108 protein-coding genes (2 of these 108 cut by a window edge) are annotated in these 113,903 nt (G+C 61.7%); 27 read left to right on the top strand and 81 right to left on the bottom strand.

Annotated features, from left to right (window positions below; translation table 11 throughout):
- Nucleotides 1-620, bottom strand: partial view of a tonB-system energizer ExbB gene (gene exbB / locus ACTJKE_RS14400; protein WP_058320609.1) — the 5' portion only. It extends 454 nt beyond the left edge of the window; 620 of the gene's 1,074 nt are visible here — the first part of the coding sequence; it begins with the start codon at nt 618-620; its stop codon lies off the left edge, out of view.
- 185 nt (nt 621-805) lie between these two features.
- Nucleotides 806-3,142, bottom strand: coding sequence for a ComEC/Rec2 family competence protein (locus ACTJKE_RS14395; protein ID WP_113131801.1), 2,337 nt, complete (start codon nt 3,140-3,142; stop codon nt 806-808).
- 458 nt (nt 3,143-3,600) lie between these two features.
- Here ACTJKE_RS14395 and gltA point away from each other — a divergent pair, with 458 nt between their 5' ends.
- Nucleotides 3,601-4,890 carry a citrate synthase gene (gene gltA / locus ACTJKE_RS14390; protein WP_057255779.1) on the top strand — a complete coding sequence of 430 codons (1,290 nt, stop codon included), beginning with the start codon at nt 3,601-3,603 and terminating at the stop codon, nt 4,888-4,890.
- A gap of 211 nt (nt 4,891-5,101) precedes the next feature.
- Here the strand turns inward: gltA and lpxB are convergent, their stop codons facing one another.
- From lpxB to ACTJKE_RS14320, 14 genes are all read right to left on the bottom strand, one after another.
- Entirely contained in the window at nt 5,102-6,277 is a 1,176-nt protein-coding gene (gene lpxB, locus ACTJKE_RS14385; protein WP_112995901.1) for a lipid-A-disaccharide synthase, read from the bottom strand.
- Nucleotides 6,274-7,161 carry an LpxI family protein gene (locus tag ACTJKE_RS14380; RefSeq protein ID WP_057255775.1) on the bottom strand — a complete coding sequence of 296 codons (888 nt, stop codon included), beginning with the start codon at nt 7,159-7,161 and terminating at the stop codon, nt 6,274-6,276. The genes lpxB and ACTJKE_RS14380 overlap by 4 nt, the downstream gene beginning before the upstream one ends.
- Before the next feature lie 5 nt (nt 7,162-7,166).
- Nucleotides 7,167-7,976 (bottom strand): acyl-ACP--UDP-N-acetylglucosamine O-acyltransferase, encoded by an 810-nt coding sequence (lpxA, locus tag ACTJKE_RS14375; protein ID WP_093232411.1) that lies wholly within the window; start codon nt 7,974-7,976, stop codon nt 7,167-7,169.
- 2 nt (nt 7,977-7,978) lie between these two features.
- Nucleotides 7,979-8,443, bottom strand: a complete 465-nt coding sequence (gene fabZ, locus ACTJKE_RS14370; RefSeq protein ID WP_057255771.1) for a 3-hydroxyacyl-ACP dehydratase FabZ — start codon at nt 8,441-8,443, stop codon at nt 7,979-7,981.
- A complete protein-coding gene (lpxD, locus tag ACTJKE_RS14365) occupies nt 8,436-9,503 on the bottom strand; it encodes a UDP-3-O-(3-hydroxymyristoyl)glucosamine N-acyltransferase (protein ID WP_057255769.1) in 1,068 nt (355 codons plus the stop codon). Before lpxD ends, fabZ begins: the two co-directional genes overlap by 8 nt.
- Nucleotides 9,504-9,550: 47 nt before the next feature.
- Nucleotides 9,551-11,884 (bottom strand): outer membrane protein assembly factor BamA, encoded by a 2,334-nt coding sequence (gene bamA / locus ACTJKE_RS14360; protein ID WP_058326632.1) that lies wholly within the window; start codon nt 11,882-11,884, stop codon nt 9,551-9,553.
- A 249-nt stretch (nt 11,885-12,133) separates the two neighbouring features.
- Nucleotides 12,134-13,267: an RIP metalloprotease RseP gene (gene rseP / locus ACTJKE_RS14355; protein ID WP_110878339.1), complete on the bottom strand. Its 1,134-nt coding sequence runs from the start codon at nt 13,265-13,267 to the stop codon at nt 12,134-12,136.
- Between the two features lie 29 nt (nt 13,268-13,296).
- On the bottom strand, nt 13,297-14,130 hold the full coding sequence (locus tag ACTJKE_RS14350) for a phosphatidate cytidylyltransferase (protein ID WP_058326633.1): 834 nt from the start codon (nt 14,128-14,130) through the stop codon (nt 13,297-13,299).
- Entirely contained in the window at nt 14,130-14,873 is a 744-nt protein-coding gene (locus ACTJKE_RS14345) for an isoprenyl transferase (protein ID WP_057255761.1), read from the bottom strand. Before ACTJKE_RS14345 ends, ACTJKE_RS14350 begins: the two co-directional genes overlap by 1 nt.
- Before the next feature lie 37 nt (nt 14,874-14,910).
- On the bottom strand, nt 14,911-15,471 hold the full coding sequence (gene frr, locus ACTJKE_RS14340) for a ribosome recycling factor (RefSeq protein WP_057255760.1): 561 nt from the start codon (nt 15,469-15,471) through the stop codon (nt 14,911-14,913).
- 55 nt (nt 15,472-15,526) lie between these two features.
- A complete protein-coding gene (gene pyrH, locus ACTJKE_RS14335) occupies nt 15,527-16,249 on the bottom strand; it encodes a UMP kinase (RefSeq protein WP_057256069.1) in 723 nt (240 codons plus the stop codon).
- 192 nt (nt 16,250-16,441) lie between these two features.
- Nucleotides 16,442-17,365 carry a translation elongation factor Ts gene (gene tsf, locus ACTJKE_RS14330; protein WP_057255757.1) on the bottom strand — a complete coding sequence of 308 codons (924 nt, stop codon included), beginning with the start codon at nt 17,363-17,365 and terminating at the stop codon, nt 16,442-16,444.
- Nucleotides 17,366-17,617: 252 nt separating this feature from the next.
- Nucleotides 17,618-18,385, bottom strand: coding sequence for a 30S ribosomal protein S2 (gene rpsB / locus ACTJKE_RS14325; RefSeq protein ID WP_057255755.1), 768 nt, complete (start codon nt 18,383-18,385; stop codon nt 17,618-17,620).
- Between the two features lie 183 nt (nt 18,386-18,568).
- A complete protein-coding gene (locus ACTJKE_RS14320) occupies nt 18,569-19,396 on the bottom strand; it encodes a cell envelope integrity EipB family protein (RefSeq protein WP_057255753.1) in 828 nt (275 codons plus the stop codon).
- A gap of 145 nt (nt 19,397-19,541) precedes the next feature.
- Here ACTJKE_RS14320 and ACTJKE_RS14315 point away from each other — a divergent pair, with 145 nt between their 5' ends.
- Genes ACTJKE_RS14315 through ACTJKE_RS14300 form a run of 4 tightly spaced genes read left to right on the top strand, consistent with a single transcriptional unit; the run spans nt 19,542 to nt 22,405 of the window.
- Complete coding sequence (locus tag ACTJKE_RS14315) at nt 19,542-20,009, top strand: RidA family protein (protein ID WP_057256068.1); 468 nt, start codon at nt 19,542-19,544, stop codon at nt 20,007-20,009.
- 14 nt (nt 20,010-20,023) lie between these two features.
- Nucleotides 20,024-20,749, top strand: a complete 726-nt coding sequence (locus tag ACTJKE_RS14310) for a glycerophosphodiester phosphodiesterase (RefSeq protein ID WP_057255752.1) — start codon at nt 20,024-20,026, stop codon at nt 20,747-20,749.
- A gap of 4 nt (nt 20,750-20,753) precedes the next feature.
- On the top strand, nt 20,754-21,941 hold the full coding sequence (locus ACTJKE_RS14305) for a GNAT family N-acetyltransferase (RefSeq protein WP_057255750.1): 1,188 nt from the start codon (nt 20,754-20,756) through the stop codon (nt 21,939-21,941).
- 47 nt (nt 21,942-21,988) lie between these two features.
- Nucleotides 21,989-22,405, top strand: a complete 417-nt coding sequence (locus ACTJKE_RS14300; protein WP_057255748.1) for an HIT family protein — start codon at nt 21,989-21,991, stop codon at nt 22,403-22,405.
- Nucleotides 22,406-22,482: 77 nt separating this feature from the next.
- Here the strand turns inward: ACTJKE_RS14300 and ACTJKE_RS14295 are convergent, their stop codons facing one another.
- From ACTJKE_RS14295 to ACTJKE_RS14260, 8 genes are all read right to left on the bottom strand, one after another.
- Nucleotides 22,483-22,827: an AzlD domain-containing protein gene (locus ACTJKE_RS14295; protein WP_057255746.1), complete on the bottom strand. Its 345-nt coding sequence runs from the start codon at nt 22,825-22,827 to the stop codon at nt 22,483-22,485.
- A complete protein-coding gene (locus tag ACTJKE_RS14290; RefSeq protein WP_112995902.1) occupies nt 22,824-23,561 on the bottom strand; it encodes an AzlC family ABC transporter permease in 738 nt (245 codons plus the stop codon). The genes ACTJKE_RS14295 and ACTJKE_RS14290 overlap by 4 nt, the downstream gene beginning before the upstream one ends.
- Nucleotides 23,562-23,756: 195 nt before the next feature.
- Nucleotides 23,757-26,273: an ATP-dependent Clp protease ATP-binding subunit ClpA gene (gene clpA / locus ACTJKE_RS14285; protein WP_110878336.1), complete on the bottom strand. Its 2,517-nt coding sequence runs from the start codon at nt 26,271-26,273 to the stop codon at nt 23,757-23,759.
- A 9-nt stretch (nt 26,274-26,282) separates the two neighbouring features.
- Complete coding sequence (gene clpS / locus ACTJKE_RS14280; RefSeq protein ID WP_043622145.1) at nt 26,283-26,636, bottom strand: ATP-dependent Clp protease adapter ClpS; 354 nt, start codon at nt 26,634-26,636, stop codon at nt 26,283-26,285.
- A gap of 241 nt (nt 26,637-26,877) precedes the next feature.
- Complete coding sequence (locus ACTJKE_RS14275) at nt 26,878-27,234, bottom strand: phasin family protein (protein ID WP_057255742.1); 357 nt, start codon at nt 27,232-27,234, stop codon at nt 26,878-26,880.
- Between the two features lie 280 nt (nt 27,235-27,514).
- A complete protein-coding gene (locus ACTJKE_RS14270; RefSeq protein WP_034796738.1) occupies nt 27,515-27,718 on the bottom strand; it encodes a DUF3126 family protein in 204 nt (67 codons plus the stop codon).
- A gap of 100 nt (nt 27,719-27,818) precedes the next feature.
- Nucleotides 27,819-28,646 (bottom strand): serine O-acetyltransferase, encoded by an 828-nt coding sequence (gene cysE, locus ACTJKE_RS14265; RefSeq protein ID WP_057255740.1) that lies wholly within the window; start codon nt 28,644-28,646, stop codon nt 27,819-27,821.
- A gap of 147 nt (nt 28,647-28,793) precedes the next feature.
- The gene (locus tag ACTJKE_RS14260; RefSeq protein ID WP_057255738.1) at nt 28,794-29,579 is read right to left on the bottom strand and encodes an alpha/beta fold hydrolase; all 786 of its coding nucleotides are present in this window, start codon (nt 29,577-29,579) and stop codon (nt 28,794-28,796) included.
- A gap of 170 nt (nt 29,580-29,749) precedes the next feature.
- Between ACTJKE_RS14260 and ACTJKE_RS14255 the strand changes: the two genes are divergently transcribed.
- Together ACTJKE_RS14255 and ACTJKE_RS14250 are read left to right on the top strand one after the other, a co-directional pair.
- Nucleotides 29,750-29,995, top strand: coding sequence for a zinc-finger domain-containing protein (locus ACTJKE_RS14255; RefSeq protein WP_057255736.1), 246 nt, complete (start codon nt 29,750-29,752; stop codon nt 29,993-29,995).
- Between the two features lie 9 nt (nt 29,996-30,004).
- On the top strand, nt 30,005-31,168 hold the full coding sequence (locus tag ACTJKE_RS14250) for an FAD-dependent monooxygenase (protein WP_112995903.1): 1,164 nt from the start codon (nt 30,005-30,007) through the stop codon (nt 31,166-31,168).
- A gap of 83 nt (nt 31,169-31,251) precedes the next feature.
- Here ACTJKE_RS14250 and ACTJKE_RS14245 read toward each other — a convergent pair whose 3' ends face one another.
- Nucleotides 31,252-32,442: a cystathionine beta-lyase gene (locus ACTJKE_RS14245; RefSeq protein WP_058326639.1), complete on the bottom strand. Its 1,191-nt coding sequence runs from the start codon at nt 32,440-32,442 to the stop codon at nt 31,252-31,254.
- A 339-nt stretch (nt 32,443-32,781) separates the two neighbouring features.
- Between ACTJKE_RS14245 and ACTJKE_RS14240 the strand changes: the two genes are divergently transcribed.
- The 4 genes from ACTJKE_RS14240 to ACTJKE_RS14225 all read left to right on the top strand — a co-directional run bounded on the left by ACTJKE_RS14240 (nt 32,782) and on the right by ACTJKE_RS14225 (nt 37,047).
- On the top strand, nt 32,782-33,807 hold the full coding sequence (locus ACTJKE_RS14240; protein WP_057255724.1) for an amino acid ABC transporter substrate-binding protein: 1,026 nt from the start codon (nt 32,782-32,784) through the stop codon (nt 33,805-33,807).
- A 90-nt stretch (nt 33,808-33,897) separates the two neighbouring features.
- Nucleotides 33,898-35,091 carry an amino acid ABC transporter permease gene (locus ACTJKE_RS14235; RefSeq protein WP_057255722.1) on the top strand — a complete coding sequence of 398 codons (1,194 nt, stop codon included), beginning with the start codon at nt 33,898-33,900 and terminating at the stop codon, nt 35,089-35,091.
- Nucleotides 35,092-35,095: 4 nt separating this feature from the next.
- Nucleotides 35,096-36,253: an amino acid ABC transporter permease gene (locus ACTJKE_RS14230; protein ID WP_058326640.1), complete on the top strand. Its 1,158-nt coding sequence runs from the start codon at nt 35,096-35,098 to the stop codon at nt 36,251-36,253.
- Between the two features lie 17 nt (nt 36,254-36,270).
- Nucleotides 36,271-37,047 carry an amino acid ABC transporter ATP-binding protein gene (locus ACTJKE_RS14225; protein WP_057255718.1) on the top strand — a complete coding sequence of 259 codons (777 nt, stop codon included), beginning with the start codon at nt 36,271-36,273 and terminating at the stop codon, nt 37,045-37,047.
- Nucleotides 37,048-37,117: 70 nt separating this feature from the next.
- Here the strand turns inward: ACTJKE_RS14225 and ACTJKE_RS14220 are convergent, their stop codons facing one another.
- Genes ACTJKE_RS14220 through ACTJKE_RS14200 form a run of 5 tightly spaced genes read right to left on the bottom strand, consistent with a single transcriptional unit; the run spans nt 37,118 to nt 45,715 of the window.
- Nucleotides 37,118-38,650 carry a caspase family protein gene (locus ACTJKE_RS14220; RefSeq protein ID WP_112995904.1) on the bottom strand — a complete coding sequence of 511 codons (1,533 nt, stop codon included), beginning with the start codon at nt 38,648-38,650 and terminating at the stop codon, nt 37,118-37,120.
- Entirely contained in the window at nt 38,647-40,191 is a 1,545-nt protein-coding gene (locus ACTJKE_RS14215; RefSeq protein ID WP_112995905.1) for a caspase family protein, read from the bottom strand. Before ACTJKE_RS14215 ends, ACTJKE_RS14220 begins: the two co-directional genes overlap by 4 nt.
- Nucleotides 40,192-40,193: 2 nt before the next feature.
- Entirely contained in the window at nt 40,194-41,096 is a 903-nt protein-coding gene (locus ACTJKE_RS14210; RefSeq protein WP_440636928.1) for an OmpA family protein, read from the bottom strand.
- 10 nt (nt 41,097-41,106) lie between these two features.
- The gene (locus tag ACTJKE_RS14205) at nt 41,107-44,337 is read right to left on the bottom strand and encodes a c-type cytochrome (RefSeq protein ID WP_112995907.1); all 3,231 of its coding nucleotides are present in this window, start codon (nt 44,335-44,337) and stop codon (nt 41,107-41,109) included.
- Nucleotides 44,338-44,383: 46 nt separating this feature from the next.
- Nucleotides 44,384-45,715, bottom strand: a complete 1,332-nt coding sequence (locus ACTJKE_RS14200; RefSeq protein ID WP_440691923.1) for a ferredoxin reductase family protein — start codon at nt 45,713-45,715, stop codon at nt 44,384-44,386.
- Nucleotides 45,716-45,913: 198 nt separating this feature from the next.
- On the opposite strand from ACTJKE_RS14200, the gene ACTJKE_RS14195 reads away from it, so the two are divergent.
- Nucleotides 45,914-46,531 (top strand): GntR family transcriptional regulator, encoded by a 618-nt coding sequence (locus ACTJKE_RS14195; protein ID WP_058326669.1) that lies wholly within the window; start codon nt 45,914-45,916, stop codon nt 46,529-46,531.
- Between the two features lie 44 nt (nt 46,532-46,575).
- Here ACTJKE_RS14195 and ACTJKE_RS14190 read toward each other — a convergent pair whose 3' ends face one another.
- From ACTJKE_RS14190 to cysG, 6 genes are all read right to left on the bottom strand, one after another.
- Nucleotides 46,576-48,129 (bottom strand): acetyl-CoA hydrolase/transferase family protein, encoded by a 1,554-nt coding sequence (locus ACTJKE_RS14190; RefSeq protein ID WP_113131798.1) that lies wholly within the window; start codon nt 48,127-48,129, stop codon nt 46,576-46,578.
- Nucleotides 48,130-48,385: 256 nt separating this feature from the next.
- On the bottom strand, nt 48,386-49,198 hold the full coding sequence (locus ACTJKE_RS14185) for a ferredoxin--NADP reductase (protein ID WP_057255702.1): 813 nt from the start codon (nt 49,196-49,198) through the stop codon (nt 48,386-48,388).
- Between the two features lie 144 nt (nt 49,199-49,342).
- Nucleotides 49,343-49,843 carry a DUF934 domain-containing protein gene (locus tag ACTJKE_RS14180; RefSeq protein ID WP_057255700.1) on the bottom strand — a complete coding sequence of 167 codons (501 nt, stop codon included), beginning with the start codon at nt 49,841-49,843 and terminating at the stop codon, nt 49,343-49,345.
- A 16-nt stretch (nt 49,844-49,859) separates the two neighbouring features.
- On the bottom strand, nt 49,860-51,530 hold the full coding sequence (locus tag ACTJKE_RS14175) for a nitrite/sulfite reductase (protein WP_112995910.1): 1,671 nt from the start codon (nt 51,528-51,530) through the stop codon (nt 49,860-49,862).
- 14 nt (nt 51,531-51,544) lie between these two features.
- Nucleotides 51,545-51,859, bottom strand: a complete 315-nt coding sequence (locus ACTJKE_RS14170) for a DUF2849 domain-containing protein (RefSeq protein WP_058326649.1) — start codon at nt 51,857-51,859, stop codon at nt 51,545-51,547.
- Nucleotides 51,860-51,869: 10 nt separating this feature from the next.
- Nucleotides 51,870-53,330 carry a siroheme synthase CysG gene (gene cysG, locus ACTJKE_RS14165; protein WP_113131797.1) on the bottom strand — a complete coding sequence of 487 codons (1,461 nt, stop codon included), beginning with the start codon at nt 53,328-53,330 and terminating at the stop codon, nt 51,870-51,872.
- A 231-nt stretch (nt 53,331-53,561) separates the two neighbouring features.
- Here cysG and ACTJKE_RS14160 point away from each other — a divergent pair, with 231 nt between their 5' ends.
- A complete protein-coding gene (locus ACTJKE_RS14160; protein ID WP_112995912.1) occupies nt 53,562-54,149 on the top strand; it encodes a nucleoside deaminase in 588 nt (195 codons plus the stop codon).
- 5 nt (nt 54,150-54,154) lie between these two features.
- Nucleotides 54,155-54,988, top strand: coding sequence for a nucleoside triphosphate pyrophosphohydrolase (gene mazG, locus ACTJKE_RS14155; RefSeq protein WP_112995913.1), 834 nt, complete (start codon nt 54,155-54,157; stop codon nt 54,986-54,988).
- A gap of 84 nt (nt 54,989-55,072) precedes the next feature.
- Here mazG and hflX read toward each other — a convergent pair whose 3' ends face one another.
- The 9 genes from hflX to dusB form a co-directional block, all read right to left on the bottom strand.
- A complete protein-coding gene (hflX, locus tag ACTJKE_RS14150; RefSeq protein WP_058326653.1) occupies nt 55,073-56,398 on the bottom strand; it encodes a GTPase HflX in 1,326 nt (441 codons plus the stop codon).
- A gap of 78 nt (nt 56,399-56,476) precedes the next feature.
- Nucleotides 56,477-56,719 (bottom strand): RNA chaperone Hfq, encoded by a 243-nt coding sequence (gene hfq / locus ACTJKE_RS14145; protein ID WP_003535434.1) that lies wholly within the window; start codon nt 56,717-56,719, stop codon nt 56,477-56,479.
- Between the two features lie 109 nt (nt 56,720-56,828).
- Nucleotides 56,829-57,692 (bottom strand): D-amino-acid transaminase, encoded by an 864-nt coding sequence (locus ACTJKE_RS14140; protein WP_093232391.1) that lies wholly within the window; start codon nt 57,690-57,692, stop codon nt 56,829-56,831.
- Between the two features lie 11 nt (nt 57,693-57,703).
- On the bottom strand, nt 57,704-59,080 hold the full coding sequence (gene trkA, locus ACTJKE_RS14135; protein ID WP_058326655.1) for a Trk system potassium transporter TrkA: 1,377 nt from the start codon (nt 59,078-59,080) through the stop codon (nt 57,704-57,706).
- A gap of 46 nt (nt 59,081-59,126) precedes the next feature.
- Nucleotides 59,127-60,491 carry a two-component system response regulator NtrX gene (gene ntrX, locus ACTJKE_RS14130; protein WP_057255682.1) on the bottom strand — a complete coding sequence of 455 codons (1,365 nt, stop codon included), beginning with the start codon at nt 60,489-60,491 and terminating at the stop codon, nt 59,127-59,129.
- Nucleotides 60,481-62,751 (bottom strand): sensor histidine kinase, encoded by a 2,271-nt coding sequence (locus ACTJKE_RS14125; protein ID WP_113131796.1) that lies wholly within the window; start codon nt 62,749-62,751, stop codon nt 60,481-60,483. The genes ntrX and ACTJKE_RS14125 overlap by 11 nt, the downstream gene beginning before the upstream one ends.
- A gap of 221 nt (nt 62,752-62,972) precedes the next feature.
- On the bottom strand, nt 62,973-64,427 hold the full coding sequence (gene ntrC, locus ACTJKE_RS14120) for a nitrogen regulation protein NR(I) (RefSeq protein ID WP_057255678.1): 1,455 nt from the start codon (nt 64,425-64,427) through the stop codon (nt 62,973-62,975).
- Entirely contained in the window at nt 64,424-65,575 is a 1,152-nt protein-coding gene (locus ACTJKE_RS14115) for a two-component system sensor histidine kinase NtrB (protein WP_058326657.1), read from the bottom strand. The genes ntrC and ACTJKE_RS14115 overlap by 4 nt, the downstream gene beginning before the upstream one ends.
- Nucleotides 65,572-66,615, bottom strand: a complete 1,044-nt coding sequence (gene dusB / locus ACTJKE_RS14110; RefSeq protein ID WP_058326658.1) for a tRNA dihydrouridine synthase DusB — start codon at nt 66,613-66,615, stop codon at nt 65,572-65,574. The genes ACTJKE_RS14115 and dusB overlap by 4 nt, the downstream gene beginning before the upstream one ends.
- A 251-nt stretch (nt 66,616-66,866) precedes the next feature.
- On the opposite strand from dusB, the gene ACTJKE_RS14105 reads away from it, so the two are divergent.
- Together ACTJKE_RS14105 and ACTJKE_RS14100 are read left to right on the top strand one after the other, a co-directional pair.
- Nucleotides 66,867-68,072 carry a bifunctional 2-C-methyl-D-erythritol 4-phosphate cytidylyltransferase/2-C-methyl-D-erythritol 2,4-cyclodiphosphate synthase gene (locus ACTJKE_RS14105; RefSeq protein ID WP_348627339.1) on the top strand — a complete coding sequence of 402 codons (1,206 nt, stop codon included), beginning with the start codon at nt 66,867-66,869 and terminating at the stop codon, nt 68,070-68,072.
- Nucleotides 68,072-68,569 carry a CinA family protein gene (locus ACTJKE_RS14100; protein WP_057255671.1) on the top strand — a complete coding sequence of 166 codons (498 nt, stop codon included), beginning with the start codon at nt 68,072-68,074 and terminating at the stop codon, nt 68,567-68,569. Before ACTJKE_RS14105 ends, ACTJKE_RS14100 begins: the two co-directional genes overlap by 1 nt.
- Here the strand turns inward: ACTJKE_RS14100 and ACTJKE_RS14095 are convergent.
- From ACTJKE_RS14095 to ACTJKE_RS14020, 16 genes are all read right to left on the bottom strand, one after another.
- The gene (locus tag ACTJKE_RS14095; protein ID WP_057255670.1) at nt 68,557-69,006 is read right to left on the bottom strand and encodes a type II toxin-antitoxin system RatA family toxin; all 450 of its coding nucleotides are present in this window, start codon (nt 69,004-69,006) and stop codon (nt 68,557-68,559) included. The two genes, ACTJKE_RS14100 and ACTJKE_RS14095, sit on opposite strands and share 13 nt — an antisense overlap.
- Before the next feature lie 9 nt (nt 69,007-69,015).
- Nucleotides 69,016-69,582, bottom strand: coding sequence for an AAA family ATPase (locus tag ACTJKE_RS14090; protein WP_057255668.1), 567 nt, complete (start codon nt 69,580-69,582; stop codon nt 69,016-69,018).
- Nucleotides 69,583-69,735: 153 nt separating this feature from the next.
- Nucleotides 69,736-70,704, bottom strand: coding sequence for a lipoyl synthase (lipA, locus tag ACTJKE_RS14085; RefSeq protein WP_112995918.1), 969 nt, complete (start codon nt 70,702-70,704; stop codon nt 69,736-69,738).
- 122 nt (nt 70,705-70,826) lie between these two features.
- The gene (locus tag ACTJKE_RS14080; protein WP_112995919.1) at nt 70,827-71,078 is read right to left on the bottom strand and encodes a GlsB/YeaQ/YmgE family stress response membrane protein; all 252 of its coding nucleotides are present in this window, start codon (nt 71,076-71,078) and stop codon (nt 70,827-70,829) included.
- A gap of 174 nt (nt 71,079-71,252) precedes the next feature.
- Nucleotides 71,253-72,698 (bottom strand): dihydrolipoyl dehydrogenase, encoded by a 1,446-nt coding sequence (gene lpdA / locus ACTJKE_RS14075; protein ID WP_058326661.1) that lies wholly within the window; start codon nt 72,696-72,698, stop codon nt 71,253-71,255.
- 18 nt (nt 72,699-72,716) lie between these two features.
- A complete protein-coding gene (locus tag ACTJKE_RS14070) occupies nt 72,717-73,298 on the bottom strand; it encodes a GNAT family N-acetyltransferase (protein ID WP_058326662.1) in 582 nt (193 codons plus the stop codon).
- Between the two features lie 2 nt (nt 73,299-73,300).
- Entirely contained in the window at nt 73,301-73,942 is a 642-nt protein-coding gene (locus tag ACTJKE_RS14065) for an SGNH/GDSL hydrolase family protein (RefSeq protein WP_057255660.1), read from the bottom strand.
- 65 nt (nt 73,943-74,007) lie between these two features.
- Nucleotides 74,008-75,348, bottom strand: a complete 1,341-nt coding sequence (locus ACTJKE_RS14060) for a pyruvate dehydrogenase complex dihydrolipoamide acetyltransferase (RefSeq protein ID WP_058320576.1) — start codon at nt 75,346-75,348, stop codon at nt 74,008-74,010.
- A gap of 15 nt (nt 75,349-75,363) precedes the next feature.
- Nucleotides 75,364-76,734 (bottom strand): pyruvate dehydrogenase complex E1 component subunit beta, encoded by a 1,371-nt coding sequence (locus ACTJKE_RS14055; protein WP_057255658.1) that lies wholly within the window; start codon nt 76,732-76,734, stop codon nt 75,364-75,366.
- Nucleotides 76,735-76,751: 17 nt separating this feature from the next.
- On the bottom strand, nt 76,752-77,798 hold the full coding sequence (gene pdhA, locus ACTJKE_RS14050; protein WP_058326663.1) for a pyruvate dehydrogenase (acetyl-transferring) E1 component subunit alpha: 1,047 nt from the start codon (nt 77,796-77,798) through the stop codon (nt 76,752-76,754).
- A gap of 136 nt (nt 77,799-77,934) precedes the next feature.
- A complete protein-coding gene (locus ACTJKE_RS14045) occupies nt 77,935-78,255 on the bottom strand; it encodes an FtsB family cell division protein (protein ID WP_057255656.1) in 321 nt (106 codons plus the stop codon).
- 173 nt (nt 78,256-78,428) lie between these two features.
- Nucleotides 78,429-79,703: a phosphopyruvate hydratase gene (eno, locus tag ACTJKE_RS14040; RefSeq protein ID WP_440636943.1), complete on the bottom strand. Its 1,275-nt coding sequence runs from the start codon at nt 79,701-79,703 to the stop codon at nt 78,429-78,431.
- A 139-nt stretch (nt 79,704-79,842) separates the two neighbouring features.
- Nucleotides 79,843-80,685, bottom strand: coding sequence for a 3-deoxy-8-phosphooctulonate synthase (gene kdsA, locus ACTJKE_RS14035; RefSeq protein WP_176907138.1), 843 nt, complete (start codon nt 80,683-80,685; stop codon nt 79,843-79,845).
- Nucleotides 80,685-81,575, bottom strand: coding sequence for a VOC family protein (locus tag ACTJKE_RS14030; RefSeq protein ID WP_113131795.1), 891 nt, complete (start codon nt 81,573-81,575; stop codon nt 80,685-80,687). Before ACTJKE_RS14030 ends, kdsA begins: the two co-directional genes overlap by 1 nt.
- Before the next feature lie 547 nt (nt 81,576-82,122).
- Nucleotides 82,123-82,323, bottom strand: a complete 201-nt coding sequence (locus ACTJKE_RS14025) for a hypothetical protein (RefSeq protein WP_197417231.1) — start codon at nt 82,321-82,323, stop codon at nt 82,123-82,125.
- The gene (locus ACTJKE_RS14020) at nt 82,317-82,928 is read right to left on the bottom strand and encodes a class I SAM-dependent methyltransferase (protein WP_197417230.1); all 612 of its coding nucleotides are present in this window, start codon (nt 82,926-82,928) and stop codon (nt 82,317-82,319) included. The genes ACTJKE_RS14025 and ACTJKE_RS14020 overlap by 7 nt, the downstream gene beginning before the upstream one ends.
- A 541-nt stretch (nt 82,929-83,469) precedes the next feature.
- On the opposite strand from ACTJKE_RS14020, the gene ACTJKE_RS14015 reads away from it, so the two are divergent.
- The 5 genes from ACTJKE_RS14015 to ACTJKE_RS13995 all read left to right on the top strand — a co-directional run bounded on the left by ACTJKE_RS14015 (nt 83,470) and on the right by ACTJKE_RS13995 (nt 87,523).
- Nucleotides 83,470-84,117 carry a lysophospholipid acyltransferase family protein gene (locus tag ACTJKE_RS14015; RefSeq protein ID WP_373419809.1) on the top strand — a complete coding sequence of 216 codons (648 nt, stop codon included), beginning with the start codon at nt 83,470-83,472 and terminating at the stop codon, nt 84,115-84,117.
- Nucleotides 84,114-85,064 carry a phosphatidate cytidylyltransferase gene (locus ACTJKE_RS14010; protein WP_058320572.1) on the top strand — a complete coding sequence of 317 codons (951 nt, stop codon included), beginning with the start codon at nt 84,114-84,116 and terminating at the stop codon, nt 85,062-85,064. The genes ACTJKE_RS14015 and ACTJKE_RS14010 overlap by 4 nt, the downstream gene beginning before the upstream one ends.
- The gene (locus ACTJKE_RS14005; RefSeq protein WP_057255650.1) at nt 85,061-85,459 is read left to right on the top strand and encodes a hypothetical protein; all 399 of its coding nucleotides are present in this window, start codon (nt 85,061-85,063) and stop codon (nt 85,457-85,459) included. Before ACTJKE_RS14010 ends, ACTJKE_RS14005 begins: the two co-directional genes overlap by 4 nt.
- The gene (locus ACTJKE_RS14000) at nt 85,449-86,099 is read left to right on the top strand and encodes a CDP-alcohol phosphatidyltransferase family protein (RefSeq protein WP_058320571.1); all 651 of its coding nucleotides are present in this window, start codon (nt 85,449-85,451) and stop codon (nt 86,097-86,099) included. The genes ACTJKE_RS14005 and ACTJKE_RS14000 overlap by 11 nt, the downstream gene beginning before the upstream one ends.
- 236 nt (nt 86,100-86,335) lie before the next feature.
- Nucleotides 86,336-87,523, top strand: a complete 1,188-nt coding sequence (locus ACTJKE_RS13995) for a DUF418 domain-containing protein (protein ID WP_058320570.1) — start codon at nt 86,336-86,338, stop codon at nt 87,521-87,523.
- Nucleotides 87,524-87,621: 98 nt separating this feature from the next.
- Here the strand turns inward: ACTJKE_RS13995 and ACTJKE_RS13990 are convergent, their stop codons facing one another.
- From ACTJKE_RS13990 to ACTJKE_RS13965, 6 genes are all read right to left on the bottom strand, one after another.
- The gene (locus tag ACTJKE_RS13990) at nt 87,622-89,259 is read right to left on the bottom strand and encodes a CTP synthase (protein ID WP_082663638.1); all 1,638 of its coding nucleotides are present in this window, start codon (nt 89,257-89,259) and stop codon (nt 87,622-87,624) included.
- 138 nt (nt 89,260-89,397) lie between these two features.
- Complete coding sequence (gene secG / locus ACTJKE_RS13985) at nt 89,398-89,892, bottom strand: preprotein translocase subunit SecG (protein WP_057255646.1); 495 nt, start codon at nt 89,890-89,892, stop codon at nt 89,398-89,400.
- 130 nt (nt 89,893-90,022) lie between these two features.
- Complete coding sequence (gene tpiA / locus ACTJKE_RS13980; RefSeq protein ID WP_057255645.1) at nt 90,023-90,793, bottom strand: triose-phosphate isomerase; 771 nt, start codon at nt 90,791-90,793, stop codon at nt 90,023-90,025.
- Nucleotides 90,794-90,914: 121 nt separating this feature from the next.
- Nucleotides 90,915-92,249, bottom strand: coding sequence for a bifunctional class I SAM-dependent methyltransferase/GNAT family N-acetyltransferase (locus ACTJKE_RS13975; RefSeq protein ID WP_063893394.1), 1,335 nt, complete (start codon nt 92,247-92,249; stop codon nt 90,915-90,917).
- Nucleotides 92,250-92,308: 59 nt separating this feature from the next.
- Complete coding sequence (locus ACTJKE_RS13970) at nt 92,309-92,779, bottom strand: GNAT family N-acetyltransferase (protein ID WP_058328565.1); 471 nt, start codon at nt 92,777-92,779, stop codon at nt 92,309-92,311.
- 207 nt (nt 92,780-92,986) lie between these two features.
- A complete protein-coding gene (locus tag ACTJKE_RS13965; RefSeq protein WP_058328564.1) occupies nt 92,987-93,442 on the bottom strand; it encodes a hypothetical protein in 456 nt (151 codons plus the stop codon).
- A 234-nt stretch (nt 93,443-93,676) separates the two neighbouring features.
- On the opposite strand from ACTJKE_RS13965, the gene ACTJKE_RS13960 reads away from it, so the two are divergent.
- Both ACTJKE_RS13960 and ACTJKE_RS13955 read left to right on the top strand, forming a co-directional pair.
- Nucleotides 93,677-94,297, top strand: coding sequence for a cytochrome b (locus ACTJKE_RS13960; protein WP_058328563.1), 621 nt, complete (start codon nt 93,677-93,679; stop codon nt 94,295-94,297).
- Nucleotides 94,294-94,893, top strand: coding sequence for a YceI family protein (locus ACTJKE_RS13955; RefSeq protein ID WP_058328562.1), 600 nt, complete (start codon nt 94,294-94,296; stop codon nt 94,891-94,893). The genes ACTJKE_RS13960 and ACTJKE_RS13955 overlap by 4 nt, the downstream gene beginning before the upstream one ends.
- A 35-nt stretch (nt 94,894-94,928) precedes the next feature.
- On the opposite strand, the gene ACTJKE_RS13950 is transcribed toward ACTJKE_RS13955, so the two are convergent.
- The 6 genes from ACTJKE_RS13950 to ACTJKE_RS13925 form a co-directional block, all read right to left on the bottom strand.
- Nucleotides 94,929-96,380, bottom strand: a complete 1,452-nt coding sequence (locus ACTJKE_RS13950; RefSeq protein ID WP_425986905.1) for an aspartate aminotransferase family protein — start codon at nt 96,378-96,380, stop codon at nt 94,929-94,931.
- An 11-nt stretch (nt 96,381-96,391) separates the two neighbouring features.
- A complete protein-coding gene (locus ACTJKE_RS13945) occupies nt 96,392-97,402 on the bottom strand; it encodes an NAD-dependent epimerase/dehydratase family protein (RefSeq protein ID WP_058320564.1) in 1,011 nt (336 codons plus the stop codon).
- Nucleotides 97,399-97,839, bottom strand: coding sequence for an EamA family transporter (locus ACTJKE_RS13940; protein ID WP_058320563.1), 441 nt, complete (start codon nt 97,837-97,839; stop codon nt 97,399-97,401). Before ACTJKE_RS13940 ends, ACTJKE_RS13945 begins: the two co-directional genes overlap by 4 nt.
- 93 nt (nt 97,840-97,932) lie before the next feature.
- Complete coding sequence (locus ACTJKE_RS13935; protein ID WP_162733539.1) at nt 97,933-99,255, bottom strand: FAD-binding oxidoreductase; 1,323 nt, start codon at nt 99,253-99,255, stop codon at nt 97,933-97,935.
- Nucleotides 99,252-100,694 carry a UbiA family prenyltransferase gene (locus ACTJKE_RS13930; protein ID WP_093232478.1) on the bottom strand — a complete coding sequence of 481 codons (1,443 nt, stop codon included), beginning with the start codon at nt 100,692-100,694 and terminating at the stop codon, nt 99,252-99,254. Before ACTJKE_RS13930 ends, ACTJKE_RS13935 begins: the two co-directional genes overlap by 4 nt.
- Nucleotides 100,695-100,821: 127 nt before the next feature.
- Nucleotides 100,822-101,706, bottom strand: a complete 885-nt coding sequence (locus ACTJKE_RS13925; protein ID WP_440636953.1) for an alpha/beta hydrolase — start codon at nt 101,704-101,706, stop codon at nt 100,822-100,824.
- Between the two features lie 241 nt (nt 101,707-101,947).
- Between ACTJKE_RS13925 and parE the strand changes: the two genes are divergently transcribed.
- On the top strand, nt 101,948-104,008 hold the full coding sequence (gene parE / locus ACTJKE_RS13920; protein WP_058328558.1) for a DNA topoisomerase IV subunit B: 2,061 nt from the start codon (nt 101,948-101,950) through the stop codon (nt 104,006-104,008).
- A gap of 129 nt (nt 104,009-104,137) precedes the next feature.
- Here parE and ACTJKE_RS13915 read toward each other — a convergent pair whose 3' ends face one another.
- The gene (locus ACTJKE_RS13915) at nt 104,138-104,608 is read right to left on the bottom strand and encodes a GNAT family N-acetyltransferase (RefSeq protein ID WP_110878312.1); all 471 of its coding nucleotides are present in this window, start codon (nt 104,606-104,608) and stop codon (nt 104,138-104,140) included.
- Between the two features lie 227 nt (nt 104,609-104,835).
- Between ACTJKE_RS13915 and ACTJKE_RS13910 the strand changes: the two genes are divergently transcribed.
- Nucleotides 104,836-105,249: a hypothetical protein gene (locus tag ACTJKE_RS13910; RefSeq protein WP_112995924.1), complete on the top strand. Its 414-nt coding sequence runs from the start codon at nt 104,836-104,838 to the stop codon at nt 105,247-105,249.
- Between the two features lie 9 nt (nt 105,250-105,258).
- On the opposite strand, the gene ACTJKE_RS13905 is transcribed toward ACTJKE_RS13910, so the two are convergent.
- Together ACTJKE_RS13905 and ACTJKE_RS13900 are read right to left on the bottom strand one after the other, a co-directional pair.
- Nucleotides 105,259-106,281 carry an SDR family oxidoreductase gene (locus ACTJKE_RS13905; RefSeq protein ID WP_348272249.1) on the bottom strand — a complete coding sequence of 341 codons (1,023 nt, stop codon included), beginning with the start codon at nt 106,279-106,281 and terminating at the stop codon, nt 105,259-105,261.
- A gap of 85 nt (nt 106,282-106,366) precedes the next feature.
- Nucleotides 106,367-107,500: a DUF2336 domain-containing protein gene (locus ACTJKE_RS13900; protein ID WP_057255631.1), complete on the bottom strand. Its 1,134-nt coding sequence runs from the start codon at nt 107,498-107,500 to the stop codon at nt 106,367-106,369.
- 74 nt (nt 107,501-107,574) lie between these two features.
- On the opposite strand from ACTJKE_RS13900, the gene ACTJKE_RS13895 reads away from it, so the two are divergent.
- Entirely contained in the window at nt 107,575-108,276 is a 702-nt protein-coding gene (locus ACTJKE_RS13895; protein ID WP_113478417.1) for an aldolase, read from the top strand.
- Nucleotides 108,277-108,303: 27 nt separating this feature from the next.
- On the opposite strand, the gene ACTJKE_RS13890 is transcribed toward ACTJKE_RS13895, so the two are convergent.
- Both ACTJKE_RS13890 and ACTJKE_RS13885 read right to left on the bottom strand, forming a co-directional pair.
- Nucleotides 108,304-108,906: a flavin reductase family protein gene (locus ACTJKE_RS13890; RefSeq protein WP_057255629.1), complete on the bottom strand. Its 603-nt coding sequence runs from the start codon at nt 108,904-108,906 to the stop codon at nt 108,304-108,306.
- Complete coding sequence (locus ACTJKE_RS13885; protein ID WP_057255628.1) at nt 108,906-109,490, bottom strand: nitroreductase family protein; 585 nt, start codon at nt 109,488-109,490, stop codon at nt 108,906-108,908. Before ACTJKE_RS13885 ends, ACTJKE_RS13890 begins: the two co-directional genes overlap by 1 nt.
- Nucleotides 109,491-109,590: 100 nt before the next feature.
- On the opposite strand from ACTJKE_RS13885, the gene ACTJKE_RS13880 reads away from it, so the two are divergent.
- Complete coding sequence (locus ACTJKE_RS13880; RefSeq protein ID WP_093232361.1) at nt 109,591-110,601, top strand: hypothetical protein; 1,011 nt, start codon at nt 109,591-109,593, stop codon at nt 110,599-110,601.
- A gap of 34 nt (nt 110,602-110,635) precedes the next feature.
- Here ACTJKE_RS13880 and ACTJKE_RS13875 read toward each other — a convergent pair whose 3' ends face one another.
- From ACTJKE_RS13875 to ACTJKE_RS13865, 3 genes are all read right to left on the bottom strand, one after another.
- The gene (locus ACTJKE_RS13875) at nt 110,636-111,475 is read right to left on the bottom strand and encodes a lysophospholipid acyltransferase family protein (RefSeq protein WP_058328570.1); all 840 of its coding nucleotides are present in this window, start codon (nt 111,473-111,475) and stop codon (nt 110,636-110,638) included.
- A gap of 79 nt (nt 111,476-111,554) precedes the next feature.
- Entirely contained in the window at nt 111,555-113,537 is a 1,983-nt protein-coding gene (thrS, locus tag ACTJKE_RS13870) for a threonine--tRNA ligase (protein WP_440691922.1), read from the bottom strand.
- 223 nt (nt 113,538-113,760) lie between these two features.
- Nucleotides 113,761-113,903: the 3' portion of a DUF1697 domain-containing protein gene (locus tag ACTJKE_RS13865; RefSeq protein ID WP_057255625.1), read on the bottom strand. 397 nt of this gene lie beyond the right edge of the window; the window shows 143 of its 540 coding nt (coding positions 398-540); its start codon lies beyond the right edge, outside the window — the gene reads right to left on this strand; it ends in the stop codon at nt 113,761-113,763.

Raw genomic sequence — 113,903 nt, 5'->3', positions numbered from 1 at the left:
TGGTCGACAACCGCTTCCGAACGCACCATCTCGTCGATCGCCGCAGCCACCATCTCAGGTGCTGGGCCCGACTTCCCGTCGAATGCAGTATTGACATCAGCCAGACCGTTAGCGGCTGACAGGAGACGCACCGCCCGCTTGAGGCGCGCCTTGGCGCTGAAAAGCTCGAGTGCCTTGACCAGGAAGATCGCCCAGGTGGCAATGGACGCCACTGCCAGGCCGACCATAACGCTTTTGACGACAAGGTCCGCCGCCATGAACATACCGATCGGCGACAGATCGTGCGGCAGCACCGGGTTCGCCGCACCTTCGGTCGCAACGGCAGTGCCCTCGACAGCAAGGGGGGCAGTCTCCGGCGACGCGGCTTGTGGTGCGGGCTGCACCTGAGTGATCGGCGTCGCCTGGTTTACCGGTGCGCTGCCGGTTGCCGTCTGGCCCTCTACGACCGGCGTCGGCGTGGGAGATTGTGCGACAGTGCCCTGAGTGCCGTTCGTAGCCGGGGCTGACGATGCCCCTTCACTCGCTGACTGAGCGAACGCAACCACGGGCATAGCAGCCGATGACAGACCCAGCATTGCGGCTGCCAGCAGATTGATCGTCGATCGGGCTCGGTTCGGCATCTTGTTCCTCACGTACTGGTCCGTTTCGTCATTTCAGAGCGAAGGGATTGCCGCCACCCGTCACATCCCTTGCGTGCTTTCGGGCTCTTTACGCAAAGGGGAGCGGAATGACAAGGATTTGTGGAGTTTATCAATCAAGAATAATTTCGCAACCCGCCCGCTCAGGGCGCGACCGGTGACTGCGGTCAGAAATCTGGCGAAACGTCCATGAAAGAACCGGTCCGCCAGTCATACGCGCGGTGCCGTTCCCATGGGCGGGCAAGGGCCGTGAATGCCGTTCGAAACTGCATTGCGGGCGGCGCGTGCTCCGTATCCGACTGCGCTCGAATTTCGATTGCGCCCGTGCGACGCAGCGTCTGCGCATTCACAATACGGGCGCGGTTGGTCGGGCACGCCGCGCCATCGACCCGCGCCGCAGTCACTACAAGATCCGCCTGGTCGCACAAGGCCGGAAAGAGCCGCGGGTTCTCGATGGCAAGGATCGTCCAGCCGTAGCCGTTGCGCGCCGCACACCATTGCTTTTCCCGGCAGATGAAGACACCCGCAGCATTCGCCTCGATCGCCGACGACAGATCCGCGCGGATCGCGGCCTGTTTTTCCTGGTCGAGCGGCGGAGCGCCCTTCCCGGCCGGCTCCGTAGCCGGGTAAGGATCGGCAGCTGCCGGCGGCGGAAGCATCGCTGGCTTGAGGTGGTTTTCCACCGCGAGGGCCCGTTGCCATTGCGAAAACACGAAATCCGACGGGCGCATCCTGTTGGTTGCTATCGCGCCGTTCGCAACGAGGCCGACGAGGCGACCATCCTCGGCAATCACGACATCGGGCAGACGATCGTGCTCGACTGCGAGGCTGACGAGACCGACGCTGATCAATACCGCTCCCGACAGGGCCAGCCAGCTCCGCAACACACAGACGAGAACACCGCCTGCGGCAATCAGCGCAAAGCCGAAATGCCCGATGCGACCCGTGACGATCTCACCGTCGAGAGAGGTTACGAAGCGGGCGATGTCGAGCATCCGGTCGAGGCCCCATGCCATCGCCATCAATGGATAGTGTTCAAGTCCCAGTGGCATCAGAAGCATGGCGAACAGGCCGAACGGCATGATCACAATGCTGATCACCGGCATCGTGAGAACATTGGCAAGCAGGCCATAGGCCGGCAACCGGTGAAAATAGGCGATCGAATAGACCGATGTCGCCAAACCGCCGATGAGAGAGGTGATGACAACACCGGCGATCACGCCGGTGACCGGGCCCCTTCCCTTGCCCTGCCTCGCCGCCGTCGGTACCTCCGTCTCCCGTCGCTCGCGCCAGCGCGCATAGCCGGCAACGAGCGCAAGGGTCGCAGCGAACGACATCTGGAAACCCGGCCCAGCAACCGCAGACGGCGTTGTGGCGACGATGACGATCGCCGCGAGGGCAACGTTGCGCAGGCTGATCGACATACGATCGAAAAACACCGCCACGAGCATGATGGAAATCATGATCCAGGCGCGCAATGCCGACACCGCTCCCCCGGAGATGAGAATGTAGAGGCAAACCATCAGCAGTGCGCCGGTAGCCGCAACCTTCTTGATCGGCACACGATGCGCTAGGCCAGGGATCATGCTGAGAACGGTGCGGGCGCCAATCAGAAAGGTCCCGGCGGCAAGCGCCATGTTGAGGCCGGAGATCGCCAGCACATGCGCAAGCCCGGCTTGCCGCAACACCTCGACCGTCTCACGGCTGATTGCCCGCTCTTCCGCGGTCACCAGCGCTGCCGCAAGCGCTCCCGTGTCGCCGCCGATCGATGCACGGATGCGCTCTCCGACGGCCTCCCGCATCGCGGCGATGCTGGTCGCCAGGGATGAACCAAAGGAAGAGGCCGCTTCCGATTCTCCGGTCGCAGGCGCTTTTCCGCCCGTGGGCGAACCGTAGAAAAACCCGACTGCACCGATACCCCGGAAGTAGCTGTCAAACGCGAAGTCGTTCAAACCCCGCAATGCCGGACCGGAGGGCGGAGACAGCCGCGCCCTGCCCTCGATGGTCGCACCTATCGGCAGCGGATCTTCCCGGCCCCGCGCCACCAGCGTGACTTTCGTCGGTTGACGGCGCAGGCGCGGCCTGGTCGTCTCGTGGATCTCGACCCCGTAGCGCCACTGGCCCCGGTCGTCCTGCTCACGCGAAAACACCACACCCCGCACGTTCGTCGTCACCGGTGCGTCGAGGACGATCGTATCGATCCGCGCCGTCTCGGCCGCGACCAGCACCATTCCCGCCACAAACAGTGTCGCCCCAATCAGCGGCACCCGCAGCCGTGCAAATTTTCCGACGCATGCCACCGCCGCCATGCCGAAAACGCAAAGCAGCAGTGCAAGTTTGACAATTCCGACGTCAAAAGGGAGCGACAGCCAGGTGAGGACGCCTGAGACCAGCAGCACCGGTATCAACACAAAACCGTGACCGAATGCGCGTTCTTCCTCGATTGCGGAGGCGACCGACGCCTTGACCGCGCGCGGACCGAGACGCGCCGAGAGCGTCGACATGCCGCGGCGCACCTGTGTCGAAAGCAAGCCGCGCGGCGATTGGGAGCAAAGACTGTAACGGCAGTGGCGGCATCGGAACCGGACAACATGAAGCTGCCGCGCTCAGCGTCCTGCGACGCCTGCCGCCTTTCAGTATCGCTCATTGCGCCAGCGCTCTTTCCCCGGAATACCCGGCCGATCATGCAACCAAAGGCACATAACCGCAACCGACGCGCTATCTGCTGAAAAAAGCGGCAAACCTATATAGAATGGTACCGCACCATCATCCGACGAGATTATTGATCTCCTTGGACTTATTGCCGTAACATGCCATTGTTGCGTCGCCATATGCACATTTTCGCATCGCACAATTTGCCTTTCGTACAGCTTGGCAGTCGAAAATAAATCATATAGCAAATTCGCAACGTTCATTGTCGTGGCATGTCTCTATGTCACGTTGCCATAAGACGGAGGGTCCGATGACTGAAAAAACCGCGGTTGTAACACTCGATGGAAAGTCTGCGGATCTTCCGGTGCGATCGGGGTCCATCGGCCCTGACGTCGTGGACATCGGCTCGCTCTACAAGCAGACGAAAATGTTCACCTACGACCCGGGCTTCACGTCAACGGCGTCGTGCGAATCCAAGATCACCTATATCGACGGCGACGAAGGCGTGCTCCTGCACCGCGGCTACCCGATCGAGCAGCTTGCAGAACATGGCGACTTCCTCGAGGTCTGCTACCTGCTGCTCTACGGCGAACTGCCGACGAAGGCACAGAAGGCCGACTTCGATTATCGGGTCACGCACCACACCATGGTGCATGAGCAGATGTCGCGCTTCTTTACCGGCTTCCGCCGCGACGCGCATCCGATGGCCGTCATGTGCGGCTGCGTCGGCGCACTTTCGGCCTTCTACCACGACTCGACCGACATCACCGATCCGCATCAGCGCATGGTTGCCTCGCTGCGCATGATCGCCAAGATGCCGACGATCGCGGCAATGGCCTACAAGTACCACATCGGCCAGCCCTTCGTTTACCCGAAGAACGACCTGGACTACGCCTCGAACTTCCTGCGCATGTGCTTCGCCGTTCCGTGCGAGGAATATGTCGTCAACCCGGTTCTGTCGCGCGCCATGGACCGTATCTTCATCCTGCACGCCGACCACGAGCAGAACGCGTCGACCTCGACGGTCCGTCTGGCCGGCTCGTCGGGCGCAAACCCGTTCGCCTGCATTGCTGCCGGTATCGCCTGCCTCTGGGGCCCGGCCCACGGGGGCGCCAACGAAGCGGCGCTCAACATGCTCGCTGAAATCGGCACGGCCGACCGCATTCCGGAGTTCATTGCGCGCGCCAAGGACAAGAACGATCCGTTCCGCCTCATGGGCTTCGGCCACCGCGTCTACAAGAACTACGATCCGCGCGCCAAGATCATGCAGAAGACCACGCATGAAGTGCTGGCGGAACTCGGCCACAAGGACGATCCGCTGCTCGAAGTCGCGATGGAACTCGAGCGCATCGCGCTGACCGACGAGTACTTCATCGAGAAGAAGCTCTACCCGAACATCGACTTCTACTCCGGCATCACGCTGAAGGCGCTGGGCTTCCCCACCACCATGTTCACCGTGCTCTTCGCGCTCGCCCGCACCGTCGGCTGGATCGCGCAGTGGAACGAGATGATCGAAGATCCGGAACAGCGCATCGGTCGTCCGCGCCAGCTCTATGTCGGCGCCCCGCAGCGCGACTACGTGCCGGTCTCCAAGCGCTGATCGGTATCAGCCAAGAAAAACGAAGCCCGGTCATCGCTGACCGGGCTTTTATTTTGTAGGTCCGGGAACATCGGTTCGAACCCCGTCCACCATCGGGCTGGCCGCAAGCAATGCCGGTCCCAAACCGGCTCCGCCGGCGGGATCCTTGCGCACATTTTCGACGACGTCGACGCATCGAGAGAGCATCGCGCTCGCTCAATGAACTTGAAGCTCACCTGTTATTCCTCTTGAGATAGCCAAGAACAATCTCGGCTGCCTTCTCACCAGGCGGATGAGTTGTCGCCATGCGCTGTTGCACCAGTGCATAGCCATCCAGCATCGAGGCGCGTTGCGCCGTTGCACCGGAAAGCCGCTCCATCCAACGCGTCAAGGCACCAGGGCGGATGGACTCGCTGAAGTATTCCGGCACGATGGGGAAGTCTGCGATCAAATTCGGCAGCGCGCCGCTCCAGATGCGGATGCGCTTGTGCAAGAGCTTCACCAGGAAATCGGGATCGTAGGTTGAAACGACGGGAACGCCGGCAAGCGCCAGTTCCAGGAGAACCGTTCCCGAGGCAGCGATCGCCGCATCGGCCCGATCGAAAGCGGCCCACTTTTCCGCCGTCCCTACGGTGATCTCCGGCTGGATGGGCCAGGATGCCGTGATTTCGCGCACCAGCTTTTCCTGCCGCGAAACGGTCGGCAACAGGAAGCGAATGCCGGGATGTCGGCCGGCAAGCTCCTCAACCACCCGGCCGAAGGTCGGCAACAGACGGCCGACCTCACTCGAACGGGAGCCCGGCAGAAGGAGGCACGTCGCGACCCGCCCATCGATGGCGCCGACAAGGCGCTGCTGGCGGTTTGCCCGAACCGCGAGCACATTCGCATCGCTTGCGAGGCGGTGGCCGACATAGGTCGTCGGCGGGCCCTGCAGCTTCTCCATCGCCTGCGGTTCGAACGGCAACACGGCCAAGACGTGATCAACATAGCCACGCATGCGCGGCGCGCGTTCCGGCTTCCAGGCCCAGACGCTCGGGCAGACATAGTTGATGACAGGCACATCCGGCAGCGCCGCTCGGACCTTCCGTGCCACGCGGTGGGTAAAGTCCGGGCTGTCGATGATCAGCAACGCGTCGGGACGCGCGGCGATGATCGCCTTTGCCGTCTGGCGAATGCGCATAATGAGCTTCGGCAATCGTGCCAGGACCTGGGTGAAGCCCATGATCGATAGTTCGGAATAGTCGAAGAGCGATCGAAGGCCCTCCGCCTCCAGCGCCTCGCCGCCGACACCGACGAGCTCTATCGTGCTGCTGCTTTGCGTTCGAAGCGCCCGGACGAGATCGGCGCCCAGGAGATCGCCGGAAACCTCGCCTGCAATGACTGCAAGCTTGTAGCTGGATGCGCTCATCGCTCGGCTCCCTTGGCCGATCGTTCGACACCGGCGACAAACAGACCAGCGCGATTGGCGACATCAATCACGTTGCCGCGCTCCAGGACCAGAGCCCTGCCTGCTTCGACCGCAATGCCGGCGAGACCGGCCTTTTCTGCAAGTGCAACGGTCGACGGTCCGATCGACGGGAGGTCGGCGCGCAAATCTTGCCCGGGCTTGCAAAGCTTGACGAGGACCCCTCGCCGGCGCGAAGAGACACGGCCCTCGGCCTTCAAGGCGACGACACGCTCCAGCATAGAATCGGTACCCTCAGCGCCCTCCAGCGCCACGACGCGCCCACCGACGGCCACAGCACCCTGCCCCACATCGAGCGCGCCGAGCGCGTTGGCGGCAGCGATGCCCGCCTCGATGTCGCGGCGATCGTCGGCATCAGGTGTAACCGCCCCGATCGGCCCCGGTTCTGCCAGGAGATTGGGCACCACTTCATGAACGCCGATGACATGGGCGCCGCTTGCTTCGATCAGTGCCATCGCCATGCGCAGGACGGCGTCGTCTCCACCGGACACCAGCGTCTTCAAGACGGCCGGGATCTTTGCCAGCGTTCTCAGCGTCGGGCGAATGTCACGCCATTCCGGCCGGCGGCGAACCCAACCCGACAGGACGACCCGATCGATCCCCTCTTCCTTGAAGGTTCGGCTGATATTGGCGAAGTCGCCGATCCCCAGCACGGAATGATCGAAGCCGACCCAATCGGCTTCTTCCGCCTCTCGCGACAATGCGATGATGAATGGATCTTCGCCGCGCGCGCGCACAGCTTCGGCTACGTGGTGCGGTAGCGCGCCACCGCCGGCGATGATTGCGAGCCGACCGCCGGTCGCTGCGTGGCTCGCAGCAGCCGACATCACGCTCACGCCTTGCCGCGAGACGGCGACGATAGTGCCCGGTCGCTCTCGGCCGCGATGAAATCGAGGATTTCGACGACCGGTGCGCAGTCGGCATATTCTTCGCGAATGGCCGCAGCATTGGCGCGGATCGACTCCGGGCCTTCAAAGATCTGCTTGTAGGCGCGGCGAACGACGTGGATCGTCGCGCGGTCGATCCCGGCCCTCGTCATACCTACGACGTTCAGCCCGCTCAGTATGCCCGGATTGCCGTTGAGCATACCGTAGGGAATGACGTCGTAGCTGACGGCGGAGAGGCCCCCGACAAACGCCTGACGGCCGACACGGGTAAACTGATGCACGGCGCAGCCGCCGCCAAGAATGGCGCGGTCTTCGACCGTGACATGGCCCGCCAACATCACGTTGTTCGACAGGATGATATGGTTGCCGAGCCGGCAATCATGCGCCACGTGCGAATAGGCCAGGAAGAGATTGTTGTCGCCAATGACCGTCTGTCCGCCATGTTCGACGGTGCCCGTATTCATCGTCACGCCTTCGCGGATCGTGCAATTCGCACCGATCAACAGTTCCGTATCGACGGCGCTATGATGAACGCTCTGCGAATCGGCGCCGATCACCGCCTGCGGGAAAATTTTGGTTCCCGTGCCGATCGTCGTACGGCCGGTGACCACGACATGACTGTGAAGCTCGACATCGTCGCCAAGAACGACTTTCGGCCCCACGTGGCAAAAAGGGCCGATCTTGACGTTCTCGCCGATCGCAGCGCCGTCTTCGATAATCGAGGACGGGTGGATCTTCGCTGTTGCTGCAATCATGTTCAGGCGTCTTCCTTGCTGACGATCATCGCGCCGATATCAGCTTCTGCGACCAGTTGCCCGTCAACTTTTGCGTCACAGTGAAATTTCCAGATATTGCCGCGTTGCTTCTGCTTCACGACATGGAATTCGACGCGATCGCCGGGAACGACCGGCTTGCGGAAGCGCGCATTGTCGATGGTCATGAAATAGACGAGGTTCGTTCCGCTACCCACCTTGCGGGCACAGATCGCACCGGCCGTCTGGGCCATGCCCTCGACAAGCAAAACGCCAGGCATGATCGGCTGTTCGGGGAAGTGACCGGTGAAATGCGGTTCGTTCGCCGAGACGTTCTTGATGCCGATCGCCGAATTGTCGCCGTCGATCTCGATGATCCGATCGACGAGCAGAAATGGGTAGCGATGCGGGAGCAGTTTCAGAATTTCCTGAATGTCCGCCGTACCGAGAACCGTTGCTGCCTCACTCATTCGCGCCGCCCTTCTTCTTTTTCTGTCTGTCGCTTGCCCGCATCGCCATCTCCGCGACATCGCGCAGGAAATCGCGCATCGGGCGCGCCGGAATACCGCCATAACGTTCGCCGGCGGGAACATCGCTCGCCACGCCGCTCATCGCGGCGATCTGTACGCCATCACCGACCGTGATGTGGCCGTTGACGCCACTGCCACCGCCGATCATCACGCCGTCGCCGATCTTTGTGCTGCCTGCAATGCCCACTTGGGCGACGATGCCACAATAACGGCCAATGCGCACGTTGTGGCCGACCTGGACGAGATTGTCGATCTTCGTCCCCTCGCCGATCACCGTGTCATCCATCGTGCCGCGGTCGATCGTCGTGTTGGCGCCGATCTCGACATGATCCTGAATGATCACGCGCCCGACCTGAACGATCTTGATCATTCCGCCTTTCGGCCCGGGCGCATAACCAAAACCATCCTGCCCGATACGGGCGCCGGGATGGATGATCACGCTGTTGCCGACGAGAGCACAGAGCACGCTTGCGCCAGAGGCAATCGTACAGTCACGGCCGATGCGCACGCCCGGCCCGATGACGGCGCCGGCAGCGATGCGGGTGCCGCGGCCGATTTCGGCGCCAGCCCCGACGACCGCCGTCGGCTCGACCTCGACATCGTCTTCCAGACGCGCGGTCGGATCCACGAAAGCACCCGGTGCCACGCCCTTGAGGCTGGTGTTGCGCGCAGGACGCATCGCCGCCTCGTGCAGCAAGGTGCCGGCAAGGGCGAAGGCCGTATGCGGGCGAGCCGCCAGCAGGACTGGGATATGGGCAGGCACAAGGCTGAAGATCGTCTTGTCGCAGATGATCGCGGATGCCTGACAGGTATCAAGCTCGGCTCGGCTCTTGCGAGACAACATGTAGCAGACGTCGCCGGGCTTGGCCCGATAGACTGGCGCTACAGAATGAATGGTGCAGTCGGCGACCGCACCATTGCTCAACTCCGCCCCAATTTGATTCGCCAGGTCACCCAGACGAATCCCTTTATGGGGCGGAAAAAACCAGTTCTGTTCCATGGACACTCCAGAACGATCTTTTTCCGGCAGTTCTGGACTGCTTTTTATCAGAACGACGAGGAAATACCGAACTTCAGGTTCTGTACCCGGTCGAAGTCTTCCTTGGCAACCGGCCAAGCATAGTCAACACGCAGCGGACCGAACGGCGAAGCCCAGATCAGGCCGATACCGACCGATGCACGCAGCGACGCGTCGTTGCCCTGCACCGTTTCAGAGGGAAGGGTCGCGACCTTGTTGCTGTAGAGCGTACCGGCATCGGCGAAGACCGCACCGCGGAAGCCGCTGTCACGCGGGATGCCCGGAAGCGGGAACGACGCTTCGGCCGAAGCCGTAAAGTAGGTCGTGCCGCCGAGCGCATCGCCCGTCGCCTGATCGCGCGGACCGATACCGTTGCGCTCGAAGCCACGAATATCGTTGGAGCCGAGCTGGAATTGGTCGAAGACCTGCAGATCGCTGCCGGTTTCGAAGACATGACCGGCGCTACCAGCAAGCGACGCGATGATATCCGCCTCGTCGTTGACCGTGTAGTACCACTTGGCCTTACCAGTCATCTTGTAGAAGTCGGAGTCGCCACCAAGACCTGCAAACTCGTGCGTGAAGGTCGCCAGGATGCCGTCATGCGGCAGCTGGGGATCGTCGAGTGTGTTGTAGGTGATCGACTGCGATACCGACGAACGGACCCAGTTTCCACCCTCAACTGCACGAACGTAGGGCGACGACAGCTTCGCGACGTTACCGCTATAGTCGAACTGCGTGAAGTTGTAGCGCAGCGTGGTCGACAGATTTTCGGTGATCGGCGCCGTTACGCGCAGGCTGAAGCCCTGATCTTCGTAGCTGTAGTCCTCGTCGTCGAAGTCGTTCTCGTTCTTGAAGACGTCAAAGCCGGCAGCCAGACGATAGCCAAGGAAGTACGGCTCGGTGAACGAAACGTTGTAGGTCCGGCTCTCGTCACCGCGACCGGCGGCGACGCGGATGTACTGACCACGACCAAGGAAGTTCTTTTCTTCGATCGACGCTTCGACGAGGAAGCCGCCGCCGCTACCCGCAGAGTAACCAGCACCGATACCGAACGAACCGGTCGACTGATCCTGCACGTCGACAATCACGACGACGCGGTCGGCAGCGCTGCCCGGCGCGGTCGAGATGTTGACGGTCGAGAAGTAGCCGAGTGCCTCCAGCCGACGCTTGGCGCGGGCAACCATTTCCTGGTTGAAGGCGTCGCCTTCACCCATGTCGAATTCGCGACGGATAACGTAGTCACGTGTACGGGTGTTGCCGCGGATCTCGATGCGCTCGACGTAAGCACGCTCGCCCTGATCGACGAGGTAGTCGACGGCGATCGTGTGATTGGCGAGGTCGCGGTTGCCGCGCGGCGTGACGCGCGCAAAAGGATATCCGGCCGAAGCGACACGCTGCGAAATCTCGCTCATCGTCGCCTGAACGTCCTTGGCCTTATAGACCGAGCCCTCGCGGCTGAGGATAAGCCCCTTCAGCTCTTCGGCATTGACGCCCTCGACGGTCGATTCGACATTGACGGCGCCGAAATCATAACGCGGACCTTCTTCGACGGTGATCGTCACCGTGTACTCGTTCGTCGCTTCATTGAGCGCCGCGTCCGAGGAAACGACCTGGAAGTCCGCGTAGCCGCGGTTGAAATAAAACTGGCGCAGCAGCTCTTCGTCGGCGCGAAGCTTGTCCGGATTGTAGACATCCTTGCGTGTGATGAACGAGAAGATGCCCGATTCCTTCGTCGCGATGATCGATTGAAGACGACCGTCGCTATAGGCTTCGTTGCCGACGAAATTGATCTGGGAGATCTTGGTGCGCTCACCTTCATTGATCACGAAGGCAAGGTTGACGCGTCCCTCGGCAACCGGAACAACCTGCGTCGTCACCGTGATGTCGCTGCGACCGATGGCAGCGTAGGCGTCCTTGATGGACTGGATATCCGTTTCGACCGTCGCTTCGCTGTACGGGCCGAGCGGCTGCGTGCGCACGACGCCCTGCAGCTTGTCGTCCTTGATCTTGCGGTTGCCGTTGAAGACGACCTGATTGACCAGCTGATTCTCGCTCACGCTGACGACCAGCGTACCGCCGGCGACATTGATGCTGACGTCGGAGAAGTAGCCCGTGGAGTACAGGCGCTTCACGGAAGCGTCGATATCCGCGTTGCTGAAGGCCTTGCCGGGAACGATCGTGATGTTCGCACGGACCGTCTCAGCGCTGACGCGCGTTGCCCCGCGTACTTCGACACGATTGATGACCGCAGCTTCTGCGACGGACGTGCCTGCGAGCAACCCAACACCAGCGCCAGAAACAACAATGCTTGTTGACAGCGCAGCCGCCGACACCGCGTTCAAAAACCTTGAACCAGCTTTCATGTTCAAATCTTACCTTTTCCAAACGTCGCGCGGCAGTTTCGTGCCGACTCCGGTCACGGTTGCCGTTTTAACCGCTTTTCCCATACAAGCAAGCCAGCTCGTTAATTTCTGTTTACTTCAATTCGAACCGTGGCTTAACGGCCACTACAGCCTCGAGTTATCGTAAACAAAACCTTTCTTCGCAAGCCGTTGAAAACCAATCGTTCACAGTATCCGCCGAATTCCCCTCGCCGTTTCCCCGACCGAACGCTAGCCGAAGAACATCGATATGTCGTTCCAGGTGGCAAAGACCATGAGCATCAGCACCATGGCAAAGCCGATCCGATAGGCGACATCCTGCGCGGCGGGACCGACAGGCTTCCCGCGCAACGCCTCAACCGCATAGAACATCAGATGGCCGCCATCAAGCACCGGTACGGGCATGAGGTTAAGCAATCCTATGGAAACTGACAGGATCGCGGCGATATTCAGCAAGAATGGAATGCCGAGCGTCGCCATCTGCCCGGAAACCTTGGCGACGCGGATCGGGCCACCGATCTGGTCCGCCTTCATCCGCCCGGTCAGCACATTGCCGAGGTAGTCGAAGGTGCCCGTAATGACGTGCCAGCTTTGCAGGACGCCCTGCCCTACGGCCTCGATCGGGCCATAGGTGACGGTGCGGAAGTTGCCGGCTTCCTGATCGGTCAGGATACCGATGACGCCGATCTCCATCTTGTTGCCGAACTGGTCGGTGAGCTCCGTCCGCTGGGGCACCATCGGCAAATCGAGTGTCGCGCCGTTGCGTTCGATTCGGATGGTGATCTTCAGCTCGGGGCGCACGCTGACGTAGCGACGAACGTCGTCGAAGGTCGTCACCGGCGAGCCGTCGATCGAGATCAGGCGGTCGCCCGGAACAACGCCTGCCTGTGCGGCTGCGCTATTTTCGTTCACACGTGCAACCACGGGATCTGCGACCTGGCGTCCGTAGACGGAGAACAGAACGGCGAAGATGGCAATCGCGAGGATGAAGTTGGCGATCGGCCCTGCGGCAACCGTCGCTGCCCGCTTCCAGAGCCTGGCGCCGAGGAAGGTCTTGCCGCGCTCTTCCGGCGCGATTGCCTCCAGACGCTTGTAGTCCGGCACGCTCGCCGCGTCCTCGTCACCGTAGAACTTGACATAGCCACCAAGCGGGATCACCGACAGTTTCCAACGTGTTCCGTGCCGATCGGTCCAACCGAAAAGTTCGGGACCGAAACCGATCGAGAAGGCGAGGATACGGATTCCCGACCAGCGGCCTACGAGATAGTGCCCCATCTCGTGCACGAAGACCAAAAGGGTCAGCACGAGAAGGAAGGGAATGATGTAGCCGGTCAGAAGCTGAAAGGCATCAAGCAGATATGTCATGAACGTTCCTCAAGTCCCTGCGGTCGGCATCAAGGGCCAAGCAGGACCGAACCGAAGGCGATCTGGCGCCCATCGCTGACGAAATACTGAACCATGACCAGAATCAACGCCGCCACGCAGGCGAATATCAAACCGTCGACCCGATCCATGACTCCGCCGTGCCCTGGAATGAGACGGCTCGAATCCTTCACGCCAAAGCGCCGCTTGATGAAGGACTCGAACAAATCCCCAACCTGGCTGGCAACCGAGAGCACCAGGGCGATGATCGGGATCCGAAGATCTTGCAGCGAAAAATAAGCCATAAAGACGGCGACGCCAGCAAGAATGCCACAAATCGTGCCACCGATGGCGCCGGACCAGGTCTTGCCGGGCGATATGCGCGGCGCAAGCTTGGGGCCCCCGATCGCACGGCCGGTGAAATAGGCGAAAATGTCGGTTGCCCAGACCACCGCGAAGACGAACAGCGTTGCGATCAGGCCGAGATCGTCGGCGCCACGAAGTGCTGCGAGCGATATGCCGGTGAGGCCCGCATAGGCGATGCCGCCCGGCAGCCACCAGCTTGTCTTTTGAGTAAGGACCCAAAGCAATGCCGCTCCGAGGCCGAACGCCAGGAAAGGAAGGCTGTAGCCAATGTAACCGGTGACAACGAGGCCTGCGATCACGACTATGGAGAGCCAACCGAAGGCGTTGCCCTGGAAATCACGCTCGACAAGGCCGGTGATCGTCGACCATTCGTAGTAGACGAGAAGCGCGATCAGGACCGAAAGTAGCTGGAAAGCGAGTCCGCCAAACCAAGTCGCAGCGAGAGCGACCGCTGCGAGCACCACTCCCGAAGCGATGCGAAGCTTGAGTTCAGTTTGCATCAGGAACCAACCGCCCGCGTCGGCTCGACCAGTCCGCCGAAACGGCGCTCCCGGCATGCATACTTCTCCAGCGCCGACAGGAAAATCTCACGCGTGAAATCCGGCCACAGTTCGGGAACGAAGATCAGTTCGGAATAGGCGCCCTGCCAGAGCAGGAAATTCGACAGTCGCTCTTCGCCGCTCGTGCGGATGATCAGGTCCGGATCGGGTATGTCGGCGGTGTCCAGCGAGGCTGCAATGCGTTCCTGATTGATGTCCTCGGGGCGCAAACGCCCTTCGGCGACGTCCACTGCGAGGCGACGCATCGCCCGGGTCAACTCGTCACGCGCCCCGTAGTTGAAGGCGATGACCAGGGTAACTCCCGTGTTCGCCCGCGTCGTTTCCTCGGCCTCTATCAATAGCGGCAGGATGTCGCCACGCAGGTTCGAGCGGTCGCCAATGACACGGATGCGGACATTCTCGCGGTGCAGATCGGCGAGATCCCGGCGGATGAAGGTCTTGAGCAACCCCATGAGGTCGCTCACCTCCGACTCCGGCCGGCTCCAATTTTCCGAAGAAAATGCAAAAAGCGTGAGATAGCGGATACCCACCTGGGCCGCCGTCTTGACGGCATCGCGAACGGTCTCGACGCCTTTGCGATGCCCCATGGTACGCGGTAGCCCACGTGCATTCGCCCAACGCCCGTTGCCATCCATGATGATGGCAACATGTTCCGGAACGGTCGTGGAGATGAGGTTTTGCATAAGGCGTCCGCGAAAGGAGACTCAGATCACGAGCAGATCAGACCTGCATGATTTCCTTTTCCTTCTCGGCGAGCAAGCGGTCGATCTCGGAAATCGTTTCATCGGTCATCTTTTGCACGCGCTCGGACTGAGAACGGCTGATATCCTGACCGATGTCGCCATCCTTTTCGGCTTTTTTCAGGTCATCCATGCCGTCGCGGCGCACGTGGCGCACGGCAACCTTGGCTTTTTCAGCGTAATCGTGGGCCACCTTGACCAACGACTTGCGGCGCTCTTCGTTGAGCTCGGGCAGCGGAATGCGCAGGTTCTGGCCGTCGATGATCGGGTTCAGGCCGAGGTTCGATTCGCGAATGCCACGATCGACGGCGCCAACCATCTGCTTGTCCCAGACCGAAACGGACAGCATGCGCGGCTCCGGAACGGTGATGTTGGCGACCTGGTTGAGGGGCACGCGCGAGCCGTAGGCTTCAACGGTCACCGGATCGAGAACGTTCGCCGACGCCCGGCCGGTACGAAGCGATGCGATATCGCTCTTGAATGCGGAAATGGCGCCATCCATGCGACGCTTCAGTTCCTTCAGTTCAACACCTTCACTCATGGTCAAAACTCCCGTTCTAACATTCGCCGGCCGCAGGGGGCCGCTTTGCAGCTCTTTAGTTGTCTGTGACGATGGTCGCGCGACCGCCGCCGGTCAAGATTTCCGCGAAGCCACCCTTTTCGTGGATCGAAAAGACAACGATCGGAATGGTATTTTCGCGTGCAAGCGCAACGGCGGCAACATCCATGACGGCCAGGCCCCTTTCAAGCACCTCGCTGTGGGTCAGGCGGTCGAAACGGGTCGCGGTCGGATCCTTCTTCGGATCGGCAGAATAGATACCATCGACCTGCGTGCCCTTGAAAATGGCCTGCGCACCCATTTCCGCCGCGCGGAGCGCTGCGGCCGAGTCCGTCGTAAAGAAGGGGTTGCCGGTGCCACCGGCGAAGATCACGACGCGGCCAAGCGAGAGATGATGAAGCGTTGCGCGCTGCGAGAAGCTTTCGCAGATTTCCGGCATCGCAATTGCCGAAAGCACGACCGTGTCGATGTCGAGCTTGCGCAGCGAGGTTGCGAGCGCCAGCGCGTTGATGACCGTTGCCAGCATGCCCATGTGGTCGCCGGTCACCCGGTCTCCGCCCTTGGAGGCCACCGCGACACCGCGGAAGATGTTGCCGCCGCCGACGACGACACCGACTTCGACGCCCATCGCGCGTGCTTCGGCGATGTCGGCGGCAATGCGGTCGGCGACCGCCACGTCGATACCGAAGCCCTGGCTACCCATCAGGGCTTCACCGGAGGCTTTAAGGAGAACACGCTTGTAGATTGGTTCGGCGGGCATCATCGCTCCTGATCAGATCGGTGCGCGTGCGCACGACGACGGCGCACAGCGCATAAGGACATATTGCGCTACCCGGTTTCAACCGCTGCGGAGTGATTTCCGGCGGGTCCGGCGCATTGACGAAGCCCGATACACGAAGGGCACCGCGTTGTCACGCGATGCCCCGAGGTTTTCCCAATATGGGTGAAGAAATCAGCCCTTGGCGACGGCTGCAACTTCTGCGGCGAAGTCGGACTCTTCCTTCTCGACGCCTTCGCCGAGCAGCAGGCGAGCCATGCCGGTGACTTCGATCGGTGCGCCAGCGAGCTTTTCAGCGTCCTTGACGGCCTGGCCGACGGTGATTTCCGGGTTCATGACGAAGGCCTGCGACAGCAGTGCGACTTCTTCGAAGAACTTGCGCATACGGCCTTCAACCATCTTCTCGATGATGTTGTCCGGCTTGCCCGAAGCGCGCGACTGTTCGATGAAGACGTTGCGTTCGCGCTCAGCAACAGCGGCGTCGACTTCTTCAGCGCGGATCGCCAGCGGGTTGGTCGCAGCGATGTGCATGGCAACCTGACGGCCGACCGAGAACAGCACTTCCTTGTCGCCGATCGACTTCAGCGCGACGAGAACGCCGAGCTTGCCGATGCCGTCGCCAGCAGCGTTGTGGATGTAGGTGGCGACAACGCCATCTTCGACCTGCAGCAGAGCTGCGCGACGCAGCGTCATGTTTTCGCCGATCGTGGCAATCGCGTCCTTGATCGTCTCGTCGACCGACTTGCCGGTCGCCGGGTAGGTTGCAGCCGCGATCGCATCGACGGAGCCGTCGGTGGTGAGCGCTACGTTGGCAACGCCGCGGACGAGTTCCTGGAAGGCTTCGTTGCGGGCAACGAAGTCGGTTTCGGAGTTGATTTCGACGACGACGGCCTTGACGCCGCCGCTGACGATGCCGACGAGGCCTTCAGCAGCCGTACGACCCGACTTCTTGTCGGCCTTCGCGATACCCTTGGCGCGCAGCCAGTCGATCGCTGCTTCCATGTCGCCGTTGGTTTCAGCAAGTGCCTTCTTGCAATCCATCATGCCTGCGCCGCTCTTTTCGCGCAGTTCCTTCACCATTGCTGCAGTCACAGTCATCTTTTTTGCCTCTTTGTCTGTTTGGCGGGGGTTGCCCGCGCGTGGCGCGATGCCAGGAGGTTTGGCAGGGAATGGCTTTTCAATGTGACACCATGATGAACGCGTCATCGTGGCCGCTGCCCGGATCCAACGACCCGAACGGATCGCGCCATCCCCGGCTGAAAAGAACAAGGCCGTTCAGACTTTCATCACAAACGGCCTTGTCCCGACATTTCATTGGGGGCGGCAGGGTTGGCTGCCGCCTGGGGCCGATCAGGCGTCGGAGGCCTCATCGAGCGCCGGCTCGACCGGAACTTCGGCAGAGGCGCCGAGGTCACGGCCAGATGCGCCCTGCTGGCGCGCAATGCCGTCGATGGCTGCGCGGGCGATCAGGTCGCAGTAGAGAGCGATGGCGCGCGAAGCGTCGTCGTTGCCCGGGATCGGATAGTCGATCTGGTCCGGATCGCAGTTCGAGTCGATCACGGCAACAACCGGGATGCCGAGGCGCTTGGCTTCGTCGATCGCGATCGATTCCTTGTTGGTGTCGATGATGAACATCAGGTCCGGGGTGCCGCCCATATCGCGGATACCGCCGAGTGCACGGTTCAGCTTTTCGCGTTCGCGCTCGAGGTTCAGGCGTTCCTTCTTGGTGAAGCCAGAAGCTTCCGAAGAAAGGATTTCGTCGAGCTTGCGCAGGCGCTGGATGGAGTTCGAAATCGTCTTCCAGTTCGTCATCATGCCGCCGAGCCAGCGAGCGTTGACGTAGTACTGGGCCGAACGCTTGGCTGCGTCAGCGATGATTTCCGAAGCCTGGCGCTTGGTGCCGACGAACAGAACGCGGCCGCCGTTGGCAACGGTGTCGCTGACGATCTGCAGGGCGCGCGACAGCATCGGTACGGTCTGAGCGAGGTCGATGATGTGGACGTTGTTACGATCGCCGAAAATGTACGGCTTCATCTTCGGGTTCCAGCGGTGCGTCTGGTGACCGAAGTGAACGCCAGCTTCCAGAAGCTGACGCATGCTAAAATCAGGCAATGCCATGCCTTTTTCTCCTTTTCCGGTTGAACCTCCGCGAAGCGTCGAGCATGGTCTTTCGAACAGCCCACCGGCGGAACGATCCGGATTTCTCCCGGAACATCCCTTGCTTCACGTGTGGAATGGCAGCCCCTTAACCGCAACTGCCCGAGAAATCAAGACGCGAGTGCCGATTTTCGTCGCGATCGGCTATTTGCAGTCCTCGGATTTGAAGACTTCGAGATCGGCAAGCTTACCGCTGAGGACAAAATCGCCGTAGTCCATCGTCAGGTCCCGGGTGATTCCGTTTTCGTAGAGCTTGAACGACATGCGGTAGATTGGCAGCGCATCGCCGCTCTTGTCGTCGTTGAAATAGGAGATCGTCACCGGCCAATAGGCTTCGCTGCCGAACTTGCCAGCCTTGCCGGCATCCGGCTCATCAGCGGTGGGCTTGCGCGATTTACCGACAAAGGTCGAGGTGATCAGCGTCTTGTCGCCCGAATCGGAGCCGTCGAAGATGCGCGCCTCGAACAAGCCTTCCCCCTTCTTCGCCCGCGAGATCACTTCCATCATATGGGCGGTCGGGAAACGGCTGGCCGCAAGTTCCACTTCGCGCTTGTCGGGCGCGGTCAGCTCCACCTTGACACCGCTCTTTTCCTCATGCGCCGTTCCGCGCACTTCCTTGTCCAGCTTCTCGTCGGTGAAAGAGCGCGTCAAGAAGCGGAAATTACCCGTCTTCAGATCCTCATAGGTGGTCGTCTGCTGATCCGTGAGGCGAACTTCCTCGCCGGTGTCGACCTGGGTGACGAAGCGGAAGCTGACCGTATAGCCCTCGCAGGACGAACCATTGAATTCATAGACCATGCGACCATACATTCCGGCAATGCCCGAACGATCCGACGCATCCTTGAGCTCAAGATCATAGACGGCGCGATGCGGCACGAGGACATTCGCACTCGCCGCCGTAGCACCTGACGCCGTCACGACGGCGAAACAAACGCTGCCCAGAGTGACGAGACCGAAGCCTTTATGAAACATCCGTTTCCTCCTATTGGACTCGCCGGCAATGCTATAAACAAGCGTTCGGCAGAAGCGAGGCGGTGTTTGCAGGAAAATGCCGGCGCCCGCCGCGATCCGGCCTGAATGCAGGATTTTAACACAAAAGACAACAATGGAGCTTTCCATGTCCGCAGAGATCGAAACGCGCCTCAAGGACCTCGGCGTCACCCTTCCCCAGGCTGCGACCCCGGTCGCGAACTATGTGCCGTACGTGATCAGCGGCTCGATGCTCTACATCTCCGGACAGCTTCCGATGGAAGACGGCAAGGTCGCCGTGACAGGCATTGTCGGCAAGGATGTCGACGTCGCCCGCGCGCAACGCGCCGCCGAACTCTGCTCGATCAACATCCTCGCACAGGCAAAATCCGCGCTCGGCGGCGACCTCGGACGCATCCGTCGTCTGGTGAAGATCAACGGCTTCGTCGCCTCGACGCCGGAATTTGTCGAGCAGCACCTCGTCATCAACGGCGCCTCCAATCTGCTCGCCACCGTGCTCGGTGAAGCGGGCAAACACGCCCGCGCCGCCGTCGGCATGGCTTCCCTGCCCTTCAATGCCGCCGTCGAGATCGACGCCGTCATCGAGATCGCCTGATTAGGGTGCCCACCATGGCTGATATTTCCTGGCTGAAGGCTCAACCGATCGCCCATCGCGGCTATCACGACATGAACAGAGACGTGTGGGAGAACACGCTCTCGGCTTTCTCCCGTGCCGTCGATGCCGGTTTCGCCATCGAGTGCGACCTGCAATACACCGCCGACAGCATCCCGGTCGTCTTCCATGATGACGACACCCAGCGTCTCTGCGGCATCAAGGGCGACGTGCGCGCGCGAACCGCCGGCGAGCTCGGCCTGATGGCGATCGGCGGAACGAAGGACAAGGTGCCGACGCTGACGCAGATGCTGCGCCTGGTCGCAGGCAAAGTACCGCTGGTCATCGAACTCAAGGGCCGCAAGGGCGACGACGAGGGCTTTGCCGCCGCTGTGCTGGAGACGCTCGAAGGCTACAAGGGACACGTCGCCCTGATGAGCTTCGATCACTGGCTGCTCAAGGACCTGAAGGCGCTCGATGCGCCCTACCCGCTCGGCCTCACTGCGGAAGGCGCCAATCCCGAGACGTTCTTCGTGCACGAGGAAGCCATGCAGCTCGGCCTCGACTTCATCTCCTACCATTACGGCCACCTGCCGAACTCGTTCATCACCAAGGAGCGGACGCTCGGCAAGACGATCATCACCTGGACCGTGCGCGACCGCCAGGCAGAGACCTACACCTTCGCTCACGCGGATCAGATGACCTTCGAGGGCTTCGACCCGCGGGAGGCCCTGGTTTCCTGATCTGATGTCAGACGCCGTCACCATCCGCATAGCCCAATCCTTCGCCGATGTGCCGGCAGCACGCTGGAATGTGCTTTCCGGTGCATCGAAGGTGCATCCCGGCGGCGTCTACAATCCCTTCCTCTCGCATGCCTATCTTTCGGCTCTTGAGGAATCCGGATCCGCAACTGCGAAAACAGGCTGGCTCGGCCAACACCTGCTTCTCGAAGGATCGGACGGCCATCTGCGCGGCGGTCTAGTCTGCTACTTGAAGAACCACAGCCAGGGCGAATATGTCTTCGACCATGGCTGGGCCGACGCTTTCGAGCGGGCCGGCGGGCGCTATTATCCGAAACTGCAAAGCTCCATTCCCTTCACGCCGGCCACCGGACCGAGACTGCTTACGGCGCCGGGTGAAAACCAGGGCGCAGTTCAGGATGCGCTTGCCGCAGGCATGAAGGAGCTCGCACGCAGACACGATGTCTCGTCGGCGCATGTCACCTTCGTGCCGGAAGCCGAAATGCCGGCGCTCGAGCGCGCCGGGTTCCTGCACCGCACCGACCAGCAGTTCCATTTCACCAACGAAGGCTACGGATCGCACGCCGATTTCCTGGAGACCTTGGCCTCGCGCAAGCGTAAGGCGCTCAAGAAGGAACGCAGGGCCGCGGTCGAAAACGGCATCTCGATCGACTGGCTGACCGGCAGCGACCTGACGGAAGCGATCTGGGACCAGTTCTTTGCCTTCTACATGGACACCGGCGGTCGCAAGTGGGGTCGTCCCTATCTGACGCGCGCCTTCTATTCGCTGATCGGCGAGCGCATGGCCGACGATATCCTGCTGGTGATGGCGCGCCGCAACGGCCGCTACATCGCCGGCGCGATCAACTTCATCGGCGGCGACGCGCTCTACGGCCGTCACTGGGGCTGCATCGAGGACCATCCGTTCCTGCATTTCGAGGTCTGCTATCACCAGGCGATCGATTTCGCGATCGCCAAGGGACTGAAGAGGGTCGAGGCCGGTGCCCAGGGTGAACACAAGCTCGCGCGCGGCTACATGCCCGTCACCACCCACTCCGCGCATTTCTTCATGCATTCAGGGCTCGCCCGCGCTGTCGCTGATTATCTCCAGCGCGAGCGTAGAGACGTGGAGGAAACGGGCGAAATTCTTGCAGAACACGGGCCTTTCCGCAAAGGTGAGCGGCAAGACGACTGAACGGCTTTCGGCCAAGGTCGGCCCGCGACAATTCACGAGGAAGAACAATGAGCTACGACGACAACAACATCTTCGCCAAGATCCTGCGCGGCGAAATTCCCTCGCACCGCGTCTACGAGGATGACGCGACGATCGCGTTCATGGATGTGATGCCGCAGGCCGAAGGCCACTTGCTCGTCGTACCGAAGGCACCCTCGCGCAACTTGCTCGATGCCGATGCAGCGACGCTGCCGGCGCTCATCGCTACCGTGCAGAAACTGGCGGTCGCGGCGAAAGAGGCCTTCGAGGCCGATGGCGTGACGGTCATGCAGTTCAACGAGACACCGGCCGGCCAATCGGTCTTCCACCTGCACTTCCATGTCATTCCGCGACGGGCCGGCGTGCCGCTGAAGCCGCATTCCGGTACGATCGAAGACGGCGCCGTGCTCGCGGCCAATGCCGAAAAGGTTCGGCAAGCGCTGTAGTCTCGCCTGCACTCGATAACCGACACTCCATGAACGGATTGAGCCGGCGCCCCGTCGGCTCTCGGCTCAGGCTTCGCCTAAAAACCCAGCCACCAGAGCCCCAATGCGAGCGCCGCGATGGCTGTCGCTATTCCGATCGCCGGCTTTCGTCCGAACAGAAAGAAAGCGACCGCCCCAAGTCCGACGGCCCCCACGCGCAGCCAGAGCGGGGATTGTTCGAGCACGCCTGTCGGATAAAGGATGAGCTTCGCGATGACCGCGGCGACCAGAGCGGTCGCGACCGCCCTCACCCAGTTCAGTGCCTCGGAATCGTCCCGCAGCTTGTTGCCGGCAACGACGCCGAGCCAGCGCCAGATGTCGGTCGCGAGCCAGCCGGCAATCGCGATGAAGGCATAGGCCCACCAACCATCCTGCCACGTCATACGCCCACCTCCTTGCGCTGGCGCCAGAGGCGCTCGACCAGCCAGGCGAGCGTGCCGCCGACTAGACCGGCGAGCAGGATGTCGAATTCCGGAAACAGCCAATAGAACAGCGGCCCGCCGACAAGTCCGAAGAGCAGCGCCACGTAGACGACGGGGTGGCGTGCCGAATGCCAGATCGACGCGAGGAAATAGACAGGTGTCAGGAAGAACAGGCAGCCCGCAACGATCGGCGGGAAGTCCGCGACGAAATGGTAGACGACGGCAACCAGCAGCATGTTCGCCGCAACGAGCGTGATGCCGAAGCCGGCAAAGAAGGCGACCCGCCGTTCACGCGGCACCTGCGGCACCTTCTCCATTGCGAACACCCAGGCGGTGATCGCGACGAAGTGCGAAAGGAAGAGCAGCAGCCAGGTCGGCGTTCGCGATGTGCGCAGTTCCGGGACGAGCGCCGCAACCATCGGCATCAGCCGGACGGAAGACAGCGAAACCGCGAGGAAAGCGGCCGCCAAGTTCGCGCCGCTCATCATCGAACTGACAAGAATGACCTTGGCCGGGAGCGCCCAGACCATGCCGACCATGAAGACGACCTGCTGCACTGGGATTCCAGCTTGCGCCGTCAGCGAACAGAAGCCGACGAAGGACAGCATCAGGATGAAGGCCGGCAGGCTGAAGATGCCGCGCATACCTCTCCCGAACCAGGCGAGCGATGATTGCTCGTCTTCTTCCCTATCCATTGGCAATTCCGGATTGTCTTTGATTTTCGATCACAATGATCTTGGGTCGAATCGACCCAAGATCATTGTGATCGAATATAAGTTATTGGAGCGGGATGCGGGCGAAAAACCGCGCACACTTTTCCTCATCCCGCTCTCAAGAAAACGGTGCCGGATGGTTTGCATCCGGCACCGTCGAACATTTCTTGCGAGGGCCTATTTCTTGCGTGGCACCTTCGGCACCGTGCGGCCCTTTCTCGGAGCCGCGTCGCCGGCCCCGGCTTCGCCATCGGACGATGCCTTGGCGGCTGCCTTCTTCGGCTTGGACTTCGGTGCGGGCTCGGCACCCACTTCTTCCTTGTCCTCGGCCTTCTTCTGCTTTGCCGCCTTCATCGCCGGGCGGGAAACCTCGGCCTTCGGCTTGATCGGCGTCGTTTCCGGAACCGCATCGAGCAGCAAGCCCTTGGTGCCATCGGCCTTGGTACCGATCGTCACCTTGACGACGCCGCCCTTCTTCAGCTTGCCGAAGAGGATCTCATCGGCGAGCGGCTTCTTGATGTTTTCCTGGATGACGCGGGCGAGCGGCCGGGCACCCATCTTCTCGTCATAGCCCTTCTCGGCGAGCCAGGCGATTGCCTCCGGCGCGAGGTCGAAGGTGACGTTGCGCTCGGCGAGCTGCGTTTCCAGCTGCATGACGAACTTCTGTACGACCTGGTGGATGACCGGGGTCGGCAGCGAAGCGAAGGGAATGACCGCGTCCAGACGGTTGCGGAATTCCGGCGTGAACAGGCGGTTCAGCGCCTCTTCGTCTTCACCCGTACGCTTGGAAGAACCGAAGCCGATGGCGGCCCGGGCCATTTCCGATGCGCCGGCATTGGTGGTCATGATCAGGATGACGTTGCGGAAGTCGATCTTCTTGCCGTTGTGATCCGTCAGCGAGCCATGATCCATGACCTGCAACAGGATGTTGAACAGGTCCGGATGCGCCTTCTCGATCTCGTCGAGCAGCAGCACGCAATGCGGATGCTGGTCGACGCCATCGGTCAACAGGCCGCCCTGGTCGAAGCCGACATAGCCGGGAGGTGCACCGAGCAGACGCGAAACCGTGTGCCGCTCCATGTATTCCGACATGTCGAAGCGCAGAAGCTCGACGCCGAGCGACGTCGCAAGCTGCTTGGCGACTTCCGTCTTGCCGACGCCGGTCGGGCCGGAGAAGACATAGCAGCCGATCGGCTTGTTCGGTTCCCGCAGGCCGGCACGCGCCAGCTTGATCGAAGACGCGAGCGCTTCGATCGCCAGGTCCTGGCCATAGACGACCGAGCGCAGTTCCTTTTCGAGGTTGGCGAGAACGGCCTCATCATCCTTCGAAACGGTCTTGGGCGGGATGCGCGCCATCGTCGCGATCGTCGCCTCGATCTCCTTTTCGGTGATCAGCTTGCGGCGCTTGCTTGCCGGCAGCAGCATCTGCGCAGCACCGGATTCGTCGATCACGTCGATCGCCTTGTCAGGCAGCTTGCGGTCGTTGATGTAACGGGCGGAAAGTTCAACCGCGGCCTTGATCGCCTCGTTCGAGTATTTCAGGTGGTGATATTCCTCGAAGTAAGGCTTCAGACCCTTCATGATCTCGATCGCGTCGGCGATCGTCGGCTCGTTCACGTCGATCTTCTGGAAGCGGCGAACCAGCGCCCGGTCCTTCTCGAAGAACTGGCGGTATTCCTTGTAGGTGGTCGAACCGATGCAGCGGATCGCGCCGGAGGAGAGCGCCGGCTTCAGGAGATTGGACGCATCCATGGCGCCACCGGAGGTGGCCCCAGCGCCGATGACGGTGTGGATCTCGTCAATGAAGAGCACGGCACCCGGATAGTCCTCAAGCTCCTTGACGACCTGCTTCAGGCGCTCTTCGAAATCGCCGCGATAGCGCGTGCCGGCGAGCAAGGTGCCCATATCCAGCGAGAAGATCGTCGCATCCTGTAGCGCTTCCGGTACCTTCTTTTCAATGATGCGCTTGGCAAGGCCTTCGGCGATCGCCGTCTTGCCGACGCCGGGGTCGCCGACATAGAGCGGATTGTTCTTCGAGCGGCGGCACAGCACCTGGATGGTGCGGTTCACCTCGGCGTGACGCCCGATCAACGGGTCGATCTTGCCGGACTTCGCCTTTTCATTGAGGTTGACGCAATAGGCCGTAAGCGCGTCCTGCTGCTTCTTGGCGCCAGTTTCCTCGGTGTCGCGCGAAGGCTTCTGCTCGGATTCGTGATCGTCGGCGCCGCGCACCGGCCGGGATTCGGAGGTGCCGGGCCGCTTGCCGATGCCGTGTGAAATGAAGTTGACGGCGTCGTAACGCGTCATCTCCTGCTCCTGCAGGAAATAGGCGGCATGGCTTTCGCGCTCGGCGAAGATGGCAACCAGCACGTTGGCGCCGGTGACTTCTTCACGGCCGGACGATTGGACATGGATGACCGCGCGCTGGATGACACGCTGGAAACCCGCCGTCGGCTTGGAATCTTCGTCGTAGCCGGTCACGAGATTGGAAAGCTCGTTGTCGACATAATCCGTCACGGTCTTGCGCAGCGTCTCGAGATTGACGTTGCAGGCGCCCATCACGGCCGCCGCGTCGGCATCATCGATCAATGCCAGAAGCAGATGCTCGAGCGTGGCGTATTCATGGTGGCGCTCGTTGGCAAAAGTCAGTGCCTGGTGTAGCGCCTTTTCGAGACTGGGCGAAAATGTTGGCACGTTAGTTCCTCATTTCTTTTCCATGACGCATTGCAACGGATGCTGATGCTGCCGGGCAAAATCCATCACCTGCGTCACCTTGGTTTCGGCGACCTCATAGGTGAAGACGCCGCACTCTCCCACGCCATGATTGTGGACATGAAGCATGATGCGGGTCGCCTCTTCCGGGTTCTTCTGAAAGAAGCGCTCCAGGATATGGATGACAAATTCCATCGGCGTGTAATCGTCATTCAAAAGCAGAACACGATACAAACTCGGCTTTTTGGTCTTCGGCTTGGTACGCGTGATGACGGACGTGCTGCGGTTGTTGCCGTTTCCCTCGTCATCGCTACCTTGCTGCATCCGGACCGGCATGGCGATCATTCTTGTCAGTTCCTTGTACAGCAGCGACCCCACTGAACTTGGCCGCAGCGTGCTTGCCCTTTATCTAATGGTTCGTTTTCAGATTTTAAGACCGAACCAACGCACTGCAATCATAATCGCACGACCGCGCGTAAGATTGATCAACTTTCTTCGGGCTGCGCACAGCTAATGCGAGAAACAAAAAGGCCGGTCGCAAGCGCTGCGACCGGCCTTTTTTGGAAAGTGGTTCTTTGCCTGACGATCAGGCGGCGGCAGCGGCGGCCTTGACTGCTGCCGTTGCCTTGGCAACCGGCGCTTCGTAGGGCTTGTAAGCGTCCTTGGCGAGATCAGCGTACATTTCGCCGATCTTCGTTGCCTCGGCGACGAAGCCTTCGTAGCTCGCCTTGATGAAATTGGTCTGCAGTTCGAAAACAGCTTCGACACTCTTGGTGCTCGACAGCTTCTCGACGTGCGCAACGCCATCTTCAAAGGACTTCTTGGAGTAGTCCGCAGCTTCAGTCGCGATAGCCTGGAGACCCTTGGTCCAAGCGGAATAGCTCTTTACAGCCACGTCAATGGCTTCTTTGCTCTTCTTGTTTGCATCGTCGAAGTTGAACATCGGGTGTCTCCTTAGTGACGGCCTGATCTGGAGGCTTCAGTTTATGTGCACTGCACAAAAAGTCAAGACGAGTGTGCGACGCAATAAAATACAACGGATGCAACAACTTGATGAAGAAATGCGCTCCCGCGAAAAAAAATTCTTACGATCGCGGTGAAGAACCAAGATGAGCGACGCGAGCAATTGCTCAGCGCGATGCATAAATCCCCATTAAAACAATAAACCCCGAAAATCTCAGGGGATTTTCGGGGTTTATTGTTTTCGGACGTCCTCGTCAGACTTAGAGGTCGATGTCGAGGATTGCCATGGAGAAATTGTAGGAAAGCTCGCCATCTTCCTCATCGCGGAAAACGACACCGAGGAACTCGTCACCGAGATAGACTTCAGCGGACTCGTCCTTCTTCGGGCGCGCCTTGACGACCATCTGCTGATTGAAGGTGCGCTTGAAATAGGCTTCAAGCTTGCGGATTTCTTCGGGCTTCAAAACACGTCTCCGTAGCCGTTTATCTGTGCGGCGCTTCTCGCACGCTGCATCGCCGGGTGTAAACCCCTCGAAAGAGGCTTACGCACCGGTTCCCGTATGTTCAGATATCGAAGCTGCTCAGGATCTGGTCCATCTGACGCGATGGCTCGGAGCAACCGGCCTCGCCCACCACCTTCGCCGGCACGCCTGCGACCGTCGTTTTCGGCGGCACCGGCTTCAACACGACCGAGCCGGCGGCGATGCGCGAGCAATGGCCGATATGGATATTGCCAAGGATCTTGGCGCCGGCGCCGATCAGGACGCCATCAGCGATCTTCGGATGACGGTCGCTGCCCTCCTTGCCCGTGCCACCGAGCGTCACGCCGTGCAGGATAGAGACGTTGTCTCCGATCACCGCCGTCTCGCCGACGACAAGGCCGGTGGCGTGATCAAGGAAGATGCCGCGCCCGATGCGGGCGGCCGGATTGATGTCCGTCTGGAAGACGCTCGACGCTCGGCTCTGCAGATAGAACGCGAAATCCTTGCGGCCGCGCTTCAGCAGCCAATGGGCCAGGCGGTGCGTCTGGATGGCATGGAAGCCCTTGAAGTAGAGTACCGGCTCGATGAAACGGGTGCAGGCGGGATCGCGGTCATAAACGGCCTGGATGTCGACACGCAGAATGGTGCCCCATTCCGGCCAATCCTCCAGCATCTCCGAGAAGGTCTGTCGCAAGAGGTTTGCCTGAAGATCGGGATGATCGAGCCTTTCGCAGATGCGATAGATCACGCTTTCTTCGAGCGAGTGCTGATTGACCACCGTCGAATAGAGGAAGGCCGCAAGCATCGGGTCCTGCTCGGCTGCCACGCGGGCTTCCTCACGCAGGCTGTTCCAGATCGGGTCCATCACCTTCAAAGCTTCCGTCTGGCGAAGTTCGGTCTTGGCGACCATCGTCGCTCTCCTTCCTGTCCGTCCTACAGTCACTATAGGGGAAATCCGGTATGACTTAAATGGCTCGGCCTCAGTTCCACCCTCGGTCGAGCAGCTCAGAAGCGGGCAAGCTTGCGGTGCTTCCCGCGTTCCGTCTTGTTCGGCAGTCTAGGCGCGCGCCACTTCCTCGAGGAATTCGAGCACGGCCTTCTTGAAAACCCGGTCACCCACGGCGAGCATATGATCCCTGCCCGGAATATCAAGCGCACGCGCGTTGGGCATCAACTCCGCCAGCTCCTGCGGTGAGCCGGCAATGTCGTCCTTGGTCCCGACACCGATCAGGGTCGGCACGTCGATGCGCCCCATGTCCTCAGCCGTCAGCAGATCGCGAGACGTCGAGATGCAGGCCGCAAGCGCCTGCCTGTCGCTTTTGGTCTGGTCGGCAAAGGCGCGGAACATGCGGCCGCGTGCATGGGTCACGACATCCAGAGACGGCGCCGACAAGGCATCGGCAATCGGGTCCCAATCCCCTACCCCCGTCACCATGCCGATGCCGAGCCCGCCAAAGACCAGCGAACGGACGCGGTGGGGATGGGCGAGTGCCATGAAGGCCGAGATGCGTGCGCCCATCGAGTAGCCCATCACATGTGCTTCGGCGATGCCGAGATGACCCAAAAGCGCTACGGCGTCGCCCGCCATCTGCTGCGGATGATAAAGCGCTGGATCGTAGGGTTTACTGCTCTTGCCATGCCCGCGGTTGTCGAGCGCGATCACACGGTAGCCGGCATCGCCCAGCGTCTTCAGCCACCCCGGGAAAACCCAGTTGACGTTGGCGCTCGAGGCAAACCCATGAATGAGGAGAATGGGCGCGCCGGCTGGATCACCTTCGTCAAAGAAGGCGATCTCCAGGCCTTCATGGGTAAAGCGGGAAAACGGCGGCGGATTGAGATCCATCTTTATCATCCTGGGAGGTATCGATCCGGCGCAACCTAGTTCGTCGCTCTGGCGAGTGAAACCCCGCCCCGGCAAAAACCACAGCTGCGGCGTGTTTGCCGCTACACTTTTGCAGCAAAGCTCACTATGGTGCCGCCAACTTTAGAGACTTGCATTCATCGGAGCATGACATGGCCGGCCACAGCATCCCGCACTTCCAGAACGACGGCGGACATCAGGCAATCGAAATCGGCGTCAAGGAATTCATGTGCACCGGCGCGTCCATTCCGTACGATCACCCGCACATCTTCATCGATATGGGCGACGACAACGAGAAGGTCTGCTCCTACTGCTCCACGCTCTATCGCTACAATCCGAAGCTGAAGGCGACGGAAACCAACCCGCCCGGCTGCCTCTTCGCCCACAAAGCCGCCTGATAAGCCACGATGTCGCGCCCTGTCGCGATCATCGGCGCCGGTATCGGCGGACTCACGGCCGCCTTGTGCCTCGCCCGCCGAGGCTTCGAAGTCGACATCATCGAACGGGCAACGGCGCTGACCGAGGTCGGCGCCGGCCTGCAATTGTCGCCGAACGCCTCACGCATCCTCATAGAGCTCGGCCTGCTTGCGGAACTCGAAGCCTACTGGACCGAGCCCGAGCGCATCGGCCTGGTTGACGGCGTATCCTTAAACCCTCTTGCCAGCGTATCGGCCGGCGCTTTCGCGCGTCGCCGCTGGCACGCGCCGTATGCCGTCATGCACCGCGCGAGCCTGCAGAAAGTCCTGCTTGCCGCCGTGGAGGCAGAACCGCGCTGCCGCCTGCAACTCGGCTGCCATATCGACAACCCTGATGAGCAGACCATCATAACACTGACGGGGCGCCGCCCGGACATCATCGTCGGCGCCGACGGCATCTGGTCGCGGTTGCGCAACGGCGTCCCCGGGGCCGGTCGTGTACGGTTTTCAGGCAACGTCGCCTGGCGCATGACGCTCGCCCGCGACACGGCCGCCGGCCTTCTCAAGCCGAACCAGGTCACGGCGTTCCTCGGCCCTCGCGCCCATCTCGTCGCCTACCCGTTGCGGGAAGTCGACGGTTTCAATCTCGTCGCGATCATCGAGGGAAAGGAGACCGACGCCGTCTGGGTCGGCAAGGATTCGGACAAGCGCCGCCAGGACTGCCTGAATGCTTTCTCCGGCTGGAACGCGGGCATCCGCTCGCTGCTCGAGAAGGCTGCCGCCCCCACCTACTGGCCATTGTGCACAGTCGACGACGGGGCCTGGCAAGACGGGCGAAAGACCGTACTGATCGGCGATGCGGCCCATGCGATGACGCCCTTCGCCGCGCAGGGCGCGGCCATGGCGATTGAGGACGCCTTCGAGCTTTCCGACTGCCTGGCCACCGGCATCGATATCCCGAAGGCGCTGGCTGCATTCGAAGCGAGGCGTCGACCACGCATCGCGCGGGTCCGGCGCCGCGCGGCGTTCAATCATTTTGCCTACCACGCCCGTGGGCCGCTGCGCCTCGGCCGCGACATCGTCCTGAAACTCAAGGGACCGGATGCGCTCGCTGCCGACCTTGATTGGCTCTACGGCTACGGCGCCCAGCGCTGACTGCGGACAGGCGAGTGGGCAACACGCAGATTCCATAGTCGGTGGTGACGAGGCGCCGCGAATGAATGCGGCGCCTCAAGCCGTCAAACGGCGTTGGCCGCGGCCAATCCCGCTTCGATGTCGCGGCGGATATCCGGCACATCCTCAAGCCCGATCTGCAGGCGGATGACCGGACCTTCTGTCGGCGCCAGCGCCACCTTGCGGTCCGACAGGCTGACATGGAGTGCCAAGCTCTCGAAGCCGCCCCAGGAATAGCCGAGCCCGAACAGTTTCAGCGCGTCGAGGAAGGCGTGCGCCTTGGCCTTGAACCGATCGGCGCTTTCCGCTTTTAGGACGAAGGAGAAGATGCCGCTTGCGCCGGCGAAATCGCGTTTCCAGAGTTCGTGTCCCGGGAAGCTCGGCAGTGCCGGATGCAGGACACGGGCGACCTCATCCCGCCCTTCCAGCCACTGGGCCAGGGCAAGTGCGCTCTCCTGGTGCCGCTCGAGGCGAATGCCCATCGTCCTCAGGCCACGCAGGATCTGGTAGCTGTCGTCGGGCGAAACGCAGACACCGAGGGTCACCATCGCCTCGGTCAAGGCCGGCCAGTGGGCGGCGTTCGCCGACACCGTACCCAGGAGAACATCCGAATGACCGGACGGATACTTGGTGGACGCATGGATCGACACATCGACGCCGTGATCGAGCGGCCTGAAGTAAACCGGCGTCGCCCAGGTGTTGTCCATGGTGACGACGCAGCCGTGGCGACGGGCAACGTCGGCGATGGCGCGAATGTCCTGCATTTCGAACGTATTCGAACCCGGCGCTTCGGTATGCACCAGGCGCGTGTTCGGTCGGATCAGGTTTTCGATTCCGGCACCGATCATCGGATCGTAGTATTCGACGGTGACGCCAAGACGCTTCAGCATGGTGTCGCAGAAGTGGCGCGTCGGGAAATAAACCGAATCGACGATCAGCGCGTGATCGCCCGCCGAGAGATAGGTAAGGAACGGCACCGTTACGGCAGCCAGGCCCGAGGGTACAAGAATCGTCCCGGCGGAACCTTCAAGTTCGTTGATCGCGTCGCAAAGCGCATCCGTGGTCGGCGTTCCGCGCGTCCCGTAGGTGTACTTCTGCGCGCGCGTTTCCATCGCCTTCGCATTCGGAAACAACACGGTGGACGCATGTACCACGGGCGGGTTGACGAAGCCGAAATAGTCGGAGGGATTGTTGCCGCTATGAGCGAGACGGGTGTTGATGCCCGCCTTGCCATTCACATTGCCGCTGTCTGCCATTGCATGTTCCGCTTCTGATTTCGAAAGAGAAACTCTTCGAATGAGCCACAACCGCGGTCAAGTGGCAAAAATCATGGAGCGTCGTTTTGGCCGTCATCGGCCGGTATTTGGCGATTTTTCGCCCAGGGCCCGCCCATTGCCCCCAAAAACTGCCTAACTTTCTGGCTTGTTTCGGGTTTTTCACATGCAAAACCAGAAAATCGGCGGCCTCTCTTGACCCTCATGGAATTTGAGCATGAGATAGCCTGTACTCGCGCCAGGAGGGTGGCGGAGGCTGCACGCGCCAGGAGAGGCGCTGGTGCAGACGGGAACTAACGACAACAGAAAAAGGTTCTAAAAATGGCAAAAAGAATTCTGACAGCTCTCGTTGGCGCCGCTGTCATGGGGATTGGCACACAGGCGGCTTCGGGCGCTACCCTTGATGACGTGAAGGCCAAGGGCTTTGTCCAGTGCGGCGTGAACACCGGTCTCGCCGGCTTCGCGGCACCGGATGCCTCGGGCAACTGGAGCGGTTTCGACGTCGACTACTGCAAGGCAATCGCCGCCGCGATCTTCGCGGATGCCAGCAAGGTGAAGTTCACGCCCACTTCGGCCAAGGAACGCTTCCCGGCGCTGCAGTCCGGCGAGGTCGATGTCCTCGCGCGTAACACCACCTGGACGATCAACCGCGACACCGCGCTCGGCTTCAACTTCCGCCCGGTCAACTACTATGACGGCCAGGGCTTCATGGTTCGCAAGAGCCTGAACGTCAAGTCGGCTCTCGAGCTTTCGGGCGCAGCCGTCTGCGTGCAGACCGGTACCACCACCGAACTCAACCTTGCCGACTACTTCAAGTCCAACAACCTGCAGTACAATCCGGTCGTCTTCGAAAAGCTCGAAGAAGTGAACGCCGCCTATGACGCCGGTCGTTGCGACGTCTACACCACCGACCAGTCGGGCCTCTATTCGCTGCGTCTGACGCTGTCGAAGCCCGACGATCACATGATCCTGCCGGAAATCATCTCGAAGGAACCCCTCGGCCCGGCCGTGCGCCAGGGTGACGACCAGTGGTTCGATATCGTCAGCTGGGTTCATTATGCGCTGATCCAGGCCGAAGATTTCGGCATCACCCAGGCCAACGTCGAAGAAATGAAGAAGTCCGCCAACCCGGACGTTCAGCGCTTCCTCGGCGTCGAAGCTGACAGCAAGATCGGCACCGACCTTGGCCTGACCAACGAATGGGCCGTGAACATCATCAAGGCCGTCGGCAACTACGGCGAAGTCTTTGACCGTAACATCGGCGCTGGCAGCCCGCTCAAGATCGAGCGCGGCCTCAACGCCCTGTGGAACAAGGGCGGCATCCAGTACGCCCCGCCGGTCCGCTAAGCGATTAGCCAAGACTGGGGAAGCGGGTCACCGCTTCCCCATCCAACGATAAAAACACCCAAAGGGTGACAAAGGGGAAAGAGGCATTGCATGGCGATTGGCGTCACAACTACGCCTGAAAAAAGCAAACCGTCGGGGTCGATCATCTACGACCCGCAAGTGCGCGGGATCTTCTATCAGGTACTCACCCTCGTCGTTCTCGCGGCCTTCGTCTATTGGATCGCCGACAATACGATCGAGAACCTCAAACGAGCGAATATTGCTTCCGGTTACGGCTTCCTGAATGGGCGCGCCGGTTTCGACGTTGGACAGTCGCTGATCGCCTTTACCAGCGATTCGACCTATCAGCGCGCGCTTGTCGTTGGTCTGCTCAACACGCTGCTGGTCGCTGTCTGCGGTATTTTCACCGCCACCATCATCGGCTTTGCGGTCGGCATCGGACGGCTGTCGCACAACTGGCTAATTGCCAAGCTGTCGCTCGCCTATGTCGAGATCTTCCGCAACATCCCGCCGCTGCTCGTCATCTTCTTCTGGTACAGCGGCGTTCTGGCGATCCTGCCGCAGCCACGTGAATCTGCGGCACTGCCGCTCAACATGTTCCTCAACAACCGCGGTCTCGCCTTTCCCAAACCGATCTTTGAAGACGGCTCGATGTACACGGTTCTTGCCTTCTTCATCGCGATCGTCGCCAGCTTCTTCGTGGCGCGGTATGCGCGCAAGAAGCAGGAAGCCACCGGACAGCGCTTCCCGGTTCTTTGGACGGCTCTCGGCCTGATCATCGGCTTGCCACTCTTGACGTTCCTCGCCACGGGATCGCCGATCACCTTCGACGTTCCCGTTGCCGGCAAGTTCAACCTCACCGGCGGCTCGGTCATCGGGCCGGAATTCTTGTCGCTGTTCCTGGCGCTCTCGTTCTATACCGCGGCCTTCATCGCCGAGATCGTGCGCGCCGGTATTCGCGGTGTTTCCAAGGGGCAGACGGAGGCCGCGCACGCGCTCGGCATTCGCCCGGGTCTGACGACGCGCCTCGTGGTTGTTCCGCAGGCGCTGAGGATCATCATTCCGCCGCTCACCAGCCAGTATCTGAACCTGACCAAGAACTCCTCGCTCGCCGTCGCCATCGGCTACGCCGATCTCGTGGCCGTCGGCGGCACGATCCTCAACCAGACGGGGCAGTCGATCGAGATCGTTACGATCTGGATCGTCGTATACCTGTCGCTGAGCCTCGCGACGTCGCTGTTCATGAACTGGTTCAATGCCCGAATGGCCCTGGTGGAGAGATAAGACCATGACCACACCCCAGGCAACTTTCGTCCGCGCCTCGATGATCGAGGCTTCCGCACCGCCGATCGCAGAAGGCGGCGTCGTCCACTGGCTGCGCGAGAACCTTTTCGCCACGCCGAAGGATACGGTGCTTACCATCATCGGCGCACTTGCGCTCGCGTGGTTCCTGCCGCCGGCAATCCAATGGCTGTTCCTTGACGCCGCCTGGACCGGTGGAGGCCGTGGCGTCTGCGCCACGGTTGCACAGGGCGGTAGCCAGCCGGAAGGCTGGAGCGGCGCGTGCTGGGCCTTCGTCAACGCGAAGCTCGACCAGTTCGTCTACGGCCGCTATCCGCTCGATGAACGCTGGAGACCGACGCTGGTCGGCATCCTCTTCATTCTTTTCCTCGTGCCGATGGCGATACCGAAGGTCCCTTACAAGGGCATCAACGCCATCCTGCTTTTCGCCGTTCTGCCGCTCATCTCCTTGATCCTGCTTCCGGGCGGTTGGTTTGGGCTGACTTTCGTCGAGACGCCGCTTTGGGGCGGCCTGATGGTGACGCTCATTCTCTCTTTCGTCGGCATCGCCGTGTCATTGCCGCTCGGCATCCTGCTAGCACTTGGCCGGCGATCACACATGCCCGTGATCAAGATGCTCTGCACCGCTTTCATCGAGCTGGTGCGCGGCATTCCGCTGATCACCGTGCTGTTCATGGCGAGCGTCATGCTGCCCCTGTTCCTGCCGCAGGGCGTCACCTTCGACAAATTCCTGCGCGCACTGATCGGCGTGTCGTTCTTTGCCTCGGCCTACATGGCCGAAGTGGTGCGCGGCGGTCTGCAGGCCATTCCGAAGGGGCAGTATGAAGGCGCAGATTCGCTCGGCCTCAGCTTCTGGCAGAAGATGAACCTCATCGTGCTGCCGCAGGCGCTGAAGCTTGTGATTCCCGGCATCGTCAACACCTTCATCGGTCTCTTCAAGGATACGTCGCTGGTGTCGATTATCGGCATGTTCGACCTGCTCGGCATCGTTCGCTTCAACTTCACCGACGCCAACTGGGCCTCTTCGGTCACGCCGATCTCGGGCCTTATTTTCGCTGGCTTCATATTCTGGCTTTTCTGCTTCAGTATGTCGCGCTATTCAGGCTTCATGGAACGCGTTCTCGACACGGCCCATAAACGATAAAATGAGGGGAGGATCGCATGGCAAACGCAGCCACTGCTTCCAAAATGACTGTTTCCGCAACGGATGTCGCGGTTGAAATCACTGGAATGAACAAGTGGTACGGGGACTTCCACGTCCTTCGTGACATCAACCTGAAGGTTATGAAAGGCGAGCGCATCGTCATTGCCGGCCCGTCGGGCTCCGGCAAGTCGACGATGATCCGCTGCATCAATCGCCTCGAAGAGCACCAGAAGGGCAAGATCGTCGTTGACGGCATCGAGCTGACCAACGACCTCAAGAAGATCGACGAAGTGCGCCGCGAAGTCGGCATGGTGTTCCAGCACTTCAACCTCTTCCCGCACCTGACGATCCTCGAAAACTGCACGCTTGCGCCGATCTGGGTGCGCAAGATGCCGAAGAAGCAGGCGGAAGAAATCGCGATGCACTTCCTGAAGCGCGTCAAGATTCCCGAACAGGCGAACAAATATCCGGGCCAGCTCTCTGGCGGTCAGCAGCAGCGCGTGGCGATCGCCCGCTCGCTGTGCATGAATCCGAAGATAATGCTGTTCGACGAGCCGACTTCGGCGCTCGACCCGGAAATGATCAAGGAAGTGCTCGACACGATGGTCGGCCTCGCCGAGGAAGGCATGACCATGCTCTGCGTGACCCACGAAATGGGCTTTGCCCGCCAGGTCGCCAACCGCGTGATTTTCATGGACCAGGGCCAGATCGTCGAGCAGAACTCGCCGGCCGAGTTCTTCGACAATCCGCAGCACGAGCGCACCAAGCTCTTCCTCAGCCAGATCCTGCACTAGGATCGGCAGACGCCTTCACAAGGAAGCCCGTCTCATCGAGGCGGGCTTTTTCTATTCGGATTGCTCGGTCCTATTCAACGCGATAGCGCAAAGTGCCGACGGACCAGTGAATACCGCGGCGGTCGAGGTCGCCAGTCCAGGTCTTCTGCAATCGTGCAACGACTTCGCTTAAGGTTTCCCGCGCGTCCAGCTCGATCTTCAACCCGCGCGCTTTCGGAGCGACGTCAGCCAGATCGATGGCATCGCTGACCACGAGTGCAACGAAGGCACTCTCGCCCTCGCCTGACGCTTCGAAATCGAAGCCATAATAGTCGTCAGGTAATGTCAGAGGCACGTCTGGCGCAAGCGCCGTGATCTTCTGCGCGAACTCGTTCGGGAAGAGCTGCGTCGCCTTGCCCTGGCTGTTCACGTCGAAGAGCAGCAGGTCGCCGCCGGTCCGGCTGGTGACTGTCAGCTTAAAAACGTCGCCGGCCTTCATGGTCGTGGGTCGGTCTATGACGAGTTTCACTTCGCCGGTCTCGGTCTTGCCGAGGATGTCACCGACCGCGTTGACCGCATCGGAGTCCTGATAGGTCGTCGGCGTCCCACTTGGAGCGCTGGATTGCTGGTAAGTCCCCTGCCCGTTGCCACCCGCACCGAGCTTTTCGGGTGCGCTTGCACTCTCGCCAAGCGTCTGCGCCTTGCTTTCCAATTGCGGGTCGAGATTGCCGCATTTTTCCTGCGAGGAGCAGTAAGCGGTCGACTGCACCTTTACGAATTCGAGCAGTTCGGCATTGCTCGTCAAGCCGTTGCCGTTGGCGTCCGCCGCATTGCCGGTCTGGCCAGCGACGAAAGCCGCGGTGAACACGCCGTGCCGATCTTCGACGGGAAGCCGCACATCGTCCCAGGCCACCTGGTATGGAGCGGCCGCGCTCCAGGCGGTCACGCCCGATTCCACCAGCTTCGGCTTATCGACGACGGCAAGATCGATCCTGAGGCCGCGGGTCAATGCCTGCTCAACCGGCTTGGCATGCGGGCGCGGCAGGAAACGAGCGCCCTCGATGCCCGACGAGACGTCGGCGGAAAGCGAACGAGAGATCGTGCCTGAATGGCAGGCATCAATCACCATCGTCACCGCCCGCCCCTGCAGCCGTTCCAGGATCCGGTCGATCTCATCGTCGAGGATCGCGCCTTGCCAGTCCGTTTCACCGGAGACGATATCGACGGGCGCCAGCGCCTCGTCCAGTCCATCCTGCTCGTCGCCATCTGCATCCGTCACCTGAAGGCCGTGACCGGAAAAGTAGATGTAGACGCGATCGCCGGGTCCGGTTGCTTCGACCAGCCACGTGTTCATGGCCGAGAGTATCCCTGATCGCGTCGCCTGCTCCTCCTTCAAAATGCGGATCGAGGACGGGTCGAAACCAAGTTTTCCCGTCAGCAGGCCCTGCATTGCCACGAGATCGTTCTTCGGACCTTTGAGTGCGAATTTTGGCGACAGGCTCGGGTAGCTGCCGACACCGATGAGCAAGGCCCGGTCGCCGGCCACGGCCGGAGCCGCAAGCAAGGCGAGCCATGCCACCACAGAAAGCGCCGCGGTACACCACGACTTGCCACGCGCGCTCATTGGCCCCGGTCCCTCGTGTAAAGCGGTTGGATGGCGATGGTGCTTTCGCTGCCTTCCAACCGTGTTTCAAGGAGGCGCAGAAGCGCTGCGGCATCGAGCTTCGAGTTGGAGAAGGCCGCCGCAATGGCGTCGATCGGCGCATTCGTCGAGATGGCGACCAGGTGATCGGCGCCGAAGGGTTTCACCACCTCCAGGCCCTGAAGCTGAAACGCGTGGCTGCCGGTACCGGCAATCTGCGCATCGAGAAGCTGTGCTTCGCCGGTATTCGCCAGATTGAAAACCAGCATGTTGGCGTAGTCGCCCTGCGCCGCCTTGAAATTCAGCCTGTCGCCTGCCGCGTAGATGTCTTTCAACGGCGTGAGCGAAACGCTGCCGGGGCTCTGCGTCGCCAGGACCTTCAGGAAATCGAGCAGGATAAACTTGTCGACGGCGCCCTGGAGCAGGTCCGACGCGATATGTTCTCCGGCGACATCGCCGTTCGGCGTGTAGAACACCCCGGTGGCAGCATCCCAGCGGTAGGGCACACCATTGCCGCCGAGATTGTTGAGCGGCGGCGCCGTACCGGTGACGCTGAGCGCCAGTTTCCCCGTCCAGCCCATTTCACGCGGCGACTTCAATTTCGCTCCGGCGTCGCCTGTCGCGCCCGCGCCGATGGTCGCGCTTCGCGGCAGGGACAGGACAATCTCCTTGTCGGAGCGCGGCACTTGCGGCGTGAAGTTCGGCATCTGCAGCGCTTCCGACTGAAGTTTGACGTTGGAGAAGACATAGTCCTCGAGCTCGATGCGCGAGATCCGGCCATCGCCGTCGCGATCCGCAGCCCCCTCTATGGCGCGGGCAAAGCTCCAGCTCAGGGCCCCGCGCGGCTCTCCACCGATCACCACTTCCGGCGTCGGCTGGCTTTCGAGCGACGCGGCCAGGATCGTCACGCGAGACAGTTCCGCTTCCTTCACCTTCGCACCCTTGAGCGCCTCTTCGGACGGCGGCGGCACCTTCGCACGCACGATCGGCGCAAGCCGCGTTTTACCGGAAATGGAACGGTTCATGCCGCCGGAAAAGCAACTGTCGGAAAGGAACAGAACCTGAATACCTTTGGCCTCCGCTTCCGCGAACCAGGCGTTCAGCTCGTTGTCGACAATGATCTCCTTGCTGGTTTCTTCCTCGCGGCTCCTGTCGAAGCCGGGCAGTTCCAGGAACTCGTCCAGACCGTCTTCTTCGCTGCCCGCAATCAACTCCGGCATCTGCGCGCCGTGCCCGGCATAGGTGAAGACGATCGTATCGCCGCGGGCTGCACCGGCGACCAGTTCGGTCCAGGCGGAGCGGATGGCGTCCTTCGTCGCCTGCTCATTGATGAACTGCCGTATCGTGTCGACCTTGGCCGCCTTTAGCGCCTGCGCGACATCGCGTGCATCCTTCACTGCGCCGTCGAGGCTCACTTCATGCGGATAGGCATCCACCCCGACGACCAGCGCCGACGTCGCCGCGAGGACGGGGGGCACGGGCAGGACGAACAGCACCGTCGAAAGCAGGATTCTGTGCAACACAACTAGTTCCCCACGTCCACTTCCACCCGCCGGTCGAGCTGGTGCAGCATCGCCTCGTCGTAGGCGCTCGGGTCATCCGGCTTGAACGGCTCTTCCTCGCCCTTGCCGACGGCTGTCCAGGTACCCGGATATCCGGCATCCACAAGGTAATGCGCCAAGGCCTCGGCGCGGGCGATCGACAATGCCTTGTTCGCCTCGGTCGTGCCAACCGGATCGGTATGACCAATCAGCGTGATTGCCGGCGGTTTCGCCGACTTCAGGCATTCGAAAAGATCCTTTGCCGACTGCAATCCCTCGGGCGTGAACTCGGCTGTTCCGAAGACGTAGCGCACCGGGATGGCCTTCTTCTTGATCGAGACGCCGCGATAGGAGAACTTGCAGGCGCCGCGCGCGGCGAGCTTGACGGGCTTGGTTGCCGCAAGCCGCATCTCCGAGGCCAGCCTGTCCAGCCGCAGGATGTAGTCCTTGTCCGGGGCCATCCAATCGGGCGTCAGTTCTTCGTTCGCGGTATCCTCGATCGCCTGTTGATAATAGGTCGCCGCCGCCTCATAGTCCCGGCGCTCCCGGCTGATGTCGCCGAGCGCATCGAGGATCTGCCACGGGCCGCCGGCGTCTCTGCTCGCTGTCGTCAGATCGCCTTCGAAGCTTTCGAGCTTGGCGCCCTGCCCCACGGCAGCCGCGACACGGTTGAAGGTTACCAGCGCCACGACGCGACGCGTCAGCGCGATCTCGGTTGGCGAGCATCCCGCCGCTCTCTCCGGAGCAGCGGCAGCGCGTGCGGCGGCCTCAGCGCCGCTGTTCAGCGCTTCGGACGCCTGGCGAAGACCATCGCAGGCCATCGCGGGCGCGGCGACTGGCAGCACCATTGCCGACGCGAGAATAAGAGACCGGATCACCTTTGCCATTGTTCGCTCGTCAGTTCCTGATCTCGAAGGTCACCATCTGAACACTGCTGGCCCCAGCATCGCCCTGGGCCTGTTTGGCCAGGTTGATTGCCAGCCCCCTTGTCGGTGGCAACCTCGACCTCGCGACGTAGTCCCGCGCCTTCTCCACGGTGAGCCTCTGATCGCCAAGCCCGCCGACACGGCAGAAGGCCAACATCGACTCGGATGGCGCGGGGGTGTCGAACGTCAGCGTGCCCGTCCCCGGCTGCGGGATAAGGCGCCGTTCGCCCGGCTGCAGGGTGATGTTGCCGATCATCACATCCGGGACGACCTCGACATTGCCATTCTCCTCGACATAGAGGATCTGCAGCTCGCAGGCTTGGTTGGCGCTAAGCTCGAAAGAAAGCTGATCGCCGACTTTCGCCGTCGTCGACTTCACGTTGAGCGCGAGCGCGAGCTTGTTGCCAGCCGCCGCATCCTCCTTGCGATAGGCAGGCACGGCAGCCACGATCGATTGCGGCTTGGCGTCCACCGGTTGCTCGGAACCGGCAACGACGATCGCTGCGGTATCCAGCGGACGACGCTGCAGCAACGGCTCCAGCAGCAAGGCATATTGCTGCTCGACCTCGTTGCGCGGGATCGTTCCGCCTGCTTCAAGCGTCGTCACCCAATCGAGCCCCAGGCGCAAAACATCCGTATTCGTCACGCGCTTGATCGCATCGGAGAATTGCTTCGGCGTCATGTCGAACTCGGCCGCCAAACCGTCAAAATCGAGCTCGTCTTCGTATTTGTCCGCGAAGTAGGTGATGATCTCTGCATCGCCTGGCGCGTGCTTGCTCTGGAGACCGCCATCCGGCGTCGGCTCGGTGACACCCAGCGCCTTCAGCGCATTGACGAAACGCTCGCGGTCGTTCCGATAGGCCTCGTCCAATTCCTCCTGCTTCACATACATGGCGAGCAGCACGTCCTGCTGGTCCTTGCTGAACAGCGTCGACGTCTCGATATGTTCACGCAACTGATCGCGCTTCGACAGAATGCCGTCGGCGTGGCAATCGACGCAGGATCGTGCATTGATGATCTCGACGCCCTTGCCGATCGGCCGCTTGCGGAACGATACGATCGTCGTCGGTCCGACATCGAGTTGCTTGCCCGCCGCATTCGAAAGGTAATAGCCCTGCAGTCCGTTCGGAAGCGAGAAGATCATCTCACCACCGTCGTGCTCAAAAGGCAGCAGCCCCGCGTCGAGGGGAGCGAGTTCCTTCGGCCCGTGCGGGAAGCGCTTCAGCACCTGCTTGCCCAGGTCGCCACCGAAGTCATAGGATTTCCAGTAGTAACCACCAAAGGGCATGTCGTGCCGTTCCAGCATGCGATTGTGGTCGGACACTCCGGATGAGCCGTCGGCGAAACCGGCGCGCAGGACGTTGCGCTGGCGAATGTTGTCGGCCACGTCGATCTTGAAGCGCTTTTCGAGTTCGCTGATCTCGGTCGGTAGCCGCATCAGCCGGTTGTAGATCTCCGGCCGGGCGCCATTGCTCATGAACCAGTCGATCCTCATGATCGGCAATTGCGTCGCCGTCTCCTTGGAAAGTGCGGCCAGCGACGCATCGCTCTCAGGGTCGACACCGTAGAAATAGCGCTTGATCAGGAAGTCGTAGTCCGCGGTTTCCCATTGCAGCTCGCGCAAATCGACACGCACGAGCAACCCGTTGGTGCCATCGACTTCGGTCGGCAGGACCAGTTTCGGACCGTAGGAGAGTGAATTCAGCAGTTTCTTGAAGCCGCCGGCGAGCACGTCCATGCGCTTCATGAAGGTCTCGTCGTCCTCGCAGCCCATCATGCCGTTATATTGGTCGCGGTAGGAGAAATAGCGCATGAACGGACGGTCGAGTTCGTTGACCTTGTCGATGTCCTTCAGCGCCGCCTCGACGAACTGGCCATAGCTCTGCATCGGGCGGGAACGGTCGGGCTTGGCCGCCGCCGTTTGCGGCAGGCTCTTCTCACTGAGAGAATTGATCCAGTCCTCCAACACCTTGATCTCTTCGGCCGAGGGCCGCTTGCCGAGGGGCATGCGGCCGCTAACGACGGTCGTATAGAGGCGTGACTTCGCCGCGTCGCCCGGCGCCACGAAATTGGCATCCGCGCCGATCGAAGCGAGGTCGCCGGCGGGGTAGCTCCCCTGCGAACTTTCGCCCGGCCCGTGGCAGTTGCGGCAGTATTTGCCGATGAAGGCATCCGCCTGCTGTGCCAGAGCCGCATTGTCGCCACCGAGCGCTTCCGCTGCCGTGTTTTCTTTGCAGACGGCGGTCACAGATTGCGCCACCGGCGCCGGCGCCTTCACCTCGCGGTCGGAGAGGAAGGCGTAGATCGCCCGGCGGTCTTCCTCCGTCAGAACGCTCAGGCCCTTGGCGATGCGCCGCATCACGGGATCGCTGACCGGCGCGCCCGAGAGTTTCTTGCCTTCGTCGATCAGGCCCCTGGTGAACACATCGGGCGAAGCAAGCCCCGCCATCTTCGCCTTGCTGATATCCGGGGCGACCGCACCCGTCAGATCCTTTTCACCCTGGTAGGCGCGCTCCAGATCGAGCCCGTAGGTGGTGGTGCGCGGGGTGTGACAATCACCGCAGCCGCCGACGTTCTCGACAAGGTAGCGGCCGCGCTCGGCTTGCGTCTCCTCCCGCGGCTGATAGCCCGGCACCGTGAAGTGACTGCGCTTCCACAGCGTGATCGTCGTCTGACGACTGAAGGGGAAGGCGATCTCGTGTTCCTTCGAGGCGGCGTCAGACCGCGGCAGTGTCTCGATATAGGCCTTGATATCGAGCGCATCCTCCGGCTTCATCCCGCCATAGGATGTATAGGGCATGACCGGATAGAGATTGTTGCCCTCCCGGTCGAGACCGACCAGCACCGCGTTCAGAAACTGGGCGTTGGTCCAGCCGCCGATGCCGTTGGCGTGGGGCGAAATGTTCGGCGCATAGAATGTGCCGATCGCCGTGTTCATCTCCATGCCGCCGGAAAGCAATTCGGTATTGTCGCCGGATCCGTGGCAGGCGCCGCAGCCCGCGGCATTGAACACGTATTTGCCATTGTCGACATTGGCCTTGTAGGTCGAAAACGCGTCGTCGGCGAAGGCGTCGCGCGCTTCGGCAAGGGCGGGACAGAGCAAGACGGCGGCGGCCAACGCCGCCAACGAGAATGCCAGTGGTCCCCGGCCGAGGCCGGCTCTTGGCGAAGCACTCTCTCCTTTTGCCTGCAGACCGCGCATGAAAGCCTCTCCCTAAAACAATAGAATCGCTACTGAAATCTGCTGTCTATCGAAACTGAAATTGCTCGAATTCGACCCGACGCGGCCTCTTGCCAAGATCTTTCAAGCCCTTGACGATTGCTTCCCTCAGTGGCGGCGGACCGCAGAACCAAAGGTCGGCCTCCGCCGGATCGATCGCGCTTCCGGTCGCCAGCTTGGCAGCGTCCAAGCGCCCGTCCACGGAAGAATCGTGCAGGACAAAACTGAAGTTTCCGAGCTTCTGCGCCTGCCCCTCGAAGGTCTCCAGGCCGATCGCTTCTCGCCTGTCGCGCACGCAGTAGACCATGTGAATCTCCTGCCCTTCATCGCCCTTCAAGTGCCGGGCCATTGCCAGAAACGGCGTGACGCCGATGCCGCCGGCGAGCCAGATCTGCTTCTTGCCGCCGCGGCGATGGTTGAAGCGACCATAGCCGCCTTCGAGCTTCAGCCGATCACCGACCGCGACACCATCGCGCAGCGCCTGCGTGTAGTCGCCGAGCGGCTTGATCGCGAAGCGGACGATACCGTCAGCCTCGATGCCGGCGATCGTAAACGGATGCGGCTCGCGCAGGCCCGGCTTCATGACACGCAGGAATCCGAACTGGCCCGGCTTCGCTCGCATGGGCCGTCCGACCGGTCGCGCCGTGATCATCGTCGCTCCGTCATGCTTCGCCACCTCGAAAACTTCGTAGCCGCGGGTTCTGAGCCACGGCAGAAGCTGGGTGTAGGCATAGCTCAGGATGCCGAGCGCGGCGAAGGCATTGAGATAAACCGCCAGAAGTGCCGTGCCGTCATAGGGACGTTTGATGAACATCTGATGGAAGGCGACGAGAACGAAGAGCAGGCCGATCAGACGGTGCGTGTAGCGCCAGAGATGGTAGGGAATCTCGATCTTCGTCCTCGGGATGATTTTGACAATGCTAAGAACAAGTAGGATGACAAAACCATAGAACGCGTATTTTCCCGCAGAAGCAGCCAGCTGGTTCAAACCGCTCGTCAGTGCCAGGCCCTTGAAGTCCGGTTTCAGGAAATAATGGATGAGGATAAGGCACAGCACCGAGATGCCGATCCTCCGGTGGAAGTGGTAGACGCGATCGAGCCCACCGAACAAGGCTTCGACGAAAGGCGGGCGGGTCGCCATGAACTGGGCGATCGCCATGCCGACGAAGGCAGCGGACGACGCCATCAGCGAGAATGTCGTCAATGCATTGGTGTGGCTGACCGCCGGTACGGCCAGCAGCCCTGCGAGCACCATCAGCGACCAGACCAGAAACGCGCCCACTTGCATCTTGCGCCCCTCAGCCGACGTCAGACGGTTGTTGCCAAGGGGAAGACTGACAAGCCCCTTACCATTCGTCAACATCAATCCCCTTGGAAACGGCCTATGAGCTTCCTTTATTCATGCCTTTGAAATTTGTGATATTTGAGCGACCGCTTAATTATATTTCTCAAGGCTCGCATCAGCTTGAGGGGCGATACAGAGATGCGACGATCGCCTTGCTTGCCTCCTTCTGAAAAATTGTGCAAGCTCCTGATATATCAGAAGCAAAGGAACGGCATGTCACTGCAATCCCATGCTCACCTCGCCTACCTCGCGCTCGAACGCCTCATTGTTACACTGAAGCTCGAGCCCGGCGCGCTGGTCACCGAGAGGCAATTGATCGAGCTCGCGGGGCTTGGCCGAACGCCGGTTCGCGAGGCGATCCAGAAGCTTGCCTGGCAGGGCCTGATGGATGTGCGACCACGCGTCGGCCTGCAGATCACCACGATCCGTCCCGACGATCAGGTCCATGTCATGCAGGCCCGGCAGAAGCTGGAGCCGCTTGCGGCCGCTCTGGTAGCGACACACGCGAGCGCCGATGACAGAAGTGCGATGAAAGCCTGCGGCGCGGAGATGGCCGCCTGCCTCGACTCAGGCGACATGGAGGGGTTCCTCGTGGCCGATAAGACCTTCGACGAACTGATGGAGGAGGCCTGTCCCAACCGCTTCCTGACTGCGGCGCTGGCGCCTTTGCAGACGCATGCGCGCCGGATCTGGTTTGCATCGTCCTCACCGGAGAAGATGGTGGGATCCGTCCGCCGCCATGTCATCGTGATCGATGCGATCGAGAGGGCTGACGCTCCAGGTGCGTCTGCAGCCATGACGGAGTTGATGAACTATCTCTCAGACGCCTGAAGATGCTTGAATGAACTCGAAGAAATCATCGCAAATACTTGCTTTCACAGTGATTTCTTCGCTTCAAATCCTTCAAACCACGCAGTTGGCATCATGCTTCCGGTCTTCAGGCGTCGTACATGCCAAGCGAAAGCCTCCTCAAGGATGTGAGGCGTCTGGCCACCGCGGGTCGCGACCGCACGTTCGAAGTAGTCTAGGAGCAATTCGCGGTAGGCCGGGTGGCAACAGTTGCTGATAACGACGGGCGCACGCTCCCGTGGCGCCAGCCCGCGCAGATCGGCAAGTCCGTGCTCGGTCACAAGAATATCGACGTCATGCTCCGTGTGGTCGACATGGGACACCATCGGCACGACGGACGAGATGGCGCCGCCCTTGGCAACCGACTTGGCGACGAAGATGGACAGGAAGGCGTTGCGGGCGAAATCGCCAGAGCCGCCAATGCCGTTCATCATGTCGGTGCCGCCGACATGGGTCGAATTGACGTTGCCGTAGACATCGAATTCGAGCGCCGTGTTGATGCCGATGACACCCAGGCGGCGAATGATCTCCGGATGGTTGCTCACCTCCTGCGGCCTGAGGACCAGCTTGTCCTTGTACGCGCCGATGTTGCGGAACACCCGATCGGCCCAAGCGCTGCTCAGCGTCATCGACGATGCCGAGGCGAAACTCAGCTTACCTGCCTCGAAGAGCTCGAACGTGCTGTCCTGAAGCACCTCGCTGTACATGCGCAGATCATGGAACGGACTGTCGACGAGACCGCTCAGCACTGAATTGGCAATGACGCCGATGCCGGCCTGCAGCGGATTGAGCGTCATGTCGAGGCGGCCTTTGCGCACCTCTTCCTGCAGGAAGCCGATCAGGTGGCCGGCAATCGCCATGGTCTCGGCATCCGGCGGCGATATGCGCGCAGCGCTGTCCTCTTTCTCGGTGATAACGATGGCGACGATCTTTTCGGGATCGACCGGGATATAGCGCGAACCTGCGCGGCTGTCGCAAGCAACGACCGGGATCGGCGTGCGGCTCGGGCGCTTCGCTGGAATGTAGATGTCGTGCAGGCCTTCGAGCTCGGGGCTATGGCTGAGATTGAGCTCGACGATCACCTTCTTCGCCAGGATCGCGAAGCTTGCGGAGTTGCCGACCGATGTCGACGGCACGATGCCGCCATCCTCGGTAATCGCCACCGCCTCGACCACCGCATAGTCGATCGGGCTGATCTGTCCGGAGCGCAACTGCTCGACGGTTTCCGAGAGATGCTGGTCGATGAACATCACCTCGCCACGGTTGATCGCGGCCCTCAAAACGGGATCGGACTGAAACGGCAGGCGCCGGGCAAGGACACCGGCTTCCGTCAGCGTCCTGTCGATGTCGTGACCGAGCGAAGCGCCGGTCAGCAGCGTGATGCGAAACTTCTCGCGCGCCGCACGTTCGGCCATCGCGAGCGGAACCGCCTTGGCATCGCCCGCCTTGGTGAAGCCGCTCATGCCGATCGTCATGCCATCTTTGATGAGCGCGGCCCCCTCTTCCGCCGTGGCGATGCGATCACGCAGTGGCCTGCAGCGAATCCTGGTCTCAAGGCTTGTTCGAATATCGCCGCTCATCGGGCACTCCCTGCAGAGCCCGCGGGGCTCACATCAGGACGGCGCGGGCTTGGTTCTGGTGCGCTAAATCTGCATGGCTGCACGCACACGTTATGAAGTTTTACGGAGGCACGATAGCCCTTGGCGAAGCTGCGCGACACGCAGAATGGACAGGGCCGAGCTACCGCAAATGCATAGCTCCACCACGCATCGCCACAAACGACGAAGGGCGCACCCAAGGCGCGCCCTTCAAACGATAAGACTGTACAAAAAAGGATCAGCCGACGAAGGCCCGCTCGATCACGAATTCGGCCGGCTTGTTGTTGGCGCCTTCGGTCAAGCCCGCAGCTTCGAGGATTTCCTTGGTGTCCTTCAGCATCGCCGTCGAGCCGCAAATCATGCCGCGATCGATCGCCGGATCAAGCGGCGGCAGGCCGAGATCGGAGAAGAACTTGCCGTTGACCATCAGGTCAGTGACGCGGCCCTTGAACGGATAGTCCTCGCGCGTGACTGTCGCATAGTGGCGCAGCTTGTCGCCGACGATCTCGTTCAGGAACTCGTGGTTGCGGATCTCCTCGACGAGGTCGAAGCCGTATTTCAGCTCGGCTACGTCGCGGCAGGTATGGGTGAGGATCACTTCCTCGAATTTCTCATAGGTTTCCGGATCACGGATCAGGCTTGCGAAAGGCGCAATGCCGGTGCCGGTCGAGAACATGTAGAGCCTTCGGCCGGGAACCAGCGCATCGAGCACCAGCGTGCCGGTCGGCTTCTTGCGCATCAGCACCTTATCGCCGGGCTTGATCCCCTGCAGATGCGAGGTCAGCGGGCCATCCGGCACCTTGATCGAGAAGAACTCCAGCTCTTCGTCCCAGGCAGGGCTGGCGATCGAATAGGCGCGATAGACCGGCTTGTCGCCCACCATCAGGCCGATCATCGCGAATTCGCCCGAGCGGAAGCGGAATTCGGCAGGGCGGGTCATGCGGAAGCGGAAGAGCCGATCCGTATAGTGCTCAACGCTCGTCACCGTCTCGACGTAAACGCCTGCCGGTGCCTGGATCGCGAAATCTTCCGTTTTTGCCGGAGCATTCATCTGGCTAAAGTCCTGTAATGATGACCCTGTTTATCAACAATGATCGGATATTCCAAGCCACGCGCAATGGGAAGGAAATCCCTTCCAAATATAGTCGCTTTCGGGGATTTCCGCGTGCTTCACACTGTCGCGGCTGATCGAGACTTAAGAAACCCGCCGCCAGCTATAGGATTTCGCGTCGGCGGAAGGCTTTGCCGTCGGCTGGTAGTGCACCGCGATGCCCGGCAGGCGTCCCTCTGCTAGGCGCTTAAGAGCCGTCGCATTGCTGACCGCAAAGCTGTCGACACCACAGCGCAGCATCAGCGGAATCTGGTCGATCAACACGTCGCCAACCGCTCTCACCTCACCGCCGAAGCCGAGCCGCGAACGCAGCAGCGACGCATGGCTGAAGGCGCGGCCGTCGTTGAAGGCCGGGAACGCCACCGCCACCAGGGCGATGCGATCGAGATGCGGCGCGAGCTTCGTCACGTCGTCCGCCGGTGCTATCACCACGCCGAGGCCGGTTTCGTCGCTCGTCTCCACCTTGGCGAGGAATGCGTCGAGGCCGACGATCGCCTTCTCGTTCGAGCCTGCCTTTGTTTCCTCGGTCTCGATGATCCAGGGATCATCGCCCACGAAGCCGGTTTCCTTCCAGATTTTCGTCATGTTCGTTCCTTGCGCTTCAGGCAGCTTCCTGCGCACTGCCGTAGAGCGCGTCCTTGAAGGGTTGCGGGCCGACGCGGCGATAGGCTTCGAGGAAGGTCTCTTGCCTGTCGCGGCGCAGTCCCAGATAGGTGTCGACGATCGTCTCCACCGCGTCGGTCACCTTCTCCGGCTCAAAGCCGCGGCCGATGATCTCGCCGATGGACGTGTTCTCGTCGCCGGAGCCGCCGAGCGTGATCTGATAAAGTTCCGCACCCTTTTTCTCGACGCCGAGCAGGCCGATATGGCCGACATGGTGATGACCGCAGGCGTTGATGCAGCCGGAGATCTTGATCTTCAGCTCGCCGATCTCGGCCTGGCGCTCGGGCGAACCGAAGCGGGTCGAAATCTCCTGGGCCACCGGAATGGAGCGCGCATTGGCGAGGGCGCAATAGTCCAGCCCGGGACAGGCAATGATGTCCGTGATCAGGCCGGCATTGGCGGTGGCGAGCCCTGCGGCGACCAGCGCACGGTAGACCGGCTCAAGATCGGCCAGCGCCACATGCGGCAGGATGAGGTTCTGCTCATGGCTGACGCGGATTTCGTCGAAGGCATACTCCTCTGCGATATCGGCAACGGCATCCATCTGCGCGTCGCTGGCGTCACCCGGAATGCCGCCGATCGGCTTCAGCGAGATCGTCACCATGCCGTAGTCCGGGTGCTTGTGCGGCTGCACGTTCTGCTGCACCCAGCGGGCAAAGTCCGTATCGGTTTTCTTCCAGCGTGCAAGGCTTTCCCAGCCCTCGGCGCGGTTTTCGAGGGTGGGCGGCGCGAAATAGGTGGAGATCGCCTGAATGTCGGTTTCCGGCAACTTGAGCTCGGTGTCCTTCAACGCCGCGAACTCGACTTCGACCTGGCGCGACAGTTCCTCGGCACCGGTTTCGTGCACGAGGATCTTGATGCGCGCCTTGTACTTGTTATCGCGACGGCCATGCAGGTTGTACACGCGCATGATCGCCGTCGTATAGGACAGCAGGTCCTCTTCCGGCAGGAAGTCGCGGATCTTCTTGGCGATCATCGGCGTGCGGCCCTGGCCACCGCCGACATAGACGGCAAAGCCGATGCGGCCGTTCTCGTCCTTCTTCAGGTGGAGGCCGATATCGTGGACCTGGATCGCGGCGCGGTCGCGCTCGGCACCGGTCACGGCAATCTTGAACTTGCGCGGCAGGAACGAAAACTCCGGATGCACGCTCGACCATTGTCTGAGGATCTCGGCGTAAGGCCTTGGATCGGCAACTTCATCGGCAGCCGCACCCGCGAAGTGATCGGCGGTAACATTGCGGATGCAATTGCCGGAGGTCTGAAGCGCGTGCATCTCGACGCTTGCCAGTTCCTGCAGGATATCCGGCGTGTCCGACAGGCGCGGCCAGTTGTACTGGATGTTCTGGCGCGTGGTGAAGTGGCCGTAGCCGCGGTCATACTTGCGCGCGATATGGGCAAGCATGCGCATCTGGCGGCTCGACAGCGTGCCATAGGGAATGGCGACGCGCAGCATATAGGCATGAAGCTGCAGGTAGACACCGTTCATCAGGCGCAACGGCTTGAAGGCATCTTCGGCGAGCTCGCCGCTCAAGCGGCGCTCAACCTGGTCGCGAAACTGCTCGACGCGGGAGGAAACGAAGGAATGATCGAATTCATCGTAACGGTACATCGGTTATCGGTTCCTCAGGCAGCGTGTTTCGGGCCGGCCAGGCCGTTGTAGCCGGCAGCATAGGGGATCGACGGGCCTTCGGCGCGGATACGCTCGCGCATGCGCAGGGGCCGAAGCGTGCCGTTGACCTCTTCGACATCGACGACGTTGGCGTCGACGACCTTGTTATCCTCAAAAGCCTGTTTGCCCGTGGCTTCGAGCGCCGTCACGGCCTCGGCATGGCGGGCGATGAAGGCATCCTGCAGCGATTCGACCCAGTTGCCTGCGGCATCCAGCCAGACGGAAATGCCGTCCGAAAGTCGATTTGCCGTCAAAACCTTGCTCACCATGACCTCTTCCTCAGTTCAAAATCTGTTCGTTACGCCCCAGGGCGACTTCAACGATTCTCTTGGCATCGCGTGCCTTGCCGACGACCAGCGGCTCGGACCGCTCGAAGTTGGCGCCGGCGACGGCATCGCCGATGATGACCATCACGGGACCCGAAAGCTCAGTCCGGTTTTCCAGGTCCGGAAGGTCCTTGAGCGTGCCATGCAGCAGGCGGCGATCCGCGCGGCTGGCATTCTCGATGACTGCGACCGTGGTTTCCGCAGGCAGACCCGCCTGCATCAGACGCCCGGCGACGGAGGCAGCGACCGTGCGGCCCATATAGACAGCGATCGTCGCGCCAGAAACGGCAAGCCGCGCCCAATCGGGTAGGACCTCGCCAGTCAGATCGTGACCTGTCGTGAAGACCAGCGACGATGCGACACCCCGAAGCGTCAGCGGCAGTTCGAAATCAGCGGCAGCGGCAAAGGCGGACGTGATGCCCGGAACAATATCATAGCTGATACCGGCTTCGCGCAGGGCCGCCATCTCCTCACCGGCGCGGCCATAGACCAGGGGATCCCCGGATTTCAGCCGAACCACGCGCTTGCCTTCGGCGGCGAGCGTCACGAGCAATTGATTGATCTCACCTTGAGACTTCATGTGGCAGCCCTTGCGCTTGCCGACCGAGAGACGCTCGGCATCGCGGCGGCCCATGTCGACGATCGCCTGCGGCACCAGCGCATCATAGACGATCGCGTCGGCTTCCATCATCACGCGCTGAGCGCGCAGCGTCAGCAGGTCTTCGGCACCCGGACCGGCGCCAACGAGCCAGACGTGGCCCGGAGCCTTCTCGGGCGCATCGAGCAGACGTGACGCCTCACGGCGGGCAGCCGCCAGATCGCCACCGGCGACCTTATCGGCGACCGGGCCCTGAAAGAACCGGCGCCAGAAGAGCCGACGCGCCACGCCACGCGGCACCAGGCGATCAACCGCCTCGCGGTAGCTTGCCGCGAGCGAGGCGACGACTCCGAGCGACGGCGAAAGAAGCTGGTCAATCTGGGCGCGGATCATCTGCGCGAGCACAGGGCCCGCACCTTCCGTACCGATGGCAACGGCGACCGGCGCGCGGTTGACGAGAGCGGGGGTGAAGAAATCGCAATAGTCGGGCTGGTCGACGGCGTTGGCCGGGATCTTGCGCTCGCGCGCGGAAGTGACAATACGGCGATCCTCCGCGCCGTCGCCGGTTGCAGCGAAAACGAGGATGGCGCCGTCAAGCTGCTCGGCTGCGAAGGCAGCCCGAACATGTTCAACGCCGCGGTCGCGCAGATACTGTGCAAAATCCGCTTCAGGCTCATCGGCAAAGACGACGAGAGACGCTTCCGTGTTCAAGAGCAGCCGCACTTTGGCAAGGGCCTCGTCGCCATTGCCGAACACCGCCACGCGCTTCTGCGCAACGCGAAAGAATGCTGGGAAAACGGCGAGCTGCTGCGTCATGGTCTGGCAAACGGTTCCTTCTACAGGCTGCGCCGAATATCCCGCATGGGGCACGACATTTGAAGGAACAGAAATTTCATTGCCTTTCCGGGCACGTATTGTTTTGCTCGGCGGTGCATCATTTTGAGCAAATATCTCCGAGGTCACCAAAACGCCTGCCCTTCCGCAGCCATTGCGCCGCGGGGGCAACCTCCGTTAAATGCGGTCACTGACCCGCCGGAGATGCAAGACATGACCCATTCGGACCTCGCCGAACGGCTTTTGACCGTAATCGAGCAAGATATCCTGCCGCTCACCGAAAAGGGTGTCGCCGCCGGAAACAAGGTGTTCGGCGCCGCGATTCTGCGCAAATCCGATCTGTCGCTGGTGCTGGCCGAAACCAACAACGAGACGGAAAATCCGCTCTGGCATGGCGAGGTCCACACGCTGAAGCGCTTCTACGAGATGGCGGATAAGCCCGATACCCGCGACCTCATCTTTCTGTCGACGCACGAGCCCTGCTCCATGTGCCTTTCGGCCATCACCTGGGCCGGCTTCGACAATTTCTATTACTTCTTCAGCCACGAAGATTCGCGCGACAGCTTCGCGATCCCGCATGACCTCAAGATCCTGAAGGAAGTCTTCCGGCTGGAGCCGGGCGGCTATGCGCAGGACAATGCCTTCTGGCATTCGGCCTCGATCGCCGCGCTCGTCAGGGATGCCGACCCTGTGACCAAGGCGCGGCTCGCCGAACAAGATTCGCGCATTCGCGCCCGCTACCAGAGCCTTTCCGACAACTACCAGTCGGGCAAGGATCACAACGCCATTCCGCTGAACTGAGATCCATGGAACCTTCACGCGATATAAAACGCCTGCTCGATATCATGGCCGCGCTCCGGCAGCCGGAAACCGGTTGCCCCTGGGACATCGTCCAGACCTTCGAGACGATCAAACCCTACACGATCGAGGAAGCCTATGAGGTTGCCGATGCCATCGAGCGCGGCGACATGCACGACCTCTGCGACGAACTCGGCGATCTGCTGCTGCAGGTGGTGTTCCATGCCCGGATGGCGGAGGAAGCCGGCGACTTTGCCTTTGGCGACGTCGTCGAAGCGGTGACGCGCAAGATGATCCGCCGCCATCCGCATGTCTTTGCCCGCTCCGAGGCCGATACGCCTGAAGCGGTCAAGTTGCAGTGGGACGAGATCAAGCAGGCCGAAAAGGCTGAGCGGCAGGAAAAGCGCGCCAAGCGCGGCCTTCTTCCGGACTCCGCCGCAAGCCATCTCGGCTCGGTCCAGCGCTCGTTTCCGGCACTGGTCGAGGCCCTAAAGCTGCAGGAACGGGCCGCCAAGGTCGGCTTCGACTGGTCGGAGCCCGAGCCTATTCTCGATAAGATTGAGGAAGAGATCGGCGAATTGCGTCAGGCGCTGCGCGAAAAGGACCGCGCCAAGGTCAGCGATGAACTGGGCGACGTGATTTTTGCGGTGGTCAATATTGGCCGTCATGTCGGGACCGATCCGGAAATGGCCCTTCGCGGCACCAACACCAAGTTCCGCCGCCGCTTCGCCCATATCGAGCGCGAACTCGGCGACGCCGGCGAGACGCTGGATGGCGCGACGCTCGAGCGGATGGAAGAGCTTTGGCAAGCGGCGAAGGCGATCGAGCGGCAACTCGGCTAAGGCAATCGGGAACGCATATATCCTATGCGTTCCCTCGCGCGAAAGCTGAGGTCAACAGTGAGCGAATCGGAGGAAGGCGCAGGCTTACCAGTCTTCCTCAACGGGCTTTGGCCCGTTTCCGAGGCGGCGTTCCAGATCGGCGGCCTCGTTTTCGGTCAGCCTGAGTTCAAGGCTCACACGCCCGTCCTCCAGGTCCTCACGGCCGTCGACGATGGCGTGCTGATAGACCCAGGGCAGAAGCTGCAGCTGATCGATGCCGAGCACGACGGTGCATTCGGTCAGCACGCCTGACAGGCGGCGACCAATTTCGCCGAGCAGCTCATCGACGCCCTCGCCGGTGATGGCGGAAACGGCGACCGTGTTGCCCGAGGTTGCCGCCTTGCTCTGCAGCGCCTCACGCGATTCGGCGTCGAGCCGGTCGATCTTGTTCCAGACCTCGATGAGCCGTTCGGAGGCTTCCTTCTCGTCGATGCCGAGATCGGCGAGAATGCGAAGCACATCGCTTGCCTGCGCCTGGTTGTCCGGGTCGGAGAGATCGCGCACATGCAGGATCAGGTCCGCTTCCAGCACCTCTTCAAGCGTCGCGCGGAATGCGGCGACCAAGTGCGTCGGCAGATCGGAAATGAACCCGACCGTGTCGGAGAGGATGACCATGCGGCCATGGGGCAGCTTCAAGCGCCGAAGGGTCGGATCCAGCGTCGCAAACAGCATGTCCTCGGCCAGAACGCCCGCCCCAGTCATGCGATTGAAAAGCGTGGACTTGCCAGCGTTGGTGTAGCCGACGAGAGCGACGATCGGATGCGGCACCTTCTTGCGCTTTGAACGGTGCAACTGCCGGGTCCGGCGGACCTGCTCCAATTCGCGCTCGAGCTTGACGATGCGGTCCTGCAGCAGGCGGCGGTCCGCTTCGATCTGGGTTTCACCCGGACCGCCCATGAAGCCGCCACCACCGCGCTGACGCTCAAGGTGCGTCCAGCTTCGGACCAGGCGGCCTTTCTGGTAATTGAGATGGGCGAGATCGACCTGCAGCGTGCCTTCCTTGGTGGAAGCGCGGCGACCGAAAATCTCCAGAATGAGGCCGGTCCGGTCGATGACCTTGGCGTTCCATTCTTTTTCGAGGTTGCGTTGCTGCACCGGCGTCAAGGGATGGTCGACGATGACGAGGCCAGCATCGAGATCAACGAGAATATGGCCGATTTCCTCGATCTTGCCGCTGCCGAGCAGCGTGCCTGGCTTGGGCTGCGACACCGGAACGATGACGCCATGCACGACTTCCAGATCGATCGCCATCGCCAGACCGGTCGCCTCTTCAAGGCGACTTTCGTCAGTACGCGTCGTTGTCGTCGAGAGGATCTCTGCGGACTGCCTTCCGGTCTTTTTCAAGACCGGAACGATGACGACCGCGCGCATGTCGTCGCGGAGCTTCTCGAGCTCCGGAATGATCGACGACGACTTTGAATCTCGCTTGGTAATGTGCCTAACGTCCCGTCAGGATGCAGCTTCTTCGTTCTCGAACATCTGCAGCGGCTGGCCGGGCATGATGGTCGAAATTGCGTGCTTGTAGACCAATTGCGAATGGCCATCGCGACGCAACAGGACGCAGAAATTATCAAAAGACGTCACGACGCCGGTGAGCTTGACACCGTTGATAAGAAAAATTGTCAATGAAATCTTTTGCTTGCGGACCGTGTTGAGAAAGAGATCCTGCAAGTTTTGAGAACGTTCCGCCATCGCGCCGCTTCTTTCTTATTTGCCGGCGTTTCGCGCCGGTGCATTTTTGTCGATATCTGCAATCAGAGGCGCCACAAGTACCTTCCCCGACACCTCTTTAAGTTTGGTATCAAATCAATGTCTTTTCCGCAACGCCGAAAAAGGCTTCACGAATATTCTGTGCTATGCTTCCCGGATGCCCATTGCCGATCGGTCTGCCGTCCACCGAAATGACCGGAAAGCAGATGCTGGTGGCAGCGGTAATGAAGACCTCGCGCGCCGCGAGCATTTCCTCGACTGAGAACGCTCTCTCCTCGACCTTGAGCCCAAGTGGCCCCGCCACATCCATCAAGGTGGTGCGGGTGATTCCCTTCAAGATTCCGTGCTCGGCCGGACGGGTGCGCAGGGTTCCGTCGCCATCGACGATCCAGACATTGGTCGCGGCGCCCTCCTTCACCGTGCCATCGGCGTCGACGAAAATTGCCTCCTGAGCACCCTCCTCCTTCGCCTTCTGGCGGGCGAGCACGTTGGGAAGGAGCCCGACGGACTTGATGTCCACCCGGTCCCAGCGGTTTTCCGGTACGGTGATCGCCGCGATCCCTTGCGTCGCCTTTTCGGCGATGGCCTCGGCATCGGTGCGCTTCGCCGTCACCACGATCGTCGGCATCGTCTCCTTGGCCGGAAACACATGGTCACGGCGCGCCACGCCGCGCGTGACCTGGATATAGAACAGACCATTCCGGACCCGGTTGCGCCGAACCACCTCTCGGATCACATGCACGAGCGCCGCCCGGCTCATCGGCCGGTCGATGCGCAGTTCACGAAGCGAACGGTCGAGGCGATCGAGATGCCGGCTGAGATCGACGATGTAACCATGGCGTATCTCACAAACTTCGTAGACGCCGTCCGCAAATTGATAACCGCGATCCTCGATATGGATGCCGGCGTCGGCATGCGGCACGTAGGCACCGTTGACATAGGCAATTCTCGGCATGGATCTCGGCCCTAGAAGTACTGGATGCTGACGCGGAAAAGCTGTTCGACGTGCCGTACGGCATCGGCGGTGGCAAAGAGCACAACACGGTCCTTCGCCTTGATCTTTGTATTGCCGTCCGGGCGAATAAACGTCTTGTCGCGATAGAGTGCACCGATGCGGATGCCTTCGGGAAGATCGAGGTCACGCAGGGCTCTGCCAACGAGCGGCGAGGTTTCCAACGCTTCGGCCTCGATCACCTCGGCCATGCCCTTCTGCACCGCATACACGGAGCGAATGCGCCCCTTGCGGACGTGCTGCAGCACGCGCGAGATGGTCACGGCACGTGGGTTCACATAGGCGTCGACGCCAGCCGTGCCGGCAAAATCCTGATAGGACGGCTCGTTGATCAGCACGAGCGTCGACTTGGCGCCCAGCCGCTTCGCCATCATGCTGCCGAGGATGTTGATCTGGTCGTTGTTGGTCAGCGCCACCACGAGATCGGCATCCTGAACGTCAGCTTGTGCCAAAATCCGCTGATCCATCGCCGAACCGTTGAGCACAACGGTGTTGCTCAGCTTATCCGCCATCACCACTGCCCGGTCGCGATCGCTTTCGATCAGTTTCACCCGGGTCCGCGGCTGATGCTCCTCGATGGCCTTGGCAACGAAGTAGCCGACATTGCCGCCACCGAAGATGATGATGCGCCGCGCTTCCTGCTCCTCATGGCCGAAGAGCGCCAAGGTCCGGCGGGCGTGGTCCCGGTCGCAAACGACATAGGCGATATCGCCGGCCTGCAGCTGGTCATCCGAATGCGGCACCATGACCTTGCCGTTGCGGAAGATGCCGGTGACTGTTGCAAGCAGATCGGGGAACAGTTCGCTCAGCTGCTGCAGTGGCGTGCCGACGACCGGGCAATCTTCCAGGCACTCGAAGGCGACCATGGCGATGCGATCTTCGGCGAAACGCACGACATCGATCGCCCCCGGAAAGGATATGCGCCGCAGCACCAGCCGCCCAACCTCGACTTCGGGCGAGATGGTGACGTCGATCGGCACGTTCTCACGCGAGAACAGGTTCGAATACTCGGGCGCGAGATAGCTTTGCGCCCGGATGCGCGCGACCTTCGTCGGCACGTTGAAGATCGCATGGGCGACTTCACAGGCGACGATGTTGACCTCGTCGGAGAGCGTGACGGCAATCAGCATGTCGGCCTGGTCGGCGCCGGCCTTGGCCAGCACATCCGGATGCGCGCCGTGGCCGACATAGCCGCGCACGTCGAGGCTCTCGGTGATGTTGGCAATCAGCGTCGCCGAGGTATCGATCACCGATACGTCGTTATCTTCCTGCGCCAGCCGCTCGGCAATGCCGTACCCCACCTGGCCCGCACCACAAATGACTACCTTCATGTCGTACTTTCACCTGGGAGCGCTGCCGCGATGGCCGGAAAATGCCTCAGACGCCCAGCGACTTCAGCTTGCGATGCAGCGCCGACCGCTCCATTCCGACAAATTCCGCCGTACGGGAAATATTGCCCCCGAATCGGTTGATCTGCGCGATCAGATAATCACGCTCGAACATTTCGCGAGCCTCGCGCAACGGCAACGTCATGATGTGCTGGTCGCCCTGCGCGGAGATCTTCGGCAGCGTATCGCCCACCTCCGTCGGCAGCATGTCCGCGGAAATCGGCGTGTCCGGACCGTCGCTGCGGGCAAGAATCATCAGGCGCTCGATGTTGTTGCGAAGCTGGCGGATGTTGCCCGGCCAGTCGTGGGCCTGGAGCACGGCCAGGGCATCGTCGCCGATCTTGCGCGGACGAATGCCGGCCTGTTCGCTGACCTGGCGCATGAACATGTCGACGAGGAACGGAATATCCTCGCGCCGTTCGGCGAGCGCCGGCACACGCACCGGAATGACGGCAAGCCGGTGGAACAGGTCTTCGCGGAACAGGCCCTCGGAGATCATGTTTTCGAGATTGTAGGCGGTCGAGGAGATGATCCGGACATCGACCTTGACGCGCTTGGTACCGCCGACACGCTCGAACTGCTGGTCGACGAGCACCCGCAGAATCTTGTTCTGCGTCTCGCGCGGCATCTCGCCGATTTCGTCGAGATAGAGGATGCCGCCATGGGCTTCCTCGAGCGCACCGGTGCGGCGTGGCTGTCCCGGCGTTCCCTCGGTTCCGAACAGCGCGATTTCCATGCGGTCAGGCGTGATCGCCGCCGCGTTCAGCGCCACGAAAGGACCGGTCGACCGTGTCGACTTGCGGTGGATCATCCGCGCGACCAGTTCCTTGCCCGATCCTGACGGCCCCTGGATCATGATGCGGCTGTTGGTCGGCGCGACCTTCTCGATCGTCTGACGAAGCTGCGACACGGCAACCGACGTCCCGATCAGTTCGACGGGATCGCCGGACTTCTTCTTCAGCTCCGAGACTTCACGCTTGAGCTTCGAGTTTTCCAGCGCCCGCTCGGCAATCAGGATCAGCCGGTCGGCCTTGAAGGGCTTCTCGATGAAATCGTAGGCGCCACGCTTGATGGCGTTGACGGCGGTCTCGATATTGCCGTGACCGGAAATCATGACGACGGGGAGGTCCGGATAGCGCCCCTTGATCTCGTCGAGCAGCGCCAGGCCGTCGAGCCGGCTTCCCTGCATCCAGATATCGAGGAAGACTAGGCGCGGCACGCGATCGCTGATCGCCGCCAGCGCGCTGTCGCTGTCGAAGGCGGTGCGGGTTTCGTGCCCTTCGTCAGAGAGAATACCCGACACGATCTCGCGGATATCTTCCTCATCGTCCACAACCAGAATATCAGCGGCCATCGCTCGCACCCTTATCCTTCAAACTGTCTTCGCCCCCGGTTTCTCCGGCAGGCGGCAGGACCACGCGGATCATCGCCCCGACACCGCCGTCAAAATCGGCTGGCGCGTCGTGCAACTCCAATTGTCCGCCATGGTCCTCAATGATCTTCTTGACGATGGCGAGTCCCAGGCCCGTGCCCTTCTCGCGCATCGTCATGTATGGCTCCAGAATCCTGTGTCGGTTCTCCGTCGGCAGCCCCTTGCCGTTGTCGATGATATCGACGACAAAGCGACCCGTTGCCACGTCGGTTCGTGCTCGTGCGACAATCCTCGGATGGCCGCGCACCGCATCGGCCGGCACCGCTTCGATCGATTCGACCGCGTTCTTGACGATGTTGCCGAAGGCCTGACCGAGCATGCGCCCGTCGAACAGGCCCTCGAGCGGCTCTTCGCCGAGGTCCCGCACAAAATCGATGTGATTGTTGCCCATCTCGCGCAGGAACATCGCATCCTTCAGGATCGTGCGGAGATCCGCCTTTTCCTTGGTCGGCTTCGGCATGCGCGCGAAAGCCGAGAACTCGTCGACCATGCGACCGATGTCTTCTACCTGGCGCACGATCGTATCGGTGCACTGGTCGAAGATAGCCTTGTCTTCCTGGTTGATCTGCTTGCCATAACGGCGCTTCAGACGTTCGGCGGAGAGCTGGATCGGCGTCAGCGGGTTCTTGATCTCGTGCGCGATGCGGCGCGCTACATCGGCCCAGGCGGTCGAGCGCTGAGCGATGACGAGGTCGGTGATGTCATCGATGGTGATGACGTAGGATTCGTTCGCTTCGCCACCCTCTTCGCGCGTCACCTGAACGTTCAGCGTCCGCTCGGTTCCGCTGCGCATGATATTGATCTGCTTGCGGTAGTCGTTGCGATGGCGGCTTTCGGCCTCCACCAGAACCTCTTCGACCTCCGGCGCTACCGTGCGCAGGTCCGCGCCGAGGAGTTCAGGCGCCGCCTTCTTCAGGAACTCTTCGGAAAACGAGTTGACGATGGTGATCTGTCGATCGCGCCCGACACCGATCACCGCCGCAGTCACGCCTGAAAGAACAGCCTCGATGAAACGACGGCGATGATCGACTTCGTCCTTGGCCTCCAGGATCTGTTCCTGCTGGCTGCGGATTTCCGAGACCATCTTGTTGAAGGTGCGCGACAGGTTACCAACGTCGCCGTCGACGGCACGGACCGGCACGACAACATCGAGATTGCCGGAGGCGACACTGTCGGCAGCGCCGATCAACTGGCGAATGGGCCGGACGATGCGGTCGGCAACCGCGATCGCGGTCCAGATCGCAGCCAGGAGAACGATGAGCGCAAACCCGATATAGAGAACACCGAAGGCGATCTGCGTGAAGGTTCGACCGGCCTCAAGCATCTTGTACTCGGCCGTGTTCTCTTCCATCAGCCGCAGCGAGCGCATCACTTCCGGATCGACATTGCGAACCGTGTAGAGATAGGTGCCCGGAATGTCGTCGAGCGGAATAACGGCCCCGACAAGGTTGGTGACCCCTGGCGGAATCAGTGTCGGTTGACCGGATACCGAGCTTTTCAGTGCGTCCGGCGGAATGGAGGGCAGCGGACGGTCCGTGGAGATGTTGGCCTGAATTATAGCGCTGCCATCAGCACGAACCAGGAATGCCCCAAGCATGCCGCGGCCGCGCGCCTGGCGGGTCATGAGTTCCGTGAAACCGGTGCGGTCGAGGCTATAGAGCTGCCGGTTGCGTTCGAGGTCGTTGGCCATCGACACCGTCTGACCCTGCAGATAGCTGGCATTCTCGAGCACATAGGCCTGGGCGACGTTGATCGACGAGCGGACGATCGCCTGCGTCCGCAGCGAAAACCAGCGATCGAGGCCGACGTCGAGCGTGATGCTGGCAAAAATCGCGACAAGAACCGCAGGCGTGATCGCCACGATCGAAAACAGCGCAACGATGCGCACGTGAAGGCGCGCGGCGGCGCGGCCTTTGCGTCGGGCGCGTAGCAGCCGCAGGATTTCGCGGGCGATCAGATAGATCAGGCCAACGACGAACAGGCTGTTGATGGCAGCGCAGGCGATGACGACATTTCGCTCGAGCCGTATCGGCGTCAATCCGAGAAGAACGAGCAGCGAGACAGTGGCGCAGATCAAGGCGCCGGTCGCCAGCATCAGCCCCGGCAGGGCAAAGGACGCGCGCCGGTCCTGCGCCGCGAGTCCCTCATCTGTGCCCAGCGGCAAGGCCATTGCGTCCACCATGAAAAGCGTTCCCCCAACCGGCGCCAGCCGGCGACGGCATCACTTGCTAGCATTCTCTGGTCAAAGGTTGACCTCGCCGCCCAAAGGGCTGCCGCGTTGCACCCCCAGTCAATCAATTGGGTCAAATCGATTGAACGAGACGGCAACGACACGCGATTCGGCGATCGTCACACGTTCAAGCAACGCATTGTGGCGAAAATGCAACGGTGGCCGTGTCCAAGTCAAGCGCTGCGTGAGCTGCGATAGACCGAAACACCGAGTTCGCGGATTTTCTTGCGCAGCGTGTTACGGTTGAGGCCGAGCAAATCGGCCGCCTTGATCTGGTTACCACGGGTTGCGGTGAGCGCCGCAAGGATCAGCGGATACTCCATTTCGGCAAGCACGCGATCGTAAAGGCCGGCCGGAGGCAAAGCTTCGCCGAAGCTTGCGAAATACTGGCGCATGTTTTCTTCGACGGCCTGCGAAATGGTGAGCGATCCGGGCCGCGCCGCGGTCTTTTCGATCGGGCTGTCCGGTATCTCGGAACGCAACTCGTTTTCGATGATCTCGCGGGTGATCACGTCCTGTGGATAAAGTGCCGTCAGGCGCCGCACCAGGTTTTCCAACTCGCGCACGTTGCCCGGCCATGCATGCGCCTTCATCAGTTCCAGCGCTTCATGATCGAAGCGCTTGACGTCGAGCCCTTCCTTTTCGGCCTGCTGGACGAAGTGACGAACGAGATCCGGAATATCCTCCGCGCGGTCACGCAGCGGGGGCAGACGCAGCGGCACGACGTTGAGGCGATAATAGAGGTCTTCGCGGAACAGGCCCTGATTGATCGATTGCTTCAGGTCCTTGTTGGTCGCCGCCACGATGCGCACGTCCGAACGGATCGGCGTGCGGCCGCCAACGGTCGTGTATTCGCCCTGCTGCAGCACGCGCAGCAGGCGGGTCTGTGCGTCCATCGGCATGTCGCCGATTTCATCGAGGAAAAGCGTGCCGCCCTCGGCCTGTTCGAAACGACCAGTCGAGCGCACCTGGGCACCGGTGAAGGCGCCCTTCTCGTGGCCGAAAAGCTCCGATTCGATAAGATCGCGCGGGATCGCCGCCATGTTGATCGCAACGAACGGACCGTTGCGTCGCTTGCCATAATCGTGCAGCGCGCGGGCGACGAGTTCCTTGCCGGTGCCGGACTCGCCGGTGATCATCAGGGTGAGGTCCGTCTGCATCAGGCGCGCCAGCACCCGGTAGATTTCCTGCATCGCCGCCGAACGACCAACCAGCGGCATACCGTCCTGGGTGTCGTCGTCGAGCTTGGCCGGCCGGCGCTTGGGCTCCGACAGCGCCCGGCCGATGATGCCGATCAATTCGGTCAGGTCGAAGGGCTTGGGCAGATAGTCGTAGGCACCCTTCTCCGAAGCCTTGATCGCCGTCATGAAGGTGTTCTGGGCACTCATGACCAGCACCGGCAGATCGGGGCGCGCCTTCTTGATGCGCGGCAGGAGATCGAAGGCATTCTCGTCGGGCATGACAACGTCGGTCACGACGAGATCGCCGTCGCCCGCTGCGATCCAGCGCCAGAGCGTCGCCGCATTGGAGGTGATGCGGACATCGTAGCCGGCGCGGCTCAGCGCCTGGTTCAGCACGGTGCGAATGGCGGCATCATCATCCGCAACGAGGATCGTGGCACCCGTCATGCAAGGCTTCCTTTTGTCATCGGCATGTCGTCTTCATCCGCTGCCTGGCCTTTGGAGGCCGGCATCAGGACACGGAAAGTGGTGCGGTTCTGCTGGCTGTCGCATTCGACGATGCCGCCATGGGCACCGATGATCTTGGCGACCAGCGCCAGCCCCAGGCCGGAACCGTTGGTCTTGGTGGTAATGAAAGGATCGAAGAGCAGCGGCAGCAGGTCGGACGGCACGCCCGGTCCATTGTCGTGCACGCAGAATTCCAGCGGCAGCGAGATCTTCTCGCGCGTCCCGGCTACCGACAGGCGTATACCCGGCCTGTAGGCCGTCGTCAGCACGATCTCGCCATCGCTGCGGTCGCCGATCGCTTCGGCCGCATTCTTGATCAGGTTCAGGAACACCTGAACCAGTTGGTCGCGGTTGGCATAAACGGGCGGCAGAGACGGATCGTAGTTCTCCGCAAACTTGATGTGTCGGGCAAAACCGGCCTTGGCGATCGCCTTCACATGGTCGAGCACCGAATGGATGTTCAGCGGCACGCGATCCACCGGGCGCTCGTCGGAAAACACCTCCATGCGATCGACCAGCGAGACGATGCGGTCGGTCTCATCGCAGATCAGACGTGTCAGCGCCCTGTCTTCGTCATTGGCGGAGGTTTCCAGCAGTTGGGCGGCACCGCGGATGCCCGAAAGCGGGTTCTTGATTTCGTGCGCCAGCATCGAGGCAAGCCCCGTCACCGAACGGGCAGCACCACGATGGGTAAGCTGCCGGTCGATCTTGTCGGCCATCGAGCGCTCCTGGAAGACGACGACGACCGAGCCTGGCTCGGAAAGGACCGGGGCGACATAGAGATCGACGAGCTTGTCGGCGCCGAGACGCGGCGAACTCAGGTCGACGCGGTACTCGTTGACCGGCGCCTTGCGCTCGCGCACCTGTTCGATCAGGGTCAAGAGCGGGCTGCCGAAGGGGATGAAGGCGCTGATGTTGTGGCGCGCCAGATGATTGGCGCTCGCGCCGAAAAACGATTCGGCTTCCCAGTTGGCAAACGCGACCAAACCATTGGCATCGACCAGAATCACCGGGTTCTGAATGGCGTTCAGAACCGCCATCGACAGACCGTTGGCGGCCGCATCGGGAATGCTCGGCTTCTCGGTCATGCGGCCATTCCTTCCGCGACCGCCTCGCCTTCCAGCTTGGCCGGAGCCGCATCGAGTATCGCGGCGCGTGCCCTGTCGCAGACGAAACGGGTATCAGTCGATGTCAGGATCGCTGCCTTTTCCGTGCCTGCGATATCAGGGGCAAAGCGGTCAAGGTACCAGGCGACATGTTTGCGCGCGTGCCGCACGGCGACGTCGACACCATAGAATTCGAGCATCATTTCGTAGTGCTCCGCAAAGATATCGGCGATCGCCGCCTGCGACGGGTGCTCAACGGCACCGGCAAGAAAGCCGACGTGCCACGGGCGCCCCTGCGACGAACGCCCGGCCATGACGGCATCAGCGCCCGACCGGCGGAGAATCTCTTCCGCGTCGGCGATCGTCTCCACGTCGCCATTGGCGACCAGGGGGACGGTAATGACCTCGCGAACCGGGCGAATGGCATCCCAATCCGCCTTGCCGTTGTAGAACTGCATGCGTGTACGGCCGTGCACGGTAATCGCCTTCACCCCGGCGTCTTCGGCGCGCTTGGCAATCAGCGGCGCGTTGATCGAGTTTTCGTCCCAGCCGAGCCGCATCTTCAACGTCACCGGCACTTCGACGGCATCGACTGTCGCCTCAACCAGCGACAGCGCGTGATCGGGATCGCGCATGAGTGCCGAGCCGGAGTAGCCACCCGTCACCTTCTTGGCCGGGCATCCCATGTTGATGTCGATGATATCGGCACCATTGTCTGCAGCTATCTTGGCGGCTTCCGCCATCCAATGGGCCTCACGGCCGGCAAGCTGAACGATATGCGGTTTGATGCCGGAGTTCTTGAGCCGCGCCCAAGATTCAGACGCGTTGCCGACCAACTCGCGGCTCGCAACCATCTCGGTCACGACAAAGCCGGCGCCATAGCGCCATGCAAGCCGCCGGAACGGCAGATCGGTAACGCCGGACATGGGGGCGAGCGCAACGCGATTGCGGAGTTCGATAGTCCCGATCCGGAGCGGAGACGAAAGAGCCGGAATTGGCAAATGCATATCTTTCAGGCACATGTTGTTCCTGCACTATTTTTAGACATTGTTCTCAGGCTTGCCAAGCGATTTCGGCGCCTTGCGCAAAATTCCCGGCTTACAGCGCCGCGCGTCTCTCAAGACGCGCTAAGGTCGCTGTAAGATTTTAGACCTGCCGCATAATTTTGCCCGTAGATCGATTCCGATCTAAGCAATTATGCAGTGCTGGCAAAGCACGACCCTTCGCGGTACATCACGGCGAAGATCGGCGAATGCGGGACCTCATACAGAAGATGCAGCCTCAAGAACAGCTAAAGTGCGGCGTGGTAATCGTTGCAGCCGGACGCGGCGAACGTGCCGGGCAATCCGCCGAGGGCCCGAAGCAGTATCGAACCATCGGCGATCGCCCCGTTATCGCCCATACGCTTGACACTTTCGCGACATGGCCGGGCGCCGGCCCGATCGTCGTCGTCATCCATCCGGACGACGAGGCCCTGTTCGATGCCGCACGCAAACGCTCAGTCGTCGGCGATGTGATCATCGTCCATGGTGGCGCGACCCGGCAGATCTCCGTGCTCGCCGGCCTCGAAGCCCTGGCTGAAACCGGCGCCGGTCATGTGATGATCCACGATGCGGTCCGTCCCTTTGCCGATCACGCACTACTCTCGCGCTGCGCAGCGGCGCTTGGTGGCGAGGTCAAAGCCGTGTTGCCGGCGGTCGCCGTCGCGGACACGCTGAAGCGCGCGTGCAAGGATGGCGTCGTACTGGAGACTGTGCCGCGCGACGGTCTCTATGGCGCGCAAACACCGCAGACCTTCGATCTTCCGGCCATTCTTGCTGCCCACCGGGATGCAGCCAAGAGCGGCCGCGCTGATTTTACTGACGATGCCTCGATCGCCGAATGGGCCGGCCTCAAGGTCGTCCTCGTCGAGGGCACGGTAGACAACGTCAAGCTGACATTGAAAAGAGACATCGCCATGGCCGACGAGAAGCTCAACCGGACCGCCCTGCCCGACGTACGCACGGGCAACGGTTACGACGTGCACCAGTTGATCGAGGGCGACGGCGTGACGCTCTGCGGCGTCTTCATTCCGCACACGAAGAGGCTCTCCGGCCATTCCGATGCCGATGTGGCGCTGCACGCGCTCACCGACGCGCTGCTTGCCACCTGTGGCGCCGGCGACATCGGCGACCATTTCCCGCCGTCCGACCCGCAATGGAAGGGCGCGCCGTCGCGCATCTTCCTGGAGCATGCGGCTCGCATCGTGCGCGAGCGCGGCGGCATCATCACCAATGCGGACGTTTCCCTGATCGCGGAGGCACCGAAGGTCGGCCCGCATCGGCTGACGATGCGCGAGAACCTTGCAGACATGCTCGGCATCTCGCTCGACCGCTGCTCGGTCAAGGCAACGACGAACGAACGCCTCGGCTTCGTGGGCCGCGATGAAGGCATTGCCGCCATCGCCACGGCGACCGTCGTCTATGGGAGCCTTTCGTAATGTGGCCCGCCGATATCGAAGTCAAAGCCGGTGAGATCATCGCCAAGTTCACGGCGCGGGACCTCAAAGTCGCCACCGCCGAATCCTGCACCGGCGGCCTGATCGCCGGGGCGCTGACCGAGATTTCCGGTTCGTCCGCGGTCGTCGATCGCGGTTTCGTCACCTACTCCAACGAAGCGAAGGTAGCGATGCTTGGCGTCGAGACCGCAACACTTGCGGCCCATGGCGCCGTTTCGCGGGAGACAGCAATTGAGATGGCGCGTGGCGCCCTCTCGCATTCGGCAGCGGATTTCGCCGTTGCCGTCACCGGCATTGCCGGTCCCAGCGGCGGTTCGGCTGAAAAGCCGGTCGGGCTCGTGCACCTTGCGGCATCCGGGCGAAACGGCGCGATGCTGCACCGGGAGATGCGCTATGGTGATATCGGCCGCAGCGGCATCCGGCTTGCGACCGTCCGCACCGCGCTCGACATGCTCATGGAAATCGCTCAGGCCGTATAGATGCTGTCGGCGCGCTTTTCGAAGGCGTCGGAGAACATGCGGAAGGCGCGGTCGAACATCGATCCCATCAACGCGCCGAGAATGCGGCTCTTGAACTCGTAGTCGATGTAGAAATGCACGATCGACTGCCCCTCGCCCGCGGGTTCGAAGCGCCAGCGGTTGTCGAGATATTTGAACGGCCCGTCGATGTATTTGACTTCGATCGCGCGCTCGGCCTTGTTCAACAGCACCTGCGTCGTGAAAGTCTCGCGGATCGCCTTGTAGCCGACGGTCATGTCGGCCAGCAGCAACACCTTGCCGTCGCGCTCCTTGCGCGTGCGCACCGTCAGTGCCTCGCAGAGCGGCAGGAATGCGGGATAGTGCTCGACATCGGCAACCAGATCGAACATCTGGTCCGCGGTATGCTTGACGACATGGTTGGTTTCAAAATGCGGCATGATCGAGAGCTAGTCGCCCCGCCTTATCTTCGCAAGTAGTAACGCCGTTTCCGCGTGCGATTTCAACACGAGAACCGGCAGGTTGGCATGGCCGGCCAGCTGCGCCTCGATCTCAACCGCATCCCTGCGCTCGAAGTTCCAGATGTAGCGAAGGAAATCGAGATCGACCTTCTCCGGACAATCATCGGCCATATCCGGGCGGGTCTTTTTCCAATGGGCGAACCAGCGCCAGAGCACACCGCGCAGCGAAACCCAGCGCGGCGGCCGCATCCAGATCACCACGTGTGTGCGTGGCAAGCGGAGCGGCAGCGTCTTCGGACTGGTACCATCCATGATCCAGCGTTCGCCAGCCGCAGCCTTCGAGATCAGGGCAAGCATTTCCTGCCTCGGCCGCAGCTTCCACCCCGGCAACCAGAAGAATTCCCGATCCATCGCCAGATGCGGCAAACCGAACTGCTCGGACAGTTGCCGGGAAAGCGTGCTCTTGCCGCTGCCGGAACAGCCTATTACCAGAATGCGTTGCGCGCTTTCGAGATGCGACACCGCCTCGTCCCAGTTGCTCACGTATCGCGGCATCGGCTCGCGTCCTCCAGAGACAGCCGTTAGGTGATTGAACGGGAGGATGCAAGCTTTGCGCGAGCAGCCCGATGTCGCTCCGACGCCCTCCCCAAAACAAAAACTCCGGCGCAAGCGCCGGAGCCGATCGTTTTTTGAGAACCTGTTTCCGTCTTACTCGGCAGCCTGCAGCTTCTTCTCACGCGCTGCCCTGAGGCGGGCGAAGTCGTCGCCGGCATGGTGCGACGAGCGCGTCAGCGGGCTCGAGGAGACCATGAGGAAGCCCTTGGTGTAGGCGACGGTCTCGTAGGACTTGAACTCCTCGGGGGTCACGAACTTCTCGACCTTGTGGTGCTTGCGCGTCGGCTGCAGGTACTGGCCGATCGTCAGGAAGTCGACATCCGCGGTGCGCAGGTCGTCCATCAGCTGCAGCACTTCGTTGCGCTCTTCGCCGAGGCCGACCATGATGCCGGACTTGGTGAACATCGTCGGATCCAGCTCCTTCACGCGCTGCAACAGGCGGACGGAGTGGAAGTAGCGCGCACCCGGACGGACCGTCAGATAGTTGCCGGGCACGGTTTCCATATTGTGGTTGAAGACGTCGGGCTTGGCGGCGACGACGCGCTCCAGTGCACCCGGCTTCTTCAGGAAGTCCGGCGTCAGGATCTCGATGGTCGTCGCCGGCGACGCTTCGCGGATCGCCCAGATCACCTTCTCGAAGTGCTCGGCGCCGCCATCTTCCAGGTCGTCACGGTCGACGGAGGTGATGACGACGTGGCTGAGGCCCATCTGCTTGACGGCCTTGGCAATGTTCGCCGGCTCTTCGAGATCGAGCGCATTCGGCTTGCCGGTCGCGACGTTGCAGAAGGCGCAGGCGCGGGTACAGATCTCGCCCATGATCATGAAGGTGGCGTGCTTCTTGTCCCAGCATTCGCCGATGTTCGGGCAGCCCGCTTCTTCGCAAACAGTGACGAGCTTGTGGCTCTTCACGATCGAACGCGTCTCCTGATATCCCTTGGACATCGGCGCCTTGACGCGGATCCACTCCGGCTTGCGCATGACTTCGGTGTCGGGCTTGTGGGCCTTTTCCGGGTGGCGGACGCGTTGCGCCCGGTCAGAGACGACATCGAATACCGTTACCATACTGTCTTCCTCGTCGCGGCGGGCCGGCATCAGGCCGGATGACCCATTTTCGCTCTATATAGACGGCCCGACGGGAAATGTCAGGCCGTCTCGCCCGACGGAAGCGCAAATGGCCCGGCAGGCTATCGTTTGACGGCGCGACCAACGGCAATCAGCAGGCAGGCGCCGATAAAGCCGATGACCAGATAGGCGACCCAGCCGGCAAAAGCCATGCCGAAGGCCTCCAGGATGAAATTCAGCACCACCGCGCCGATGATGCCGAGCAGTATGTTCATGAACAGACCCATCTCGCTGCTCATGAACCTCTCCGCGAGCCACCCGGCCAAACCGCCGATGATGATCGCAGCCAGAATGCCGACGCCGTTCACGCTCATTTTGATCTCCGTGCATTGAAAACGAGGCCATTCTCAATGCCGAAGCCTATCAAAAGTTCCGGCGAGGATACAGCGCCGCGCGTCTCGAAGGACGCGCAAAGGTCGCTGTAACCCTTTGAATGCCGTATAATTTTGTCCTTAAATCGATGTCGATCTAAGGAATTATACGGGGCTCTAGGCGTTGAGCGCGCGGCCGTAGGCGTCGAGCACGCTTTCCTTGATCGTCTCCGAAATCGTCGGATGCGGGAAGATCGTGTGCATCAGGTCTTCTTCTGTCGTCTCGAGGTTCATCGCGACGACGAAGCCCTGGATGAGCTCGGTGACTTCGGCCCCGACCATATGGGCGCCGAGCAGCTCACCGGTCTTCTTATCGAAGATGGTCTTGACGAGACCCTGGTCCTCGCCGAGCGCGATTGCCTTGCCGTTGGCAACGAAGGGGAAGCGGCCGACGCGGATCTCGCGGCCCAATTCCTTGGCCTTGGCTTCGGTGAGGCCGACGGAGGCGACCTGCGGATGGCAATAGGTGCAGCCCGGGATCTTCAGCTTGTCCATCGGGTGCACATTCGGCAGGCCGGCGATCTTTTCGACGCAGATCACGGCCTCGTGCTCGGCCTTGTGGGCGAGCATCGGCGGGCCGGCGACGTCACCGATGGCGTAGATGCCCGGCACGTTGGTCTTGCCGTAACCATCGATGGCGATGAAGCCGCGATCGGTCTTCACGCCGAGGGCCTCAAGACCGATATTTTCGACATTGGCCTGCACGCCGACGGCGGAGATCATCCGGTCCGCGGTGATCTTTTCGACCTTGCCGTCCTTCATCTCCACATGGGCTGTGATCGAGTTCGCGCCCTTCTCGACCTTCGTCACCTTGGCTTCGAGATGGATCTTCATGCCCTGCTTTTCGAACTGCTTCTTGGCAACGCCGGATATTTCGGCGTCCTCGACCGGCATCACGGTCGACATGACTTCGACAACCGTTACGTCAACGCCCATGGTGCGGTAGAACGAGGCGAACTCGATGCCGATCGCGCCCGAGCCCATGACCAGCAGCGACTTCGGCATTTCCTCAGGCTTCATCGCCTCGAAATAGGTCCAGATCAGCTTGCCATCGGGCTCGATGCCCGGAAGCGCGCGCGGCCGGGCGCCGGTCGCGATGATGATGTGCTTGGCGGTGTAGGTGCCCTCGCCCTTGGTGTTCTTCGGCAGCGGCGCCTGCGGCTGGACAACCGGCTTCGTCGATTTACCGACGACGATCTCGCCGGGCCTCGTCAGCTTCGCCTCGCCCCAGATCACGTCGACCTTGTTTTTCTTCATCAGGAAGCCGACGCCGCCGTTCATGCGTTCGGCAATGCCGCGTGAGCGTGCGACGATCGCCTTCAGGTCCGGCGTCACCGTGCCTTCGATCTTGACGCCATAGGCGCCCGGATGCTGGGCGTAGTGCAGAACTTCGGCGGAGCGCAGCAGCGCCTTGGTCGGAATGCAGCCCCAGTTGGAGCAGATGCCGGCCAGATGCTCGCGCTCGACGATCGCGGTCTTGAGACCCAACTGCGCCGCACGAATGGCGGCGATATAGCCCCCTGGACCCGAACCGATGACGATGACGTCGTAATTCTCAGCCATATGTTTCCTGCCTTTGTCTCAAGCGACCTTGCGGGTGAACAGCACCCAGTCGTGTTTCTTGCTTTCCTCAAAGAGCGGAACCGCCCCGGCGCGCGCTGCCTCGCCGAAACCGTTTGCTCTGTATAGTGCCTGGGCCCTGTCGTTGTGGCTTTCGGTGATCAGGCTCACCGGCGCCGATCCGGCGCGTTCGAATTCCTTTGCCAGGAGCGCGCTGCCGATTCCGCGGCGGCGCTGATGGCGATAGACGCCGAGGCTCTCGATGAACCAGTGACCGACGATCTGCCTCTGCAGTGCCAGCAAGGGTTCCAGAACCGGGTGCTTGGGAACGATCTCCAGCACTTCCGGACCGATCGAATAGCCGACCGCCAGACCGACAACTTCATCATCAACTTCAGCAACGAGAGCGTCGCGCCAGTTTCCAGGCCCGGGCTCTTCGCGCAGCTTGTTGCGGCCACGCTCGAAGGCCGTATCCGTCACCCCATGAAGAACGGCGCCGTACCAGAGCCAGGAGGCAAAGCCATGCGCGGCGACATCGACGAGGATGGCGAGCTCGGCCGCCTCGCGCTTTTCCGCCGGACGAATGGTGACGCCCCCCACCATCTCTAGACCCCAAGCATCATCCGCACGACCGGTTCGAGACCCCGGCCGATCGCACGCGTATTCTCCGCATCGAGATGCACACCATCGAGCGGCGTGGTCTGAGCGACCGATCCGGCGTCGAAAAAGCCGCAATCGAGTTCGTCGGCGAGATCGCGATAAAGCGGTGCCAGCATCGCCGACTGCTCGACGCCGCCGGCGTACATCGCGCCGAAGGCGGCATTGGCCGTTTCGCAGAGCATCGGCGGCGAGACGATCAGGATTTCCGGCCCACCCTCGTCTTCGACCGGCCAGTCATGCCGGCGCACGAGCGTGACGAGACGCTGGATGCCCTTCACGGCGCCGAAAGCGGTTCCGTGGATCACCGGCTTCATATCGTTGGCGCCGAGAAGAAGAATGATCAGATCGAGCGGCGCATGGCTGTGCAGCACCGTCGGCAGCACTTTTGCGCCGTTGCGGTCGCAATCGGCGAGATGGTCGTCATAGGCGGTCGTACGACCGTTCAGTCCCTCGGCGATGACCTGAACGTCCGAACCCAGCGCCTTCTGCAAGACGCTCGGCCAGCGATCGGCAAACGCGTGACGACCACCATCCGCGGCATCGTAGCCCCAGGTCAGACTGTCGCCATAGCAGAGAACTGTTTTCATCGTCCGGGCCGCCTTCGACTGCGCGAAAAGGAACGGACCGGCCCGAAGGCCGGTCCCTATCCAACTCAGACCAGCATGCCCATCGGGTTTTCGATGTAGCGCTTGAAGGCTCCGAGCAGTTCGGCGCCGAGCGCGCCATCGACGCAGCGATGGTCGGTCGAGAGCGTAACGGTCATGACATTGGCGATGACCATCTGTTTGTTTTTGACGACGACGCGCTCCTCGCCCGCACCGACCGCGAGGATCGTGGCATGCGGCGGGTTGACGACGGCGGCGAAGTTCTTGACGCCCATCATGCCCATGTTGGAGACCGCCGTGGTGCCGCCCTGGTACTCCTCGGGCTTCAGCTTGCGGTCCTTGGCGCGCTGGCCGAGGTCCTTCATCTCGTTGGAGATGGCAGACAGGCTCTTCAGCTCCGCCTGGCGCACGATCGGGGTGATCAGGCCGCCCGGGATCGACACGGCAACGCCGACGTCAGCGTGCTTGTGCTTGACCATGTTGCTCTCGGTCCAGGAGACGTTCGCATTCGGAACGTCGCGCAGCGCAAGCGCCAGGGCCTTGATGACCATGTCGTTTACGGAGAGCTTGTAGACCGGCTTGCCGCCCTGCTCCGGAGCAGCGGCATTGAGCTGGGCGCGCAGTGCAAGAAGCGCGTCGAGCTCGCAGTCGAGCGACACGTAGAAGTGCGGGATCGTCTGCTTGGATTCGACCAGGCGCTTGGCGATCGTCTTGCGCATGCCGTCATGCGGTATGAGCTCGTAAGAGCCCGGCTCGAAGAGCTTGAGAACGGCATCGTCCGACGGGCCCTTGGCAAGCGGTGCGGCCGCGGGAGCGGCAGTGCCGGCAACCGGTGCGGTTGCAGGCTTCGCGGTGCCACCGGCAACGGCAGTCTCAACGTCCTTCTTGACGACGCGACCATGCGGGCCTGTGCCGGCGATTGCCGACAGGTCGATGCCGGCGTCCTTGGCCAGACGACGGGCGAGCGGCGAGGAGAAGACGCGAGCGCCTTCGGACTTCGCCGGCTGGGCTGCAACCGGAGCCGGAGCAGCGGCAGGAGCCGCAGCCGGAGCGCTCGGCGCTACCGGTGCCGGCGCTTCCGCCTTGGCCGCGGGAGCCGGTGCGGCTGCGCCGTTGCCACCCTTTGCAGCGGCAGCAACATCCTCGCCATCTGCGGCGAGAACGGCGATCAGCGCATTGACCTTGACGCCATCGGTGCCGGCGGGAACGACGATCTTGGCGACGGTGCCTTCGTCGACGGCTTCGACTTCCATCGTCGCCTTGTCGGTCTCGATCTCGGCAATCACGTCACCGGACTTGACCTTGTCGCCTTCCTTGACCAGCCACTTGGCCAGATTGCCTTCTTCCATCGTCGGAGAGAGGGCCGGCATTGTGATGTTGATAGGCATCGAAGAACCCTCCCCTTATTTGTAGCAAACGGCTTTCACCGCATCGACGACTTCAGCAACGTTCGGAAGCGCGAGCTTCTCGAGGTTCGCGGCGTAAGGCATCGGCACATCCTTGCCGGCGATCGTCAGGATCGGAGCGTCAAGGTAATCGAATGCCTGCTGCATGACGCGGGTCGCGATCTCGGTACCGACGGACGACTGCGGGTAGCCTTCTTCGACGGTGACGAGGCGACCGGTCTTCTTGACCGATTCGATGACCGTCGGCAGGTCCATCGGACGGATGGTACGCAGGTCGATAAGCTCGACGTCGATGCCCTGGGCTTCGAGTTCAGCAACCGCCTTGACCGCATAGGTCATACCGATGCCGAAGGAGACGATAGTTGCGTCCTTGCCGACCTTGTGGATGCGGGCCTTGCCGATCGGCAGCACGAAATCGTCAAGCTTCGGCACTTCAAAGGAGTGACCGTAGAGGATTTCGTTTTCGAGGAAGATGACCGGGTTCGGGTCGCGGATCGCGGCCTTCAGCAGACCCTTGGCGTCGGCTGCCGTATAGGGCATGACGACCTTGAGGCCGGGGATATGGCTGTACCAGGCGGCATAGCACTGCGAGTGCTGGGCAGCCACGCGGGCAGCGGCACCGCTCGGGCCGCGGAAGACGATCGGCGCGCCCATCTGGCCACCGGACATGTAGAGCGTCTTGGCAGCGGAGTTGATGATCTGGTCGATCGCCTGCATGGCGAAGTTGAAGGTCATGAACTCGACGATCGGGCGAAGACCGGTCATGGCAGCGCCGACGCCGACACCGGCAAAGCCATGCTCGGTGATCGGGGTGTCAATGACGCGACGCGAACCGAATTCCTGCAACAGGCCTTGGGTGATCTTGTAGGCGCCCTGGTACTCGGCGACTTCTTCGCCCATGACGAAAACGTCGTCGCTCAAGCGCATTTCTTCGGCCATGGCGTCGCGAAGCGCTTCGCGAACGGTCATCGTCACCATTTCGGTGCCGGCCGGGATTGCCGGATCGGCGGCAACTTCAACCTTCGGCTGGGCTGCAACCGGAGCCGGCGCGGACGCAGCCGGAGCCTCAGTGGCTGCCGCCTTCGGCGCTTCGGCCTTTGGAGCGGCGATATCGCCTGCCGCTTCGCCGTCCTGCAGCAACACGGCGATCGGCGTGTTGACCTTGACGCCCTCGGTGCCGGCGGCAATCAAGAGCTTGCCGATCGTGCCTTCGTCGACGGCTTCGACTTCCATCGTCGCCTTGTCCGTCTCGATTTCAGCGATGACGTCGCCGGAAGACACCTTGTCTCCCTCGTTCTTCAGCCATTTCGAGAGCGTGCCTTCCTCCATCGTCGGGGAAAGGGCGGGCATAAGAATTTCTACTGGCATGTTTGTCCCTCCCCGGATCAAAGCAGGATGTCGGTGTAGAGCTCGGATGCATCCGGCTCCGGATCAGCCTGGGCGAAATCGGCGCTGTCGGCGACGATGTCGCGGACGTCCTTGTCGACCTGCTTCAGCTCGTCCTCGCTCGCCCAGCCCTTTTCGGTCAGACGGGCTTTCACCTGCTCGATCGGGTCGTGTTCCGACCGCATCTTCTGCACTTCGTCCTTCGAGCGGTATTTCGCCGGGTCGGACATGGAGTGGCCACGATAACGGTAGGTCTGCATTTCGAGGATGATCGGGCCCTTGCCGGAACGGCAATACTCGACGGCCTCGTCGGCGGCCGCCTTGACGGCGCGAACGTCCATGCCGTCGACCTGGAAGCCCGGAATGTTGAAGGAAACGCCGCGCTGCGAAAAGTCGGTCTGGGCCGAGGCACGCGATACTGCCGTACCCATGGCGTAGCGGTTGTTCTCGATCACGTAGATCACCGGCAGCTTCCACAGCTGCGCCATGTTGAAGCTTTCGTAGACCTGACCCTGGTTGGCAGCGCCGTCACCGAAATAGGCGACGCTGACATTGTCGTTGCCGCGATAGCGGTTTGCGAATGCAAGGCCGGTACCGAGCGACACCTGGGCGCCGACGATGCCGTGACCGCCGTAGAAGTGCTTTTCCTTGGAGAACATGTGCATCGAGCCGCCCTTCCCCTTGGAAAGACCGCTGCGACGACCGGTAAGTTCGGCCATGACGCCACGAGCGCTCATGCCGCAGGCCAGCATGTGGCCATGGTCACGATAGGCGGTGATAACCTGATCACCGTCTTTCAGTGCCATCTGCATGCCGACGACAACAGCCTCCTGGCCGATGTAGAGGTGACAGAAGCCGCCGATGAAACCCATGCCATAGAGCTGGCCGGCCTTTTCCTCGAAACGCCGGATGAGCAGCATTTCGCGGTAAGCCTTCAGGTCATCTTCTTTGGTGAAATCGGCGATGGTGCCGCCGTTGAAGTCCTTCTTGGCCGGCTTTGCGGCGGCCTTACGGCTGGAGACGGACGCGGTTTTTCGCGGAGCCATTCATTCCTCCCAATGGTTAGCCTTTGGCGGTTACCATAGGGAAAGAAAAGCGCCACAGCAATGCCATATTTGCATGGCTCGCATTCCACGCAAACAATTGAATTTGCTTCACAAATTTCAATTAACTGAATTCAGGTTAATTTTCGGGGCGGTGAAAAATAACGATCTCGTCACTTCGCGACATGTTCAGCGCGAGGCGAGCTTTTTCATCCAGCATGTCCCGTTCCAGCGACCCATCACTCATCAGTTGGACCTCTTTTTCAAGGATCATCCGCTGCTTCGTGAGCTTATCCAGCCGCGCCTGCCGCTCGACAATCTGGCGATCGAATTGCTCCGTCGCCTTCAAGCCATAGCCGCCGTGGATGGAATGATAGCCGAAGTAAGAGAGAAAGGCGACCGCGATCAACGGCATAACCAGCCGGCCCAGTTTCCGTTTCTTATGATGCCGTGTCCACATCCATTCACGCCCTGATACGCATTACGGAAATGAGACTAGCGTCGATTGATTAACCGACCGTTGACCATGAATGGCAGGAAAACAGAAACCCGCCCACGTGGGAACGTGGGCGGGTTTCGTTTGTCAGCTACAGCGACCTTTGCGCGTCTGAAAAGACGCGCGGCGCTACAGGATCAGCCGCGCAGGATCGAACGGCCGGCGTACGTGGCCTGCAGGCCGAGCTGCTCTTCGATGCGGATCAGCTGGTTGTACTTGGCGAGCCGGTCCGAACGGGCGAGCGAACCGGTCTTGATCTGGCCGCAGTTGGTGGCAACCGCGAGATCGGCGATCGTGGCGTCTTCGGTTTCGCCCGAGCGGTGCGACATGACGGCGGTGTAGCGCGCCTTGTGCGCGGTCTCGACGGCGTCGAGTGTCTCCGAAAGCGAGCCGATCTGGTTGACCTTGACGAGGATCGAGTTGGCGACGCCCATCTTGATGCCGTCGCGCAGGCGCGCCGAGTTGGTGACAAACAGGTCGTCGCCGACGAGCTGGCACTTGTTGCCGATGAGGTCGGTCACGGCCTTCCAGCCGTCCCAGTCGTCTTCCGCCATGCCGTCTTCGATCGAGAAGATCGGGTACTTGGCAGCGAGTTCCGCCAGGTATTCAGCCATTGCGCCCGGCTCCAGCGTGCGGCCTTCGCCTTCGAGCACGTACTTGCCGTCTTTGAAGAATTCGGTCGCAGCGCAATCAAGCGCGACGAACATGTCTTCGCCCGGCATGTAGCCGGCCTTCTCGATTGACTTCATGATGAAGTCGAGCGCTGCCGGAGCGGAAGCGAGGCCCGGAGCGAAGCCGCCTTCGTCACCGACATTGGTGTTGTGGCCGTCGGCTGCAAGCTGCTTCTTCAGCGTGTGGAACACTTCCGAGCCCATGCGGACCGCATCGCGCATCGTATCGGCACCAACCGGAACGATCATGAATTCCTGGAAGTCGATCGGATTGTCGGCATGGGCGCCGCCGTTGATGATGTTCATCATCGGAACCGGAAGCACGTGAGCGTTCGGGCCGCCGACGTAACGGTAGAGCGGCAGGCCGGCCGCTTCGGCCGCAGCCTTGGCGACCGCAAGCGACACGCCGAGGATGGCGTTGGCGCCGAGGCGCGACTTGTTCGACGTGCCGTCGAGTTCGATCATGGTCTTGTCGATCTGGATCTGGTTCTCGGCATCGAGACCGCCGATCGCTTCGAAGATCTCGCCATTGACGGCTTCTACGGCGCGCTCGACGCCCTTGCCGAGGTAGCGCGTACCACCATCGCGCAGCTCGACAGCCTCATGCGCACCGGTCGAGGCGCCCGACGGGACCGCCGCACGGCCGAAGCTTCCGTCTTCCAGGTACACGTCGACCTCGACGGTCGGGTTGCCGCGGCTGTCCAGAATTTCTCGGCCGATGATGTCGATGATTGCAGTCATGATCTCTTCCCTGCTTGAGGACGGTGGAATGGTCGGGGCCTGTCATACGCCAAGGCCTCGAAATTTCAATGGCGCGCAAGATGCAAAACCGTTCGCGCCATTGCGGTTCATGAAAATTTCACGAAGCGCCGCTGATGGCTCAGCCCTTGGCGATCGCGTCGAAGGCGAGCAGCTTTTCGAGCAGCCGCGGCATGTCTTTCAGGTGCACCATGTTCGGACCGTCCGACGGCGCGTTGTCCGGATCTTCGTGCGTCTCGACGAACACACCGGCGACACCGACCGCGACGGCGGCGCGCGCCAAGGTCTCGACGAATTCACGCTGGCCGCCCGAAGAGCCGCCCTGCCCGCCCGGCTGCTGCACGGAATGGGTTGCATCGAAAACGATGGGTGCGCCGAGGGAAGCCATGATCGGCAGCGAGCGCATGTCGGACACGAGCGTGTTGTAGCCGAAGGAGGCGCCGCGCTCGCAGAGCATGACATTCGGGTTGCCGCTCTCGGTGAATTTCGCCAGTACGTTCTTCATGTCCCAGGGGGCGAGGAACTGGCCCTTCTTGACGTTGATTGCCCGGCCGGTCTTGGCCGCCGCGACCAAGAGGTCCGTCTGGCGCGACAGGAATGCGGGGATCTGCAGGATGTCGACCGTCTCGGCGACGAGAGCGCACTGCTCTTCGGTGTGCACGTCGGTCAGGACCGGAAAGCCGAACTCCTTCTTGAGGTCGGCAAAGATTTCCATCGCCTTATCCAGGCCGATGCCGCGCTTGCCGGAGAGCGATGTGCGGTTCGCCTTGTCGAAGGAGGACTTGTAGACGAGGCCGAGATCGAGCTTCTTGCAGAGTTCCGAGAGCGCGCCCGCCATCATGAAGGCGTGCTCGCGGCTCTCCATCTGGCAGGGGCCGGCGATCAGCGACAGCTTCTCGGTTTGCGCGAAGGCGACCTCATGGCCGCCGTTGCCGACTACTACTCTGGCATTGGTTTTCATCATCAAGCTCCAAAAGCAAAGATCACCCCTTGCCCCGGCATTTCGGGAACAATGAGGCGCCCGCCCATTTCTGCAAATTCGATGTCGTTCTCAGCAAACAGTGCACGCGTCGCCTCGAGGTCGGCGACACGGAAGACGATGGCGCGACCACGCAGGCCGCGCTCGGCACCGCGCACGGAACGGCCGAAGAAGGCTTCCATGCCGGCGGCGTTCAGCACCGAGATCTTGGCGTTGGTGGCCGACACATCCATGCCGAAGGAGTGGGCCGCGACCTCGCGCTCATCGATCGCTTCCTGCAGCAGGTACTGGAAATCGGTGGGGTTGGTTTCCGACAGAACCACCTCGGCGATGCCGATCACGCCGTTTTCATGCTGCTCCAGCGCAGCCCGATCGGTGGGCAGCGCCCGGACACGCTGACAGTTGAAGAGAAAGAGATCCGGCGAGCGCAGGTCTGCCGCGAAGGCAAGGCGGAAGGAACCCAATCCCTCACGGCCATCCGGCAGCTTCATCGGCCGCGAGAACTCCAGCATGTCGCCACCGGAAATGCCGCGCGCCCGAAAGCGGATGTGATCGCTCGCCGCATCTTCGGTGCCGAGGACCAGCGCCGAGAGACCTTCAGGACCCTGGCGGAAGCGGAAGGCCTGGTCGCGCGCGACAAAGGCATTACCTTCGAGTGCAGCGGCTTCGCATTCCTCGCGGGAAGCAACGGCGAGCGGCTCAAGATAGGTGCCATCGGAAAAGAACACGCAGGCGTTTTCGGTACCGAAGGGATGGCGGGCATCCTCAGCGACGGTGAAGCCGAGATTAGATAGGCGGCGCCGTGCCTGCGTAAGCGTATCCACCGGCAGCACGAGGTGATCGAGCGGGCGGGTGGTTCGCTTGGAGAGGCTCATGGCGTTTTCCCTGATGGTTCGCCGCTGTTTGCAACTTTTGGCCGGCGAATGCAAGCGGGCTGGCGGCCACAGAGCCGATTGGCCGCTTGAGCCCAAACAAAGGCCGCAAACAGGAACCCTCCGCGCCGGGCCGCGCCCGCCGCAGAGTCATGCTTGCCAGATGGTGCCGGGCTGCCAGGGTCTCAGTAGTAGCCCGGAGCCGCCGTGGCGTTGGCCGTATTTCCCGCCCCGAGACCGGGGGCGAAGATTTGGGGCTGCGCGTAGGTCGTATTGGTCGAGGACGTGGTGGCACAGCCCGCAAGCCCCAGCACGACCGCCAACGGTACGAACAACGAAGCGATGAAGCGCATATCTATTGACCCTTTCCAGTTTCGCTGACGAACAGAAAAGAATGAAACCGGTGATTTGGCGAGTACGTAACAGTAACGCGACGTAACAAGGCGGCAAAGGGGGCCGGTATCCGCAACCGCAGCGTCGTGTCGACCGCCGCGGTTGTTCTCGTTCCGCCTATGCTTTTGGCCTGAACAGCACGTTCGGGCCAATCCCATCAAAGATGCAGATCGCTCTTAATGGCGCACGTGGCAACAAAGGTCGGCACGAACCTGTCGATCAGGAAGCGTGGTACAGGTTGCCAGTCTTCGTGGAAGCCCGCCAGCACGAATCCGGCCCGTAATTGACCATCGATCTGTTCGGCTAGGCTATGCCCGAACACCAGCGCCTCGCCGCGTTCGATCTTGGATTTTACCACACCGCAGCGAGATGCTCAGCCTCGGCAAAGGGCAGCGCGTAGGCCGGGCGAATGAGGCCGTCTTCCGCATAGCTCGGATTCCGGTCGCCAACGAAAACCACCGGATTGAAGAAGCTGGCGAGCAGTCGTCCGCCGGCCTTGAGCACGCGATGGCATTCCTGCCAAACCGGCTGGATATCCGGAACGTAGAGATTCGATATCGGGTGAAAAACGATATCGAAGGTGTCATTCCGAAAAGCCGAGAGATCGCGCATGTCTCCCTGCACGGCCGTCAGCGACAGACCCTCGCGTGCGGCAACGAGCCGGTCCAGCGCGAGTTGCCCCTCGGAGATATCGAAGACGGTGACCTCGGCACCGGCGGCCGCCAGAATGGGCGCCTGCTGGCCGCCGGCCGAAGCCAGGCACAGGATCTTCTTGCCGCGAACGTCCGGCAGCCACCCCTTCGGCAGATCGCCGGGTGTCAGCCGCGCCTGCCAATGCCCCTCACGGGCCGCGGCGATCATTTCCGGCGTTACCGACCGCGACCACTCGCAGTGCTGACTTGCCTGCCTGTCCCAGGCCTGGCGGTTGTGATCGATGATATCGAGACTGGATTTATCTTGCACGTTCGGTCCCTGGAAACTTGTCCAAATGTGACCGCTCACGATGGAGAAGAGATCGCAGGCGAGGAATGCCTCGGCGTCTGTCCGTCAACGCGGGTCGAGCAATGCCATCGTCCATCCCCTTCGCAAGCGAAGTTGAGGCGAATTCGGTTTTCACCGGGCATTACTGGCGCATTGGACGACGCTGCTCCTGTTGCACCCGCAAGCTAGCGGCTGGGTTGCAGGCGGTCAATGTCGGCGACGACGACTTCGCAGTCGATGGCCGTGGCGTGGCGTCGCATCGGTTTGCGTTCGGTCGCCTCTCAGCGGGAGCGAATATCCAGGGCTCCTGGTCCGTTATCACGTTGCGTGTGATTTCAACCGCTTGAGAAGCGGGCGCAATCGCGTAAGGTTGGTCGATTGCAGCCTGGGGTTACGCCGGGCGCAGGCTGAGGGGGCAGCGCTTGATCTTATTGTTGCAAGGCATGGAACACATCTGGGCCCGACCGGCACGCTCTGCAAAGCGCGCTGGTACGACGGCCTGTTTATCTGGACATGAGCCCACATGATCCGCGATCTGACGGCCAAGCTGGCTTCCATCGCCATCATGATGTTTGCGCGCGCGCTGACTGCGGCGCGCGCCATCTGGCATGAGACCGGCCTCCCACCAAAGCAGAGTATCTATTTCGCCAATCACTCCAGCCATGGCGACTTCGTGCTGGTCTGGGCGGTGTTGCCACCCTGGCTTCGGGAACATGCGCGGCCGGTTGCCGGAGCGGAATACTGGCTGAAATCGAAGCTCTCGGCCTTCATCGGTCGCGACGTGTTCGACGCCGTATTGATCGAGCGCGACGCGACGGCCCGCACCCAGGATCCGGTCGAGCAGATGACAGCCATCCTCAATGACGGCTCGTCGCTGATTCTCTTTCCCGAGGGAACACGCAACCAGACCGAGGCGCGGCTCCTGCCTTTCAAGAGCGGGCTCTACCACCTCGCCTGCAAGCGGCCGGACGTGGCGCTCGTGCCCGTCTGGATCAACAATCTCAACCGCGTGATGCCGAAGGGGGAGTTCGTGCCGATCCCGCTGATTTGTACCGTAAGTTTCGGCGAACCGATGCGCCTCAAAGCGCAGGAGACCAAGGACGAGTTCATCGCCCGTGCCGAGGCCGCCCTGCTCTCGCTCGCCCCCTCTTCGACGGAAGACAATGCATGAGCGCGGCGAGCCTGGATATGCTCAAACTGCTTCTCGGCGTCGGCGGCATTCTCGTCCTGGCGTCGAGCATCGGCTACGTGCTCAAGCAGAAGCTTTCACCGGACGGATCGAACGGCGCGATCGAGAACCTCAACGCCCGCATCAAGGCGTGGTGGGCGATGGTGGTGTTGATTGCCATCGCCTTCGTTGCTGGTCGGGTCGGCGTGCTGCTGCTCTTTGCCTTTTGTTCTTTCGCGGCGCTGCGTGAATTCATCACGCTCATCAACACCCGCCGCGGTGACCACTGGGCGATCGCCGCGGCCTTCTTCGTCGTGCTGCCGATCAATTATTTCCTGCTTTGGGCCGAGCAGTACGGCATCTATTCGATCTTCGTGCCGGTCTATGCCTTTCTGCTGATGCCGATCATCGCGGTTCTGCACGGCGACACGCGCGACTTCCTGCTCAGGATCTCGGAGGTGCAATGGGCGCTGATGATCTGTGTCTTCTGCGCCTCGCATGTGCCGGCGCTGCTGACCCTGCAGATCCCGGGCTATGAGGGACGCAACGTTCTCTTGATCGCCTTCCTGGTCATCGTCGTCCAATCGAGCGACGTGCTGCAATATGTCTGGGGCAAGCTATTCGGCAGGACCAAGATCGCCCCAACGCTTTCGCCCTCGAAGACGGTCGAGGGTTTTGTCGGCGGGGTCGCAAGCGCCACCCTGATCGGCGCCTCGCTCTGGTGGATCACACCGTTCACGCCCGCCCAGGCGGCGTTGATGTCCTTAATCATCACCCTGATGGGCTTCTTCGGAGGGCTCGTCATGTCGGCGATCAAGCGGGACCGCGGCGTCAAGGACTGGGGCCATCTGATCGAGGGCCATGGCGGGTTGATCGACCGGCTGGATTCCGTCGTCTTCTCGGCGCCGATCTTCTTCCATCTGACGCGCTATTGGTGGTCGCTGACATGACCGCGAAGCTGAAGGGACTGGCGGGCAGCGGCGTCGTGCACGTGGCATTCGCTTTTTTCGCCATGGGCGGCTGGGCGCTTTTCGCCAACCGCCATCACCCGATGCCCAAGCCGCTTCTTGCTGCCGTCATCCAGGGTACGCTCTCGGCGCTTCTGACCCTTTACCTCAAGACAGCGGTCGACGCGCTTTCCCGGCGGTTCCGTGGAACCAAGCGATTGTTCCTGCCGCCGCTCCTCGCCTGTCTCGGCTCGTCGGCGGCGCTCGTGGCAATCCACACGATGAGCGGCACGCCGGAGGTCCTGAGGACGATCGCGTTGCCGCTCGCGGTGTCGACCACCTACGCCGCCATCTACAACTATTCCATCAACCGAGGAGAGCCCGGGCATGACCGGTGACCGCAGGCCGCTCGCAAGCCGCAACACCCGCTGGGCCCAGGCGATCGCCCGCCGCCTGGCATCGATGAATGTCACACCCAACCGGATCTCGCAGGCAAGCATGCTGGCCGCCGCCTTTGCCGGGCTGGCCTTCTGGCTGACGGGCGAAACCCAGGATGGCGTGAGGGTTACGCTGTTCATCGCTGCCGCCCTCTTCTGCCAGTTGCGCCTGCTCTGCAATCTCTTCGACGGCATGGTCGCCGTCGAGGGCGGCAAGGGCGAAGCCGACGGTCCGTTCTGGAATGAGTTTCCGGATCGGGTCGCGGATGTCTTCATCTTCGTCGGCGCCGGATACGGGATTGGCGCCCCCGCCCTCGGTTTTGCCGCAGCCGCCTTCGCCGTGCTGACCGCCTATGTACGCGAACTCGGCCGCGCCAATGGCGCCCCGAGCGACTTCTCCGGCCCCATGGCCAAACAGCACCGCATGGCGACAATCACGCTGGCTGCGGTCCTCTCGGCCTTTGAAGGTCTTTGGCTCGGCGACGGTGAAATCCTCTGGGCGGCGCTGCTGTTGATCTCGATCGGCGCGGCCTTAACCGCCCTCGTGCGTGCCCGCCGCCAGATCGCCTGGCTCCGGCACAACGCCACCCCGAAAGGCTGATCGTTCCTTACCGCTACAACTGAACGACGCCCGCGCGATAACCCGCAGGCGCCCCTTGACGTTTCGTTGCATTAATTATTAGATTGATTAGTCGATTTATTAAACTTGAACACTCGACGGGGCGGAGCGGCGTTGCCTGCACCCACTGGCGATCGAGAGGTTCATTTGTCGCAAAAGACTTCTGTTTCAATCGGCTACGGCGCGATCCTCCACGCCTTCCGCTACGGAGAACACGAATGACCAACCCCGACCGCATCGACGATGTCGACGCACTTCGCGGCTTTGCACTGCTCGGAATCCTTCTCGTCAACACCATGGCCTTCGCCTCCGCCTTCTACGGACTGGAACTCGCGGACCCCGCCTTCACCGGCATTGCCGATCGCACCGTGCATCTTGTGATCGCGCTGTTCTTCGAGATGAAGTTCTACCTGCTGTTCTCATTTCTATTCGGCTACAGCTTCACCCTGCAGATGCGCTCGGCGGAAAAATCCGGCGAGGCCTTCGTGCCGCGGCTCTTGCGTCGGCAGGCCGGCCTCTGGCTGATCGGTGTCGCCCATGCGGTTCTGCTCTTCCATGGCGATATTCTCACCACCTATGCCGTGCTCGGCATTGTCCTCCTGATGCTGCGAAACCGCAGCGACGGTGCCCTCTTCCGCCTGGCGAAATGGCTGGTGATTCTCGTCGCCGTCGCATGGGGCGCACTCGGGATTGTTGCCACCCTGGAACCAACGCCGCTTGATCGGCCTGGCATCCTTGCCGCCGCCAAGGCAACCGAACTTGCCTTCCGAGGCGACTGGCAGGCAATCATCAGCCAACACTTGACGGAGCTTTCGTCCGTCTGGGTGATCCTGGGTTTGCTGCAGGCGCCCTCGGCACTCGCGATGTTCGTACTCGGGCTCATCGCCGGCCGTCACAAGACGCTGGCGCGGCCGGAAGAAAACAAGGCGTTGTTCCAACGCCTGCTGCGCGCCGGCCTGTGGATCGGCCTGCCCGGCGCCATCGTCTATGCCTATGCCAGCGTCGAGATGATCGATTCGCCCGTCGCCATCATCGGGCTCTCGATCGGGCTGATTACCGGGCCGTTCCTGACGGGTGCCTATGTCGGCGGCGTGATGCTGTTCCTCGGAACGAAGGCCGGGCAGCGGTTGCGCAACTTACTGGCGCCTGCCGGCCGCATGGCGCTCTCCAACTACCTCGCGCAATCATTGATCGCCGCTCTGATCTTCCATGGCTACGGCCTTGGCCTCATCGGCCAGGCCACACCACTGACAACCGTGCTGATCGCCCTTGGTATCTACACGGCGCAGCTTTTCATCAGCCGCTGGTGGATGGCCCGTTTCGCCTACGGCCCGCTCGAATGGGTCTTGCGCTTCATCACCATCTGGCGGGCGCCGCAATGGCGCAAACCGGTCGGGGCGCGCTGACAACACCTCCGACTGACCGCGGGAGCAGTTCCGCACACCAGCGCGCATGAAAAAGGCCGGTCGCGAGACCGGCCTTTCCTGATCGATGCAAGCCCGGCTTAGACGAGACGGGACTGTTCCAGCGCCGCTTCGACGAAGCTCGCAAACAGCGGATGCGGATCGAGCGGGCGCGACTTCAGTTCCGGATGGTACTGAACGCCGATGAACCACGGATGATCCGGATATTCGACCGTTTCCGGCAGCACGCCGTCCGGCGACATGCCGGAGAAGACTAGGCCGCAAGCCTCAAGGCGGTCCTTGTAGTCGACATTGACTTCGTAGCGGTGGCGGTGGCGCTCGGAAATATCGGTCGAACCATAGATCTCGGCGATCTTAGTGCTGCCCTTGAGCGACGCGCGATAGGCGCCGAGGCGCATGGTGCCGCCGAGATTGCCGGAGGCCGAACGCTTCTCGAGTTCGTTGCCCTTCACCCACTCGGTCATCAGGCCGACAACCGGCTCCTTCGTCGGACCGAATTCGGTCGAGGAGGCCTTCTCGATGCCTGCGAGATTGCGTGCCGCTTCCACGACCGCCATCTGCATGCCGAAGCAGATGCCGAAATAGGGCACCTTGCGCTCGCGGGCAAAACGCGCCGCATTGATCTTGCCCTCGGAGCCGCGTTCACCGAAGCCGCCGGGAACGAGGATGCCGTGTACCTTCTCGAGATAGGGTGCCGGGTCTTCCTTCTCGAAGACTTCCGATTCGATCCACTCAAGCTTGACCTTCACCCGGTTGGCGATACCACCGTGATACAGCGCTTCGATCAGCGACTTGTAGGCGTCCTTGAGGCCGGTGTACTTGCCGACGATCGCGATCGTGACTTCGCCTTCCGGCGTGCGGATACGATCGGCAACGCGCTCCCAGGCTTCCATGCGCGGCTTCGGCGCCGGCTCGATGCCGAAGGCGGCCAGCACTTCGTTGTCGAGGCCTTCCTTGTGGTAGGCGATCGGAACGTCGTAGATCGAGGCAACGTCGAGCGCCTGGATAACGGCCGACTGGCGGACGTTGCAGAACAGCGAGAGCTTGCGACGCTCGGCTTCCGGAATTTCACGGTCGGCACGAACGAGCAGGATATCGGGATGAATGCCGAGCGCCTGCAGTTCCTTGACCGAATGCTGCGTCGGCTTGGTCTTCAGCTCGCCGGCCGCCGGAATATACGGCATCAGCGTCAGATGGACGTAGACGGCGGTGCCACGCGGCAGATCGTTGCCGAGCTGGCGGATCGCCTCCATGAACGGCATCGCTTCGATGTCGCCGACCGTGCCGCCGATTTCGCAGAGCACGAAATCATAGTCGTCGTTGCCTTCGGTAACGAAGCTCTTGATCTCGTTGGTAACGTGCGGGATCACCTGAACGGTTGCGCCGAGATAGTCGCCGCGCCGTTCCTTGTCGATGATGTTCTTGTAGATCCGGCCGGTGGTGATGTTGTCGGTCTTCGTCGCCGAACGCCCTGTGAAGCGTTCATAGTGGCCGAGATCGAGATCGGTCTCCGCACCATCATCGGTTACGAAAACCTCACCGTGCTGGGTCGGGCTCATGGTGCCCGGATCAACGTTGAGGTAGGGGTCGAGCTTGCGCAGTCTCACCCGGTAGCCACGCGCCTGCAGCAGTGCTCCGAGAGCCGCTGCAGCGATGCCTTTTCCGAGGGAGGAAACCACGCCGCCTGTGATGAATACATATCGCGCCATGGGAGTCACCGGATACCTTTTAACAAATGATTCCGCCACCGAAAAATTCATGTTCCAGAACTTTTCGTCTTGGGATGGAGGCAGACTTCACACAAAACAAAACCGGCGGATGAAACATCCGCCGGCGGGTTCTTCTGAATTGCGGCCTTATTGGCCGCTGGGAACTTGCGATCCCGAATTGTTGTTGGCGGGCGTCTCAGTCGTTGTGCCGCCTGCCGGAGCTTCGCCCGATGTTGCCGGCGCCGTCGAAGGGACACCGTTGCCAGTCGCAGCGCCGTTACCGGTTGCCGGGGCCGTTCCCGGCTGCTGCTGCGTGGCGCCACCGGCCGGAGCCTGGGTGTTGCCGCCACCGAGCGAATCGAGAACGCCGCCGCCGTTCGAGCTGGTGCCCGGGATACGGTCGAGGATGTCGGTCGCCTGCGGCTGATAGCGAGCGAGGATGCCCATCGCGAGCGCCAGAACGAAGAAGAGCGCGGCGAGGATCGCCGTCGTGCGGGTCAGCGCGTTGGCCGTGCCGCGGGCGGACATGAAGCCCGAGCCGCCGCCGATGCCGAGACCACCGCCTTCGGAACGCTGAATGAGAACGACGCCGATCAGGGCGACGACCACCATGAGATAGATGACGAGTAGTACGGTCTGCATCAGCTTCCAGTCCTGCCCTTGGGGCACACGAATCAAACCATGCGCAAACTCGGCCTGGCCGGGCGCAATTTTTCGCCTCTTTATACCAAGCCGTACGCCATTCCAAGCCCCTGCCCGGCAACCCGGGCGATCAGGCCGTCAATTCTTCATAAGCCCGGTAGATGGCGAGGAAGTCTTCGGCTTTCAAGCTCGCGCCGCCGATCAGTGCGCCGTCGACATTGGCGACGCCCATCAACTCCTTCGCATTGGAAGGCTTGACCGAGCCACCATAGAGGATACGCATCTTGGCTCCCGCGTCGGCAAAGCGCGAAACGAGTTCCTTGCGCATGAAGGCGTGCGCTTCCTCGACATCGGCTGCGGTCGGGGTCAGGCCCGTGCCGATCGCCCAGACGGGTTCGTAGGCGATGACGGTGTCTTCGGCGGTCGCCGCATCCGGCAAGCTCTCGGCGAGCTGGCGCCTCAGGACATCAAGGGTCTTGCCGGACTTGCGCTCGTCACCGGTTTCGCCGATGCAGACGATCGCCACGAGTTCGGCGGCGTGTGCGGCTTCCGTCTTCGCACGCACCAGCGCATCGCTTTCGGCATGATCGGTGCGGCGCTCGGAATGACCGACAATGACGTGGGTGCCGAAACAATCGGCGATCATTTCGGCGGAAACGTCGCCGGTGTGGGCGCCCGACTGCTTCTGATGGCAATCCTGCGCGCCGATCAGCAACGGGCTATCGTCGCAAAGCGCCGTCGCCACGTAGAGCAGGGTCGCAGGCGGGCAGATCAGCGTTTCGACCTTGGCGGAGAGTTCGCCCTTGACCCCTTCGGCCATCGCCTTGATCTGATCGAGCGAGGCGCGGGTTCCGTTCATCTTCCAGTTGCCGGCGACGAGCGGGCGGATATCGGGCGTCATGCAGTTTCCTCCGGATGCTTTTCTCCCGAAGCGGCCTAGCAAATGCGGCCGGCAAATAAAAGCGCTGACGGCGATTATTCCCGACGGCGGGGCTGGTTGCCTGCCCCGCCGCAAAGACACCTCATGCGGCGCGCGTCATCTCGACCACGGCAAACGGCAGCCCTTCGTCGTCGGTCGCCTTGCGTGCGGTTTCGACGAAACCGAGGCGGAGATAGAACGCGACCGCCGCCTGGTTGTCGGCATACACGCTTACATCCAGTCGCCCGAGCCGGGCGGTAGCATCCTCGACAAGCGCGCGACCGATACCGGCACCGCGAATGTCCGGATCCACGAACAGCCCGCCGATGAAATTCCCGATCAGCCCGATGAAGCCCACGACCTTCCCTTCGATTTCGGCGACCCAGTTGTCGGCCATCGGCAGGTAGGTGTCGCGCACCACCTGCTGCTGCTCGACAAGGCGCGTCTCGCCGAGAAACGGATGACCGAAGCGCGACGCCGCGAGCCAGATTGCCAACAGCCGCTCGCCCTCCTCGGGGCGCCAGGGCCGGATGGTGATGGGCTTGGCGCCAGCGACCGCCCGGCCCCTGCCCCCCGCTCCCTGCTTCCCTTGCGGCTGCAATGCCGCAATCGCATACATAAGCGGCAGGCTTGGCATGGTTGCAGGCGGCGCCATACGCCGGCCACCAAGGTCGCGCATGCCTTCGAAACCGATCCAGCCGTTGGAATAGGGATATTCCGTCAGACGCTCGATCCGGAGCCCGGCATCGATGAGCGCCTGGATCACATCCGCGATGCCCCAGTTGAACTCGAAAGATGGGTGGGGATTGCTAAAGCCCACCACACCCTCCTGGTAGCCTCCGGCCGCAAGACCGGCACCGGAATCCGCAACATAGTCGCCGACGCCCGCTTCGGCGACCGGTTCCTTCGGCGCGTAGTCATAGTGCGGCTCCCAGCTTGGGTCGAAGACCATCGCGAAGGGATGGAACTCGATGAAGGCGAAGCGCCCGCCGGGCTTGAGTACATCGGCGATACCGCGCGCCCAGACCCCGAGGTCCGACAGCCAGCAGATGGTGCCGTAGGACGCAAAGACGCGATCGAACCGCCGTTCGTCTGCGCGGGCACGCTCGAACCATTCGAACAGGTCGGACCGTTCGAATCTGGCCGCGATCCTGCATTCTTCGGAAAGCCGCGTGGCGAAGGCGATCGCCTCATCCGAGATGTCGACGCCGGTCACATTCGCGCCGAGGCGCGCAAGGCTCAGGCTGTCCTGGCCGGAGTTGCATTGGAGATGGAGGAGGTCCAGCCCGGCGATATCACCGAGCAGTTCGATTTCCTCCGGATAGAGCGTGGAGCCCCCGGCACGGAAAAAGGCCGCCTGGTCGCCCTTATGGCTGTTGTGCGCGACTGTCGCCGCATTCCAGGAGAGGCGATTGGCCTCGTGTAGATCGTTACTCATAGTCTACTCATGAAAATCGTGCGGCAGACACGGAGCCAGGGCCCCATGCTGCGCTGTTTTTAGAATTTCAGCACGGCCTCGAGCTCGTCGTCATAGTGCTCGCCCGTCGGCTCAAAGCCGAGCTCTCGATAAAATCCTTCGGGACTGCCGGGACCCTGTCCGTAACTCGTGTAGAGTTCGCGAAGACCGCGCGCCTTCAGATCACGAACGACAAGGGCAATCGCCTGCTTGCCAAAGCCCCTGCCCTGGAACGGGCGGGCAATCATGAAGCGCCAGAGATAGACGCCGGGGCAATCGATACCGTCGTCCCAGTCGGATCCTTCATGCAGCATGATGAAGCCGACCAGCGTCTCTTCGGCATAAACAGCGCGGAACCAGGCATTCTCGGAAAAATGCGCCTCGGCAATCGAGGTGCCGTTGTCCGCCACCATGCTGCGCTGTTCGTCGCTTAGCGTTTCGCTGAGCTCGCAGACGTCGCAGACGGTCAGGGCTGAAATGCGCCGGAGGGTAATTTCGGCATCAGACGGCAATACGGTCCCACCATTGGAAACTCCTAAGAAAAATCAAAATGTTAAAAAAGAGCCGGAACCAGAACGGTCGACTTCGGATCACCCGCTAAAGGGGCAAACGGCACGTATGATGAAATCATGGCGAGAAAACGCCTGACCGTTCGCGATAGCGAACGGCGCTAGACTCCGGTTCGCAGATGGTCCTGGCCCTACCCTAGAAACCCAAAGTCACTTTGGTCGGCCTGCTGACGGATGTGTACCGCCGTTCTCCAGGCCGGCAATCGCCGCGTGAACGTCCGCCTCCACGTCTTCGTCGAACTGCTCGAAGATCGCATCGCCGATCAAGCCGTGAACCTCGCGCAGGTAAGGGGCAGCCGCCTCGCCTTCGCCAAGAGCGAGGTAGGAGCGTGCGATCGAAAGCGACGAAAGCGGCTGGCGCCGCTCCAAGGTCCACTCGCGGGACAGCAGCGAGACGGCGATGCTCTCGCGGTACCGCCCGGCATCGCAAAGTGCCGCGCCGTAACCACTCTTGATCCAGTAATACATGTCCGTGAAAGCGAGGTGGGCATCGGCTATGTCGGATGCCAGACGCCAGGCATCGATCGCCTCGCCATATTTGCCTTCGGTTCCAAGGCGGATGCCCGTGCGAGCCAGATCATAAGCCTCCCGCTCATGCGGACTCATTGGTGTCGTTTTTTTCTTCGGTGTCGTTTTTTTCTTCGTCATCTACGCCAGCCCAACTGCTTCCAGGAACAACCCCTCCGTGTCCCCTTCCACCGCAAGTGGACCACAGCTTGCTGACGTCAACAAGATCGCAGTGCAATTTTACGGTATTATCGGCGAATAAAAGCATGAGCTCATGGGTCTCACCGCCGTAACCGAGTTGTAGCGGCCGGGCTGGCGACCACGGAGACGAACATGTTGCGCAACGACAAGGCCGGGTTCGGCTGGGTCACCATCATCCTTCACTGGACGATTGCGGCGATCATCCTTGCCTTGCTCGCCCTCGGCTTCATCATGCGCCGGGTTCCGATCGACCCAGTGCTGCAGTTTTCGCTGTACCAGTGGCACAAGTCGCTGGGTTTCACCGCGCTTGGCCTGGCGGTGGTGCGCGCCCTCTGGCACGTGGTCGAGCTTCATCCGAAGCCGCCGGAAGGCCTCAGCCCCCTTGAGCAGCGCGCAGGCAGCGTCACTCATATCGTGCTCATGGGGCTTGCGCTCGCTGTCCCGCTTGCCGGTTGGGCCGTCGCATCCACCTCGACGCTGAACATCCCAAGCTTTTACTTCAACTGGGTCGTCATACCGCATCTGCCGATGGCGAAATCGGCACCGGCTGAGAACCTCTGGACGCTCGTCCATATGACGCTCGCCTATCTGCTCCTCGTCTTTGTGACGCTTCACGTATTGGCCGCCCTCTACCACCACTTTGCGCGGCGGGACGACGTCCTCGTCCGCATGCTGCCAACCGGATCGCGACGCCATAAACGCTCCCAAACGGCGGGCGCGGATCCGGTCATCGCTGGAAGGAAGAAACCATGACACTGCGCTTGCAACCATCACCCAAGGCAATTGCACTCGCCTTGCTGGCGGCCATGTCCGTTAGTCCCTCGCTCGCTGTCGGCGCCGCGCCAGACCTTGCCGATGCGGCCGGAAACTACGGCATCACGCCCGCTTCCCGTATCCATTTCACGGTAGCACAAGCAGGCGGCGGAGGAATCGTCGGCGACTTCGGCAAATTTTCCGGCAGCTTCCGCATCGACCGAAATGATGTCGACCACTCGACCGTCGAGTTCACGCTCTACCCGGAAAGTGTGAAAACGGGAGAGAAGCGGACCGAGGATTTCCTGAAGTCCAGCGCCGTTTTCGACACCGCGAACTACAGCACCGTCACCTTCCGTTCGACGAATGTGAAGCAGACCGGCCCCGCTACGGCGGCGGTCGAAGGAACGTTGACCGCCCGCGGCACCTCGCGAAAGGAACGCTTCTCGGTGACGCTGCTTGACTGGAACCGCGGCTCGATCGCCTTCAACATCCGCGGCAACATCCACCGTTCGCCCTATGGCATGGATGTCGGCACGCCGATCTATTCCAACGTCGTCGAGTTCGACATGAACATCAAAGGGCAGAGGCGGTGAACGCCCCTGCCCCTTTATGAACGCAAGTCCTCGGCTCAGCCGATCTGGCTGCCGACGAAATCCTTGACGATGCGCACGATACCGCGGCCGAGCAGGTCGTCGAGCGCCGCGATGAACTGGTCGACATGAGCGCGCTCGCAGATCAGCGGCGGCTCGAGCCGGATGACGTTGCGATTGTATTCGGTAAAGGCCACCAGCACATCGTAGTCGCGTAGGAGCAGCGCGCCGATGAAGCCGGACAACGAACCCTTGAGTTTGTCGTCAAGCATGGAGACGACTGGGCGCAGCACCATCGGCAGCGTCTGGCTGAAGTCCTGGAACTCCAGGCCGACCATCAGCCCCTGGCCGCGAACGTCCTTGATGATCTTCGGGTATTTCTCCTTCAGCGCCTGCAGGCGATCGAGCAGATAGTTGCCGCTGTCGGCGGCCCGGTCGATCAGGTGCTCGTCATAGAGCACGTTGATGCCTTCGATCGCCGTGACGCAGGCCTCGCCCATGCCGCCAAAGGTCGCCATGGCATGGATCATTGCGGTCTTCGACGTGCCGTAGGCCTTCATGTAGACTTCGCGACGGGCGATCATCGCGCCGACGGCTGCCTTGCCGGCGCCGAGCGACTTGGCGAGCGCTGTCACGTCAGGCACGACACCATAGTGCTCGAACGCATAGAAGCGGCCGGAGCGACCATAACCGCACTGTACCTCGTCGGCGACCCAGAGCACGCCGTACTTGTCGCAGAGCGCACGAAGCTTCTGCCAATACTCGGCCGGCGCCTGGATGATGCCGCCGCCTCCCTGGATGGTTTCGAGCACGATGACACCGATTTCCGGATCGGACTTGAAGGCGTTTTCCACCGCGTCGATATCGGCGAAGGGAACGCGCACCGTATTGTCGGTGAGCTTGAAGTCGGCGCGATAGAGTTGGCCGTCGGTGATGGCGAGCACACCCTTGGTCTTGCCGTGGAAGGAATTCTCGGCATAGACGACCTTAGGCCGCTTCGGACCGGCCGCACGCTCGGCAAGCTTGACGGCAGCCTCCATCGCTTCCGAGCCGGACGAGCCGAGGAAGACCATGTCGAGGTCACCCGGCGAGCAGGCGGCGATGTTCTTGGCCAGCGCCGCCGCATATTGCGACATGAAGGCGATGGCGATCTCGTGACGCTTCTCGTCCTGGAACTTCTGCCGCGCTTCAAGGATGCGCGGATGGTTATGGCCGAAGGCCAGCGAGCCGAAGCCACCGAAGAAATCGAGGATCTTGCGGCCGTTCTGGTCGGTGTAGAACATGCCCTCGGCGCTTTCGATCTTCACCTTGTGGAAGCCAAGAAGCTTCATAAAGTGAAGCTGTCCGGGATTCAGATGCTCCTTGAAAGCCGTGGTGATGTCGCCGATCGACATGGCCTTTGCCTGTTCCACGGTGATCAGTTCGGGCTTTGTCACACCACCATCGAGCGAAGGGGCGGCAACGGCGATACGGTTCGGTATGTCCAACATGGTGTCTCCCCTCATTCGGCCGGCACGGCGACGGCGGCGGTGGCCGCGGCACCCATTTTCTTTGCCCGATATTCGTCATAGGCGGCGACCAGCATGTCGCCATCATTGTATTCCGCACGCCATCCGAGCTCGCGCTTCAGCTTGCCGGTCTCACGCACGCACATCTCGTCTGCGATCAGATACTGCTCCGGATCCATGATCGGCTTGTTGATCAGATCGAAGAAGGCCAGCGTCTGCTTGACCGCGAAGGCGGGGGTCGGCAGCAGGAACGATTTGGAACCGGCGTGCTCGATGAGATTGCCGAGCAGGTCGCGCACCGAGGGCGGATTGTCGGAGCCGAGATTGTAAGCTTCATTCGGCACGCCACCCTTCCAGGCAAGGCGTGCAGCTTCGGCGCAATCGAAGACCGAGATGAACTGATAGGGCACCTTGCCCGAGCCGATCATCGGCACCGGCAGGTTCATGTCGATCAGCTTGAACAGCTTCTCGAGAATGCCGAGACGACCGGGGCCGATGATCAGGCGCGGGCGGAAGATCGAAATGTTCATGCCCTGCTTGCGCCATTGCACCGCAAGCTGCTCGGTCGCCCATTTCGACTTGCCGTATTCGCCGAGCGGCTTTGCCGGATGGGTTTCGGTCTGCGGCGATTGCACCGTGTGGCCGTAGATCATGTCGGTGGTGAACTGCACCAGGCGCGATGCGCCGGCGGCGTCCATGGCCTTCATGATGTTTTCGGCGCCGTAATAGTTGACGGGCCAGAAGAATTCCCAGCGCTTCGAGCGGATCTGCAGCGGCGACAGCATCTTGGCCGCCATATTGTAGACCATGTCATCGGGACCGATGCCGACCTTCTGTACAGCCTTCAGGTCAGTGACGTCGCAATGGACGAAGCGGGCGCGGCCGTAATGCGGCAGGTCGGACTTGACGATATCGGCGATCACCACGTCCTCGCCGTCCTTGACTAGACGTTCCGCCAGGTGACGGCCAACAAAGCCGTCGCCACCAAAGATGATGTGTTTCATGACTTGCTCCCGAATTCTGCAGTGCTCACCCCGGCTGCATCCGCCGACTTGTCATCGGCGTGGGATGAGATGCCCGACTGGGCGATAAGAAGGGTTCCTGCGCAGATCAGCGCGATGCCGGCGATGCGCCAGGCATTGAGGTCCTCGCGGAAAACGAAATAGGCGAAGACCGCGACTGCGACGTAGGCGAGGCTCAGGAACGGATAAGCAAAGGAAAGCTCGACCTTCGACAGCACATAGAGATGCGACGCCATCGAAATGACGAAGGTCGCGAGGCCGGCAAAGACCCAGGGGTTGAAGACGATCTGGAACAGCCGGACGATCGCCGTTTCAGCGGTCATAGAAATCGGCCCGAGCGTCAGCATGCCCTGTTTCAGCATGAGCTGAGCGGCAGCGTTGGTAAGCACCGTAAAGAGAATGAATGGAATATATTTCATTGTTTTACTCCCAGTCCCGAAAATGTACTTACGGGCAAGAGACGGATTTTCCGTGAAGTTTGAAAGTTTATTTGAATAAAATTATCTGCATTCTCATTCTGGCAAAGCCAGAGCCGTGCGCTTCCAGAAGTTGGAAACGAGCGCTGGATCGCGCAACGCCTCGAGCCTCCTCCAGGAAGGGAAAGACATTTCAAAGACTTGCGGGCTCATGCGAGCATCCTTGTACGGATTGACCGCACCGCCTGCCTCCACCACGATGCTATCGAGCGCATCCAGCAGCTTTACTGTCCGTTCACCTTGATTGGCGAAGTCCAATGTCAAAGTAAAACCGGGTCGCGGGAAGGACAGAACGCCGCGCGAGCCGATATCGCCAAAACGCTTGAGAACCGTCAGGAACGACGCATGGCCGGCCTTGCGAGCCGTTTCCATGAGTTGCGCGGTGATCGCCGGTGCCCGCTCTGCCGGGTAGACGCTCTGGTGCTGATAGAGACCGCGTGGGCCGTAAAGCCTGTTCCAGGCGCCGATGGCATCCAGCGGATAGAAATAGGAGGTCCAGGGAACCGTCGTCACGGTTTCGCCAGGCTTTTCCTTGCGGAAGTAATATTCGTTGAAGGCCTTGAGCGTTGTCCGGTTCAGAAGATTGAAGGGCGGCGCGAAGGGCACCGAAAGCTTCAATCCCTTCGGGATATCGGGCAGTTCACAGGAGCCGTCGGCATGGTCGCCGGCCAGCAGTACGCCCCTGCCCGCGCGGGCTCCTACAGCGAGTTGGTCGATCCAGGCAACGGAATATTCGTGCTCGTCGTCGACCCGATCGACGAGGGCGAAGTATTGGTCGAGATTATCGAAGCGGATCGCATGCTGTTGCACGTGCGGCGACGGCACCTTCATCAGCCGCAGATCCACGGTCAGGATCAACCCCGTCAGGCCCATGCCGCCGATGGTCGCAGCGTAGAGTTCAGCGTTCTCTCCGGGCGAACAGGTCAATCGATCCCCGTTCGAGCGCAGAAGCGTGAAACCTGTCACGTGATTGCCGAAGGTGCCGCGCGCATGGTGGTTCTTGCCGTGCACGTCGTTGGCAAGTGCGCCGCCGACGGTCACGAAAGCCGTGCCGGGGGTGACCGGCAGGAAGAAGCGATGTTCGATCGCGCGTTCGAGCACCTCGCGCAACGTCACGCCGGCCTCGCAGGTCATCATGCCGGTGCCGGGATCGAAGGCGATGATCCGGCCATGCCGGCGGCTTTCGATCAGCGTGCCTCGGTCATTGTGGCAACTGTCGCCGTAGCTGCGGCCATTGCCGAAGGGCAAGTAGCCTTCCGCCTCCAGGCTGCCGAGGCGATCCTCATAGTCGTCAGGCGAAATGGCCGGCCGCGCGCGATTGTCGAGGCGGCCCCAGCTTTTATGGTCTTGCAAACTCATTGCGGCCCGATGGCTCCAAACAGTATCAACAGCGCGCCGATCAGCATGGTCAATTGGCTGCGCCAGTCACGCATGATGAAGACAACAGGGTCCTCATGCAGCATGCCGCGACGCGCGAGCATCCAGATGCGCAACAACATATAGAGCACCAGCGGGCAAAGCGGCCACAGCGCCCACGGCGTGGTGTACATTTCCTGGAGTTCCTTGCTGTGCACGTAGAGCGCAAGGACCAGAGCCGAGGTGAAAGCGGAAGCAACGCCAGCCTGCCCCACCATCTCGAAATCGACAGCGAGATAGCCGCGCCCCGGAACGTTGCCGCCATCCTTGTCGTCGAATTCGTGCAACTCGACATAGCGCTTCACCAGCGCCAGGCTGAGGAAGAAGAAGATGGCGAAGGAGACCAGCCAGAAGGAGAGTTCCGTGCCCGTGGCCGCGGCACCGGCAACAATGCGCGTGGTGTAGAGGCCGGCGAGCGTGAAGACGTCGACCAACAGCTTGCGCTTCAGCACGAAGGTATAGGCAGTCGTCGCGCAGGCATAGAACGCCAGCACACCGGCAAATTTCCATGGCAGCAACAGCGTCAGCGACAGCGATGCCAGGACGAGGCAGCCGGCAAGAATGAGCGCTGTTGGCACCGACATCTGGCCGCTGGCGAGCGGCCTGTGACGCTTCTTTGCATGGCGGCGATCATTGGCGAGGTCCGAAAGATCGTTGATGACATAGACCGCCGAGGCGAGGAAGCTGAAGGCGAAGAAGGCGACGATGACGCTCATGATCGCGTCGAAATGCAGCACCTCATGATTGAGGATCATCGGCACGCCGATGAGTACGTTTTTCGCCCATTGATGCACGCGGATGGACTTCAACGGCGCAAGCGCGCTCACCTTGCCGGTCTCCAGCCGTTCCGCGTCATGATTGCGGCGCCACTTCTCCGCCGCAGCATCCGGGGCGACCACGATCGCACGCCGCGCTACCTCGAAAACGGCGATATCGTCACGGCTGTTGCCCATATAGTCGAAGGCACCGTCGCCGAAACGATCGACCAACGCCTGGCGCTTGCGGCTGCTCGTCAGATTGAGCGCATCGGTCGAATGCATGACCGAGGAAAAAAGTCCGACATGATCGGCAACGTCTCTGGCGACCGACGGTGCAGCGCCGGTGACGAGCACCAGTTCGCGGCCCGCCTTTCTCTCCTCGGCGAGCCGATCGATGACGGCCTGCCGGTAGGGCCAGTCCTGAGCCTTGCGGCCGGAACGCAAGGCCACCTCATGCTTCAGCCGCGCCTTGCCCTTCGCCAACCAGAACAGCATGGGAAAGAGCATCAGCGGATTGCGCAAGAGAATGATCGCCGCACCTTCCCACAGCGTATCGGCGGCCAACAAAGTACCGTCCAGATCCACACACAGCGGAATGTGCCGTGTCTCGGTGCGCGCGTCCATGAATTCCATCCCAGCCATAATTGCCGGGCATGATGACGTCTTCAACTTTCCAGAGTGGAAACGCGGGCCACAATCTCGCCCGGAAACTGTCGGGCTGGTTAACAAATGTCAGCGGCGCGGACAAAGGTCAGCGGCGACCGATCCAGTTCAATGCATCGCGCCAGTCGGTCATGCGCACCGGGGTGCCGTGCGAGCCGGTTTCGAAGAGGACGAAGCGTGTCGGGTAGCCTTGGCCCTTCAGCGTGCGATAGAGCGCTTTCTGGCTCTCGGCCGGATAGACGCTGTCGCGGCTGCCATGGCTGAAGAACATGGGCAGATTCGCCTTGTAAGCAGCGCTCTTGGTGAAATCGGGGTCGCTTACGCCACCCATGACCATCATGCCGCTGAGAGCCGCGACCGCGGAGGCATCGCGCGAAACGCCCCAGCAGATGAAGCTTCCCATCGAGGCGCAGGCCAGCACCACGGGGCGACCGCCTGAGTGCTCGGAAACCTGTTTGACCAGGCCGGCAATATCCGCAGCGCCTGCCGTGTCGAAGGAGCGGACGCTCGGCGCGTAGTAGACTCCGCCATTGGCGACGGCGAGGTTCTTCAGCCGATTGAAGTTACCGCCGAAGGAAAAATCGTTGGTGCCGAGCCGGCGATCACCGCCGCGGCCGTGGATGAAGATCACCGTGAAGGCAGCGCCGCGATCCGGACCGACACGGGTCACGTCAAGCAAGCGACCGCCAATGTCGAGCTTCTCATTGACTTGCTCGCTTTTCACGCCCAGCGAAACATAGGCGCGCTTCACCCGGCGTTCCGGAATTTCGTCCCGTTCGTTGATGTCGCGCAGTTCCTGATATTCCACCGTCAGGTCGTCGCCGCCATCATTTTGTTGCAGCACCTTGGCATAGGAGAAAAGCTCGTCCTTGAAGGGTTTCAATGTCTGCGCTTGAGCCGCGGAAGCGCCTGCGGCGAAGGCCGCAGCCAGAAAAAGCCGGCGAAACGGAAAAACAGTTGTGGACACGGCCAATGACGGGCTCCCTCTTTGGCCGGAAGCCTTGCCATCGCACGGACGCCAAAGCAACACTTGCTCCGTAACAGGGCCGCAAAGGCGGCATTTCACCTGCAAGCGATGCCAGCATTCTCCTTTTGTTCGCTCTTTCGGCGGGAGTCTGGCAGAATTCAGGTGATTCGACCGCCGGGGGATGGCGGCAAAGTCGAGGTCTTGCTATGGCCTCTCCCCAAGTGACAGGAACGATCCGAACGGCCCCATGGACGACAACAGCGACCTCTTCTCAATGCCCGAGCAACCGAAGCCCGTACAGCCGAGCGCCAAACCGGCTGTGCCAGTGGCACCAGTCGCGCGCGAAGAGCCGCGCCCTGCCCCGAAGGGTAGCGACGGCAGCGACTACGATGCTTCGGCGATCGAGGTGCTCGAAGGGCTGGAGCCAGTTCGTCGTCGTCCGGGCATGTATATCGGCGGCACCGACGAGAAGGCGCTGCACCACCTCTTCGCCGAAGTCATCGACAACTCGATGGACGAAGCGGTCGCCGGTCATGCAAATTTCATCGAAGTCCACCTCGATGCCGACGGCTTCCTGACGGTCACGGACAACGGCCGTGGTATCCCGGTCGAGAACCATCCGAAATTCCCGGGCAAGTCGACGCTCGAAGTCGTCATGACCATCCTCCATGCCGGCGGCAAGTTCGACGGCAAGGCCTATGAGACGTCGGGCGGTCTTCACGGTGTGGGCGTTTCCGTCGTCAATGCGCTCTCCGATGCGCTCGAGGTCGAGGTCGCACGCAACCGCAAGCTCTACCGGCAGCGCTTCTCCCGCGGTATTCCGCAGGGTGGGCTCGAGGAACTCGGCGACGTGCACAACCGCCGCGGCACGCGCGTTCGTTTCCATCCGGACCCGGATATTTTCGGTCCGCACGCGCATTTCGAGCCCGGACGGCTTTTCCGCATGGCGCGCTCGAAGGCCTATCTCTTCGGCGGCGTCGAAATCCGCTGGTCCTGCGATCCGTCGCTGCTGCAGGAAGGCTCGGAGATCCCGGACAAGGCCGTCTTCCACTTCCCGGGCGGCCTGAAGGATTATCTTGCCGCCACACTCGGCAAGGAATTCACCGTCACCCGCGAGATCTTCGCCGGCAAGTCGGAGAAGGCCAACGGCCACGGCTCGCTCGAATGGGCCGTCACCTGGTACGGCGGCGACCAGCAGGTCCATTCCTACTGCAACACCATCCCGACGCCCGAGGGCGGCACGCACGAAGCGGGCTTCCGCATCGCGCTGACCAAAGGCCTGAAAAACTATGCCGAACTGACGCAGAACAAGCGCGCGTCGATCGTCACCACCGACGACGTGATGATCTCGGCGGCGGGCATGCTGTCGGTCTTCATCCGCGAACCGGAATTCGTCGGCCAGACGAAGGACAAGCTCGCGACGGTCGAGGCACAGCGCATCGTCGAAAACGCGCTCCGCGACCCCTTCGATCACTACCTTGCCGACAATCCCGGAGAAGCCGCCAAGCTGCTCGACTGGGTGGTCGAGCGCGCCGAAGAGCGCGTCCGCCGGCGCAAGGAAAAGGAAGTCAACCGCAAGACGGCAGTGCGCAAGCTGCGCTTGCCGGGCAAGCTTGCGGACTGCTCGCAGAACACGGCCGAAGGCGCTGAACTCTTCATCGTCGAAGGGGACTCGGCTGGCGGATCGGCAAAGCAGGCGCGCAACCGCGCCAACCAGGCGATCCTGCCGCTTCGCGGCAAGATCCTCAACGTCGCGAGCGCAGGCCGCGAAAAGCTCAGCGCCAACCAGCAGATCACCGACCTCATTCAGGCACTCGGCTGCGGCACGCGTAGCAAGTACCGCGAAGAGGATTTGCGCTACGAACGCATCGTCGTCATGACCGACGCCGACGTCGACGGCGCGCATATCGCCTCGCTGCTCATCACCTTCTTCTATCAGGAGATGCCAGAGCTCATTCGCGGCGGTCACCTCTATCTCGCCGTACCGCCGCTCTACCGCATCAGCCAGGGCTCGAAGACGCTCTATGCCCGCGACGATGCGCACCGCGAAGAACTGATGCGAACCGAATTCGCCGGTCGCGGCAAGGTCGAGATCGGCCGGTTCAAAGGTCTTGGCGAGATGCTGCCCGCGCAGCTCAAGGAAACGACGATGGACCCGAAGTTCCGCACGTTGCTCAAGGTGGAGATCGACGAGATTGATTTCGAGGGCACGCGCGAGGCGGTGGACAATCTGATGGGGACGAAGGCCGACGCCCGCTTCCGCTTCATCCAGGAGCGCGCCGTGTTCGCCGAAAACCTGGATATCTGATTGGGCGATGGATGCGAAGGCGCATGACGTTCTTGCGCGCCGCACTCCCTGAGCAATCAATTTTGAGAACGGCGGCCCTCGCGCCGCCGTTTTGATTTTCAGCTCACGGGACCACTCGGCGTGGCGAGATCATGCCGCCTGGCGAACAGGCTTTTCCATGAACAGGCTGAGCGGATCCGGCTGATAGTAACCAAAGGGCGGACGCTCGATATAGCCGGCCGCCTTGTAAAGTCCGATCGCTTCGGGCTGATAGATGCCGGTTTCGAGGCGAATTGCCGTGTAGCCGAGTTCACCTGCGCGCGCTTCCAGTGCCTGCAACAGCAGCTTGCCGAGCCTCAGCCCCCTCGCCTCCGGATCCACGAACATACGCTTGATCTCAGCCGTACCGTCGCCGGCCTCTACCAGGGCGCAGCAACCGACGATGTTGTCGTCACGCCGCGCCACAAAGAAGGAAACCCCCGGCTGCTCCAGGCTCGAAAGGTCGACCATGTGGTTGCTTTCGGCGGGATAGAGCGAAGCGGCATAGGCGTCGGAGAGTTCCAGCAGACGCACGACCTGCGCTTGGCGTGGCTGCTCCAGGGCTATGGTTACGGCAGGCAATTGTTTCGTCCTTGTCGATTTTAACTGTTTGCGGCCGGACGTTAGTGCCACCCGTACCGCCAGCCAATACGTCAAATGACGCAGGCGCGCCCGGTGCTACCCTATCAATCCGGCTAACGGGCTGAAACAATTTGTTCCCTATCACCTGCAACGCCGCCCTATTTCGGGGAGAATCGCACAGGCATAGGTTGATCGCATCACAACCTCCAGGGACCGACAGGATCACCATGCAAGCGGCGCTGATTGTCATGACCATTCTCGGCTGCGACCACGATGTCAGCCAATGCCAGTACATTTCGACGGTCAACGGCACATGGCCGTCGATCGCCCAATGCGACACGGACTCGCAGGCGCAACTACCGAAGTTCTCGAACGCCAACTATCCGGTCGTCGTCGCGGTTTGCGAAACCTCCGGCCCAGCCCTTGCCGACCTCACCCCACCACCGGTCGGCTCGCAACAGAGCCAGATGCCGCCCTCGCAGGTGACGGAACCGGAGCCGGAACAAAACCTGCCGAAACGGACGCTGGCTTTCCTGTCCGGCGCCATGCCGGACCGGGAGAAGCTCAAGACCATCGTCACAAAGCCGGTGCACTACATCGAAGACGGCTATTCCTGGGTCGCTCGCCGCTTCACCAACTAGCGGGCACGCTCACACCAGACAGTGCCGATCAGGCTTTCGGCGCTGGCCATGACCGCCTCTTCTTTGGTTCGTCGGCTGCCAGCCCAGAACGCGACGCGCCTTCTCGTTGGAAATGCGGGAGTCGCGTCCCAACTCCCGGACGATCAGGCGCAAACCGGCATCGAAGGGAGCAGCCAAGCCTGCCAGCCAGTTCGGCAGAATGAACTTCGGCAGCTTGGCGGCATGCGCGGGAAACGCACGGCGCAGAACGGACGCGATGTCGGCAATAGACAACGTCTCTCCAGCGATCAGAAACCGCTCGCCCGCCGCATCGGCAACGGTCATTGCCCTTAGATGGGCATCGGCGACGTCACGAACATCGACGACGGGTACGCCGAACTTCGGCAGAGCGGGATACCCGCCTTTCAGGAGGTTTCGAACCACGGCAACAGAGGTGCCGATCTCGCGCCCGAGCAGCGGCCCGAGGACCATGCCTGGATTGATGACCACCAACTCAAGCCCTTTTCCAGCCGCATAGTCCCATGCCGCGTGTTCCGCAAAGGTCTTCGAGCGGTAGTAGGGCGTCGCCAGCGGCGATTGCGGATCGGTCCAGTCGTCCTCGGTGTATGGCGCACGACCGGCCCCGTAGATGACCGCGGCAATCGAAGAGGTTAGAACGACACGGCGAACGCCGGCCGACCGGGCGGCTTTCAGAACGCGCAGCGTGCCGTCCAGCGCTGGTCCGATCAGATCGGCCTCGTCGGCAGGCAGACGCGCCGGAAACGGCGATGCCGTGTGCATGACATAGGAAACGCCAGCGAAGGCATCGGCCCAGCCTTTTTCGCCCAGCAGGTCCGCTTCAGCAAAACTCAGTTTGGCCGCCTCCGTGCCGCCGGCGGCGCGGATTGATCGTTCGATCTCCTCTGCGCGCGCTAGGTCCCGAACGGTGCCGCGTACGTCATAGCCCCGCCGCAACAAGAGGAGCGCGACGTGACGCCCGACAAAGCCGCCTATGCCGGTTACAGCAACGGTTGCGTCGGCCCTCGCGTTCATGCGTCAGTTCCTCATTGACCGCGAACCCGCAATCATCGGGCCGCCAGCAGTATTACGTCGCGGATACAATCCGCCGCAATAGAAGTCAGGCGGCCTGCCGCGCCGCAAGTTCCGCATAATTGCGAGCCGACTGCCGTTCCTCGGCAAATGCCAGGCGTTCGAGCAGATCGATCATCGCAGTATTGACCGAGGACGGGCTCTCATTCCGCAGCCGCGCGAGCAGCGCCGTGGAGACGGAAGCCGTGCTGTCGTTTCCAGCTGAAGTGTCCTGGCGCCAGAAAAGCACAGCCGCAGCAAAGGTTTCGCTGACATCGTGGCCGAGGCCGGCGCTCTCGAACAGAGCACGGATCGAATGAACGCGGCCGCCGGACAGGATGGAGCGCACGCGCTTCTCGCAAACGCCGGAGAGATCGACGATCGCGGCCGAGAAAAACTCCGCACGGCCGGTCACCAGCGCGTGCAGCAGGAAGGCTGGGGTCAGGCGGCCGGTCTCACGCAGATGCACCACGAGGCCAGGCAACTCGTCCACAGCCAGCGTCCCGGCCATGCCGACGGCAGCAATATCGCAAGCTTCCCGCATGATCCGCTGGACCCGGGCTTCGCCGATCGCCATCTGCACCAGGCCGAAGGCTGCCAGCGCCGCTCCCACCTCTTCCACCAGCGCGTGGCGGGCATCGCTTGGCAGGTCCGGCCGGGCAAGCAACAGGTCGCGCACGGCCGCGAAGCAGCCAAGACGCTCGGCAATGCGTTTCAACGATCGGCGCGACAGGTTGGCGCCGGCGTTTTCCAGGAGGATCAGAATTTCTTCCTCACCGCCGATTTCAGCGATTGCGGCCGATACGGCACGGGAGACGAAACTGCGCGCCGCGATCAGAGCGCGCGTTTCGAGCGTTCCCCTGGCAGCAAGGTCGACCAGATCCTCATCGGTCAGGACAGGCGAGCGGGATATGACGACATAGGCAATTTCCGGCTGGTCTTCGGCAAGGCCGAGAATGATGCCGCGCGGAACGGACGAGCAGCCACAAAGCGCATCAGCGAGTGCACGCCGAACCTTCGGCGACGGATCGTCGAGCAGGAAGGTCATCGCCATCTCAGCGGCGCGGCGATCGAGGCCATTCATCTGCGCGTCGACATAGGCGCGACCGAGCGCACTGGCGGCGCGGGTGCGTTCACCCGTTCTCGCCGTTTCCACCCAGCGAAGAAATGCTTGTATGATCACCTACGCCCCACTAGACCACGCCAATGCCACCGATGTTCAAACCCTAGCCGGCAAAGGTTTAAGATTGGTTCACCATGTCTGTTAACCGCTCCCAAACCATGAAGCCGTTGCTGATCGTTAAGGGTACGGCTCCGGCGATGGAAGTCGCTGTGCTCAATGCGCTCGCCGGTGTCATCATGGATATCGGTTGCGACACAGAAATAGTGCGCAGCATGGCGCGTTTGGCAGGCCGCAGCTTCGCCCTTCTTGCGCGCGTCGAACCGCTGGAGCGGCTGGACGAAGAGGCATTGAACCGGCTGCTCGACAGCGGTGTCGACGGTATCGTGCTTTCCGGATGCCGCGGGCGCGCCGACATACAACGGCTCGACGTGATGTTGCGGGTTGCGGAAGCCGCCAACGGTACCGCGCCCAACCGTATTCGGATCTATGCGGAATACGGCGGCTCGCCGGGAGGCCTATTATCGCCCAATCCGCTGACAGGTTCGTCGTCCCGCCTGGAAGCGCTGATCTTCAACGGTGCAGCGTTGGCCAAGTCCCTTGGCTGTCTGGAGCCGACCAGCGCTCCCCATCAACGCGTCGCAGCGCCGATCCTTGCCGGACGAGCATATGTGGTCCTGAGGGCGTGCGAAGCTGGTGTGCCCGCCTATGAGGTGCTACCTGCTGCCACCCCCGACGAAGCCGCGACACGGTGGGCGCATTCACTGAGCCGGGACAACGGCTTTGCCTCGGTCGTTTGCAACTCGATCGAACAGGCAACGATCGTAAGCAACACGTGACCTATCAGGCGCGCAAAGTCGCTGATCTCAGAGGGTCGGGCGTGTCATCTGGAAGACGTCGCCGCCGTCGCAATAGTCCATGTAGCCGAGACGGGCGAGCGGCCTGACCGTCGCCATGTCGAAGCGGCCATCGCGGATTGCTTCCTCGCGGATATGAATGCCGACGACCTGGCCGATGACGACATAGTTGTCGGACACTTCGCCATCCAGGCCCTTCGGTTGAAACATCTCCGTCATCCGGCACTCGAGCGCAGCAAAGGCCTCACCGACGAACGGCGCCTTCACCAGAGTGCCGTCGACTGGCGTGAGCCCGGCGATCTCGAATTCACTCTCACCGTGCGGCGCGGGAATTGACGTCTTGTTCACAGCCTCGGCAAGACTGCGGCTGGCGAAGCTCGCCGTGAACTCACCGGTTGCTTCGATGTTGCGGACCGAATCCTTGTAGCCGCTCGATGAGAACATCACGAGCTTCGGCCGATCACTGATGGCATTGAAGAAAGAATAGGGCGCGAGGTTATGCGAACCGTCGCGCCCACGCGTGCCGATCCAACCGATCGGCCGCGGCGAGACGATGGCCTTGAAGGGGTCATGCGGCAAGCCGTGACGATTCGAGGCCGTATCGTAGAACATCAGGCGCCCTCGCCAACCCAGGTGACGATCTCTTCAAGCTCGGGCCTCGGCCGCTCCGTCGGCGGCACCATCGCAGTGCCGATATGAATGAAGCCGGCTGGCTTCTCACCCGGCTTGACGCCCAGCAAGGGATAGGCGCGCTCGTCGAAGGCAAACCATTCGGTCAGCCAGTTGGAGGCGTAGCCAAGTGCGTTTGCGGCCATCAGCAGGTTGAGGCACACGGCACCGGCAGACATCTGTTGCTCCCATTCCGGAATCTTGAAGTGCGGCGCAGCCGTGCTGACCACGGCGACCACGACCGGCGCCCGCGTCAGCCGCGTTTCCTCGACCTTGATCATTTCTTCCGAGAGATCGGGCTTCACTGCGAGCGCCATAGCCTTCAGCTCGGCGCTGATGCGCGCCCGCTCCTCACCGCGGTAGACGATAAAGCGCCAGGGTGCGAGCTTGCCGTGGTCCGGGACGCGGGAGGCGAGCTTCAACATCTCCTCGACCTCGGCCTTGCTGGGGCCGGGTTCGCCCATCTGGAATGCGGGGATCGAGCGACGGGACGCGAGATAATCAACAAGCTTAATTTCGGTTTTCATGTCGGATGAATTCCACTAATTTGCCGCAGCATCGGCAGCCACGAAAATGCCATATCGGCGTCCCAAGTGGAGTCACTCAGTCAGGAAGTCAACTGCTCTCATGCGTGCATGCTCTCGTATTTTCCTCAGAACCGGACTCGCGATCCTTGTCGCCGGCGCTGCTGCAGGAAGCGTGCTTGCTGAGGATGCAACGCAGGCCTTCGAGAGCTTTCCTTCGATCGCCGGCCCGCGCAAGATGCCGAAGCTTACGGGCTTCAGCCCAATGACGACGGATCCGATCGCCGACGGTACCTTGAGGGATGTCAAGCTCGAAGCGCTGCTCACTGAGAAAGGCGCCCCCGTCGAGGCCGGCCTGACCTGGCGCGTGTTCAGCCCGATCCCCGGAAGCGACGGCAAGCTGCCGCTTCTTGCAACGTCGGAAGGTGGATCGACGGCGTTCAACGTCGTGCCGGGCGATTATTTCGTCAACGTTTCCTTCGGACGTGCGTCCGCGACACGCAAGATCCGCGTTCCCCAGGAAGGCACGCTCGAAAAGCAGGTTCTGGTCCTGGATGCGGGCGGCATCAAGCTGAACGCCGTCTCCGGCAGCGATGTGCGCATACCACCGGCCGAACTCAGCTTCTCCGTCTATTCTGCCGATACCAAGAGCGACGGCGAACGGGCGCTCATCATGTCGGATGTGAAGCCGAATACGGTGATCCGACTCGGTGCCGGAACCTATCATGTGACCTCGAGTTACGGTGCCACCAACGCCTCGACGGCCGCCGACATCCAGGTTGAAGCCGGCAAGCTGACGGAAGCGACCATCCAGCATCGCGCCGCCAAGCTGACGCTCAAGCTCGTCTCTGAGCCCGGCGGCGAAGCGATTGCCAACACCGCATGGACGATCCTGACGTCCGCGGGCGACACGGTGGACGAAGAAAACGGCGCCTTCCCGACGCTGGTTCTGCTCGAAGGCAGCTACTCCGCCGTCGCACGCTACAAGGACAAGATCTACGAACGCGACTTCACCGTGAAGGCCGGCGTCAACACGGATGTGGAAGTGCTGCTCAGCAGCGGCGGCAACGACGCGAGTACCAATCCGGGCGCAATCTCCGACGCGGCCGACTAGGATCTTCTTCCAGCATCAACCAACTGACGCTACGTCAGCCTACCCGTCTCATGAACCGCCGGCGCGGCGGCGCCATGGAGAAGACCGCTTCATAGATGCGGGCCAGCAAATCCTTGCGATCGCCACAGGCACCGAGGTCCTCCGGCGTCAGCACACGGCCGATGCGCGCTGCGATCGTCGTGCCGGACAGACGGCGGAACTCGCGGATCAGCAGCGACAGCCTCAACGTCAGTGAAATCTTGCTCGCCAGGTGGAAAAAGGGACCGTTCTGTCCCTCGAAGTAGATCGGGATGACGCTCGCCCGCGCAGCCTGGATCAGCTTCGCCGGAAAGATCTTCCAGGGCAGGTCCTCGGCGCGGCCGAAACCCTTCGGCGCGGTCGCCACACCGCCGGCGGGAAAGATCACGATCGTCACACCTTCCTTCAGCAGGCGCAGCGCCTCATGGCGTGTCGCCATGTTGACCGCGAGCGCCTCCTTCGTCTCCTCGAACGACACCGGCAAGGAATAGGGCGCCATTTCTGGCACCTTCAGCAGTTCGTTGTTGATGAGCACACGGAACGGGCGGCCGAGCTGTTCGGCAAGCGCCAGCACAGCGATGCCGTCGCCGATGCCGAAGGGATGATTGGCGATGATGACGATCGGCGTGTCGGGCAAGTGCCGCGGCGGCCACTCACCCTGGGTTCGCAGCTTCACATCGATGAGCTGCAGCATCTCGCCGAAGACCCGATCGCTCTTGCCGACGATGTCGGACCGCCAGCGCGTGTAAAGCTTTGCGTAGCGATTGCGACCCGACAGACCTTCGATGGAGCGAATGAACCAGCGCTTCAGGCGCCGGTCGTTTTCATTGGCGTAGGACAGCTCTTTGAACTGCACGGACATCTCCGATGGATATAATCTTATCCGGATATTCCGCTAATATGACAGTTTGCTGACAAAGCAAGTGCCCGGGGGTTCAACCCCGGGCTTTCTTTTCCGCCTTGCGCTTGAGATCCGGCGCCATCGCCTCGAAGGCGAGCGAGGAAATTGCCTCGTCGAGCGACATCGCGGTCTGGGCCTGGGAGCCGAGACGGCGGATGTTGACCGAACGCTCTTCGGCTTCGCGCTTGCCGCAAACAACGATGACCGGAACCTTGGTCACCGAATGTTCGCGGACCTTGTAGTTGATCTTCTCGTTGCGGAAGTCGGTCTCGACGGTGAGGCCGGCGTCACGCAGGAGCTCGGCAACCTCGCGACCATAGTCGTCGGCTTCCGAGGTGATCGTTGCGACCACCACTTGCAGCGGCGAAACCCAAAGCGGCATGTGGCCGGCGAAGTTCTCGATCAAGATCCCGAGGAAGCGCTCCATCGAACCGCAGATGGCGCGGTGGATCATCACCGGCTGGCGCTTTTCCGATTCCTTGTCGATATAGAAGGCACCGAACCGCTCTGGCAGGTTGAAGTCGACCTGGGTCGTGCCGCACTGCCATTCGCGGCCGATCGCGTCCTTCAGCGTGTATTCGAACTTCGGACCGTAGAAAGCGCCCTCGCCCGGCAGGATGCCAGTCTTGATGCGGCCTTCCGACTGCGCCTCGATCGTCTTCAACACGTCCATCATCACGCTTTCGGCGCGATCCCACAGCTCGTCGGAGCCGACGCGCTTGTCCGGACGGGTGGAGAGTTTGACCACCACTTCCTTGAAGCCGAAGTCCTCGTAGACCGAGAGGATGAGGTCGTTGATGCGCAGGCATTCAGCCGCCATCTGCTCGTCGGTGCAGAAGACGTGGGCATCGTCCTGGGTAAAGCCGCGCACGCGCATCAGGCCGTGTAGAGCACCGGAGGGCTCGTAGCGGTGAACGTTGCCGAATTCGGCCAGGCGAACCGGAAGCTCGCGGTAGGACTTCAGGCCATGCTTGAAGATCTGGATATGGCCCGGGCAGTTCATCGGCTTCAGCGCGAAGACGCGATCGTCGTCGGTTTCATCGCCGGCAACCGTCACCTTGAACATGTTGTCGCGGTACCAACCCCAGTGACCCGAGGTTTCCCACAGCGACTTGTCGAGCACCTGCGGCGCATTGACTTCCTGGTAGGTGTTCGCAAGCCGACGGCGCATATAGGCCGTCAGCGTCTGGAACATGCGCCAGCCCTTGCCGTGCCAGAAGACGACGCCCGGACCCTCTTCCTGGAAATGGAACAGGTCCATTTCGCGGCCAAGGCGGCGGTGATCGCGCTTCTCGGCCTCGGCGAGCACGTGGAGATACTGGTCCAGCTCTTCCTGGGTGTGCCAGGCGGTGCCGTAGATGCGGGTCAGCATCGCGTTGTTGCTGTCGCCGCGCCAATAGGCGCCGGCCACCTTCATCAGCTTGAAGGCGGTGCCGATTTGACCGGTCGAGGCCATGTGCGGACCGCGGCAAAGATCGAACCAGTCGCCCTGGTAATAGATCTTGAGATCCTGTCCCTCGGGGATCGCATCGACGAGCTCGACCTTGTAGGCCTCGCCCTTGTCGGCAAAGACCTGCCGTGCCTTTTCGCGCGACCAGACTTCCTTGGTGAAAGGCTTGTTGCGGGCGATGATCTCCTTCATCCGCTTTTCGATGAGCGGCAGATCATCCGGCGTGAAGGGCTCGTTGCGGGCGAAGTCGTAGTAGAAGCCATTGTCGATGGCCGGACCGATAGTCACCTGCGTTCCCGGCCACAGTTCCTGCACGGCCTCGGCCATCACGTGTGCGGCATCGTGACGGATAAGCTCAAGCGAACGCTTGTCGTCGCGCACGACGATCTCGAGCCGGCCATTGGTCACCGGATCGGACAGGTCGCGCAGCTCGTCGTCGAGCGCAATCGCGACCGCCTTCTTGGCGAGCGATTTCGAAATCGATTCTGCCACGTCGCGGCCGGTCGTGCCGAAAGGATATTCGCGCACCGAGCCATCTGGAAATGTAAGGGAAACAGGATTCGACATGATGATCTCCTATCCAGTCCCGCCAACGAATGCGGGTGGTATGGTTGACCGGAAACGACCGGTGAATTGACGATACAGCGTCGCATCCGTCAGACGCGCAAAGGTCGCTGTAGTGCTTTGGATTGCCGCATGTTTTGCCCTAGGCCGAGACGACCCAGGAAAACACGCCGTAGCCTGATAAAGGGTTTTCGAAAGTGAGTAAAGGCGAAGGCTGCGACAGAGCCTAGCCGCGCAGCATCTCGGCGAGCCCCTTGACGGTGTTCCAGTTGCGAAACGTCCCGATGCCCAAACGCTTGGTCGTCATTGCACCCAGCAGTTTCGATTTGCTGGCCTTGCCGGGAAAATGCACCCAGAGATCGCCGTCAA

It is taken from the genome of Ensifer sp. 22521 (assembly GCF_052044795.1).
Taxonomy (GTDB): Bacteria; Pseudomonadota; Alphaproteobacteria; order Rhizobiales; family Rhizobiaceae; genus Ensifer.
This window is presented reverse-complemented; position numbering and strand designations above follow the sequence as displayed.

Coding starts and splice junctions, on each gene's coding strand:
- ACTJKE_RS14195 (WP_058326669.1), top strand. CDS start 45,914: ATGTCACTGCAATCCCATGCTCACCTCGCCTACCTCGCGCTCGAACGC.
- ACTJKE_RS14185 (WP_057255702.1), bottom strand. CDS start 49,198: ATGAATGCTCCGGCAAAAACGGAAGATTTCGCGATCCAGGCACCGGCA.
- ACTJKE_RS14275 (WP_057255742.1), bottom strand. CDS start 27,234: ATGTTCAACTTCGACGATGCAAACAAGAAGAGCAAAGAAGCCATTGAC.
- ACTJKE_RS13945 (WP_058320564.1), bottom strand. CDS start 97,402: ATGAAACACATCATCTTTGGTGGCGACGGCTTTGTTGGCCGTCACCTG.
- ACTJKE_RS13905 (WP_348272249.1), bottom strand. CDS start 106,281: ATGAACGCGAGGGCCGACGCAACCGTTGCTGTAACCGGCATAGGCGGC.
- ACTJKE_RS14055 (WP_057255658.1), bottom strand. CDS start 76,734: ATGCCAGTAGAAATTCTTATGCCCGCCCTTTCCCCGACGATGGAGGAA.
- lpxD (WP_057255769.1), bottom strand. CDS start 9,503: ATGGAACAGAACTGGTTTTTTCCGCCCCATAAAGGGATTCGTCTGGGT.
- ACTJKE_RS13940 (WP_058320563.1), bottom strand. CDS start 97,839: ATGAAATATATTCCATTCATTCTCTTTACGGTGCTTACCAACGCTGCC.
- fabZ (WP_057255771.1), bottom strand. CDS start 8,443: ATGAGTGAGGCAGCAACGGTTCTCGGTACGGCGGACATTCAGGAAATT.
- tpiA (WP_057255645.1), bottom strand. CDS start 90,793: ATGACGCCCGATATCCGCCCGCTCGTCGCCGGCAACTGGAAGATGAAC.
- ACTJKE_RS13895 (WP_113478417.1), top strand. CDS start 107,575: ATGTCTGTTAACCGCTCCCAAACCATGAAGCCGTTGCTGATCGTTAAG.
- ACTJKE_RS14245 (WP_058326639.1), bottom strand. CDS start 32,442: ATGGCAGACAGCGGCAATGTGAATGGCAAGGCGGGCATCAACACCCGT.
- ACTJKE_RS14255 (WP_057255736.1), top strand. CDS start 29,750: ATGGCCGGCCACAGCATCCCGCACTTCCAGAACGACGGCGGACATCAG.
- cysG (WP_113131797.1), bottom strand. CDS start 53,330: ATGACGCAGCAGCTCGCCGTTTTCCCAGCATTCTTTCGCGTTGCGCAG.
- ACTJKE_RS14290 (WP_112995902.1), bottom strand. CDS start 23,561: ATGGATAGGGAAGAAGACGAGCAATCATCGCTCGCCTGGTTCGGGAGA.
- ACTJKE_RS14345 (WP_057255761.1), bottom strand. CDS start 14,873: ATGCAAAACCTCATCTCCACGACCGTTCCGGAACATGTTGCCATCATC.
- lipA (WP_112995918.1), bottom strand. CDS start 70,704: ATGGTAACGGTATTCGATGTCGTCTCTGACCGGGCGCAACGCGTCCGC.
- ACTJKE_RS14160 (WP_112995912.1), top strand. CDS start 53,562: ATGACCCATTCGGACCTCGCCGAACGGCTTTTGACCGTAATCGAGCAA.
- lpxA (WP_093232411.1), bottom strand. CDS start 7,976: ATGATTGCAGCAACAGCGAAGATCCACCCGTCCTCGATTATCGAAGAC.
- ACTJKE_RS14300 (WP_057255748.1), top strand. CDS start 21,989: ATGAGCTACGACGACAACAACATCTTCGCCAAGATCCTGCGCGGCGAA.
- ACTJKE_RS14100 (WP_057255671.1), top strand. CDS start 68,072: ATGTGGCCCGCCGATATCGAAGTCAAAGCCGGTGAGATCATCGCCAAG.
- thrS (WP_440691922.1), bottom strand. CDS start 113,537: ATGTCGAATCCTGTTTCCCTTACATTTCCAGATGGCTCGGTGCGCGAA.
- lpdA (WP_058326661.1), bottom strand. CDS start 72,698: ATGGCTGAGAATTACGACGTCATCGTCATCGGTTCGGGTCCAGGGGGC.
- hflX (WP_058326653.1), bottom strand. CDS start 56,398: ATGCGCGCGGTCGTCATCGTTCCGGTCTTGAAAAAGACCGGAAGGCAG.
- ACTJKE_RS14170 (WP_058326649.1), bottom strand. CDS start 51,859: ATGGTGAGCAAGGTTTTGACGGCAAATCGACTTTCGGACGGCATTTCC.
- ACTJKE_RS14235 (WP_057255722.1), top strand. CDS start 33,898: ATGGCGATTGGCGTCACAACTACGCCTGAAAAAAGCAAACCGTCGGGG.
- gltA (WP_057255779.1), top strand. CDS start 3,601: ATGACTGAAAAAACCGCGGTTGTAACACTCGATGGAAAGTCTGCGGAT.
- ACTJKE_RS14310 (WP_057255752.1), top strand. CDS start 20,024: ATGGCTGATATTTCCTGGCTGAAGGCTCAACCGATCGCCCATCGCGGC.
- ACTJKE_RS14190 (WP_113131798.1), bottom strand. CDS start 48,129: ATGAGCGGCGATATTCGAACAAGCCTTGAGACCAGGATTCGCTGCAGG.
- ACTJKE_RS14320 (WP_057255753.1), bottom strand. CDS start 19,396: ATGTTTCATAAAGGCTTCGGTCTCGTCACTCTGGGCAGCGTTTGTTTC.
- eno (WP_440636943.1), bottom strand. CDS start 79,703: ATGACTGCAATCATCGACATCATCGGCCGAGAAATTCTGGACAGCCGC.
- ACTJKE_RS14180 (WP_057255700.1), bottom strand. CDS start 49,843: ATGACGAAAATCTGGAAGGAAACCGGCTTCGTGGGCGATGATCCCTGG.
- rseP (WP_110878339.1), bottom strand. CDS start 13,267: ATGACATATCTGCTTGATGCCTTTCAGCTTCTGACCGGCTACATCATT.
- ACTJKE_RS14095 (WP_057255670.1), bottom strand. CDS start 69,006: ATGCCGCATTTTGAAACCAACCATGTCGTCAAGCATACCGCGGACCAG.
- ACTJKE_RS14315 (WP_057256068.1), top strand. CDS start 19,542: ATGTCCGCAGAGATCGAAACGCGCCTCAAGGACCTCGGCGTCACCCTT.
- ACTJKE_RS14000 (WP_058320571.1), top strand. CDS start 85,449: ATGACCGGTGACCGCAGGCCGCTCGCAAGCCGCAACACCCGCTGGGCC.
- ACTJKE_RS14175 (WP_112995910.1), bottom strand. CDS start 51,530: ATGTACCGTTACGATGAATTCGATCATTCCTTCGTTTCCTCCCGCGTC.
- pdhA (WP_058326663.1), bottom strand. CDS start 77,798: ATGGCTCCGCGAAAAACCGCGTCCGTCTCCAGCCGTAAGGCCGCCGCA.
- ACTJKE_RS14240 (WP_057255724.1), top strand. CDS start 32,782: ATGGCAAAAAGAATTCTGACAGCTCTCGTTGGCGCCGCTGTCATGGGG.
- ACTJKE_RS14090 (WP_057255668.1), bottom strand. CDS start 69,582: ATGCCGCGATACGTGAGCAACTGGGACGAGGCGGTGTCGCATCTCGAA.
- ACTJKE_RS14220 (WP_112995904.1), bottom strand. CDS start 38,650: ATGAGCGCGCGTGGCAAGTCGTGGTGTACCGCGGCGCTTTCTGTGGTG.
- trkA (WP_058326655.1), bottom strand. CDS start 59,080: ATGAAGGTAGTCATTTGTGGTGCGGGCCAGGTGGGGTACGGCATTGCC.
- ACTJKE_RS14060 (WP_058320576.1), bottom strand. CDS start 75,348: ATGCCTATCAACATCACAATGCCGGCCCTCTCTCCGACGATGGAAGAA.
- ACTJKE_RS13995 (WP_058320570.1), top strand. CDS start 86,336: ATGACCAACCCCGACCGCATCGACGATGTCGACGCACTTCGCGGCTTT.
- ACTJKE_RS14065 (WP_057255660.1), bottom strand. CDS start 73,942: ATGAAAACAGTTCTCTGCTATGGCGACAGTCTGACCTGGGGCTACGAT.
- ACTJKE_RS14015 (WP_373419809.1), top strand. CDS start 83,470: ATGATCCGCGATCTGACGGCCAAGCTGGCTTCCATCGCCATCATGATG.
- ACTJKE_RS13965 (WP_058328564.1), bottom strand. CDS start 93,442: ATGAGTCCGCATGAGCGGGAGGCTTATGATCTGGCTCGCACGGGCATC.
- ACTJKE_RS14115 (WP_058326657.1), bottom strand. CDS start 65,575: ATGACCGAGAAGCCGAGCATTCCCGATGCGGCCGCCAACGGTCTGTCG.
- ACTJKE_RS13955 (WP_058328562.1), top strand. CDS start 94,294: ATGACACTGCGCTTGCAACCATCACCCAAGGCAATTGCACTCGCCTTG.
- secG (WP_057255646.1), bottom strand. CDS start 89,892: ATGCAGACCGTACTACTCGTCATCTATCTCATGGTGGTCGTCGCCCTG.
- ACTJKE_RS14210 (WP_440636928.1), bottom strand. CDS start 41,096: ATGGCAAAGGTGATCCGGTCTCTTATTCTCGCGTCGGCAATGGTGCTG.
- cysE (WP_057255740.1), bottom strand. CDS start 28,646: ATGGTCGCCAAGACCGAACTTCGCCAGACGGAAGCTTTGAAGGTGATG.
- tsf (WP_057255757.1), bottom strand. CDS start 17,365: ATGACTGTGACTGCAGCAATGGTGAAGGAACTGCGCGAAAAGAGCGGC.
- ACTJKE_RS14010 (WP_058320572.1), top strand. CDS start 84,114: ATGAGCGCGGCGAGCCTGGATATGCTCAAACTGCTTCTCGGCGTCGGC.
- ACTJKE_RS14230 (WP_058326640.1), top strand. CDS start 35,096: ATGACCACACCCCAGGCAACTTTCGTCCGCGCCTCGATGATCGAGGCT.
- lpxB (WP_112995901.1), bottom strand. CDS start 6,277: ATGAGCGCATCCAGCTACAAGCTTGCAGTCATTGCAGGCGAGGTTTCC.
- mazG (WP_112995913.1), top strand. CDS start 54,155: ATGGAACCTTCACGCGATATAAAACGCCTGCTCGATATCATGGCCGCG.
- ACTJKE_RS14380 (WP_057255775.1), bottom strand. CDS start 7,161: ATGTCGGCTGCTGCGAGCCACGCAGCGACCGGCGGTCGGCTCGCAATC.
- ACTJKE_RS14080 (WP_112995919.1), bottom strand. CDS start 71,078: ATGAGCGTGAACGGCGTCGGCATTCTGGCTGCGATCATCATCGGCGGT.
- rpsB (WP_057255755.1), bottom strand. CDS start 18,385: ATGGCATTGCCTGATTTTAGCATGCGTCAGCTTCTGGAAGCTGGCGTT.
- ACTJKE_RS13950 (WP_425986905.1), bottom strand. CDS start 96,380: ATGTTGGACATACCGAACCGTATCGCCGTTGCCGCCCCTTCGCTCGAT.
- ACTJKE_RS14250 (WP_112995903.1), top strand. CDS start 30,005: ATGTCGCGCCCTGTCGCGATCATCGGCGCCGGTATCGGCGGACTCACG.
- ACTJKE_RS14105 (WP_348627339.1), top strand. CDS start 66,867: ATGCAGCCTCAAGAACAGCTAAAGTGCGGCGTGGTAATCGTTGCAGCC.
- ACTJKE_RS14125 (WP_113131796.1), bottom strand. CDS start 62,751: ATGGTGGACGCAATGGCCTTGCCGCTGGGCACAGATGAGGGACTCGCG.
- pyrH (WP_057256069.1), bottom strand. CDS start 16,249: ATGCCCGCCGAACCAATCTACAAGCGTGTTCTCCTTAAAGCCTCCGGT.
- ACTJKE_RS14295 (WP_057255746.1), bottom strand. CDS start 22,827: ATGACGTGGCAGGATGGTTGGTGGGCCTATGCCTTCATCGCGATTGCC.
- bamA (WP_058326632.1), bottom strand. CDS start 11,884: ATGAAAGCTGGTTCAAGGTTTTTGAACGCGGTGTCGGCGGCTGCGCTG.
- ACTJKE_RS14045 (WP_057255656.1), bottom strand. CDS start 78,255: ATGTGGACACGGCATCATAAGAAACGGAAACTGGGCCGGCTGGTTATG.
- ACTJKE_RS13930 (WP_093232478.1), bottom strand. CDS start 100,694: ATGGACGCGCGCACCGAGACACGGCACATTCCGCTGTGTGTGGATCTG.
- kdsA (WP_176907138.1), bottom strand. CDS start 80,685: ATGATGAAAACCAATGCCAGAGTAGTAGTCGGCAACGGCGGCCATGAG.
- ntrC (WP_057255678.1), bottom strand. CDS start 64,427: ATGACGGGTGCCACGATCCTCGTTGCGGATGATGATGCCGCCATTCGC.
- ACTJKE_RS13960 (WP_058328563.1), top strand. CDS start 93,677: ATGTTGCGCAACGACAAGGCCGGGTTCGGCTGGGTCACCATCATCCTT.
- clpS (WP_043622145.1), bottom strand. CDS start 26,636: ATGATCGCCATGCCGGTCCGGATGCAGCAAGGTAGCGATGACGAGGGA.
- ACTJKE_RS13885 (WP_057255628.1), bottom strand. CDS start 109,490: ATGAAAACCGAAATTAAGCTTGTTGATTATCTCGCGTCCCGTCGCTCG.
- ACTJKE_RS13910 (WP_112995924.1), top strand. CDS start 104,836: ATGCAAGCGGCGCTGATTGTCATGACCATTCTCGGCTGCGACCACGAT.
- ACTJKE_RS13935 (WP_162733539.1), bottom strand. CDS start 99,255: ATGAGTTTGCAAGACCATAAAAGCTGGGGCCGCCTCGACAATCGCGCG.
- ACTJKE_RS14350 (WP_058326633.1), bottom strand. CDS start 14,130: ATGCAAACTGAACTCAAGCTTCGCATCGCTTCGGGAGTGGTGCTCGCA.
- ACTJKE_RS14260 (WP_057255738.1), bottom strand. CDS start 29,579: ATGGATCTCAATCCGCCGCCGTTTTCCCGCTTTACCCATGAAGGCCTG.
- ACTJKE_RS14140 (WP_093232391.1), bottom strand. CDS start 57,692: ATGCCGAGAATTGCCTATGTCAACGGTGCCTACGTGCCGCATGCCGAC.
- ACTJKE_RS14030 (WP_113131795.1), bottom strand. CDS start 81,575: ATGAGCCTCTCCAAGCGAACCACCCGCCCGCTCGATCACCTCGTGCTG.
- ACTJKE_RS13975 (WP_063893394.1), bottom strand. CDS start 92,249: ATGAGTAACGATCTACACGAGGCCAATCGCCTCTCCTGGAATGCGGCG.
- ntrX (WP_057255682.1), bottom strand. CDS start 60,491: ATGGCCGCTGATATTCTGGTTGTGGACGATGAGGAAGATATCCGCGAG.
- dusB (WP_058326658.1), bottom strand. CDS start 66,615: ATGTGCCTGAAAGATATGCATTTGCCAATTCCGGCTCTTTCGTCTCCG.
- ACTJKE_RS14395 (WP_113131801.1), bottom strand. CDS start 3,142: ATGTCGACGCTCTCGGCGCGTCTCGGTCCGCGCGCGGTCAAGGCGTCG.
- ACTJKE_RS14005 (WP_057255650.1), top strand. CDS start 85,061: ATGACCGCGAAGCTGAAGGGACTGGCGGGCAGCGGCGTCGTGCACGTG.
- frr (WP_057255760.1), bottom strand. CDS start 15,471: ATGAGTGAAGGTGTTGAACTGAAGGAACTGAAGCGTCGCATGGATGGC.
- ACTJKE_RS13890 (WP_057255629.1), bottom strand. CDS start 108,906: ATGTTCTACGATACGGCCTCGAATCGTCACGGCTTGCCGCATGACCCC.
- parE (WP_058328558.1), top strand. CDS start 101,948: ATGGACGACAACAGCGACCTCTTCTCAATGCCCGAGCAACCGAAGCCC.
- ACTJKE_RS14205 (WP_112995907.1), bottom strand. CDS start 44,337: ATGCGCGGTCTGCAGGCAAAAGGAGAGAGTGCTTCGCCAAGAGCCGGC.
- ACTJKE_RS14305 (WP_057255750.1), top strand. CDS start 20,754: ATGTCAGACGCCGTCACCATCCGCATAGCCCAATCCTTCGCCGATGTG.
- ACTJKE_RS14225 (WP_057255718.1), top strand. CDS start 36,271: ATGGCAAACGCAGCCACTGCTTCCAAAATGACTGTTTCCGCAACGGAT.
- ACTJKE_RS13880 (WP_093232361.1), top strand. CDS start 109,591: ATGCGTGCATGCTCTCGTATTTTCCTCAGAACCGGACTCGCGATCCTT.
- hfq (WP_003535434.1), bottom strand. CDS start 56,719: ATGGCGGAACGTTCTCAAAACTTGCAGGATCTCTTTCTCAACACGGTC.
- ACTJKE_RS14070 (WP_058326662.1), bottom strand. CDS start 73,298: ATGGTGGGGGGCGTCACCATTCGTCCGGCGGAAAAGCGCGAGGCGGCC.